Source organism: uncultured Tenacibaculum sp. (genome assembly GCF_947495995.1).
In the GTDB taxonomy this organism is placed as follows: Bacteria; Bacteroidota; Bacteroidia; order Flavobacteriales; family Flavobacteriaceae; genus Polaribacter.
Genome location: NZ_CANMAX010000002.1, coordinates 461,372 through 576,714, shown reverse-complemented (window position 1 = coordinate 576,714; position 115,343 = coordinate 461,372). Strand labels below are relative to the sequence as shown.

Here is a 115,343-nt window from a genome sequence, read left to right as displayed (position 1 = left end):
AAATTAACGAAATAATAAGCTTTCTTACGTAAGTTTGCACTCATGAATTTAGATAAAGTTTTTACAACAACTAGAGTCGTAGTTTCAGAAGAAATAGATAACTTAAATCACGTAAATAATGTGGTTTATGTGCAATGGGTGCAAGATATTGCAACATTACATTGGGAATATCTGGTTAAAGATATAAATGCAGAAGATTTAATTTGGGTGCTTGTTAAACATGAAATTGATTATATAGGACAGGCAGTTTTAAATGATGAAATCACATTAAAAACTTGGGTTGGAGAAACTAAAGGCGTAAAATCTGTCCGTCATGTTGAAATCTTTAAAGAAGATAAGTTATTGGCAAAATCTCAAACCACTTGGTGTTTGTTAAACAGTAAAACTTTACGTCCGACTAGAATTACAGAAGATATTTTTAATTTACTATCTCCGTCTTAATAAGACTATCTTTGCACTTTAAAAGAATTATATGTCTACATTCTCAGATTTAGGAGTCCGTAAAGATTTTATCAAAGGATTAAAAGAGTTGGGTATTAAAACTCCAACTGAAGTCCAGAAAAAAACAATTCCTTTTTTGTTACAAGCAAATAGCGATTTTATTGGTTTAGCACAAACAGGAACAGGAAAAACAGCTGCATTCGGGTTACCAATTTTACATCAAATAAAGCCAAATTCAGATAACATTCAAGCGTTGATTTTATCGCCAACAAGAGAATTGGTTCAACAAATTAAAAAACAACTTTTTAAGTTTACAAAGTATGTAGATCATAAAATTTTTGTTGAAGCTGTTTATGGTGGAGAAAAGATTGATAGGCAAATTAAAAATCTACAACGAACTACACATATTGTTGTGGCAACTCCGGGCAGACTTATTGATTTAATAGAGAGAGGAGAAATAAACCTAAAAAATATAAAGACTTTAGTTTTAGACGAAGCAGATGAAATGCTAAGTATGGGATTTAAGTTAGAAATCAATAGAATTTTAAAATATACTTCTGGCGAAAGAAATACTTGGTTATTTTCTGCTACTATGCCTGATGAAATTAAAAGGATTGTAAAAAACTACATGAATATTAATGCAAAACGTGTAGAAATTAATCCAGCTTCTATTGTTAATGAGAATATCACACATTATTATTCTGTAGTTACTTCAGCTAATAAAACTGAGGCAATTGTATCTTTTTTAGAAGGAAGACAAGATGAACGAGGAATTATTTTCGCAAGAACAAAAGCAGGAGCAAGAAAACTAACTACTGAATTATCTGAAGAAGGTTTTACTGTAGATGTTCTAGAAGGTGATATGAAGCAAATAGAAAGAGATAAAGTAATGCGTGCATTCAAAAACCAGTCATTACAATACTTAATTGCTACTGATGTTGCTGCTAGAGGAATAGATGTACAGAATTTAAATTTTGTAATTCATCATAAACTCCCTGAAAAGTTAGAATATTATACACACAGAAGTGGTAGAACTGCTAGAGGTGGAAATAGAGGAATCTCACAAGCTTTTATAGCTGCAAATGAAATAGAACATATTCATCAAATTCAGAAGAAACTAAATATTCAATTTATTAAAAAGTAAGTCTTTGTTTTAAATTATGGATGTCATTTACGTCATAGATATTCTAGGAACCTTTGCATTTGCTATTAGTGGAGCTTTGGTAGCATCAAAGAAAGATTTTGATTTATTTGGTGTTATCATTTTAGCTTTTGTAACTGCTGTTGGTGGTGGAATGTTAAGAGATGTATTGATAAATGCACATCCTATAAATTGGATTGGAGATTTAAATTATATAAAAACAATTGCTGTTGCAGTTGTTTTTACTTTTCTTTTTAAACGTAGAATAGAACCACTAAGAAAAACATTCTTTCTATTCGATACGATTGGAATAAGTGTCTTTACCTTATTAGGTTTACAAAAAGGATTGAGTTATGATTTGCCTTCAGTAGTTGCTATTATTATGGGAATGGTTTCAGCTGTTTTTGGCGGCGTAATACGAGATGTGTTAACTAGAGAGGTACCTTTAATTTTTAAGAAAGAAATTTATGCCTCAGCTTGTTTGGCTGGTGGTTTGGTATACTTATTATTGAAAAAGTTAAACGTTGATGAAAATTTCAGTTTTATATTTTCAGCAGCTATAATCATTACCATTAGAACACTTTCAGTAATATATAAGTTAGAGTTACCTAAAATTAAAGATGATTCTAGCAAAAGTTAAATAAAGTTTTTAAATTGCTTTTAATTAGAGTTTTATGATGATGAGAAAAGTAATTTTATTAATATCGTTTGTATTTGTTTTTTCTTCTTTTGCGCAAGAGAAGAAAATACCAGAAGGTTGGGATAAAATTTTACTAGAAGGTAAGGTTGCTTACATGAATCTTATCACCGGTGATATTTCTACTGAATTTCCAAAGGAAAAGGCTCAGAAACCAGTAGAAGTTAAAGAATATGATCCAACGATAACTCATAAAGTTCAGAAAGGAGAAACATTAAGTACAATTGCTAGGAAGTATAAAATGCCTCTAGCAAGACTTTATCGCTTAAATAACTTAGTTAATTTTGATGAAATTGAAATCGGAGATGAAGTTGTTATTGGTTATGAAGAATCTCCTAAAAAGAATAAAAACTTAGTTATTCATATTGTACAATCAGGCGAAACGCTATATAGCATAGCTAAAAAATACAATACTTCAATATCTTCTCTAAAAATTAATAATAAAATTTACGGCAACAATATTGTTATTGGTCAAAAACTGATGATTAATTAGTTATTATGGTTTATTGTTGGTTATAATTTAATTTACAGGTATTTTTATTTACAATATGACAATTACAGTTCGTCGATGCTTTATTGCATTTTATCGAAACTTAAGTGTTAAAAAAGTATTGTAAAGTATTGATATAGTATAAGTTTCCTAAATTAGATACATGTAATTTTCAATCCCTCTATTATGAAGAGTAAGTTTTTTTTCATGCTTGCAATAGCTTTTGCAAGCCAAAGTTTTTCGCAATCAAACAAAACATGTGATAATCCTAACGACGAACCAGCATTAGATTTAAACAGTATAACCAAGTGTTCTATTAAAGATTCAGATGATAAGAAAACTAAAAAAGTTTCTGTACAAGTTTCATCGAGAAGAAGAGTAGTACGTAAAAGAGATGCTGCATCTGGTGTAATGACTAATGATTATACACATAAGTTAGCCAATATCAAGAAAAAGGCAGACATTATAAATACAATAAACTTCAACAACGCAGGAGGATTGAAAATCATTCCTTTCAATTATGTAGATGAAATTCCTTTATTCAAAGAGTGTGAAAGTGCACCAATCTACAAGCAAGAAAAATGTTTCAAACAATATATATCTAAGCATATACAAAAACACATAAAATATCCAGAAAACTCTTATGACAGAGGTATTCAAGGTAGAGTATTAGTACAATTTACAATCCAAAAAGATGGTAGTGTTGGTAAAATGAATATCGTATCGCCATACAAAGGAGAAGAGTTAGGTAAAGAAGCAGAAAGAATTATCAAAAAATTACCAAAATTTGTTCCTGGAAAGCATGCAGGTAAAGAAGTTATCGTAAAATATGGTGTGCCAATTACTTTTAGAATTCCTGGAGTTAGACCTTCAAACATAAAGAAAACTACAAAGAGAGTTATTGCTAAGGAAGAAATTTATCAATTCGCAGACGTACAAGAAATACCAAAATTCAAATCATGTGAAAGCGCTACTTTAGATTGTTTTAACAAGAGATTAGTACAACATATACAAGATCATTTTGCTTATCCAGAACAAGCTGTAAGAAATAATATTCAAGGAAAAGTTAACATTAGCTTCGTAATTAATAAAGAAGGAGAAGTTGTAAATGTAACAGCTATTGGACCATCAGATGGAAAAGTTTTAGAAATGTCAGCTAAAAATCTAGTTGAAAAATTACCAGAATTCAAAGCTGCAATCAAAGATGGTAAGAAGGTAAATACTAAGTATTCTTTCCCGATAAGTTATAAATTAGACGAATAGTAAAATTATAATCATAATAGAGAAAAAATAAAACCATCCAATTATTGGATGGTTTTATTTTTTTCGTCACTTTGATCTTGATTATTAATCATCTGATATAATGAAGCTTTCGATTTTAAAAACTTATTCTTTGTATCAATAAGTTTTAAACGAGTTTCAATCAATTTTACTTCTCTATAGTTTATTCTAAACAAAGAACCTTCACCTAAAATAAACATTCGTTCTTCGGCTTTTACTAATTTTTGATAGTCAACAACTAAATTAGTCAAGATTTTACTTTGTCTATTAGTAGAAGCAATTTCATTATCAATGGTTCTCATTTTGTTGTTTAAATCCATTCTACTTGCAGATATCACAAAGTCAATATCTTGAAGTTTAAGTTTGGCTAATTTTAATTCAGCACGTTCCTTTCTTAAAAACAATGGAATATAAACGTTTAAACCTCCTTTATAATTACTTGTATCAAAATTGGCAAGTTCATTAAATTTTGGAGTCAAGAAATTATATTCTAGATCTATTCTTGGTAATAAATTATTGAATTTCAAACGTTTGTTTACAAGTAAGCTTTCTTTCTTGTAATTTAAAGACTTCATTTTTAAATGGTTATTTACATTTAAAATAGATACAACATCATTATTTATGTTTAATGAAGTATCAACATTATCCAACGTTTTAATATCAGGCACAATATTATCTTCTAATTCTAGCGGAAGATTATTTTCTAGCCATAAGAAGTTTGCAAGTTTAAGTTTTGATTTGATGTAAACTAATTTCGCTTTTTCTAAATCTAACTGTCTACTTTTAAAATTAATATTAGCTTCTAATGTATCAACGGCAGGTTTATCACCAGCGTCAAAACTCTTTTTTACAATTTCGAGTCTATTAGTTGCATTTTTTAGAAAATCATCATAAGTATTTTGAGTTTCAAAATTCTTTAACCATTCAAAATAAGTAACAATTGCATCGTAAAGAATATCATTAACTAAAAGTCTTTGCTTTGCATTAGCTTGTTTTGTGTATAGTTTGGCTTGTTTTAGTGTAGCCATTCTATCATTCATTAATAAACCTCTAGCAAGTGAAACTGATATTCCAGCTCCATAAAGACCTTGGTCAGGTACATTTGCTTCTGGATTTAAGAAAATACCAGTATTTTTTTCATAATTCGCTTTAAATTCAACTCCATACCAAGTTGGAATTTTAAAAGTGGTATTCAGCTTATCATAATATTCTGTCTTTTTAAATTTTTTACGATCATAATCAACAGATATTTTTGGATCAAAAGCACCACGGGCTTTTAAGAGCTTTATTTCACCTTCTGTGCTAACTAATCTGGCTTGTTTTACAATAGGGTGAAATTCTTTCACGTATCCTATGTATTCAGACAATGATAAAACATTATTCTGACCAGATAGATTAACAGAAAGTAATATAGAGAAAAATAAGAATAGTTTCTTCATTTCTATTATTTTAACTTTTTTAATTTACTCTTTTCCACCTTTTTTGAATCTTGTGGTTGGTAAAAGTTAGGAGGGAAGCTGTTTAACTGTCTCCATAATTCAAACCAAATAGGTACATTGTCTAAAAGTGCTATAGTTTTTGCACCCGAACCAACACGTATTGCTGTTGGCCAAGGTTCAGCATCTTTGTTAGGAGCTAACAAAACACGATACATGCCATTATCACTAATAAAGTTTTCAATAGCTACAACTTTAGCACCATAAGTACCGTAAGAAACGTTAGGCCATCCACTAAATACAATTGCAGGCCAACCATCGAATTGTACACGAACATCTTCACCAATGTGTACTAAAGGTAAATCTATAGGTCTTACATACATTTCTACAGCTAATTCATAGTTTGCTGGCATAATACCAACTAATTGTTCGCCTTCTTTAAATGTTTCTCCGATTCCTGATTTTATTGCTTTATTGATAAAACCATCTTGCGGAGCAGTGATATAAAGTAAACTGCTTCGTTTAGTATAGTTTGCAACACTTGTTTCTAACTTAGAAACTTGTACTTCTGTATCTAAAGTTGCAGATTTAGCAGTAAATAAGCTACTTCTAGCCTTTGACAACTTGTCTTGATAAGTTGCGTTTAATGTTGAAATCGCTAGTTTGGCATTAATTACATTGTTTTGAGAAGTTAAATACTTGTTTTCTTGTGAAATTAATTTTGCATTTGCTTCTTGAAACTTTGCTCGTTTTTCTTCTACATCTTTTACAGCTTTTAATCCTTCTTTTTGAAGATTGATAACACGATTCAATTGTATTTCAGCAATATCCTTTTTAGTATTTACAGCTTGTAAATCAATACTGTCACTTTTTACTTTTAAGTGAGCTTGAGTCAGTTTATTTCTAGCTTGTTCTAACTTTAAAACTCGTTCACTTTGTAAAGCTTTAATCTGATTTTCTAAAGCGACTACTTTATTTCTATAAGCATCAATAGATTGTGTTTTAATGTCCAGCTGATCCTGTGTACGTCTTGCAAGTTGATTATCAAAGTATTCACTTTTTACTTCTGAAATTCTTAAAATTGTATCTCCTTGTTTTACAAAATCTCCTTCCTGAACATACCATTGCTCAATTCTCCCCGGAATTTGAGATTGCAATGTTTGTGGTCTTTGATTCGGACGTAATGTTGTTACATTTCCTTTACTAGAAATATTCTGTGTCCATGGCAAAAACAAAATGATTAAAATGATAAATGAAAATACTAAGAGAAACTGCTTAAAACGCTTATGGTACTCTTTAGTGAAAATCTCTTTTCCCGATTTAAACCTAGTCAAATCGACATTTGTTATTTTATTATTAGAAATATTAAGCATTTTTTTATTTTTTTATTTGACCCTTTTCTAAAATAATGTGTTTGTTACATTTATCTTTCCAGCAAGCATTACTACTTACTACAATTAAACTCCAAGGTCTTTCTGGTGAAGCCAAGAAATTGATAATTCCTTTAGTTTCCTCAATTTGACATTGATCTAACGGATCTTCTAAGATTAACAGTTTAGGTTTTATAGTAATAGCTCTAGCAAGAATAATCTTTTTAGCTATCGTAAACGCGACTTGTTTTCCTTCTGGCTTTATAATCGTGTTTAAACCTTTAGGTTGTTGTTTTACAAATTCAGTAAGCCCAACAACATTTAAAACTTCATGAATTTCTTTATCCGTTATATTCGTGTTACCAAAAGTTATGTTTTCTCGAATTGTACCTTCAAAAGGTGTTTCTTCAGAAAGAGATAACCCTAAAAGCGATCTGTAGTTATTAATATGTAATCCTTGTATAGAAAGATTATTAACATATAAATAACCAGAAGTAGGTTCTATAACTCCCGCAATTAATTGTAATAAGCTTGATTTTCCTGAACCACTTTCACCTTGAACAAGTACACGATCCTGCTTATTTATGGTAAAAGAAATATCATTTAAAATAGGTGTAGTTTTATTAGCTACTTGATATGAAGCATTTTGTAATTCAATTGTAAGATCTCCCTCTACAATTTCTCCATTCTGACTTTCAATTGGTTTATCTACTACTTGACCTAATTTTTCTATTGAAGTTAATACATCGTAGAAAGATTCTAATCCAAGTATTAATTTTTCTACAGAACTGATTACTAATAATACAATGATTTCAGCAGCAACGAACTGTCCAATATTCATTTTCTGGTTTAATACTAAGAATCCACCAATTAAAAGTAATCCAGCAGTAACTAAAACTTTAAAGTTGATCATTAAAATGAATTGGATCACTAAAATTTTAAAGTGACTTTCTCTAGAGTTAAGATATTTATTTACTAAAGCATCGTTTTTATCTAAAGCTAAACTGGTCTTTCCTGAAAGCTTAAAACTTACTACAGATCTAGCAACTTCTTGAAGCCAGTGTACAACCTTATATTTGTTTTTAGATTCATCTAAACTTGTTTCTATACCTCGTTGCGCTGTTAGTTTAAATAGTATATAAATAAGGATTAATAATAACAGTCCGAATATGATAAAAAATGGATGATAAAATGATAACAATAGTAACGCAAACATAATCTGTAAAAATGCAGATGGTACGTCTATTAATATTTTAGATAATCCTTTTTGTATTGTAAGTGTATCGAAGAATCTATTTGCTAATTCTGGTAAATAATAGTTTCGTAATTCCTTCATTTTAATTTTAGGAAAGCGATAACTCAACTCAAAAGAAGCTCTGGTGAAAATTCGTTGTTGAATAGTTTCAATAATACGTAACTGCATTAATTTCAAAACTCCAGAAAAAACTACTCCCATAGTAACCAAAACTACAAGAACAACCCATGAAGCAGAAACTTGTGCTCCTTGAATTAAGTTAATGATAGCTTGAATTCCTAAAGGAAGAGATAAGGATACGAGTCCTTCGAATATGGCGTAGTAAGAAATTTGAAAAATATCTTTACGCTCTAGTTTTACTAAACCAAGGAAACGTCTCCAAGGTGTTAAAGATTTAGTTGTCATTAGTCAATGTTTTTATTACTAAGTGCGTGTAAAATTTAGTTGGTGTAAGTATGTCGTTACAGTTAGTAATAGTTGTAAAATGTTGTGTCATAAACTGCTGATGTAATGCGCCTTCAGCAACAGAACTAGCTAAGCTTAATGGAAATTCATATCCGCTGTTATATTCAGAAATAATGTCGGCTAATCTTCTTACTACTCTTTTGTAGGGTAAGAAATAACCTTGTTTGTTTTCTGAATCAACACTTTTAGTTAAATAAGATTTAGAGTTTTCGTTGATAATAATTTTATTAAGTAGTACTTCGTTAATATGAGAGAAGTTTTGATCTTCTTTAGTTGTTCTCGTAACAATTTCAACAGCTTTTTCCAGTTTTTCTTTGCTATCTTTAATACTAAAGGTTTCAATTACTAATTGGTATTCTAGCCATCTCCAATACCAAGAACTTAAGTATATTAATAGTTTGTGTTTGCTTTCGAAATATCTGTATATAGAGCTTTCGTTAGAACCAATTAACGATCCTAATTTTTTAAAATTAAAGCTTTCAAAACCAATTTCATCAATTAAGATGATGCTGTTTTGAACTATTTTTTTACCTAATTCAGAGGATTCTGGATTCTTCAAATAAATCCCTTCAGGCACCTCAATCTTAATGTTTGAAAGTAATTTATCCATTTTTAATTGTTTTGAATGCAAATATAATAGTATTACTATTAAAATAAAGTTAAAAAAACATTATTGTTTAATTTTTTTATTTTTAAGTTAAACAAAATATAAGTATCTTTGAAATGGTAAAATTTCAATCGTACAATTTCATGGCTAAAAAGAAAAATATTACACAGTTTGACATTATTTCAATGTATATGGATTATGTGTTAGAACATAATGAAGATCCTAAATCTGTATACAAGTTTGCAAAAGAGAATAATTTCGAAGAGCAGTTATTTTACAACAGTTTTGCTTCATTCGAAGCAATTAAAAAATCAATATTCACAGTTTTCTTTGAAAATACACTGGCATTATTACACAAGAGCGAAGAGTTTGAAAGTTTTGATGCAAGAAATCAATTGTTAAGTTTTTACTTCACTTTTTTCGAAAACTTAACTGCTAATAGAAGTTATGTGGTTTATGCTTTATCTGGACAAGGAAACAAATTAAAAACACTAAGCATTTTAAGTGGTTTAAGAACTCATTTTAAAAAGTTTATTGATACACTTAATATCGAAAAACTAGAGTTAAAACAAGAGCGTTTAGAGAAGTTCCAAGACAAAGCAATTAATGAAAGTGCATGGATACAATTAATAATGACTATGCAGTTTTGGTTAAATGATACATCGTCTTCTTTTGAGAAAACAGATGTATTTATAGAGAAATCGGTTAATGCAAGTTTCGATGTTTTAAATATCGCTCCTGTTAAAAGCGTAATTGATTTCGGTAAATTTTTATTTAAAGAAAAGATGATGAAGTAATTTATGAAAACAATAGATAATATACCTACTTCTAAAATACAAAGGGCTTCTAAATTAGTACAAACTGGTGCTAAAGTAGGAGTAAACTATTTAAAGTATTATGGTAGTAAATTGGTAAATGGAGAAGAAGAAGCAAAAGAGCAGTTGAACAAAGATAATGCAGAAGACATTTATAATGGATTGAAGCAATTAAAAGGGAGTGCTTTAAAAGTTGCACAAATGTTGAGTATGGAAAAAGGAATTTTACCTCAAGCTTATGTTGAGCAATTTTCCTTATCTCAATTTTCAGTTCCGCCTTTATCTGCTCCGTTAGTAAAAAAGACATTTAAAAAATACTTCGGAAAATATCCTAGTGAACTTTTCGACAAGTTCAATTTAAATGCCGTAAGTGGAGCAAGTATTGGTCAAGTTCATTTAGCTGAAAAAGGAGGAAATAAATATGCAGTAAAAATCCAATATCCTGGAGTAGCAGAAAGTATTTCTACTGATTTAGCTTTAGTAAAACCTATAGCAATTAAGATGTTTAATATCCGCGGAAAGGATAGCGATAAATATTTTAAAGAAGTTGAAGATAAGCTAATTGAAGAGACTAACTATATTTTAGAAGTTGAGCAAAGTCAGGCTATTGTAGATGCTTGTAAACATATCAAAAACTTAAAGTTTCCAAATTATTACAAAGAGTTTTCCTCAGATCGAATTATTACGATGGATTGGATGGATGGTGTTCATCTTTCTGAATTCACTAGTGCGAATACAGATCAAGAGAAAGCGAACGAATTAGGTCAGGCTTTATGGGATTTTTATATGTATCAAATGCATATCATCAAAAAGGTCCATGCCGATCCGCATCCTGGTAACTTCTTAGTTTCAAAAGATAATAATCTAATTGTGCTTGATTTTGGTTGCATGAAACAAGTACCTGAAGAGTTTTATAAACCATATTTCGAATTAGCTAAAAAAGAAAGCATTTCTGATCCGGTATTTTTTGAGAAGAAACTATATGAATTAGAGATTCTTAGGGAAGATGATAGCCCAGAGGAATTAGCTTTCTTTAAAGAAATGTTCCATGAAATGCTGAGTTTATTCACACAGCCATTCAATACAAAAGAATTTGATTTTTCTGATGAAACTTTCTTTGGTAAAATCACTGATCTAGGTACAAAGTATGCTAAGAATACAGAGCTTAGAAATATGAATGGAAATAGAGGTTCCAAGCATTTTATTTACATCAACAGAACATTCTTCGGACTTTATAATCTAATGCACGATTTAAAAGCTAAGAATATCAAGATTAATAATTTCGAACAGTATAAAGATGTTTTTTAATAGAGAAGATATAGATGGATTTGATAAGATTCATCGTATAAATTTAATGAATAGTTTGTCTGGTTATAAATCTGCAAACTTAATAGGAAGTATTTCTCCTGATGGTGAAGAAAATGTTGCTGTATTCAGCTCAATAGTTCACTTAGGATCGAATCCACCTTTACTAGGATTTATTTTACGTCCTACAACTGTTCCGAGAAATACGTATGAGAATATCAAAGAAACTGGTTTTTATACGGTAAATCATATCACAAAAAGCATCACAGAAGATGCGCATCATACATCTGCTAAATATGATAAAGGAGTTTCGGAGTTTGAAATGACAAACTTAACTCCTGAATATAAGAACGATTTTATAGCTCCTTTTGTACAAGAATCACCAGTACAAATAGGAATGAAATATGTTGAGGAATATTATATCAAAGCAAATGATACGATTATGTTAGTTGGTGAAATTCAATTTTTTGAAGTTGAAGATCATATGTTACAAGAAGATGGATTTTTGAATTTATCTAAAGGAAACGTTGCAACGATAAACGGACTTGATGGATATGCTATTCCGAATTTATTTACGAGATACGAATATCAGCGTCCAAAAAAGACAGTAGAAAAGTTATAGAATGAAGATTTTAATCACAGGTACAACAGGTTACATCGCAAAAAGATTAGTGTTGAGACTATTAGAAGATGGTCATCAGCTAGTTTGTTGTGTCCGTGATTTAAATCGAATTCCAGACGAAATTGAGTATAAAGACAGAATAGAGTTCATAAAAGTAGATTTCTTAGAAGACAATCTAGAAGCTTTTCCTGAAGACATCGATGCTGCTTATTATTTGATTCATTCCATGTCTACGACAGCCACAAATTTTGAGGATTTAGAAAAAAGATGTGCTCAGAGTTTTAAATCGTTAGTAGAAAAAACGAATTGCAAGCAAGTAATTTATTTAAGCGGAATAGTAAACGATGACTCTTTATCTAAACATTTAAAATCTAGATTAGAAGTTGAAAAAGCTTTGAAATCTAATCAATATGCTTTAACAACATTTCGAGCCGGAATTATTGTAGGAAGTGGAAGCGCTTCTTTCGAAATTATAAGAGATATTGTAGAGAAATTACCTTTAATGGTAACTCCAAAATGGTTGAATACTCGAACACAACCTATAGCAATTAGAGATGTGTTAAGTTTTCTTGTGAATGGTTTAGCTAATACAGAAGTGTATAACAAATCATTTGATATTTGCGGACCAGAGATTCTTACTTATAAAGAAATGCTATTGCAATTTGCAAAAGTAAGAGGTTTAAAAAGATACATTTTTACTCTACCAGTTTTATCACCTCGAATGTCTTCGTATTGGCTGTATTTCGTGACTTCTACGTCATTTAATTTGGCAAAAGCATTAGTTGATAGTATGAAAGTTGAAGTAGTTGCAAAACCTAATAATATCAATAAAATATTAAACGTTCAACCAATTCAATATAGACAAGCGGTTAGTTTAGCTTTTCAAAAAATTAAGCAAAATGCAGTCGTATCAAGTTGGAAAGATGCTATTAGTAGTGGCGTGTTTAATGATCAATTAAACGATCATATCAATATTCCACATTTTGGTTGTTTTAGAGATATAAGATCAAGAAAAATTGTAGATGAAAATTTTACAATAGATAAAATTTGGTCTATTGGAGGGGAAAACGGTTGGTACAGTTACAACTGGCTATGGCGTATTCGAGGTTATGTAGATAAGATTTTTGGAGGAGTAGGTTTACGAAGAGGAAGAACACATAATACATATTTAGAGCCGGGAGATCCATTAGATTTTTGGAGAGTTTTACTGGCTGATAAAGAACAGAAACGTTTGCTATTATTTGCCGAAATGAAACTTCCAGGTGAAGCTTGGCTAGAGTTCAAAATTGTAAAAAATCAACTATTTCAAAGAGCAGTATTTCGACCAAAAGGATTATTAGGAAGATTGTATTGGTATTCAGTTTTACCATTTCACGCTTTTGTTTTTAAAGGAATGATTAATGCCTTGGTATATCAGAGATGAGAGGAGTAAAAAAACAACATTTACCCACTAAAATTTGTCCGGTTTGCGAACGACCATTTACATGGAGAAAAAAATGGGAAAAGAACTGGGAAAACGTAAAATATTGTAGTAAAAAATGCAGCAAGATAAAACAGCAATAGTTTGGTTTACAAATACGCTAAGAACACGTGATAATAAAGCTTTATATGAAGCAATTTCTAAATATAACAAAGTTATTGCTGTGTACTGTTTTGATAAATCTATGTTTGAAACCCAACAATTTGGTTTTAAAAAGACAGAGAAATACAGAGCAAAATTTTTGATAGAATCAGTTACTGATTTATCAAACCAATTAAAAGAATTAAACGTACCTTTTTATATACATCATGAGCATCCGCATGTAATTTTACCATTGTTTTGTCTGACTCACAACGCGGATGCTCTCCTTTATCAAAAAGAATTTACTCAAGAAGAAACATCAGAAATCAATCGAGTGCTAGATAAACTTCCAGATACTGTTTATGTTGAAAGTTTTTACGATCAGTTTCTGTATCATCCAGAAGATATTCCAATAGATATTAAGTCTATTCCAGAGGTTTTTACTGTTTTCAGAAAACGAGTAGAGAAATATGCTATAATTCGAGAGGAATTGATTCCAGTAGCAATGCCTAAAGAGAATTATCAGGAGAATGATACAAGAGTTCCAACTTTACAAGATTTAGGGTATAGTGATTTTGAAGTTCCAGTTAAAACTGCTTTTCCTTTTAAAGGAGGTGAAACTGCTGCTTTTGAGCGTTTAAATTCATACTTCTTTTCATCAAAAAAGCTGTCATATTACAAGAAAACTAGAAATGGTTTAATTGGAGTTGATTATAGTTCAAAGTTTTCTCCTTGGTTGGCTCACGGTTGTATTTCAGCGAAGTCAATTTACTGGGAAGTAAAAAAATATGAAAAACAATTCGGAAGTAATCAGTCTACCTATTGGCTTATTTTTGAATTGATTTGGCGTGACTATTTTAAATATTTATCGCTGAAACATGAAAATAATTTATTCAAGTTAGAAGGAATAAAAGAATTATCATATTCATGGAAAAATAACGAAAGATTAATTCAAAATTGGATTAATGGAGAAACCAACGAACCTTTCGTAAATGCCAATATGATAGAATTAAAAGAAACAGGTTGGATGAGCAATAGAGGTCGACAAAACGTAGCTTCATATTTTGCTAAAGAGCTGTTGTTAGATTGGAGAATTGGTGCGGCATATTTCGAAAGTATGCTAATTGATTACGATGTACATAGCAATTACGGAAATTGGCAGTATGTATCTGGCGTTGGAAATGATCCAAGAGATAGAAAGTTTAATGTACAACTACAAGCAGAACGATATGATGCGAATGGTAAATATCAGCAAATGTGGTTACAACCAACCTTGTTCTAATGAAAGCAGTAAGTATTATTTTTCCGCATCAGTTATTTAAAAGTACAACTCATATTCCAAAAGAAAATGACGTGTATTTAGTTGAAGAATATTTATTCTTTAAACAGTATAAATTTCATAAACAAAAACTAGCTTTTCATAGAGCTACAATGCAGTTTTATAAAGACTTTTTAAATGAAAAAGGATATCAAGTTTCATACGTAGAAAGTACAACTGAAATCTCAGATATTAGGAAGTTACTACCACAATTAATCTCAAGTGGATGCAAACAACTTTATTTTATAAATCCTACTGATAATTGGCTAGAAAAGAGAATTCATGAATTTGAAAATGATATAGAATTAATTGAAATAGACAATTCATTATTTATTAATACTAAAGATGAATTAGCTTCTTTTTTTAAAGCTTCTAAAAAGAAGTTTTTTCAGACTTCTTTCTATAAAAAGGAACGTTTAAGCAGAAATATTTTAATCACAAACGAACAGCCAGTAGGAGGAAAGTGGACCTTTGATACGGATAATAGAAAGAAATATCCAAAAGGTAAAACGCCACCACAAATTACATTTCCTGAGGCTAACACATATTATATAGAAGCTAGGAAATATATTGAAGAAAATTTTTCAGACGTTTTAGGAGAAATTGATGAGCAACAATTGTATCCATCTACTTTTGAAGAATCAGAAAATTGGTTAGAACAATTTTTTGAAGTTCGTTTTCATGAGTTTGGAATTTATGAAGATGCTATTGTGAAAGACAAACATTTCTTGAATCATAGTGTTTTATCACCATTAATTAATGTTGGATTGTTATCTCCTTTGGAAGTAATAAAAAAGTCAATTGATTACGCTGCTAAACATGAAATTCCGATTAATTCCTTAGAAGGATTTGTACGTCAAATACTAGGTTGGCGCGAGTTTATCCGTGGAATTTATGAAGTAAAAGGAACCGAAGAACGAACAAATAATTTCTGGAACCATTCTAGAAAAATACCAGCTTCTTTTTACGATGGAACTACAGGAATTCTACCAATTGATACAACAATAAAAAAGATCTTAAAAACAGGATATGCACATCATATCGAACGCTTAATGATTTTAGGAAATTTTATGTTGTTATGTGAGTTCGATCCAGATGAAGTGTATCGTTGGTTTATGGAGTTGTTTATCGATGCTTACGACTGGGTAATGGTACCGAATGTCTACGGAATGAGTTTATTTGCTGATGGAGGATTAATGTCTACTAAACCATATATAAGTAGTAGTAATTACATCAAAAAAATGAGTGATTACCCGAATGGTGAATGGCAAAAGATTTGGGACGGATTATTTTGGAGATTTATGCATACAAACCGAGAATTTTTATCAAAAAATCCGCGTTTAAATATGCTAATTCGAAATTTAGATAAAATGGGAGTTGAGAAAAGAGAAGAGCATTTTTCTAATGCTGAACATTTTCTTGATAACCTAGATAATAAAAAAGAATTTCAACTGAACTTATTATAGTTAGTAAATATGATAATAATGGTTTTAAATAAAATTAATAACGTCAATCTGAACTTGTTTCAGATTCGCATTATGAGATTCCGAAATAAATTCGGAATGACGTTAGCTTTATGTGAGCCATTATATTCAAATATTCAGAAAACGAAAATTTGAAATTATGAAGAAAAGAGAAGATATAGCAGTAGTTTGGTTAAAGAGAGATTTGAGATTGCATGACAATGAGGCGATAACAAATGCGCTAAACTCAGGAAAAAGAATATTACTATTATTTGTTTTTGAAAACCTATTAATAAATGACGATCATTATAGTCAACGTCATTGGGATTTTATAAAACAATCTTTAGTTGATATCAATACAGAATTGAAAGAGCATAACACTAAAATTTTAGCTGTTAATGGTGAAATTTTTGCTGTTTTTAATCAATTGTTGAATCATTATAACATCACAGATGTTTTTTCACATCAAGAAACAGGATTATTAGTCACTTTCAATAGAGATAAAGAATTTGCACGTTATTGTAGAAATAATTCCATTGAATGGAAAGAGAATATAAATAACGGAGTTTTAAGAGGTTTGTTAAACCGAGAAGATTGGTTTGATAAATGGGAAAGTTATATGTATCAAGATATTTTACCTTTTGAAGCAGATAAAGAAGATTTCATAAGTACTTCGGAAATTAACAGAATCTCAGATTACTTTCATACTACCGATTTAGTTACTGGTGATACTTCTAATTTTCAGCAAGGCGGAAGAACTATAGCATGGAAATATGCAAATACGTTTTTTGAAAAGCGTCATGAAAATTACATGTATCACATTTCAAAACCAGAAGCGTCACGAAGCAGTTGTAGCAGATTATCTCCATATATAGCATGGGGAAATGTATCGATACGAGAAGTATTCCAGAAAGCTAAAGCTGTTAAAGATGAATCTGAACATAAGCGTCATTTAGGAGCGTTTATTTCTCGTTTACGTTGGCAAGCACATTTTATTCAAAAGTTTGAAATGGAATGTACGATGGAAAATGCTAGTATTAATAAAGGGTTTCACAAGCTTAAAAAATCAATTTCTGAATCGTACAAAACAGCTTGGGAAGAAGGAAATACAGGTTTTCCTTTAGTTGATGCTTCTATGCGTTGTTTAAATGAAACTGGATTTATCAATTTCAGAATGCGAGCTATGTTGGTTTCTTTCTTTACACATATTTTGTGGCAGCCTTGGCAAGAAGCAACACATCATTTATCTCGTCAGTTTTTAGATTTTGAACCTGGAATTCATTTTCCTCAGTTACAAATGCAAGCAGGTGAAACAGGAATCAATAATTTAAGAATTTATAATCCTGTGAAAAATAGTCACGATCACGATCCAGATGCAATTTTTATTAAAAAATGGGTTCCAGAATTGGCACATTTACCAACTCCGTTTATTCATGAACCGTATTTAATGACACATTTAGATCAGCAATTTAATAATTGTGTGTTGGGTAAAGATTATCCAAATCCGATAGTAGATATTAAAGAAAATAGAAAAAAGGCAAGTGATATCTTATGGAATATGCTGAAAGATGGAGACGTGAAAAGAGAAAGCTTACGAATTCTACGTAAGCATACCATTACAAATAGAAGTAGAATGTTAAGAGACGAATAATGATTTTTAATACTACATATACAAATGAAGATTTCTTAGTACATAGTAAAGAATTACTAGGAAAACCATTCTCTTTATTGAACAAAATTAAACTGAATGGTATAGGTTCTGGTCGTTTTATGATTGCAGAAGTAAGTGAGAAATTAAAATCAGATAAGGTTCAGTTTTCAGAATTGAATTACGGGAATATAGAAATGCGTCCGAAAGGAATTTTAGTTCATTTTACGAACAGATTAGAACGTTTTTCTTGGTGTATTCCTTACTATAAATTAGTAATATATAATTCCTCTTTTTTCAGTATTCATGCTGAAGGAAGTTTTATAAAATTTTTAAAGAATAAGAACTATTCAGAGAATAAGAAATTCATTTCAAAAATGATTGATTATAAAAATGAATATCTAAATCTAGATTATTATGACGGATAGACAAATAGATAGAATCATAGAAATGGCTTGGGAAGATCGTACAACTTTCGATGCTATTCAATTTCAATTCGGATTAAAAGAACAAGAAGTTATTGAATTGATGCGTAAGGAAATGAAACCATCAAGTTTCAGAATGTGGAGAAAAAGAGTACAAGGAAGAGCTACTAAACACCAAGCAAAAAGACCTTTCGATAAAGGAAGGTTTAAATGTACAAGACAAAGAAATATATCAAATAATAAAGTATCAAAAAGATAATAATGAACTCAGTTCATTATGTAAAATATAATAGAAATGAAAACAATTTTAGTTGTAGGAGGAAGTAAAGGAATTGGTAATGCAATTGTAACTTCTTTACAAGAAACGCACAAAGTAATTAATTTTAGTAGGAGCGAAGTAGCAAGTCATGCAAATGTAACGCATTACTCAATTGATGTTTTAGAAGATGAATTACCAGAACTTTCTGAAGATATAAATGGTTTGGTTTTCTGTCCTGGAAGTATTAACTTAAAACCGATAGGAAGACTAAAGTTAGATGATTTTAGAAGTGATTTTGAAATTAATGTAATTGGAGCAGTTAAAGTGATTCAAAAGTATATCAATTCACTTAAAAATAATAACGGAAGTGTAGTTTTATTCAGTACAGTTGCTACTAAATTAGGAATGCCTTTTCATGCAAGTGTTGCAGCTAGTAAATCTGCTGTAGAAGGTTTAACTAAATCTTTAGCAGGTGAATTTGCCACTAAAGTTAGATTTAATTGTATCGCTCCAACAGTAACAGATACATCTTTAGCAGAAAAGTTATTACGTAACGATAAGCAACGTGAAAACATGGAAATGAGACATCCGTTAAAGAAATATTTAAAAGCAGAAGAAGTAGCTAGCTTAGCAAATTATTTGTTATCTGATCACGCTTCGGCAATTTCTGGTCAAGTTTTCCCTATCGATGCAGGAATAGTCAGTTTAAAATTATAATATGAAATATTTAGCCTTTATCATTATGTTGTTTGCTTTTCAAGATACTATAACCGTTGTAGACTTTTCTCAATCTTCTGATATTAGTAGTTGGAAAACGACCAATGATGATGTAATGGGAGGAATTTCAACTTCCTCTATAGCGTTAAATGAAAATGGTAAAGGCGTATTTTCAGGTCATGTTTCTACTGAAAATAATGGTGGTTTTGCTATGGTTAAAAGTTCGGTAGCTGTAGCACTACATGAAACTTCAAAAAAAGTTGTTCTTCGTTTAAAAGGAGAAGGAAAAGCATATCAATTTAGAGTAAAATCAAATCCAGTAGATCGACATTGGTATACTCAAAAGTTTACAACTTCTGGTGATTGGGAAACTATAGAAATAGATTTAAATAATTTGTATCCAATCTTTAGAGGTAACAGATTGCGTAGACAAAATTTCAATCATACAGAGATTAAAGAAATTGCTTTTTTGATAGGAAATAAACAAAACGAAAACTTCAAATTAATAATCGATTCGATTAAAATCAACTAAATCAATGCAAAAATCTTACATCAGATTCATTATCTTTTTAATTACTAATTTTTTAGCACTTTATGTAGGTGTTTTGTTAATGAATGATGGACCACGAACCGATTGGTATCAAAATTTAAGTAAAGCTCCATGGACACCAGCTAACTGGGTTTTTGGTGCAGCTTGGACAACCATAATGTTGTTATTTGCTTTTTACATGACAAAACTGAGTTACATTTATGAAAGTTTTGACAAGAAATTGATCGTTTTGTATGCTGTTCAGTGGTTTTTGAATGTAATTTGGAATTTATTATTCTTCAATCAACATTTAGTCGAATCCGGTTTGGTAAGTATAACTTTATTGTGGTTACTTATTGGTTATCTAACATTTAAACACATAAAAGAATTAAAATATTACACTATTTTAATTTTACCTTATTTAGTTTGGATGACTATAGCTACAAGTCTTAATGCTTACATACTTCTTAATAACTAATCCATTTTTTGTTAGTGAAATATGTGAATCATAAAAAATTAACACAAAAAATATAGTTGTTACATATTTTATATTTTTTTAATTGTTTTAATAATTATTTTTTAATAAAAAAATTGTTTTACTAGTTTTTATTCATTTTTTTTGTGATTAAATAATCAATGCAAATAAAACATGAAAAAAAAAACTAATGGATTTTTAATAGTTCTGTTAGCTTTTTTTGTGCAGTTTACATATGCGCAAGAAAAGAATGTTACAGGTACTGTTACCGACTCTAGTGGCCCACTCCCAGGTGTTAGTGTAGTAATCAAAGGTACTTCTAGAGGTACCCAAACTGATTTTGACGGTAAATATTCCATTAAGGCTAATGAAAACGACATCCTCCTGTTTAGCTTTATTGGTATGAAAACCGTGGAAAAGAAAGTTGCTGGAACTAACAAAATTGATGTTTTGATGGAAGAAGATCAAAACGTACTTAACGAAGTTGTTGTTACCGCTATTGGTATTAAACGTAAACCAGATGAAATTACAACAGCAAATCAAGTTGTAAAAGCAGATGAGTTAAATCAAGCAAGTAACCCAGATGCTGTTCAAGCTTTAGCTGGTAAAGTTTCGGGTTTACAAATTAATACAACTTCGGCGGGTTTAACACCCAACACTCAAATTACCTTACGTGGTAATAGATCTATTTCAGGAAACAATTCAGCTTTAATCGTTATCGATAATATTGTTTCTTCTGCAGAAATTTTATCAACTTTAGATCCAAACACAATTGAATCTATGAACGTAATTAAAGGAGCAAATGGTGCTGCTTTATATGGTGAATTAGGTGCTGCAGGTGTAATTATCGTGACTACGAAAAAAGGACTTAAAGGTGCGAATAAGTTTTCTATTAATCTTAAATCTTCTGTAACAGTTGAAGAAATTGCTTTCTTACCAGAAACACAAAATCGTTTCGGACAAGGTTGGGGAGGTAATATTGAAACTGTTGATCAAGGTTCTTGGGGTGTTCCATATCATGGAGCAATTATTTCTGTTGGTACTCCAGATGCTAACGGAAACTTTAGAAATTTTGAATACAAACATATTGAAGATAATATTTTACCATTCTTTGATAGAGGATTCAACTTGCAAAACTCAATCTCTATAGCTGGTGGAGATATGCAAAATGGATTTGTAAACTTCAGTTATTTAAATCAAGAGTTAGAAGGTGTAATTCCAAATAGTGAATTATCAAAACACAATTTCTCTTTAACTTCAGGAAAACAAATCGGAAAATGGTCTGTTCAGGGTATTGCAAGATATACTGAAGAATCTACAGATAATGTTAACAACAGAGATGTAGATAATAAAAGAGCTAATAATACTTATCCTGCAATTAGTATGTATCAACGTTTATCAAATACTCCAGGAAACGTTCCAATTGAAGCTTTTAATAGTGGAGATAACAATGATCACTGGACTATTTACGATACAAGTCCATATTGGACATTACAAAACGATAGACGTTTAGGTTCAAGAAGAATCTTCGATTTATCTGGAGAATTAACTTATAAATTCAACGATAATGTAAACGCTATTTTACGTTCTTCTGTAAGAAATATTCAAGATAATGATGAAGTTAGAAGAAATTCTTACACAGATACAGACAATTTTGTAGGAACTGATAGATCTATCCGTTCTTTCTATCAAGTAGATAATACAACTGAGCGTTTTATTTATACGGATGCTTTAGTAAACTTTGACTATAATTTAACTGAAGATATTACATTCAAGTCTAACGTAGGTTTAAATACAACAGACCGTAGATCTTCTCGCCAAGTAAATGGAGGTTTTGATTTGGCAAGTGAAGGTTTTTTCAATTTATCTAATATTACTTCTATTCCAGATTCTTGGGAAGAAAACTTTAAAAGTAGAACAGTAAGTGCTTTCGGTCAAATTGATTTAGGATATAAAGATTACTTATTCTTAAATATGACAGGAAGAAATGACTGGAATTCAGTTTTACCTAAACAAAATAGAAGTTTCTTTTATCCTTCTGTAGGTGTGGCTTTTATTCCAACGAAAGCTTTTCCTGAGATTAAAAATAGAATTTTCCATAAGGCAAAAGTTTCAGCAAGTTTCGTAAAAACTGGTAACGCAACAGCTTTAGATCCACAACAAGTTTCTACTGTAGCTATAAACGATACATTTTTCCCAGGAACAGGTTTAGTATCTTTAATTGGTCAAGCTTCTGTTGTTGATCAAAATATTAAAAATGAATTTATCAATTCTTTTGAAGCAAACTTAAACTTAGAATTTTTAAATATTAGAGGACCAAGAATTACGTTAGATGCTTCTGCTTCTTTTGGTCAGAATACAGATCAAATCTTAAACATTTCAAGTTCTTCTACAATTGGTTTCTTTAATTCTTTAATTAATGTTGGAGAAACAAGCTCAACGTCTTTAGAAGTAGATTTAGGATTTACTCCTTTTAAAACTGAAGATTTCCAGTTAAGTGGTAGAGTAGGTATTAGTACTTTTAAAACTACTGTAGATAAAGTTACAGATCAGTCTGATAGAGTAGAAGTTTTAGGAACTGGAGGAACTATTGGTGCTTTTGCTATTGAAGGTGAAGAGTTTCCATTATTACAAGGTACGGCTTACGAAAGAGACGATCAAGGTAGGGTAGTAGTTGACGCAAACGGAACTCCGTTAATTGCAGCTGGATTAAAAACTTTAGGAAAAACTACTCCAGATTATATTTTAAATTTCGCAATCAATGCAAAATACAAAGGATTCAGATTAGCTGCTGTAGCTGATTACAGAACCGGACATGTATTTTATTCTGGAATTAGAAACCAATTATCTGGTCAAGGTAGAACTATTCAAACTACTTTTAATGATAGGTTACCTTTCGTTTTCCCAAATTCAACTGTTCAAGGTTCAGGTGTAGATAATACTACAGTTTTATCAGCAAATAGTGTACCTACAAATCACCCATATAATAATGCTTACGATTATTATACAGGAGATTATGTAAATATTGACGAGAATTTTATTACAGATGCAACTGCATTTAAATTAAGAGAAGTTTCTTTAAGTTACGACTTACCAAAGAAATTTACAGATAAGATCAACTTATCTAGATTTAATGTTGGAATTAGTGGTAGAAATTTATGGACAAGCTTACCTTCTGAAAATTTAGATTATAACGATCCTGAATTTGCAGGTAGATTTGGTATTGCTGGTTATGGTATTACACCTCCAACAAGATTCTATACACTTTCAGTTAATGTTGGATTTTAAAAAAGATAAAAATGAAAAATAGATATAAAATAGTTGCAATATTAATGCTTTGTTTAGGCATTGTATCGTGTAGTGATTATCTAGATGTTAACGATAGTATAGATAATCAAAATTTAGATGAATTAACACCAAATCAACTTATTGTTGGTGCTCAAGCTCTTAGTGCTGAAACGTTTTCAAATCGTTTAAATAGAGTTGGAAATTGGATGGGAGTTGCTTGGTCTGGTAACTATTTAGCATTTAACGATGCTTATGGTTTAGAGAGTAGATATCAATTCTCAAATACGTTTTACGATGATGTATGGGATAATTTTTATCGCTATATCTCTAATTTCGCCACGATTGAGAAATATAACGACGATAAAAATTGGAATAACCAAAAAGCTGCGGCTAAGATTTTAAAAGCATTTTATTTCCAATATATTATTGATTTATATGGAGATGCTCCATTTACAGAAGCTTTTCAAGGAACAGATAATTTATTTCCAAAGTACGACGATGCTCAGGAAACTTATATCACTTTAATTGATTCTTTAGATGAAGCTATAGCAATGATGGATTCTAGTTCTGAGGAATTCGGAATTAATGATATTACGTTTAATGGTGACATGGCGCAATGGAGAGCTTTTGCAAATACTATTAAACTAAGAATGTTAGTTCGTTTAATTTTAAAATCAGAATCTGATGCAACTTTAGGAGCTTATGTAAACACAAAGTTTGCTGAGTTAAACGGAGTACAATTCATCACACAAGATGTAACTGTAAATCCAGGTTATACAAATGCTGATGATAGACAAAATCCTTTTTGGGAAGTCTATGGTTTTACACCAGTTAATGTTCCAACTGGGCAAGGTCGTCAAACTGGTCCATCTGAATTTGCGTTTAATTTATTAGATAATTCTAACGATCCTAGATTGAATCGTTTATGGAAGCCAAATACAGGAAACAGTAATACTTTTGCTGGTACACAACAAAACGGAACTGGAAATGCAGCTTCTATCGGAGATGGAGTTTTAAAGGCAGCAGATGCAGATTTACCAATTATGTTAGCTGCTGAAAGTTATTTCTTACAAGCAGAAGCTGTTCAAAGAGGATATTTATCAGGAAATGCAAAAGCGTTATTTGATCAAGGAATTACTGCTTCTTTCACAGCTTTAGGAGCTACAGGAGCAACGACTTATATTACAAATACAGATTTAGATCCTGCATTAGGGTTTAACGGAGGAACACCATTAAGAGCAATTTTAACTCAAAAATGGATTGCTTTAACAAGTGTTTCTGGAGCAGAATTATGGATTGAATATAACAGAACAGGTTATCCTAGTAATTTACCATTACCAAATACATTAACAGATACAAATATTCCTGTTAGATTATTGTATCCTGCTTCTGAGTATTCAGGAAATTCAGAAAATGTGAGAGCACAAACAAGAACTGATGCTTTTTCTTCTAAGATTTTCTGGGATGTAAATTAATAACGACAAATTGAAAAAAATGAAATTAGTAAAACATATAAAAATATTAGGTTTAGCATTTGTAATGTTAGGAGCTGTTTCTTGTGATCAAGATGTAGACTTACCAAATATTCCGAGAGATAACTCAACGTTAGCAATAATTGAAGAAGATGTTATCACGTTAAATGAAGGAGATCCTCTTTCATTTACAATTGTTCAAGAAAACTTAATTGAAGTAAAATTTGATGGAAAAGAGTTTTTCGATGACGTATCTGGTCAATTAGGAATTCGTGTAATTGGTGGAACAGCTGTTGAAGGTGAAGATTATACATTCAACATTCCAACAATACAAGATGTGAGTCCTTTTTTAGTTCAAGACGGTTATTATTATGGATACGATGCAAGTATTAACTTAGAGCACGTTGTAAATAATATTATAACTATTGTAAACGATGGCGTAACAGAAGGAGTAGAAACTATAGAATTACAATTTTTTCCAGTAGGAATTGGAGGCGTAATTTTTAATGATACTCTAGAAATAGAAATTATGGATTAAGTAAAAATTTAATCTATTAAAAATAAAAACACCAGAGTTTTACTCTGGTGTTTTTTTTATGTCTTCTTCATCAATAGTATAATTGTTATAGGCTCTTCCTAATTGTCTTTTAATTTTATCACGTAGTTTTTCAGGTTTCAAAATTTTGATGGATTTACTGTTATGTAAACTGTATGTTGTAGATTAATTATCCTTTTGAAAATTTAAAGTTATCTTTAGAAATGTTAATTTAATTGAAGTTTTGAGTGGTTTATAGTCTTGAAAACTTTAAAATATTTTTAAAAAATAGTGTGTACAAGTTGTAGTGAATGAACATCTTGAGAAATATTAATTAGCTAATATTAGATTTTTCAAAAAAACGAGGGATACTTGATTACAAATCAGAAAAAAAAGTATATTTCACTACTAAGAAACAATTATTTGTATCATAAAGAAATAATGATTAAAAATACGATTTATAGTTGCTTGTTTTTTGTGACTTTTTCATGTATAACCAAAACAAAAGAGGTAAATATCAAGATGGGAGACAATATTTTAAATCAACACGAACAATTGATCCCTTATAGAAAAGGAGATAAATATGGTTTTTGTGATAGAAACAAAAATATTATTATTAAACCACAATATGATCGTGCAGGTCTTTTTGGTAATGGGTATAGTATAGTGGCTATTAATGGAAATCGTGGAATTATAAATACATCAGGAGACATAATAATTCCTTTTGATCCATTTTATAAATCATCAATTACCACCAACTTATTTAAGGTAAGCAAAGAATATGAAGGCGAAACAGTATGGGGAGTAGTGAATTTAAATAGAGAAGAGATTCTTCCTTTGAAATTTGATGATATTAAATATAGATATGGAAATTTTGAACTTGAAGATTTACATGGAAAAAAAGGAGTTGCTAATCTTAAAGGTAAGATTATTATACCAGTTGAGTATGAACATATTGAATATAAAGGGAAAAATCTGTATGTGATATATAAAGGAAGAAAAAAAGGATTATTTACTATAGAAGGAAAGCAATTAACAGATTTTGAATATACACGAGTAAAAGATTTTAGTGATGGTTTAGCTCAGGTAGAGAAAAATACTTCTGATGATGAAAAAAGTTTATATGGTTATATAGATACAACTGGTAAAGTAATTGGAAAAATTGAATATGAAGATAATAGTCCTTTTTATGGAGGGTTCGGTGTAGTAAAACAAAATGGGAAATATGGACTTATTGATAAACAAGGAAATATAAAAATAGAAACAAAGTACGATGATCTAGAAGGGGTCTATAATGGTGTTGCTCTTTTCCAGAGTAATGGTTTTTGGGGGATCGTTTCTATAGATGGAAAAGAAATTTTGGAAGCACAATACGAAAAGATTTATTTTTTACATAAAGATATATTAGTCGCTAAGCACAAAAATAAATGGGGATTGATTTCTAATAAAGGTAAAAAACAAACTGAGTTTATTTTTGATGAGATTGAAACGCTAGCTTCATACAGTTTCCGTTTATATCGTTATGATCGTCATAATTTTGATGAAGGTTACCTATCTGTATCAAAAGGATCAAAATGGGGAGTTATAAATGCAAAAGGGGAAATAGTAATACCTATTCATTATGATCGTATTCTCAGTTTTGTAAAAGATATAGCTGTTGTTCAAAAAGGAGATAAGTATGGACTAAAATCAGTTAAAGGATTAGCAGATACCGAAATAGTTTATGATAATATAAATCCTATTTCTTCAAAAGACCATGCGATGATTTTTATTTTTAGGAAGGATAAAAAACTCGGTTTTCTAAATAAAACAGGTAAAGAAATTTCACCCGCTATCTATGATGAAATAGAGCCCGAAAATAATGGATATTACGTGGTTACTAAATCAGGAAAAGTTGGAATTTTTAATGTTGAATCTGGTAAAGAAACAACACAATGCATTTATGATCGAATACTTAAAGCAGCTTCTACTGCTTCAGATTATATTTCGCTTATAGAAATAGCACAGCTTTTCCATAATGGAAAAATACTTTATATTGATAATAATGGACAAGAATTTTTTGAATGATAAAAAAAAACGCTTAAACCTATTTAAATTTTTGATAATTGAAATAGCGTGATAAAAATATACTTAATCATCCGAATTAATAGGCGTATAATTATGATAAGCTCTTCCTAATTGTCTTTTAATTTTATCACGTAGTTTTTCAGGTTTCAAAATCTTAATCGACTCCCCATAACCTAAAATTACACGTTCTAATTCAAAGTTTATTTGAACAAGAATGTTAAAAATGACTCCGTCTTCAGTTTCTCTAATTAAACGTTGAGTATGATGAAAAGGTTTGGTAATTACGTAAGGAGCCAAGCGTTTTTCAATCCAAAATTCAATACGTTTCGGATTCGTTCTAGAAACTGTAACACCAATTACATTTTTAAAATATTCATCACCATTAACTGCCTTATCTTTATATTCAAACTCATCTTTCTCTTCAATTTTTATAATACGATCAAGAGCTAAATTCATAAAATCAGTTTTATGATACACAATTAAAAACCATCGGTTATTAAACTCTTTTAAAAGTTGCGGATGAACAGTCAGAATATTTTCTTGTCTAGCTTTAAATGACTTATACGTGATTTCTAAAACTTTCTTCTTTTGAATAGCACTGTATAACGGATCTATAAGTTGTAAACCTTTTAATTGCTCATTTTTATCTAAATGAATAATGGCGCGATTATTTTCTTGCGAAGAGTATACAGAATCTTCTAAACGCTGTAAAACTCCATCCATTTCTTTAAACAGCGAAAAATCTTTAAACTGACGTAAAACTTGAATTGCATTGTTCATCACTTTTACATCATTTTCTGTTACAGGAATATTCATAATAGAATAACCTTCCTCACCGTAGCGATAATATTTTCGCTGATAAACTTCTATTGGTGCATTGTAACCCAATTTATCACTTCGCATCATTTGAATATCAAGCTGAACAGTTCGTTTACTCACATATACATCTTTACCTTCATATTCATATAAAGCATCAGAACAAGCATCAATTAGATCATCTAAAGTCCATTTACGCATGGTATTTCGTAAACATTGATCTATAGTTTTATATCGAATAAGAGCATTTTTATTTGATGCCATATTATTATTTAATTACAGTGGTTACAATACAAATCCTTAATATATGAAAAACGTAAGCTTTGAAAATAACTATTAATCCAATTACACCAACGCTGCTTGTTTAACTTCAACGCTCCTTCAAGAATTGCTTCTCGTGTAATTTCATCTGAACCCTCGGGATAAGCTATTAAGGTTTGTGCAAAAATAAAGATAGCTTCTTCATTTAATCGATCTTCTAAATAAGATTTTGATAATAACTTCAATGTTAAATCATATCTACTCCAGTGATTGAAAAATAAAGCTAATTTAATATCATCTTCAATAGTTAAAGATTTCTCTTTGAAATAATTTGTGATGTAATTAAAAGAATTGTAGACATTTTGATAATCATTTATTTGACCATAATATTCAATAATAGCCATATGGTAATTTAGATAAAGAGAACTACTTTTTTCATTCTTAGTGATTTCTTTAAATAAGGTTTTTACCTTTTTAGGATGTAAAACTCTAGCAAATCTTTCATTGTCTACATCCCAATGCATTAGCAACTGTCTAGTCGTTATTGTATATAGGTTTAATAAGTTTTTTCTGGCGTTTTCAGATAATTCATCAGCTCTTTTTAACCAATAATTGATATAATAAATTACAGTATCTAATTGATAAAATTGAATGTTTTTTATAAAAATAGCAGCTGTATTTTGAACTAATTCTTTTTTATGAATTAAACGATCAATTATAAAGTCGGATTCTAAAAATACATTCATTTCTTTTTGTTTGAACAAAGTAACTAATGCCATATTTGCTAAATCTTTGTTTTCATGAAGAAGAGCATCAATTAAATTATATTCAGCATGTTTAACATCCGTAGATAACCATGTGCCATTTTCATATACAATTGCTTTGGATTTGCGTTGATCGGCAAACTCTTTTTTGAACATTGATTTTAATTGATGATTTGCAAAATATCGTTTTTCTTTTCTTGAGAGATTTAATTCATTTTGAAAACCATACATCTCTAATTGAAAATTAAACAACTCCCAATTTTCTTTTGCTTCTACATTAATCTTATTATTTATTCTACCTAGTTTTTTTTGCAAGTAGTTTTTAATAAATGAAGCTCTTTTAGCATATAAATATTTATTATTTGAAAAAGAACCATCAACAGAAGTATAACTTTTAATATCGATAGATTGAACTTTTTCTTTATTGATATCGATATTAGAAATATTGTTAGCGATAATTTTTGAAGAACCAAAGTCGAAGAAAATTTCTTTTACTATAGCTGTACCTTCAGTTTTTAAATTTATGGTAGGAATATATAATTCTGGTTGTATAGGAATTAAAGTGTATTGAGAAAAAGGGATTGCAACAGGAAACCTGTAGTCACATCGATTACCATTATTAATTAAAATAAGATTCGCCGAAATATCTTTACCAAGTAAAAATGATGGAACTTTACCCAGAGAAACTTTCAAACGAAAATCACTTTTTGCATCATTTTTAGTTAAAATTTCTTCCAAATAAATAGGTTTTAGTAAAATACCATCATAAATAGGAGAACTGTCTAAACGATTAGGTTGATTACAAGATAACTGATCTTTCGTAATTATATCCAAAGCTAATCCATCATTCTTATCTTTAAATATTTTTTTGAAGTATTGTAAATTATGGTGTCTAAACACAATTTCATCACCTTCAATACTCAGCATGTTTCCGAAACTAGCTATAATATTATGATAATCTAACATTTCTGTACAATCATCATAACTTTCACCAATTCCAAAAGCATTTTCTGAAAGCTGATTTGGTATTTTCAAACTTTTAGCACCAAAAACGTTAGTTGCAAATATTTGCTTCTTTTTTTTGTTGTAAACAAAACCAAACCCTGAGTAAGAAAACTGATTTGAGATCATATTTTTATAATGACCTTCAGATCTTTTCCACGAGTTATACATTAAATTCGCCATTAACGATAACTTACGTTTTGTAAAAGGTGGTTTTATAGATCTAGTTTTTAGAATATTTTCTCCAAAGGCATCAAATTCTTTTGAAAATTTTTCAACTCGATGTTTAGGAGTAACAAATTCAGTTTCTAACTGATTGTGAGTTAGTTTTTGTTTTTTAGACATATAGTCTGAATGAAACTTAGCCGCCTTAACTAAATTTATATTATTCTTTAATGAATTAACATTTTTCTTTTTTCTAAGTTTATTTACTTTTTTTAGTAGTAAATCTGCTAAATACTTTTCTTCATCAACAGATAATTGAGTGTAACCATAAAATAGATTACCGACAATAGCAATTAGTAATAATAGTTTCGTTTTCATGAGACATGGAAAGTCAAAAACAATGCCTAAATAGTTTCAAGTTCTGTTTTTAAATTGAATTTTGCCTGTTTTTCATAACGATCAATAAAAGTATTAGTCTTGTAAATGAAAGGTTTATCTATAAAATGACGTAATACTTTTTTTCTTCCATTTTTATATAAAATATCAGGAACGAGCTTATATTCTTTACGAATAAGTTTAGTATATTGCTGATATATTTCTGAAGACTGACCTAAAATAGCTAAATCAAAATCGATTAAAAAGCGAGTGTCATTATCTGAACCTTCATGAGTTTTAGTGGCCATAATTTGATCAAAAATGATGTTTGAATCATCTTTTGAAAGTAGTTTTTGAAGTCGCTCTACAGCAAAATCAGCACTTCTTTCTTCGTTATCTTTTTTCCAAATATTATAAATTACATCATGATAAAAGATAGAAAAAGAAACCAAATTCGAATCTTTTAATTCATCTTTATAGTTATCAAAATAAGAGAAGATTTCCTCTAAATGTTTTAAATTATGATAGGTACGATGCTTTTCATTATAGTGTTTTTCAAGTTCATTCCATAATGAAGAAATGAGTTCATTATCCTGAGAATAAAGTGATAACAATTGGGTAAAACGTTCTTTTAAAGTCAATTTTTTCAATTAAATAGTTTGTATTACAAAAATATAAACTAATTTTACATTAACTTTAAACAGTTAAAGTTATTCGTTCTTTACTTTTCGTTCAGCAATAGTCTTTGAATTAATGTTTAATTTAAATACAAATAATTATGAATTGGAAAATTCAAAAGCTATTGAATGGAGAAACAATTATCTCTAAAGAACCAGGAAACTCGATGTTACCAATTTTAAAATCAAGGCAACCCGTTGTTTTAAAGCCAGTACAATGGCAAGATTGTGAAGAAGGTGATATAGTTTTCTGTAAAGTACGGGGAAATTGTTTTACGCATTTAGTAAAAGGTAAAAATGAAAAACGAGGATTACTCATAGGTAATAATCGTGGACATCTTAACGGATGGACGAAAAATGTGTATGGTATAGTAACAGAAATCTTGCCATCTAAGTAGTGCTAATAAGCACTTTTTTTGTTTATAGACTTTTCGAATTCAACATAAATTTCAAATTTTTTATAATTATTTTTTGTTACGCAAAAACATTGCGTAATACCAATAGATGTTTGTATCATAATTAAAATGAAATGGAAACAAATATTTTAAATATCGAAAAATTAGAGGAAGCTATTCATAACGGATATATTCATAAGAATAAACATCCGGAAGCTGACTTATGGATTTATAATTATACGCAATCAGCACAATACGAAAGCTATTGGACAAAAGAAACTTTACAATGTAGAGGATTAATTTTAGATGCAAATTATAATATAATTGCTAATCCTATTGCTAAATTTTTCAATGTAGAAGAGATCGGGTATGAAAATTTACCAAATCTTCCTTTTAAGATATTTGATAAAATGGATGGATCACTTGGAGTTTTATATAGGCTGAACAACCAGCCATACATTGCAACTAGAGGCTCATTTAATAGTAAACAATCAATTAAAGCAAATGAATTACTAAATAATAAGTATAAAGATTGTATTCAGAATTTAGATTTGAATAAGACGTATGTATTTGAAATCATTTATCCTGAAAACAGAGTTATTGTAAATTATGGTCAAGATGAAAAGTTAATATTATTAGCCATTATAGATACAAAAACAGGCATTGAAGAAGAATTAGTAGATATTGGTTTTCCGTTACCAAAACAATACCATTATAATAGTATTGAAGAGCTTAAAAGTTTAAATTGGAATAATAAAGAAGGATTTGTAATTAAATATGAGAATGGTTTTAGAATAAAAATAAAATTTGAACAGTATATTGAATTACATAAAATCGTGACTCAAATTTCATCTTTAACCATTTGGGAAACTTTAAAAGAGGAGGGGAGTTTAACAAAATGGATTGAAGATGTACCAGATGAATTTTTCAAATGGGTAAAAAAAACAGAGTCAGATTTAAGATTGAAATTTAAAAATATAGAAAAAATCGCAAAGTTAGAATACAAAGAGTTTGCTACAGACAGAGAAACAGCAGCTTATTTTCAAAGCTGCACATATCCAGCTGTATTATTTTCAATGAAAAATAAGAAAAACTACGATCAAATTATTTGGAAAATGATTCGCCCAGTATTTGAAAAGGCATATTCTAACGGACATAATTAAAATAAACATTTAAATATTATAACATTCTTAGCGATTGTTATTTTACGTCATACCGAATTTATTTCGGAATCTCAAGATACTCACATTTTAAGTTCTTAATGAGAGCCTGAAACAAGTTCAGTTTGACGTAATTAATTTCAAAATAGATTAAGAATTACAATTAAAAATTAAGAAAATGAAAAGAATAATCATATTAAAAGGAATACCAGCATCAGGAAAATCAACATATGCTAAAAAGTTAGTTTCAGAAAATCCTGGAATGTATAAGCGTATCAATAGAGATAGTTTACGTGAAATGTTAGATGCAAATCACTTTAGTAAAGGAAATGAAAAGTTTATTGTGAAAACAAGAGATTTTTTAATAAAAGAAGCGCTTTTAGCAGGTAAACATGTTATTGTTGATGATACAAATCTTTACGACAAAAATCAGGAAAGAATTGCAGAAATAGCTAGTGAATACACCAATGAAACAGGTCACGCTGTAAAAGTTGAAGTGAAGTTAATGGAAATAGATGTTGAAGAAGCAATTCGTAGAGATGCTGCTAGAGAAAAATCTGTTGGAAGGGAAGTTATTCTAAGAATGGATAAACAACTGAAAACAAAAGAAAAGCTAAAAAACGAATATGTAAAGCAAGATGAAAATTTACCAAAAGCTATTATTTGTGATTTAGACGGAACCTTATCTTTAATTACAAATAGAAGTCCGTTTGATGGTAGTAAATGTGAGCAAGATTTGCCTAATGTACCAATCGTTAATCTGGTAAAGAATTATCAGAAGCTAGGATACAAAATCTTATTACTTTCTGGTAGAGATGGTCAATACAAATCAGAAACAGAATCTTGGCTTCAAAAGCATGACGTAAATTACGATGCACTTTGGATGCGTAATCCTAAAGACAAAAGAAAAGATTCTATTATAAAAGAAGAATTATATAGAAACGAAATTGAAAATAAATTTTATGTAGAATTTATTCTAGATGATAGAAATCAAGTTGTTGATTTGTGGAGAAAGAAGTTGCAACTACCATGTTTACAAGTGTTCTATGGTGATTTTTAAAGTAAGAACGAAAACTTGTCATTAATAATAATTTTAATTTTTACGTCATTCCGAACTTGTTTCGGAATCTCATTATAGTTTAAATAAGATATATAATGAGAACCTGAAACAAGTTCAGGTTGACGTACATAGATTATCATAAATAAAATGATGGAAAATCCATATCAAATTTTCGGTTCTAAAAGTTCAGTTGACTTAGATGTATGTTTTTTTGTTGATGAATTAAATTCAATACAAGAAAATCATGAAACGATAAAAGCATACATCGAAAAGTCAAATTTTAATACAAACAAAGTTATAAATGCTAATCTAGCAATTACAGAAAAAGGTATTGTTATAGCTTGTTTTAAAGGAGAAGAAGATGAATTAAATAATGCTTTATATGAAACTTATGGATTCCATTCGCAACGATTTAAAAAAAGAATAATAAGGAAAGTAAACAGAAATGTTGAAGCTAGAATTGAACGATGTTTACGTTCTCTAATATCATATTTTACAAGAACTTCATTAAGAACTAAAGCAAAAGAAGCTTTGCGCGGAAGTACTAATGGTAAAATTATTTTTTTAGAAAATATAAGATTTGATCAGATTAAAGATTTTGGCAAAAAAATGGTTCACATATAGAAGTGTATAAAACAATAGCTTTTCAATTAGGGATTACGTTAGCCTTATTAGAATCTGTTGAATTGTACACGAAAGAAAGTATCATTGAATATTATCCAAATCTTGAAAAGTATTTACTAAGAAAAGAAAGTAACGTAAATGCATTGCAAGAATATTTGAATGAGTTTATAAAAAAAATGAAAGACAGTTGATAGAAACCTCACAGATTTTAAAACCCGTGAGGTTTAAAAAGTTATGAAAGATGAAAACGTATAGAATAAAGCATAAAATTTATCAAGTACTAAATGATAAGTTATCAAAGAAAGATTTTGAAAAAGATATATACTTCATGGCTGAAGTGAATAGTCTTAAATTGAATTCTTTTTTATTTGATTTAGTTGAAATTAATTATAATTCAAATACTTTTAAAAACCAGTTGTTGAATGTTTTTAATAAGCATTCTACTGCTGATGAGTATCTAGCAATTTCAATTTTTGAACTAAGTAAACTTATATTAGATTATAATAATATTAATGAAGTTTTTGAGGTAGTTAAGGTTATAAAAGATAAATGTGTAGAAGAAGATTTTAATTATCAAATATTAACAGATTATTATATATGCTACGAAAATTACAGTTATAGAAAAGAAATAGGTCATGGCTTATCTACTTTCGAATTAATGAATGAAGCTAAGAATATTGCTAGAAAAGTTTTTGATAGATATACTAAAGTAAAAGAGTTTGAAGATTGGTTATTCATACTAAAAGCCACAGTAAGTAATACTTCAAATTATGAAGATGATTTTTCTTATCAAGTTAAAAATTATATAATAGGAGAAAGTTTAGGTTTTAGATCAGAAAAAGACATAAGAAATGATTTTAAAAGTTTAGGTTTAAACGATTACGAAATCAATGAAAGCTTTTCAAAATCAGAAGAAGATTTAATAAAAAATGCAAAAGAAAAAGCATTACCGTTATTGGTTCTAGGTATAGTTTCCACATTTGTTAGTGTCGCATATATCTATCAAAAGGATAAGGTCTTTTATTGGCCTATGTTGATTCATGTATTATTAGGACCAGGATTAATTTATTCTGCAATTTTATTGTATGTAAAATCATTAAAGAAATAACAATATGCAAATCAAAAAAGGAGCACTGTATTAGGTTTTAATTAAAAACGTAATACAAATGAAAAAGTTTAGTCGATTTAAAAACGCTTTCGGTTTAAACGAGTATGGATTGATAGATTTTCCGAGAAAAATTTCTGGAATTCAAATTTCTAGAATAAAAATAGGTAAAGAACAAGGTTGCGAATGGTGTTTCCCACACGGATCTGAAACTATAAACCTAACTATACCTGAAAGAAATTGGAAAAGTCAAAGAAAAACACAATGGAAAAAAGAATTTTAGAACATTTAGCTGCATTAGAAAAAGAAAAGAATATTGAAATTCTATTTGCAGTAGAATCGGGAAGCAGAGCTTGGGGTTTTGCTTCTCCAGATTCCGATTATGATATTCGATTTGTATACAAACATTCCAAAGATTGGTATTTAAATCTTTGGGAAACAAAAGATACGATCGAATTTATGACTGAAGATGATTTAGACGGATCTGGTTGGGATATCAGAAAAGCACTTCGTTTATTAGCAAAATCAAATGCTTCGTTTACAGGTTGGTTATTTTCACCTGTAATTTATAGAGCCAACATCACTTTTTTAGAAGAATTAAAAACATTGGCAAACGAAAACTTTAATCCAATTGCTGGATTTCACCATTTTCATGCTATGAATAAAGGTTTTGAGGAAACCTTAGGAACTGATAAAATGACATTAAAGAGTTTCTTTTATACTATCAGAACTGCTTTATGTGCCAATTGGATTGCCAAAAAGCATACAATTCCACCAGTATATTTTAGAGATTTATATGAATTAATTGATACATCTTTTCATGCTAAAATTGATGCAGTAATTCAGCTAAAAAGTGAACGAATAGAAAAGAGTAGCGATCCTGTTTCAGATGAACTAATTCGTTTAGTTAGAGACATTATTAATGAAAATAACGAGTTAAAAAATAGTTTGCCAAGCGGAAAAGCAAATCAAGAAGCGTTTAATACGTTCTTTTTGAAATACCTGTAACGTCATTGCGATTGTAGCAAAGCGAAGAGAAGCAATCTGAAATTCAAAGATTGTTTTTTTTATCAGGGAAAAGAAAGAAGAATTATTCATTATCAAACAGGTTTCGACTGCGCTCAACCTGACATTTATTTAAAAATATAAAGCAATGACACTAGAAGAATTAAAAAAATCAAACTCGATCATTTTTGAAAGTATTAGTGGAAGTAGAGCATATGGATTACAAACACCTACTTCAGATACTGATATTCGGGGTGTTTTTATTTTACCGAAAGATAAATTCTATTCGTTGGATTATGTCGGACAAATCAATAATGAAACGAATGATATTGTGTATTATGAATTAAGAAAGTTTATAGAATTATGCTTAAAGAATAATCCGAATATTCTAGAATTGTTAAATATGCCAGCTGAGTGTGTTCAAATTAAACACCCTATTTACGATAAAATTACATCTGAGTTATTTTTATCAAAATTATGCAAGAATACATTTGCCAATTATGCTTTTACTCAGATAAAAAAGGCGAGAGGATTAAATAAGAAAATTGTAAATCCGGTTGAAAAAAAACGAAAAGAAATCATTGATTTTTGTACAGTTCTTCAAGGGAAAAAGTCATTACCATTAAAAGAGTATTTAACAGATAATCATTTAGATATTAATAATTTCGGATTGGCTAAAATTCCAAATATGAAAAATTGTTTCAATTTGTTTTATAGTGATGCATTAGGTTATCAAGGAATTGCAAGAGAAAATGCGAATGAGGTGTGTACAAGCTCAATTCCGAAAGAAGAAAAGCCAATTGCAGTTTTATACAGTAATTTAGAAGGTTATTCATCGTATTGTAAAAAGTACAAAGAATATTGGGATTGGGTCAATAAAAGAAATGACGAACGTTATAAAAGTAATATCTCTCACGATAAAAATTATGATGCGAAGAACATGATGCATACATTTCGTCTATTACATATGGCTGAAGAAATTGCAAAAAATAAAGTCATAAATGTTAGAGTGAGTGAATCTGAAAGAAAATATTTATTTAAAATCAAAAATGCTGAATTTGAGTATGATGATTTAGTTAGTGAAGCTGAAACTATTAAAAAAGAATTAGAACAGTTTTATGAAACTTCAGATTTACCAGACAAACCAGATAAAGTTTTGGCCAATGAATTATTGAACAATATAAGAACTGAATTTTATGATCAGAACGAATATTAGTAATATGTGATCATAAACCTTACGTCAACCTGAACTTGTTTCAGGTTCTCATTAAAATTTGTTGTTTACAAAAGTTATTAGATTCCGAGATAAATTCGGAATGACGTCAACACAGTATTTATGACTAAAAAATCAATAAATTAAAATAAAGAATTACTATAAATATTCTTAACTCGCAAAAACTAATAATGCCAAAAAATAGAGGAAAAGAAGGTTCAGATGATCGATTATTTGGACAAGAATTTATGCAGCGTAAGATAAAAGAAGCAGTTTACGATATGTCGTTTCTATTAGAACGCGGCTATGGAGAAGCTTCTTCTTGTGAATTAGCTGGAAATCGTTACAAGTTGAATAAGCGTCAACAACAAGCTATAAAAGGAATGTCTGCAGCAGTATCAGCTGTAAAAAACAGAAAGGAAAAGCAAATTTCGAAAGAGAATTTGATCGGTAAAGAAATCATAATTGATGGTTTTAATCAAATTATATTATTGGAAAGTATTCTTTCTAATGCGTATGTTTTTGAAGGAAAAGATGGAGCTTATCGTGATTTGTCTTCTTTACATGGAACTTATAAAAGTGTAAATCAAACTGAAGAAGCAATACATTTAATTGGTGATTTCTTTCAAAAATATAAGGTAAAAAAAGTAGTTTGGGTTTTCGATCAACCAGTTTCTAATAGTGGTAGAATGAAAACTAAATTATTGACTATTGCAAAAAAACATGATTATAATTGGGATGTAATCTTAGAAAATAATCCAGATAAAGTAATTGCAAACAGTGAATCTGTAGCTATAACTTCAGACGCTTGGATATTGGATCGCGCATCTATTTGGTTTAATTTAATAGCTGAATTACTTCCAAAAGATTATAAAGCATTAGTTTCTTGTTAGATTACAATTTTCAAATTCTAAAAAATATTGCATATTTGCATTAGAAATGAAACAAGAATCATTACATAACACAATTCAAATATCGAGAAAAGATGCTGGTGTTTATCTAAATTGGATGAACGCAGAAAGGACGTTATGTAATTATTTCAGAAGAAAATAGAGATTAAAAATAAATAATAATTCATAGTAAAAGCGTCCAATTTTTAAGTTGGACGCTTTTTTTTGTAAAAAATGATAAAAAATCTTAGAAAGTTAAAAAGCAAACACATAGTCGATGCTAAATCAACAAATAACTAGTAATCAAAATAGTAACAAGTTTGTTGTGTATCCGTAAAACTACGGACAGGGAATTTATTGATTTATTTTGAGTTAAATGTTTGATTTTTAAGTTTTTGTGATTTGTGTATTTGGGATATTTAACACATATTTGCACCACGAAAAAATTAATTCATAAGAAATGCTAAAAATGAATAACATCCAAGATTGGAATACTAATAAAAGAGCACAAATAAATAGTGCAAGTATTGTTATGGAGTTATTTCAAATGAAAATCAGGAGGTATAGACAGTAAAAAGTTTAGTATATAAATTTTAAAAGCACCTCCGAAACGAGGTGCTTTTTTTATTGTCAGTATTAAAGAAAAGTGTTTTAAAGAGTTAATGAAAACGTAGAAGCATAAAGGAATGTTTAATAGCAATGAGTTCGAATCTCATCTTCTACACAAGCGCGCGAAAAGAGAATTAGTAATTATTAAAAAATTAAGATCATGTTTAAGAAATATAACAGTATTGAAAACACATATCGTGAAAAACAAATTGAGCAAGTTTATCTTCATGGATATGATAAAGAAAAATATGTAGTTCAAGAAAAAGTGCACGGATCTAACTTTTCTTTCATTACAGATGGAGAAGTAATTCAAGTCGCAAAACGTAGTGGGTTAATTGCTGAAGACGAAAAATTTAACAACTACAAATACGTACTAGAAAAATATAGAACAGCTATTGAAAAACTATACGTACTTGTTAAAGAAAAATATCCAACCATAGCTGAAGTTACGGTCTATGGTGAAATCTTTGGAGGTAGTTACGAACATCCAGAAGTACCAAAATCAAAAGGAATGTCAAGAATTCAAAAAGGAGTTTTTTACACACCTGATAACGATTTTTATGCTTTTGATATTCGTATCGATCAAGATGTGTATCTAAATGTAAATGAAGCGAATGAACTTTTTGAAACCGTTGGACTATTTTATGCAAAATCACTTTTTGAAGGTTCATTTAAAGATTGTCTAGCATATTCAAACGAGTTCGATTCAAAGATTCCAGGTTGGCTTGATCTTCCAGAGATTAAAGATAACACTTGTGAAGGTGTAGTAATTAAACCTGTAATAAGTAAAATTTTTAAAAATGGAACACGAGTAATCTTTAAAAACAAAAACGAAAAATGGTCTGAACGTTCACATGCAACAACACGAGTTAGAAAAACTACTGTGGTATCATTTTCAGATAAAGAAAAGGAAACACTAGAAAAACTAATGAGTTACATTAACGAAAACAGACTAATGAACGTGCAAAGTAAACTTGGTGATTTTGAACCAAAACAAACTGGAAAAACTATTGGTTTACTATCTCAAGATGCTTTTGTAGATTTTAAGAAAGATTACGAAGATGAGTGGAATACTATTGAAAAAGAACGTCAAAAACTATTTACTAAAGTGCTTAACAAAGAAGCTGTTAGTTTAGTTAAAGAAGTACTTTTATTCAAGTAAAGTAACGTCAACCTGAACTTGTTTCAGGTTCTCATTAAGTAGAATTAATTATTTAAAAATAATTTCGAATTAAATTCGGAAACTATTAAAATTAGAAATGTAGTTTAAAAGACAAAACAATGGAAAATACCCAAAGATGCAAGTAAAAATCTTTCCATTTCTAATTTTTTAAATTGCTACGTAAAAAGAATACGTAGTAATAAATTAAGTTTGCTGTGTTATTCAATAAAACATGAAAAAAGAAGAATTACATATTAAACTATTAGCTTTGCAAAAAAAGTTAATTGAAAAAGAAGAAAAACATTATTTAACGTATTGTAAAGAAGAACATTTGACGTGTTTCATATCTAATTTACATAGTTATTATTCAGATGCTAATTTTTTAAATACGCTAACTTTACCATATTTCGAAGAAGAAATTCAAAGTGATAGAAAAGCTGCCTATGAACAGTTTCTATTTTTGTTTGAGATAAATGAAGTTGATGAATTAATTCAAAGATTTCAACATACAGATATTACCGATTTTCTTTTGGTTATAGGGCAACGTTTAACATCAGCAACAGATAACACTATAAACGCACTTCCACCTTTAAATGGAGATGTTTTTAAAGCTAGTTTTGAGCAGTATAATATACACGTTACTAAAGCAGTTCGAGCTTTTGAAAAACATTCAGAACGAACAACAAATAACTTTTGGGGTAGAGTAGAAGGAAATCCGAAGCAGAAAGAAGAAAAGGTAAAAGAACTGATACAATATTTGCTACATCATAAAACTTGGTGGAATGTATTTTATCATTTTAAACACGAGTTGATTTATGAAGTTCGTATTGCTTCTGGTCACGGAGCAAGATGGAAAAAAAGCAATTTAGAATTTATTGGTTTTGTAGAACCTTTTCTAAATTCAGAAAATGAAAAATAATAGTATTTTAGCCTAAAAGAAAAAGTATTTTGTTATATATCATTAGTACTCTTATTATCCTTTTTTTAGTATACAAATCAATTACTAAAGAAAAAGTTGAACCTAAAACTAATACTGTTGAAATTCAAAAACATTGGTGTACAATATTAGAAGAAAATGTACTGTTTTATCAACAATTAAATACAGAAGATCGTTTACATTTTAAGAAACGAATTCAGACTTTTTTAAATCGTGTAGAAATTGTTGCGGTTGATTTTGAATTAGAAGATTTAGATATTTTGTTAGTTGCGGCCAGTGCTATTATACCAGTTTTTGGTTTTAATAATTTTATGTATCCTAATTTAAAAACTGTGATTATTTATCCAGATTATTTTAATGAAGATTTAGAATTTGAAGCAAAGTCAAAAAATAAAATTATTGGTGGATTAGTTGGAAATGGACGCTTTGAAAATAAAATGATTCTATCGAGAAGAGCTTTACACCACGGTTTTTCGAACAAAACTGATAAAGGAAATACCGGAATTCATGAATTTGTTCATTTACTTGATAAACTAGACGGAAATATTGACGGTATTCCTAAAGCATTATTAGACAATAAGAATTTATTAGTTTGGCTAGATTTAGTTCATGATAAAATGGAAGATATTAATAACGATGATTCTGATATTAGAAATTACGGAGGTACTTCTAAAGAAGAATTTTTTGCTGTAGCCAGTGAGTACTTTTTTGAACGACCAATGTTATTGAAAAGGAAACATCCGAAGTTATATCAAATGTTAGATGATTGCTTTACTGTAGATTAAAAAAATTAAATGGGATAGTAGTTTAAATGGAGAAAAACTAGGTGTCCGGCTAGACCCAGATGCGAGTTCGAGTCTCGTCTATTCCACAAAGAAAATCATATGGAAACATATCAATTTACTCAAGAAGAATGGGATAATTGCATTAAAGTACTACAAACTTTAAAAGACAATCCTTTTCATAATCCAGATAATCAATTGTTTTCTGGTTTAATTACTAAGATTCATAAAAAAGCGAAAAAGCAAAAGAGTTATGAGTCTACTCAGGAAAGATTAAAACACGATTTAAATGTTTTAAAAGAATCTACTATTTTCAAAAATGCAATTCGTAATGAAACGTTATATGCTGAAGGTGAATTGAACACTACTAAAGAATTTAAGTCGATAAATAAACCTAAGAATTGTTATGTCTGTAATGTACAGTACAATAAAGTCCATTTTTTTTATAATAGAATGTGTCCGAATTGTGCTGAAGAAAATTATGAAAATAGATTTAAGAATATTGATTTAGAAGGAAGAAACGTAATTATCACTGGAGGAAGAGTAAAAATTGGTTATGCAACAGCTTTAAAAATATTACGAGCTAATGCAAATGTTGTAGTTACAAGTAGGTTTCCAGCTTCAGCTTTAGATCAGTTTAAAAAAGAAGAAGACTATAATGATTGGAAAGATAAATTAATAGTTTACGGCTTAGATTTAAGAAACTTAACAGCAGTTAAAGAGTTTATTAAATTCTATAAGTCTAGTTACAGTACTTTAAATATTTTAATAAATAACGCAGCACAAACTATTAAATACAACGACACATATTACACACCATTAGTTCAACAAGAGCAGAAGTTGCTTTTAAATTCTGATGAAAATTTGTGTATTGCTAATACAACTTCAGTATTGCAAGAAACCAATTTATTAGTGAACTCTGAAGAATATCAGGATTTTAAAATGAATAGATTTGGACAGCCTATCGATACTAGAGAAAAAACAAGTTGGAATTCAACTTTAGAAGAAGTGTCTATGTACGAATTATTAGAAGTTAATTTGATTAATCAGATATCACCTTATTTTTTGATTAAAGAATTAACACCTTTATTCTCAAAATCTAAGTTTAATAAACGATTCATTATTAATGTAACTTCTTCTGAAGGACAATTTAGTTACAATAATAAAACGATTTTTCATCCACATACAAATATGACAAAAGCAGCATTAAATATGATGACTAGAACTTCTGGTAAACAGTTTGAAAAAGATCATAATGTTTTGATGTATGCCGTTGATGTAGGTTGGATTTCTACAGGAGCAAAAGAAATTTTACGAGAAAAACAGTTTAAAAGAGGCTATATTCCTCCTTTAGATTCTGCAGATGGAGCAGCTAGAATTTTACAGCCAATTTTAGAAGGAATTCAAGAAAAACCTATATTAGCTGGAACATTGCTGAAAAATTACAAAATAGAAAATTGGTAATATGAAGATAGTAGTTCAATGGAAGAATATATGCCTGTCACGCATAAGGTTGCTGGTTCGACTCCAGCCTATCTTCATTTTTTAAAATAAAAGAAAGAGGTAAGCTAATTGGAAAGCAGCGGAATGCTAATCCGATGATGTTGGTTCGATTCCAACCCTCTTTCTTTTTAAAAAAATTAAGACTATGAAACATTTATTAGAAAAAACAAATTCAATAAGCATTTATACATAATACGCTAACGAAAAAAGGTTCAAATTTTTAGAAAAGAGAAATAAAGTCTAGTTTTACAGAAGTATAACTTATTAAAAAATTAAGAATTGTTATGGAAAATAAGTTGACAAAACAAGAAATACTTATTAATCAGGCTGTAGAATATTTCCAACAAGGAGATCATTCTTTAGGTTATAGAATACTACTTGATGCAGCTTTACACACAGATGATGTTAATGTTTTTAAAGAAACATTAAATTTTGTAGCGCTTTATGAAAATGAAACACAGGATAAATCGACTTTAGAAGAAGATTTTTTATCATGTGTTACGATTATTAAGAATGTTCCTATTGAAGATAAAAATGTTATTGGAAATACCATTTTAGAAGGAAAATCAATTGTAAAAGAATACAATAGAGGAAAATTTAAATTAGGACCAATTGATGTAACTCTTAAAAGAGGTGATATTTATGGTTTAGTAGGAGAAAATGGAAATGGAAAAACAACATTACTTACTATTTTAGGATCCTTAATTGAGAAATCATCAGGATCATTATCATACTCTTTTCTAGATGCAACTTCAGATCTTTATGATTTAAAATCGAAGTTAGTTTACATACCACAAAGAACTTCTAAATGGTATGGAAGTGTAATTGACAATTTAAAATTTGCTTTGGTTCATCACGGAGTGACAGGAGAGAAAAATCACTTACTTGTACATATGATGATTGCTCGATTTGGCTTATGGAAATACAAAGATTTAAAATGGAGTGAATTATCATCTGGATATAAAATGCGTTTCGAACTGGCCAGAACAATGCTAAGAAAACCAGAAATTGTTTTATTAGATGAACCGTTAGCTAATTTAGATATCCTTGCTCAACAGGTAATTTTAGAGGATTTAAAAATGTTAGCAAAATCACATGTAAATCCGATTGCTATGATTTTTTCTTCACAGCAATTATATGAAGTAGAAAAAGTTTCAGATGAAGTAATTTATTTAAGAAACGGAAAACCTACCGACCTTTTAGGCATAAATACTGATGAAGAAAACAAACTAATAATAGAGTTAGATACTACAAATTCTAGAGAAGAAATAGAAAAGGTTTTTGAAGAATATGATTTAGAGCAAATAGAATATAATGGAGGTGTCTACATTATTTATTTTAAAGATAATGACATTACTTTCAATACAGTTTTATCAATTATAGCTTCAAACAATTTTAAAATTCAATACATAAGAGATATCTCTAAATCAACTCGAAGATTTTTCGTGTATTAAAACTTACCTATGAAAACGATAAAAAAAATAAATAAATACTTAGTAGAACATTATCCTTTAATTTGGAATACAAGGTTGGTTTGGATGTTAGCTTTGGCTGTAATACTCCATTTAGGATTCTTTATTGCTGGTTTTCTATCAATTAATTCACAGGAAAATGTAGCTGCGCATTATACTTTATCAGGATTTTATTATGATTCTCCAGCTCTATTGATCGGATCTTTAATTTCCATAGTGTCACTTTTATTGTGGATTATCTATTATTTGAAAAATAATGCTTTTAAAAGTTTATATCCGTTTAAAAAAGGTAAGCTGTTCTTACAGTTTTGTATCACATTTGTAATTCTATTTACAAACATCACACATTATTATTCTTATAAAAAAGGTGTCGTTACCAAGATTAAAAAGCTTTACGATTGGAATGAAATTGATACAGATATCAAAAAGTTTAATAATGCTGCAATTTTCTTCCTGAAAAATAGAACAAACTATGATATTGAAGAAAAACAGTATCCACATCCTTTTCCTTTAGAATCTGTTTCAACAGATAGTAAAAGATTTTTAGGTGTTAGAATTGATACTACCAAACCCTATTTAAAATATAATGATAAGTATTATCAATTTTATAAGCTTGATAAAGATTTAATAGCAAAAGATATTGAGAATAATGCACATGCTTTTGATGATGTTTATAACAAAAAGGAATATGCGGTTGATAGAAATCCTTTTAGATATCGAAATGTGTATGATGTTACTCCGTTTAAAAACTTATTTGTTCCGAACTTATATAACTATTCTCAAGAGTTTATAGATTACGGACAAACTAATACTGATTCTAAAAAAAGAGTAAAAGATTATTACAATCTTTTATCTAAAAAAGATAGTAATAGTATAGAAAACGAATTGAAAAAATTCTTTGTACTTGCTGAGAAATATAATGTAAAACATAACTTGAATATCAAAGATTGGCTGTATTTAATTAATCTTGAAAACGATTATAAGTATATTATAAATATTAAAGATCGTAAGCCTGATGAATATCAAGAAGAAAAATTTAGATACAGTTATTTTAAACTGAAAACTAGAATAGATACTATAGCTATTCCTATAAATATCAGTAAAAAAGAACAGTTATATTATGATCGATTCCAGAAAACAGAAGACAGAAAAAGTATTTTGAAAGAAACAGAATATGAAGAATATTTTAAAGAAGTTCCGTATTGTGATTTTGGAAATTTAAAAACATTTTTCAAGAATGTTCACAGTTCATACAATACAAAATTTGATGTAGACAGTTTATATGTATTTATAGTAATGTCAATTTTAGTAGCATTATTGTTATTTACATTCAAAACAACCAGTATCAGAAATATTTTGTTGAGTGCTGTTGCTGCTTGTGTAGTTATGATTTTTGGTATTTTAATTATTTACATTTTAGATAAATATTTAAGAGTAGATAAAACTATTGGAATACTCGCAGCATTGTTAATTAACATTTCACTTGTCGTTTTGTCTATAATTGGTTTAACAAGAAAATGGAAGAAAGGTTTCGTGTCTATCTTATTTACATTGGCGCAATTTGCAATTCCATTAATAGTATTATTTTCAATTTTATACTATAAACAAATACTTAGTTATCCTCAAAGAAATAAAGATCCATATGTATTATGGTTCGATGAATACGGATTTTGGTTTACGATTGTTGTATGGATATTAGGAATTTTCTTGTACAGTAAATCAATAAGAAATTGGAGAGCTTGGACTGAATAAGTTTTAATTAAGTTGAAATTTAATGAATAAAAGGATTTCTAAAATACCTAATAATGTTCAAGATAGAACTTCTATTGCTTGGAAAAAGTTATGTGAATATGTAGATAAACTTGCAGAAAGTAACACAGAAGAGTTTTCACCAAGAGAAGCTCTTGGTAATGAATTGTTCTCTCAAATTTATACTTTACCTGAGTCTATAGCTAAGCTTAAAAACGTAAAGAAAATTGATTTATATGGTAGTAATTTAAAGCGAATTCCACCAGAAATAGGAGAGATGCAATCACTTGAATCTTTTGATCCTTATGCATCTTATGATTTACATTGGTTTCCATTTGAAATATCTAAATGCAAAAATCTAAAAGACAGTCGTATTAGCACAAGAACTCTTTATGGGAATTACAAAAACCGTATGGGATTTCCTAGATTAAATCATAACCCTATTCGATATCATGGTGATACTTTAAAATGTAGTGTTTGTAATAAACAGATGAGTTATGAAGAAACGAATCAAATGTGGATTACCGCCAAAGTAGGAACAGATATTATTCCAATGTTGGCTAATTTATGTTCCAAAGAATGTGAAAAACAACTTCCTAAGCCTCCAGAATATTATGTGCAATCTCCACATAAAGGAGGTGCAGATTTAGTACAACCAGACATGGGTGAATTTGAATATATTGAAGCTGTATATGAAACGGTTACTATGAAAAAAGCCCAAATTAAGAAAGAAGTATCAAAAGACAACAGATCTAAATTTTTAAAATTTTTACACAAACTATTTTCGTGAGAGTATTAGTCCGTTTACTTTATGAATTTAAAGATGAAACTATAGAAGTAGATTCTAAAGAAGAAATAGTTTCTATTATTGAGAAGATTAAATATACAAGAGTATTTCATGTTTTCGTTTATATTTTAAGCTATGTGGATCAGCGTAAAACCATTGTACTAAAAAAGAAAAACGACACAATTCTTGTTGAATATTTAGATAATAACAAAGTTACTTTTTCAGAATTTCAAATTGCTTCTGTGGATTCTTTCTATGGATATTTAGATAACTTCTTAGAGAAAAATTTAAATGATACTGAAGAGTTTTTTGAAAGTAAAACTCTAAAAAAAGAAATTTCGAGTAATGAAAAGTATCGTATTTGGAAACAAAACTACACGCAAACTGAGAAAATAGAACGAAAAAAGAAGTGGATTAAAGCTTTTATAGTAATTGCATTATTTCCTTTTTTTATTTACATAGGAAATCTTATATACACAGGCGATTATAAGTTTATCGGCCAGGATACTGAAATAGTTAAAGCACATATTTATCAAACTAATTGGTCTCATGCCAGACATGGAGGTTATTATCAACGTTTATATTACAAGTTTGAATGTGATGGTAAATCTTTTAAAGATATTACCAGAATAAATAAGTACGTTGGAGAAAGAAAGATAGGTGATTCCATAGTTCTAAAAGTATCAAAATCTAATCCAATGCGCTATGTAATTAAACAATATATTACTACTAAATAGTTTTTGAAATTTAATTTAAAAAGAAAGTAGCATATTTGTTCTTCGATTGAAAAGAAATTGTATTGAAAAATAAATTACTATGAAACCTAAAAATCATAAAGCATTAAGAGAGAAAGAAGTTCGTAAAATATATAGACAACTTGATGTACTATATGAAAAAAGATCTGAGTTAAAATTAATAAAGTTAGATAAACCTTATCGACATGGTTGGTTTAAAGAGCTAATTATAACTACTAATGTAGATAAATATGCTAATAAAGAGCATATAGAAGAAGTATACAGATTAGTAGAGAAAAAAGTTTGGGCTAAAACTAAGGAAGAAGCAGAACGAAAATGGAGATTTCAGATTTCTAAATATTTAATCAATAAAGAAGTTCCTACGATTAATAAAAAACAATACAACAGGTTGAGTAACGAAGCTAAAAAATTATGCATTCCTTTTCAATATTACACTGAAAGAAAAAACTTAAGAACTCGTTTTTATGTTAAAATACCTAAAGGAGCTTATAAAATAAAATTCACAAGAGCTTATGTAACTCATACTCGAAATGTAGATCCGCAATTAGATAAACAAATCGCTTTTTTAAATCAAAAGTTAAAAAGTAAAGGATATTACGAAACAGAAAGAAAATTATTTCCTTGGTTAACTTACGATGATTGGCCTAGTTATAGAGAAAGTAGGCAAGAAGGTAAGAGAAAAGTCAGAGATTTAAAAAGTAAAGGAATCAAATACTTAATGAATGAAGCTTGTTAAAGGCTTTATTTTATCGATTTCTACTTGTTTGAATTTAATTTTAAATCAATCTAAGTCCTTAAATCAAATAAAATTGTCATATTTGCTGACATATTTATTAACGCAAAAAACAAAATATAACCTATGCTAATGCAATTTAATCACATATCGGACGCTCAAAAGCGATTTTTATGGAGTTACAAATAGGTTATTGTAGTATAAAATCACTTAAAAGCGTCCAAGTTGTAAAATTTGGACGCTTTTTTTATGAAAAAAATGTAGCCCTTTGAAAAAAGAGTCAATAGTACTACATAACTCAATTACAATAGATTAATTATCTGAAGAAATTCGGACAGGATTTTTATTCTCTTGATTTGTTTTAAGTGATTGACTTTCAGTAAAATAAATTCATTTTTTTCTTGCGTAATAAAAAAAAGCCTCACATCTTTGCATCGCAATTAAAGCAAAAACAAAATATCGTTTTAATAACTTTATTATAATGGTTAGGGGAGTCTAACTGATATAAAATAAAAAAAGGAGTTAAAATTTAACACATAAAAAACGAAGTAAAATGTTCAATTTAAGAAAAGACATCGGTGTAACAAGAGAACTAGGTTCTTATGCACAACAGCTTCGTGACTTCATTCATAAATAGTATACAATATGTTTAAAGTCCGAAGCCCAAAACAAAGTTTCGGATTTTTAATACTACACAATTCCGTTTAGTTTATTACCATTTCCGAAACAAACAGAGCAACGTTTAATAGGAAAATAATTGAAACCAGAACATAAAAAGTCGAAAAGGCTTAAAGAGGTTCGTGGTATCTGGAAAAAACAACGTCAAATTTGGAAACAAAAACAAAGTTTAGGTTATATAAAACTTGAAAAACCAATTCGACATGGTTGGTTTAAAGAGATTGTTATAACTCAAAACGTAGATCGATATAAAAACAAGAAAGAGATTCTTGAATTATACGATGTAATAGAGAAGAAATTTTGGGGTAGAACCAAAGAAGAAGCAGATCAACAATGGTTTGATCAAATTTCAAAATATCTGATCTATAAAGATTTTCCAACAATCAGTAAACGTCAATTCAACAGATTAAGTTATAAAGCACAAAAGATGTGCACTGTGTATTCGTACAGAACAGAAGATAAAAAGCTTAGAAAAAGATTTTATGTACGAATTCCTAAAAGCGCCTATCGTATAAAATACACGAGAGCTTATATAACGCATTCTAAAAGAATTGATCCAGCGTTAGAAAGTGAAGATGCTTTACTTGATAACAAGTTGTTAAGAAACGGATACTACAAAGCAAACGCAAAATTTTGTGGTTGGAATCGAAAAGATTATTGGACAACCCAAGATTTTACAAAGGATAAACTTAAGGCTAAAAAACAATTAAAAGCTTTACAAAACTATCCTATAGCAGCAATTTTAAATGGGAAAGTAACATGGGAAAGAGATTAAAAGGAAAAGACCTAATCAATTTAGGATTTCCACAAAACAATAGCATAAACATCGCCTTAGGGCAAATTAACCGATACAGAAAAAAGGAAAAGAAAGAGCGCATTTTAGAAGAAGCAAAAGACGTGTTGCTTCATCCAGAAAAATATCAGGGAAATGCGATTTGGGGGAAAGTTGCAGAAGGTTTAACAAAACCAGTAGAAGTTAGAATGCATCAATTACGAAATACAAGAGCTCCATTTTCAATTTATGGAGAAAACGAAATTGATGATCAAGCAAAGTATCAATTATACGATGCTTTAAAATTACCAATAGCAGTGCAAGGAGCATTAATGCCAGATGCACATTCGGGATACGGTTTGCCCATTGGCGGAGTTTTAGCTACAGAGAATGCAGTAATTCCATATGGTGTGGGATTAGATATCGGTTGTAGAATGGCTTTAAGTATTTATCCAATGAAAGCTTCTTATATCAAAGGAAAGCAACATCAAATGGAGAATATTTTAAAAGAGCATACAAAGTTTGGAATGTATGAAACACATGATAAAAAACAAGATCATGAAATATTTGAACGTAGTGAGTTTCGAGATATTCCATTAGTAAGGCGCTTAAAAACAAAGGCATTTAGACAATTGGGAACTTCAGGAAGTGGAAATCACTTTGTAGAGTTCGGAATTGTAACGATAACTGATGAAAAAAACGAGTTTGATTTACCTGTTGGTGAATATGTGGGATTATTATCTCACAGTGGATCGAGAGCTTTAGGAGCTAATATAGCAAAGCATTATACCTATTTAGCGAGTAAACAATGTCCGTTACCAAAAAATGTTCAGCATTTAGCTTGGTTAGATTTAAATACACATGACGGACAAGAATATTGGTTAGCTATGAATTTAGCAGGTGATTATGCAAAAGCTTGTCATGATAATATTCACAAACGAGTAGCAAAATTACTAGGTGTAAAACCGTTGGCAATGGTTGAAAATCATCACAATTTTGCTTGGAAAGAACAAGTAAACGGAGTAGAACGAATTGTACATAGAAAAGGAGCAACTCCTGCCAGTAAAGGAGAATTAGGGGTAATTCCTGGATCTATGACAGCACCAGGATACATTGTTCGAGGTTTAGGTAATGAAGAAAGTTTACAATCTGCATCACATGGAGCAGGGAGAAAGCATTCTAGAAGAAAATGTAAAGAGAAGTTCACCAAAAGTGACATTAAGCATCAACTGAACATGAATCAAGTGAGTTTAATTGGAGGTGGAATTGATGAAGCGCCAATGGCATATAAAAACATAAAGAAAGTAATGGCAAATCAACAAGAATTGGTAGAAGTTGTAGGAACTTTTACACCGAAAATTGTACGAATGGATAAGTAATACAATTATCATTATTCATTAATCAAAAAACAATTAAAAACTGTCAGTTCGAGCATTATCAAATTCAAAAGAGATTTTGAATGTAGATAGCTTACAAAGTAAGTCGAGAACTATTTATAAAACATAAATCGTCATTACGATGAGTGTAACAAAGTGGAACGAAGAAGTAATCTGTTCCTCGATTAACAGATTGCTTCGTTTCCTTCTATATAATTCAGGAGAAACTCGCAATGACATAAAAAAGAAAGAAATCATGTGTAGATATTCAGCTTATAGTTATAAATCTCATTACGCTTGTTTTAATTGTAAAAAAGGATTTAAAAGAAGATTGTTAATTGATATAACTGAAAATAAAAAAGCAAAGAGTAAGGAATTTAATTGCCCTCAATGTGGTCAACTTATGGTTAATGTAGGTAAAGATTGTGAGGTGCCAAAAAAATTTCAAAAACAAAAATGGAAAGTTTTAAAAGTTCTTTCAGATTTGGGAATTAGCTATCATTCTTGTGGATGTTCTGGACCGGGATATATACCTAAAGAGTTAGATGAATTAAAAGTTTATTTAGAAAAAAACAAAAGTCAATACGAACAGTGCTATCAATCTTTGCTTAAAGAAGAAATCTATAATCAAGTCGAAATTAAAAAACGAAATGAAAGCTTAACACATTTGTCAAAAAAAGCAAAAGAAATAGAAGGAGTAATAAAAAGTTTATAAAACTAGTTTTTTTATAAATCAAAGGAAAAAGAATAACAACAACATAAAAAAATAAAACTATGGGAGCACAACATAACACAAAAAGATACGGAGAATTATGGCCTGATTACCGTATAGAATTAGGCTTAAAAATATTAGAAAAATTAAAACAATGGATTGTTATTTCTGGAGGTTGGGCCTGGCATTTTATGTCAGAAATGAATCATAAGGAATACAAGCATGCACATGATCATAAGGATATAGACATTTTTGTGAATCCTAAAAATGTAGGAATTGTAATGCAAATTTTATTAGATGAAGGATTTGAAAAAGTTTGGACTCGTTACGATCATATGCCTAGCCAAGAGAATTTTAGACGATACGAAAAAATAGAGTGGTTACCAACAGGAAGAGAAGTTAGAATTACAATCGATTTCTTTGAATCTAAAGCCATAGCAACAACTGAAGTTAATGGTTGGAAAGTAGTTCAGCCAGAAACGTTATTAAGTTTTTATTCAAACATTCATTCAAGTGATAAATGTTGGGCAGTAAAAACCGCAGTAAAATTAGTATCAGAAGGAAAAAATCCAATAGGCAATCCATTGTTATCAAAAATGCCCTAGTCTTTTGGCTTAGGAAAATAACATGGAAACAAAAACAATTCAATTTACCGCAGGTCGTGGTCCTGCAGAATGTACTTGGGTAGTTGCTAAAATATTAAAAACGTTCCTGAAAAAATTAGAAGAAAATAAGTTTGATTATACGATTCTTCAAAAAGAAAATGGGAACGAAAATGGAACTGTTCAATCGGTTACGATTCAAATTGAAGGTAAAAGCTTGACTTCATTTTTAAAAGAATGGTTAGGCACTATTCAATGGATTGGCACATCAACATTCAGAAAACATCACAAACGTAAAAACTGGTTTATCGGTTGTTTTGAATTAAAAATGAAAAACAAAATTACTGTAGATGAAAAGCAAATAGCATTTCAAGCCATACGAAGTTCTGGTCCTGGAGGACAACATGTAAATAAAGTAAGTTCTGCGATTAGAGCAAAACATATTCCAACAGGAATTCAAGTATTAGTATCAGAAAGTAGATCACAGCATCAAAATAAAAAGATAGCAATACAGCGATTAAAAGAGCGTGTGGTAGCAAATAATATCGAACAATTACAGCAATCGGTACAACAAGAATGGGAAAATCATTTGAATATAGAAAGAGGAAATCCAGTACAAATATTTACTGGAACAGATTTTAAAATTCAAAAACAGAAAAAGAAAAATTATAAATCAAAACGTAATCAATTAAAGAATGATTTGCGTAGAGAGTTGAATTAAAATCGTCATTACGATATACAAAGTGAAGAAAAAGAAGCAATCTGTTTATTTCACAATGAATTTAGTCTATAAAGTAACAGATTACTTTGTTTTACTCGCAATGACAACAAAATTGAAACAACATGAAAACACTAACTAATAACTACATATTTAAAGCATTAGATGCATATCCATATGATTTAGAAGAAGCTATGGAAGCTTTAACCTATGCCTTAGCTTATGACGAGAAAAACACAATGGTGTTAGGTTTACTAGGGCGCATTTATGCAGAAAATTTGTATGACTATGAAAAGGCGAAAAGTTACTTTGCTGAAGCTTTAGCTGAAGATATTAATGCATTCCATATTTATCCACATTATGTAAACGTGTTACTATGGAATGAAGATTTAGATGAAGCAGAAAAGTTAATAGATTTTGCTTTAAAAATTAAAGGATCAGATAAAGCTGTTCTATATGTGGGTAAAGCCAGATTATATGAACAAAAAAGAAATTATGAAAAAGCATTAGACTTTTTAAAAGAGGCAAAAGTTCATACGTATAACGATAGCTATATGTACACGATAAATCAGCATAAAGATAGAATTAAAGATAAAGTTCCGCGGAAAAAGAAGAAAAATAAAGAAAAAGAGAATAAGAAGGGAACTAAATCAAAAAAGGGAAAGAAAAAGAAATAATTGAATTGAATTTAAAAAGAGAAAGAAATGAGAAAGGAAGTATTACACAGATTTTTACAGAACACAGATTCCACGGGAAGATTTATGGTACAATCTAAAGTTACTGGTGTAACTTATTTTGTTGAACCGATTTATAATGGTAAACCCGACAAATTATGGGAAGACGTAAATCCTGCAACAAAGAAGCTAACAGGAGATTATGGTAATGCTAGAAAAGGAGCCATAAAGCCTACAGAATCTTTAATTACAGAAGTAAATGGTTTTGTAAATATTGATGTTTTTAAAGGAAGTCCATTAGCAGAAATTGATCGTAGAGATAAAATTTATGAAAATAAACAGAAATAATTTTTACTACGCAAAAACGATGCGCAATACGATTCAATATTTGCAGTGTAATTATGAAAAAGAGCAATACTTAATCAAATTGCTTACTGAAAAAGAAATAAAGATCTATGAAATTGAAAAAGATGAAGGGGGAAGATTGAAAAAGAAAAAACGCCTCATCATGACGAGGATTATGATGAGGCAAAATTAAAAGTTCATTAACATTATAAAATAGTTCGGTAGCTCAGAGGTAGAGCAACAGAAAAATACTATTCGCTATGAAAAAGCAATAATAGTTCCTATGAAAAAGATCCAAACTGTGTGTCGCAGGTTCGATCCCTGCCCGAACTACAAATACTGACTAAGAAAGTTCCTATTTAACATTAGCTGTCACCTAAATATTACTTTCCGTTAGTATTATCAGACTCAGTAGCTCAATTGGATAGAGCATTAGACTTTTGTTTTACTATTCGCTGTAACGGCATAAATGGTTCCTATATTCTAGGGTTGCAGGTTCGAGTCCTGTCTGAGTCACAAATCGACAAAAGAAGTTCCTATAAAAATCACAATTAAAGGAAAAATTACTTCTCGTTGATTATTAAAGACAAAAAGAGTTCCTATATACCGGTTCGATTCCGGAACATGTTTAGGTTCATTTTACTCTTCGTCTTTTTTTAAAACATAGGTAAAAGGTGTTCCTATATATTCCATTAAATACACCTCACTTATAAATATTATGAAAATGAAAACATTAAAATTGTTTAACGCTGTAATAGCAAAAGAATCAGAAAATAATGATCGTCCGTTTATCTCTAAAGAAGGATTCATTATAGAAAAAGACGCTTTATGGGCAAAAGATAAAATAGAAGAATTTTATACTCGTGAACAGTTAAGCGGAAACGATTTAAACAAAACTTTCCATAAATCTTGGGATAAAATTAAAACAAGCACACGATTTGAATTGTATGTTGAACAAATACAACATTATATTTCTACTTACGGAAGTAATTTTAAAAGTGAAATTTATATTCCTTCAGAAGTTTTAGATGTTCCAGATTTAAAGTTAGTTTATAAAGTAATTAAGGCATATACAGTTGAAGAAATGACAGAAAAATGTTTATCATTGCTACAATCGGGTATTGCTTTAAAAGAAGAAACTATAGATGATATTCTATCAATTTTAGTAGACGAATTACAGTATGAATTTACTGGAAAAGAACAAATAAAAAATAAAGAAGCAATTGTTAAGATTGCCGATGTATATCAAGTTTATCCAGAAAGTGTAGTAGAGTTTTTCAGATATATAATTTATAGAACTACAGACACTACATTATTAATTAAAAATGAAGAATTAATTCAAGCGATTAAAGACAGTTCTTATAATCCGTCAATAGCTTTTAATAAATTCGGATTAGAGCGATTAGCAGAAATTTTTAATCGATTCAAACCATTGTTTTTAGCTTATAAAAATAGAGCGCCTAAAACAATTAATAAGATTAGTAAATTATCTAAAAAATATCACAAACCATTAACATCTAATCCATTAAATGAAGTAACATACTCATTATTGCTAGAAAAAGATATTCATTGGTTAGATAATGCAACACCATTTGCTTTATTTAAAGCATTAAGCGCTTGTTATATCAGAAAAAATGGTCAAGATACCTTTATGTATCGTATAAGAAATGGTAAATCTTGGGTAAAACCAGGGCGTTCAACTTATGCAAGTGACTTAAATTATGATTTCTTACTGGCATACTTAAAAAATAGATTCAATTTATCTGAGCAAAAAATATTTATTCCAAAAGATATAGAATATGCTTTACCAACATCAGAAAAAATGTACGTAGGAAATATCCCAACGGGAACAAAGTTCTATGGAGAAAAATTAGCTGTTGGTGTGTACTGGGAAAATAAATGGGGAGCTTATGATTTAGATTTATCAGGAATCAATATTGGAGGTAAAGTAGGGTGGAACTCTACTTATAAGCAAGGTAATGGAGATTTAATGTATTCTGGAGATATTACTGATGCGCCAAATGGAGCTGTAGAATATTTATATGCCAATACAGGTTTAAATGCACCAACTTTGGTTAATAACAATGTTTACTCTGGAAGACAAGATTGTGATTATAAAATAATTGTTGGTAGAGGAGATGGTATAAAAAATGAATACATGATGAATCCAAATAAATTATTTGTAGATATCAAATGTAATTCTGTACAAAAGCAAACCATTTTGGGTATGATTTTACCAGAAGAAAATCAGCAATCGTTTGTATTATTAAATTTTGGAGCAGGTCATGCAAGAGTTTCTGGTAATTCAGAAATTTCAGACTTAGCCACAAAAGCTTTATACCAACAATGGAATAATCCACTAACATTTGAAGCTATTGTTGATGAATTAAGTGGAGAACTTGTAACGAATAGAGAAGAAGCAACTTATGATTTTTCTTTAGAGGTACTTGAAAAAGATAGTTTTATCAAAATATTTAATGAAAATGAAATTAAGAGGAAATAAAATAATTGTAATAGATATAGAAGCCACTTGTTGGAATGGTAAAGTTCCAGCAGGACAAGTAAATGAAATTATAGAATTTGGTATTAGTGAATTAGATATCGAAACAGGAGAAATTTCAAAAAATAAAGGAATTTTAGTCAAACCAGAACGTTCAGAAGTAAGTCCGTTTTGTACAGAACTGACTACTATCACTCAGGATTTGTTAGATAAAGAAGGTATTTCATTTAAAGATGCTTGCCGACAAATTCGAGAAGATTATAACGCTAAAGAATATGTTTGGGCAAGTTATGGAGCCTATGATTTAAAAATGATTAAGAATCAGTGTAAGATCAGAGGTGTAGAATACCCTTTATCGCAAGAACATGTTAATGTAAAAGAACTTTTTACAGAAGTAAAAGGTTTGCGACGCAAAGTTGGCATGAAAGGAGCTTTACATATTTTGGATATTCTTTTAGAAGGAACGCATCATAGAGGTGTAGATGATGCAAAGAACATTGCAAAAATTTTGCATTGGTGTTTAAGAAACTCATAGTTTCAATTTAGTTAAATCTTTAGACAGTTTTTGTCTAGAGATTTTTTTATTGGTCTCAACTAAGGGTCTAAAACCCTGCAATTTTATTGCAGCACTTTCAGTTATATGAAAAATTAATACCTTTCAGATATGGAAAGATCACTACGTAAAGGTTCTCATACAGTAAGTAGGTTAACCTGTCATATAGTTTGGGTTACAAAATATCGTTATCAGATATTGAAAGGAGATATCCAGGTTCGTTGTCGAGAACTTCTGATGCAAATTTGCGATGCAGAGAACGTATCGATTTTAAAAGGAGTAGTTAGTTCAGATCATATCCATATGCATATAGAATATGCACCTAAACAAAGTGTTAGCTATTTAGTAAAGCAGCTGAAGGGTAGAAGCTCTCGTAAACTTCAACAAGAATTTAGAAAATTAAGTGATCTTTACTGGGGGAAACATTTTTGGGGAGCTGGCTATGGTGTTTGGAGTACAGGCAATATTACAGATGAGATGGTTAATGAGTATTTAGAGCATCATAGAAAACCGAACTCGGATAATTCTAATTTTATATTAGAATAAAAAAGGGGGACTTTTAGTCCCCAGTATAATAAACCTCTGTACTTTCAGTACAGAGTGATTTAGTTAAAAAGTATACCTAAATCCAAAAGTAGGTGTGTCATCTAAAACTCCTGATGTTATTTGGAGTTGTGCATTTTTATCATAAGGTTTGGTAAATAAATAACTAAAACCATAACCAATTGCAGCTCCAGCTAAAACATCCCAACCGTCATGTTTTTTAGATTCAATTCTAGAAAAGCCTACATAACTCGCGAGAACATAAGCAGGAATCCCATATTTCCATCCATATCTTTTTTGAATAAAAGTTGCACTAGCAAATGATATTGAAGTGTGACCTGAAGGAAAACTATTTAAACTTTCTCCATTAGGACGTTCTTTATCTATAATTAATTTTAAAAGTGAAGTAACTGCAACAGTTCCTACAAACGACTTTGTAAATTGTAAAGTTCCTTTTTGTTCATCTTGCCAAATAAAAGTAGAAGTTAAAGCAATAGCTGGTAATAATCCGACTAAAACATCTCCAGTTGTTTTATGAAATTGTTGCGAAGAACTTAACGGAGCTTGTGATTGAACAGTACTATTTCCAGATAGAAATACTAAAATTAGAATTAATTTAAAGAATACTTTTATAGTCATACAGGGTTTTCGGGGTTTTATTAGGTAAAATAAGCACCATAAAATACAATTTTAAATATTAAATGATATACTTATTTGATTAATAACTTAAAAAACAGCTCTGTATTATATCTTTTTAAAGTAAAATATGAAGTGAAATCAATAAAAAAATGATGAAATCTTTAGTCATTTTCAAAAAATGAAGTAATATTGCACTACTAATGAAAACAATAAGTATACATATCAGCAATCAATCAGAGCTTTGTGCTTATGATTTTCGTCCAGGATTAGGCGAAAAAGGATGCTATGTATACAAATTTCAAGAGTTATTTTGAATGAAATGAATAATAAATAAATACAAATACTAGCGTCCAATGTAAATTGGGCGCTTTTTTTATGAAAAAAATTGAAAGAAAATGTTAGACTAAAAGAAATTAAAATAAAAGCATAAAAAAACTGAAAACAATTGAGAGACAGACTTTTGTAAACAAGTATAATATCCGTTGAAAAACGGACAGGATTTTTATTGCTTAATAATGAGGTTAAATAACTGATTTTCAGTAAAATAAATTAATTTTTTTCTTGTGTAATTAAAAAAAGGATTTCATATTTGCAGTGTCAAAAACAACAAGACAAAACAAAATATAAAAAGAATAAATAATAAAAATGTATCAAACTGAACAACATATAATTTCAACAAAGAATAACTATATATTAGTTCAGTATAATACGAGTAACAGAAATAACATGAAACAATATTCACTACATAACACAGCCAATCATTTAGGATTCTGTTTACCGGAATGTGGGTCACTGTTTAGTGGATCAGATTTAGATTTTAGTTATAAAAAGGAGATAGATTATGAAAGTATATTGTGATATACATTCATTTAAAAAGATAAAAAGCATCTCCTTATCAAAGTGAGATGCTTTTTTTATGCTATGAAAATTTGGAAGAGCAAGCCAATTTGGTGGTGGCCACGGTCTTGAAAACCGTTCGGAGTTAACGACTCGTGTGGGTTCGAATCCCACTTCTTCCGCAAAAAAAACTCTGTTCGTATAACGGCAAGTACGCCTGACTTTCTATCAGGAAATAAGGGTTCGATTCCCTTACAGAGTACAGATTAATTAACAGTGAACAGTAATAACTCATTAGTTAAAAATTGATAACTGTTTATTAGAAATTGACAAGGTGGCTGAATGGTTTAAGGCGACAGACTGCAACTCTGTTTTTTGTGAGTTCGAATCTCATCCTTGTCTCGATGATTGAAATAACTTCAAACTAGTTTGAAAGTTATGAAGATCCAAAGCTAGACTAAATGAGATAGCAAAGCAATCTCATCCTTGTCTCGATGATCATTGACATATTTACGATAACGTCATTCCGATGAGGAACGAAGAAGGAATCTATTTATTTAATCCTGAATTTAGTTCAAAAAATAACAGATTGCTTCATTTCATTCACAATGACGTTAAATTGAAAAGGAAGTATTGAGCAATTGGTTGGCTCACCAGACTGTAAATCTGGTCTCTTCGGAGCTTGTAGGTTCGAGTCCTACTACTTCCACAAATCAGTGAACAATAGTCAATAAGCATTTCATAATGAAAAAATGTTATTTGATAACTGTTCACTAATAATTGAAAAAGCATCTATAGTGTAATTGGTAACATAGTAGACTTCCAATCTTCAGTTTCGAGTTCGAGTCTCGATAGGTGCTCTAAAATACGTTTATAGTGTAATGGTAGCATCTGAGTCTCCAAAACTCAGGGTTAAGGTTCGAATCCTTATGAACGTGCAAACAAGCATCTATGGTGTAAAGGATAGCACAAGAGATTACGAATCTCTAAGTCTAAGTTCGAGTCTTAGTAGATGTACAATTTTCTCCACTGGCCAAAAGGTAAAGATTAATGAGCAAAACGTTTTTTGAGAAATTAAGAACGAAGTTCACGTTTAAGCCGTGTGAATTCTTGGTTCGAATCCAAGGTGGAGTACAATGTTCAGTGAATAGCGAACAATGATTAATAAAGAAACTAATCATCGTTTACTAATAATTGATCACTGAAAAAAGGTTCATTGTGGTTAATGGCTAACCTTCCCGACTGTCTCTCGGGAGATACGAGTTCGATTCTCGTATGAACCGCTAAAAACTAGAGATATAACAATTGGTTGTTTACCTGCTTTGGATGTAGGAGGTTGTAGGTTCGAATCCTGCTCTCTAGACTAAACCTAGAAAGAAGGTGTGTGTATGGTGACTTAGCGTTAAAGAAATTAATTGGCTGTTAAAAATTAACATTAAAGTCACCGAAATTGAGGTATAACTCAGCTGGTAGAGTATCGTGCTGTTAACACGGAAGTCTTGGGTTCGAATCCCAATGCCTCAGCAAAAAAATGATCAGTAAACAGTAATCAATTTACAATTATCAGTGATCAGTAAGTAAAAAAATGATAATTGTTTACAGATAACTAATCATTGAAAAAGCAGGAATGGCGGAACTGGTATACGCGTCAGATTTAGAATCTGAATTTTGAGAGTTCGAATCTCTCTTCCTGTACAAATTAAACCTGTGATGTAATGGTTAGCATACAAGACTTTGACTCTTGTTGTATAGGTTCAAATCCTATCAGGTTTACAAATGGTGGTTTTAGTTTATGTGGTAAAATATCTCACTGTGAATGAGAAGAACAGGGTTCGAATCCCGAGATCACCCCAAAATTCAATGAATAATTAACAGTTATCAGTGATCAATAAGTAAAAATGATAATTACTACTGATAACTGATCATTGAAAAAGGAACAATAGCAAAGTTGGTCAATGCGTCGGACTGAAAATCCGAAGATACAGGTTCAAATCCTGTTTGTTCCACTAAATAAAATGCAAAATGAATGAAAAATGAAAACTGTAAAACAAAAATGGAGAAATTTCAGCGGTAAAGAGTTCAACGAACCAATTACAACAATTATTGAAAAAGCGATTGTTAGAGAACAAAAAGAAGGGCATCGTTTAAAAATTTGTGTTGGATCAGATTCACAAGCTTATAAATCACATGTTGAATATGCAACAGCAATTGTTGTATTACGTGAAGGAAAAGGTGGATTTATGTTTATGAGAAATCTAAAAGGAACAAAACAGATTAGTATTAAAGAAAGAATGCTTAAAGAAGTTACAATGTCTGTAGAAACAGCATATGCTATCTGTAACATTTTAGATAAATACAATGTTGCATTAGAAGTACATGCAGATATTAATACAGATCCTAAATTTCAATCAAACGTGGCTCTAAAAGATGCTATGGGATATATTTTAGGAATGGGGTTTGAATTTAAAGCTAAACCTTATGCATTTGCAAGTTCATCTTGTGCAGATAAAGTAGTATAATTTATAATAAGTTTTTATTACGCAAAAAGAATGCGCAATATGCAATAATATTTGCAGTGTAATTATGAAAAAGAAACCGATAAGAGGGGAAAATAATGAAAAGAAAAAGTAAAGCCTCACTATAACAAGGAGTATGGTGAGGCAAAATTAAAAAGACAATATGTAACCAAATATAAATGCCTCTTTAGCATAAAGGGAAGTGCTGTGGTAAAAGGTTATTCGTAGCCATGGAGTGATTGGATATTGTTGTTAGTAATTTGCTTACTAATGAATAGAATTTGCAGAAGCACCGAATTACACAAGATGTAGAGTAGGGAAGCGCATTTAGAGCCAATCTGCCTTAATAAGGAGTATCAGTTCGAATCTGATAAGAGGTACAAAAGTTCATTGAAAATTTAAATTGTCATTTAGAAGAAACTGAGACAAAACAATCTATAAAATTAATACATAGATTATTTCACTTTCTTCTTGATGATAGAAAAATATCAAGCGAGTCTTGTTGGGTGTTTCAGTATAGCACTATTGTATGCATTCTTGCAGTTTTGTATGAGTAATGCATGTACAACTTGACTTGAAGGTTTTGATTATTCACCAAAAAATAATCTTATTCTATAGGTCGCGGGTTCGATTCCCGCCATAAACTTGGGGTTTATGTAGTTTAGTTAGGTTAGAACGATAGAGTTAATTAGTGTGGGTTCGAGTCCCACTACTTCCACATTTGGAGGTATGGCGAAATAGGTAGACGCGCTAGACTGAAAATCTGGTTAAAATGGAAAGCCGAAAGGTAAGCCGGTTCGAATCCGGTCTTAAACTCGAGATTACGACTCTCGCTGGTTTTTGTTTGCACAGGTTCGATTCCTGTTAGAGTTAAAACACTCTATAGCTCAGAGGTAGAGCACTACGCTGTTAACGTGGGTTGAAGCTCATCATCTTTTAAAACTGATGAAAAACTGAAGTATTGGTAATGAGTTGTTCAGGCAACAAACACTCATGAGATATACTTGTTATCTGTTTTGAATTTGAACGGAAGTATAAACTTTTTTAAAGTCAGTTGATTATTTATGAAGTAATCGATCCACTTTAAAAAACGATATACAGATATTTAAATAGATTCAAATAACCGTGTATTAAAGAGCATTAGCAATACTTCTTTTATAAAAGTTAAGCATAATCATTCCGAAGGAAAATAAAAGAAGAAATCTTTTAATTAGATTACTTCACTTTATTCGTAATGACTCATAATTAAATAAAAAAGGAAAATGAAAAAAGTAAGAATTCACTTAGGAAAAGTTGGTTTAGTTTTCAAAAATGGAAACTACCAAAAAGTAATTACTGAAGGAACACACTGGTTAGGATTTAATCAAAGTGTAATGATTTACGATTTATCACATCAATTTCGTACTACTGTAGCTACAGAAATCTTACTGAAAGATGAAGCTTTAGTTGATTTACTAGATGTAGTTGAAGTTAAAGATAATGAGTTAGTATTAGTCTATGAAAATGAAAACTTTAAGTCTGTACTTACAGCAGGTAGATATTTATTCTGGAAAGGGTTGATAGATAGAACATTTCAGAAGGTAGATACTAGTAAAATTTATATTACTGAAAACATTGATAAATCATTATTTTCAAATTATGATTTGGCTAAAAATATTAGAGTTTTTGAAGTGTTTTCTTATGAAAAGGCTGTGTTATTAGTAGATGATGTTTATACTAAAATATTAACAGGAGGAACTTACAGATTTTGGAGAAATAATACTTCAGTAAAGATCAATAAAGTAGATATGCGTCAGTTACAAATAGAAATTGCTGGTCAGGAATTATTAACTAAAGATAAAGCTAATATTAGAATCAACTTTTACACGAATTATAAAGTTGTGGATATTGAAAAAGCATTACTTGAAAATAAAGATTATGAAAAGCAATTGTATGTAGCAATGCAACTAGTATTGAGAAAATATGTAGGTACATATTCTTTAGATGAATTACTAGAAAACAAAGAAGACGTTTCGAAAGTTGTTTTAGAAGCTTCTGTTGAAGTAGCTAAAAAACTTGGTGTAAAAATCTTAGACTGCGGAATTAGAGATGTTATTTTACCTGGTGATATGAAAGAAATTATGAATCAGGTTTTAGTTGCACAAAAGAAAGCACAGGCTAATATTATTACTCGTAGAGAAGAAACAGCTTCTACAAGAAGTTTACTGAATACAGCGAAATTAATGGAAGAAAATGAAATGCTGTATAAATTAAAAGAAATGGAATATGTAGAGAAAATTGCTGATAAGATTGGTGAGATTTCTGTTTCTGGAAATGGAAATATGGTAAAACAACTAAAAGAAATATTTGCTGTAAATAAATAAAAAAACCGTTCTGAAAAGAACGGTTTTAAAATGTTTAATGGAACTTTTATTTTACAAGCAATTTATAAGAAAACAAATTATTACTATTCTTCCCTTTAACAAAGTACAATCCTTGTGATAATTGTTGTAAAGAGAATTTATGATTCTTTTGATAATTTCCTTTGAAGAATAATACTTCTTTACCTGAAATATTATACACTTTTATATCTTCTACATCTTTATTTACACTGAAATAATCTTTTGAAGGATTAGGATAAACACGTAAAATATCTTCGTTATCTACAATATCTTCATTAGAAAGTGTTACGGCAGAACTTCCAAAAATTCTGAATTCACCAGGTTGTAAAGCTAATGTTGCAGTTGCATTAGTAACATCAATAGTTTTTGTTTCATCTAACAAATCATACCATGTTCCTGTTTGTTGGAAAGAAGGGTTTATAGCTTGAGCTGTAACTCCAAAGTTTCCAATAATAGTTACATATCTTAAATCATCTGAAGTATTGTCGTTTGTTAATTGAATTTTCTTTAAACCGTTAGCATTATTAACTTCTAAAGTAAAATCTGATGTTCTAAAAATGTCTTCTTGCTTCTTTAAAGCAATTAGTTTAGACCAAAGATTATAGATTGCTTTTCTATCGGCTTCGTTATCATAATCCCAACGGATTGGTTTATTTCCAGTTCTACCATTAAAATCAATACTAACATCGTAACCTAACTCTCCAAATTGCCAAATCATTTTAGGACCAGGAACAGTGAAATAGAAAGCACCAGCACTTGCTGTTCTTTCTAAACCAGTAGCTAAATCTTTTACATTATATGAACCGTTTGAATTACCAAATTGTAAGTTCTTATACATTAAACGCTCTTCATCATGGCTTTCCATATATGCGATATTTGCTGGTACAGACCAACCTCTTTTTTTGTAATCAATCCAATCGAAGTTCGATTTATTACTTGCATGGAATCCTAAAGTAGTTTCGCTATAATTAGAGTTTAAGTTACTCCACATCATAATTCCTTTACCTTCAGCCAATCTATAATTTACCCATTCAGTTTCTTCTTGATTTGTACCTAAATGTTCAAAAATTACATAAAAATCAGAATCAACTTCCCACTGATAATCTGCATATTCTTTTAAAACAGCAACTCTATCAGCTTGCATTCTGTTTGTACAAGCGTCATCAGAACCAGAACAATTTTGAGTAAATCCTTTTGTTAAATCCCATCTAAAACCATCAATATTATATTCATCAATCCAATACTGCACTGTACGTTTTACATAATCTTTAGTGGCTTGTTGACTATGATTGAAATCGTTAAATACGTTGAAAGAATGTTTTGCAGTTGCATTAAAGAAAGGACTATCAGAAGAAGCTTGTCCACCATAATTTCCATTATCTGTATTCCACATTCTGTAGAAAGGATTTTGTCCAGTAGCATGGTTATAAACTACATCTAAAATTACAGCAATTCCTCTTTTGTGACATTCATCAACTAACTGTTTAAATGCATTTTGAGTTCCATAATATTTATCTAATGCCATATGAAATGAAGGATTATATCCCCACGATTCATTACCATCAAATTCACTCACAGGCATTAATTCAATAGCATTAATACCTAATCCTTTAATGTAATCTAATCTTGCTTTTAAAGCATCAAAACTATGTAATTGATCAAAATCACGAAGTAAAACTTCATAGATTACTAAGTCTGTTTTTGCAGGACGATTAAAGTTTGTTACTTCCCATGCATATGGAGCATCACCAGTTCTTAATAAAGTAACTGCATGATTTGTTTTTCCTGCTGGATAAGCCGGTAAGTTTGGGTAAGTAACATTGTTTATAAATTGATCGTTACTTTCAGTAAGAACAATAGTAGAATAAGGATCAGCAACTCGTAAAGATCCATCAATTAAAAATTGATACATGTGATTTGTTTGTGGAGCTAAACCTGTTAATTCAATCCAAAAACGATCTTTAGCGCTATCTTTTTTCAGCAAATATGAATCATTTAAAGTCCAGTTATTAAAGTCACCTATTACATGAACAAATTCCTTTCCTGGCGCATATAAAACTAAAGTAGCTTTAGTGTTATCTGTAGGATTTAACGTTAATCCATCTTTCACGTTTAAAGGAAGTGATTCTTCAACTACTGTAGGTTTTACGACAACTTGAAAACTTTGAGTTTTAGTATCAACTCCATTTGTAGCTTCTAATTCAAAATTTGTAGTTGCTGTTACAGCTGCAGTAAATGAATAATTTGTACTAGCGTTTTGTGTATTTATAGAAGCACCATTTGCTTTTAAATTGAAATCAGCACTTAAACTAGCTGTAGCACTTATGGTAACATTATCTCCAGAATTTACAATTGTTGGAGTACTCGTTGGAGCAGTTAATGTTAACTGAAATTTTCCAACTTCAAATAATTGATCTTGAGATTTTTTATCTCCAGAACCGTCTTTAGCTTTTACAAGCATACCGATTCGTCCGATACCGGTTCGATTGTAAAATGTAGTAGGAGTGAAGCTAATAGAATAACTTCCATCTCCGTTATTTGTTAATTTTTGAGCCTCGTTAGAGTTTGTCCATGCTCCGTTAGTTGGAGAATCCATGATGTTTGTATCATTTGCATCAAAAGACCAAGCCCATAAATAAATATCAGTTACTCCCCATGTAGCAGGATTAACATTAGTAACAGTAATTGTAATCTCTTCATCTTCATTAAAAGTATTGGGGGAAACAGAAAATGTTACATTCTGCTGTTGAGCAAATAATGAAAGGTGAATACAAAGGATTAAAAAAAGTACTATTTTTTTCATTTGATTTATAATTGAAAAAAACTATTCTATCTACAATTGTATAGAGATAGAATAGCTTTTAAATTTATTTGTATTGTAAATTAACTTTACTCTAAAGTAATAGTTTTAGCTATCGTATCCATGTATAAAGTATATGTACCTGGAGTACCAACAAATCTAAAGTTACTATCACCGTCGTTAGCATTTTCAAAGTTAGCATCTATAGTGTAACCTTCAGTTTCATAGAAAGGATAGTTTCTACCAGATCCCCAGTCGTCTCTTACTGTAAAGAATCTAAATGCATCATTAGCAAAAGTTACAGTTGCACTATATAAACCTACATCTACACAAGAGAATTGAATTGGAGAACTCCATCCCCAACCAGCATCAGGAACACCAGCTCCAACAATCCATAAGTCAACAAACTCACAAGATGTGTTTTTAGGTTCTAATTTAATTTCTTTATTAACTGTATCGACAGTTAAGAAATATTCACCAGGAGTACCTGCAAATCTAAAGTTACTGTCACCATCGTTAGCATTTACTAAGTCAGAGTTTATTGTGTACCCGTCATTAGCAAAGAAAGGATAGTTTTGACCAGAACCCCAATCATCTCTTACTGTAAAGAATCTGAAAGCATCGTTAGTTAAATTGATATTTCCTTGGTATAATCCGTTACCTGTACATCTGATTCTAACAGGAGAAGTCCATCCCCAACCAGCGTCAACAGCACCAGCACCAACTACCCAAAGTTGATCGTGTACACAGTTAGGACCAACAACTGGTGGGCCTAAAGTGATAGTTTCATTCACAGTATCGATTTCGATAAAGTATTCACCTTCAGCTCCAGTGAATAAGAAATTGTTATCACCATCATTCGCATCAGTTAAATTCGCATCGAATGTATAACCTCTATCTGCGTAATATGTATAGTTTTGACCAGAACCCCAATCGTCTCTAACAGTAAAGAATCTGAAGTTTCCACCTCCGTTAGGAGTTAATCTAATATTTCCTGAGTAAACTGTTCCTTGTAAAGGAAGTTCAACAGGAGAAGTCCATGCCCATCCAGCATCAACAGCACCAGCACCAACTACAAAAAGAGCAGGAGGTAAGGCAATATCGTATGGTGTTACAGCAAAAGTAACAGTAGCAGAAGTTCTATTTAAATCTCCAGCAGCAGTTTCTGTCGTAGCTCTTACTCTAATATCTAACATACCGCTAGCTTCAGGAGCTAAACCTGCAGTTAAAGCTAAAGAATTTAAAGCTCCGTGAGAAACTTCGTATGATAAGTCTTCTGTTTCAATAACTAATAACGGAGTAGCAAAGCTTGAACCTGCACTAGCAACTTCTACAGTATAAGATATAGTAACAGCACTATTATCGTTTCTTTCTGAATCTTCCCAAGTAATTGTAGCAGCTACAGCATCTGGATCAACATCTGAAAGTGTAATTGAAGATGTATTATCAGGAGCAGTAATTGCAGGAATTTCAACAGCGAAAGTTGTAACTAATAAAAGTATTGAATTACTAACTTTTTCTCCGTTTTTAATTCTGAAGTGAACAGGTAATTGCTCAAAAGAAGAGAAACCAGCATCTTTTAACACATCGTTAAATGCTGTTACTGTCATAGAAAAACTACTACCTTCAGTAGTTCCTAACTGAATTGGAGTATCAAAAGTATTATCTCTTGACATTTCAATTTCATAAGTATTAGTATCCTTAGATAATTGATCTTGCCAAGTTATTGTAAACGCTGGATTATCTGGTAATGCAAAATTTAAAAATACATTAGAAATACCAGGAGTTTTTAACTCAAAAGCAGGGTCTGGTGAAGTAATATTGATATTATCTTCAGTTTCACAGGCTGTAAACACAAGCATTGCCGATGCTATAACCGCGAAAAATATTTTATTTAATATTGATTTCATTGTAAACGTCTATTAATTATAAATTCAACGGTATAAGTATATATTCTCCAGTTAAATCATTAAACCAGATATCATAATCATCTTCAACAATTACAGGAATGTTAGCACCACCATTTGTTGCTGTACCTGAGAATGAAGTATCGCTTCCCCAAGTATCTGTACCATTTGCTAAAAATTGTAAGTCACCAGGAGTTAATCTAACAGCAGAAGCGTACCAAATATGACCATCAAAAGCTAAAGCATTTAATGTTACTGGAGCAGCAACTGAAGATCCTTGAACAGCTAATGAAGTAGGACTTGTAATTCCTGAAGCATCGAACGGTTCAAACGAAAAGCTTTGCGTTGCAAAATTAATAGTAAATGTATAGAAACCAGGAGTAATGTTTGCTCCTCCAGCATTTGGGAATCTTTCAGGATCATCTCCACCACCAGGGTTAACTTCAATAGAACTACCATCGTTAGTTCCCCATTGTGGTTGCCATAAACCTTTTGTTTCTAATACTTTAAATAAACCGTTTCCGAAGAAACCTGTGTATTTAAAGGAATTCTCATCATTAGGATCTCTAAATAAAGCAGGATTATTATTGTTATTATCCCAACCTGGAGATGTAGCATCACCAACTATGTAATAATCATTAAAAACATAGTTAAAGAAAGGAAATACTCGTAAAGAAACCACATTCGAATTCGCTTTGTTAGATTTTTGAGTTCCTAAAGAAGAAACAATTCTAACGTAAAGATCAGCCCAAACAAAAGGATTTAAACCTGCATTACCAGCTGCAGCATTTAATTCTCCCATTGAAAGAGTAACTGAATTTTCTCCTGTTAAAGATGAAGCAATTACAGGATTTGTAAACGCTTGATCACTAGAAAATTCTATATCATAAACTACAGCACCTTGCTGACCGTAATCTGCACTTTCCCAATCGAAAGTAACTGCAGCATTATTCGTATTATTTCCATCTAATTCGATTTCATTAATACCAATTGCACCTAAAGTAGCAGGAGTACCATTCGTAACAGTGAATGTTTCTGCATTGTCATCACAACCGATAGCAGCAGCTAATAACAGTATAAGTGAAGATATTTTATATATAAATTTATTTTTCATCTTGATAGTATAATTTTAGTAACCTGGATTAGGCGTTAAATTAGGATTAGACGCTAAACTACTAGCAGGAATAGGATATAAATCTAAATGATTAGGTATTGCGATACCATTAGAAGCATTTCCTTTCCAAGCCCAATTATAATTTCCACCAGTAAAACGGTTGAAACGAATTAAATCTTGTCTTCTGTGTCCTTCCCAGTGTAACTCTCTAGATCTTTCATCTATTATGAAGTCTAAAGTTAAATCTGAAACTGTAACAGATTGTGGATTATTAGCTCTTGTTCTTAATTGATTTACTAAAGTTACAGCCTCACCAATAGTTCCTCCTGAACCACCACGTAAAACAGCTTCAGCATACATTAAATGAACATCTGCAAGTCTAAATAAAGGGAAATCAGTATCTACGAAATCTTGACTTAATCCACTTGAAACTCCAGCAGTATTTAAGTTTGAATACTTAGCAATTACATACCCAGTATCTCTATCAGCAATATCTGTAATAGTTACAGGTCTTCCAGCTGTAATTAAAGTGTTTCTAGTATCAGTTAAGAATGAACCACCATTAAATAAGTCAGCAAATTCTTTTCTTACACGTAAAGCACCACCCCAACCTTCGGCAGTAACACCTAAAGATTCTCCATTTCTTTCTAAACTACCAACAGCACCGTTAATCATTACTGTAGTAGGACCGAAGTTTTGAACTGAAAAACCATCTGAAATGAATGCAAAAATGATTTCATTTCTTGCAGCACCTTGATCATTATCAGCTTTAAATAAATCTAAATAGTTTGGCGCTAAAGAGAAACCACCGTTTATGATTTTATTACAGTATTCGATACAATCTGTATAACGATCTGTACCAACATAAACTTCAGCATTTAAATAGATTTTAGCTAAAACCATCCAAGCAACAGCTTTATCAGCTCTTCCGTATTCATTTTGTCTAGGATTAGCTAAATCGTCTTCGATTGCTTTTAATTCAGATTCTATGAAAGTAAATAATTCACTTCTAGATGCTTCTTCTGGTCTACTATTAATTTCTGTAGTTTCATCAGAAAAAGGAGCTTTACCGAATAAATCCATTAAGTGATAATATGCAATAGCTCTAATTAATCTAGCTTCAGCTCTATACGTAACGATTTCTTGACGTGTATCTTCAGATACATTTCTAGCATCTAATTTCTCATCAGTAGTTTCTCTTAAGAAGTTATTAGCGAAACCGATAGAAGCCCTAACTCTTTCAAACATACCTAAAATAATAGGGTTTTGAGGAGTCCAAATTGCACGTTGAATTTCTGCAGTACCTTGATCGTTTTCGTAAGACCAAATCATTTGATCTGCAGAAAGTGTTTGTAAGTATAATAATGTACGACCATATTGTCCTGTACCAGCATCTACACCATCTAAGTTAGAAGATCTAGGTCCGTCTGTTCCAGTTAAAGAAAAGTTAGCATAAACACCCGCTAAAACCTCTTTATATGCGCTCTCATTCTCAAAAAGCTCATCGCTTAATGTAGTCTGATCATCATTTGGTATAATATTTAAATCTTCTGTACATGAAGACACTGAAAATGCCATCACTGCAAAAAATAATACCGATTTTATATTTTTCTTGATATTCATTTTTTCTTTTTAGAATTTAATATTTGCTCCGAATAAGATATTTCTTGATCTAGGATAAATAACATTATCAATACCAGGGTCAGAACCTGTAACTTCAGGATCTAAACCAGAATAGTTTGTCCAAGTAAACACGTTTTGCATACCTGTCCAGATTCTGATACTGTTTTTAGAGAATTTTTTAATAGGTCTGTTAAATGTATAACCTATTGTAATGTTATCCATTCTTAAGAAAGAAGCATTCTCAACGTATATATCAGAAAGTAATACATCTGCTGTATTTCTGAAGTTCGTTTGTAATACTGAAGTAGGAATGTTACCTAATACAGCGTTGTCACGTAATAAGTTTAATTGTGCTCTTGATGAATTTACGTTATTATAAACATAATTCCCAATATTCGCTCTTAAATTAAATGATAGGTCAAAGTTTTTGTAGTTAAAGTTACTTTGGAATCCTAAAATTACGTCTGGATCTGGACTTTCTTTTAAATATCTATCGCTAGCATTAATAATTCCATCACCGTTTATGTCTAAGTAACCACCTTCAATTGGGTTACCATTAGTATCATATAATTGCTTTAACACATAAAAAGCTCTTGGAGCTTGACCAACTCTGTTGATTTGGATATCTGAACCTGTACCACCTGAAATTCCTCCGGTTTGGAAATCGAATCCAGAAGTTAAATCTTTAATCTCTCTATCAAACACAATTCCATTGAAATTGAAGTCTAAACTCATGTCGTTAGTGTCTATAACGTTTGAGTTAATAGAAAATTCTAAACCTCTAATTTGTAATTCACCAACGTTTTGGATGATTCTGTTTGTAAAGTTTAATGGAGTAGGAGCATCAAAAAGTAAGTCTGTAGAATTCTTTTGGAATGCACTTACAGATCCAGAAATTCTATCATTGAATAAACCGTAATCTATACCAAATTCAATTGTTGCTGTTTCTTCCCATTTTAAAGCTTCATTAATAGCAGAAGGAATATTTGTAGCAATTGGTACACCACCAAATAAATATTGAGAGTTTTGATCACCAGCTCTATATCTACTTAAGAAAACATCTTTCTCATCAATTTCTTGCTGACCAGTAACACCATAACTAGCTCTTAATTTTAAGCTAGAAACAAAACTAGACTCTTTTAAGAAATCTTCTTCGCTAATTTTCCAAGCTAATGCAGCTCCAGGGAAGTTACCCCATCTGTTTTTAGATGAAAAACGAGAAGTTCCGTCACGTCTATAGTTTAACGTTAATAAATACTTATCTAAGAAACTGAAATTAGCTCTACCAAAGAAACCGATTAAAACTACATCAGGATCTGCAAACGTTTGCGGTAAAGAAGTTGCATCTCTTCTGTTTCCAGTATTACTTCCATCAAATTTGAACTTTTGGTAAGAATACCCAGCAGTGAAATCTCCCGAAATTTTATCAGAAAAATCTTTTTTATAGTTTAAGTAACCATCTAATAATTGGTTAACTCTTATTGATTCTGATTCAGAATCATTACCAACGAATACTGCAGCGGCAGCAGCTGGAATTTGTAAACTACTAAAGTTTTTTGTAGAACCAGCAGTTCTATCATAACCTAAATTAATTACAGCTCTTAATTCTGGTAAAAAATGCATTTTATAATCAAACTGTAAGTTACCATACTGTCTGAAAGACGCACCAGTGTTATTTGTTTGTAATAATGCAGCAACTGGGTTTTGAGTACCATTAGCAACACCTGTACCATTTAAATGTTGGTAAAAACCACCAAATGGAGAACTACTATCAAAAACAGGTTGTGTAGGATCGTAACGTAAAGCAGCTCCAATTTGACCAGAATCAGCGAAACGGTTATTTTCAAAAGCTCTAGTATAGTTTAAGTTAATCTTTAAATGATCATTTAATAAAGAAGGACTTAAAGCTACAGAAACATTTCTTCTAATAAACTCAGAAGTTAATAAAGCTCCTTCTTGTTCGTTAAATCCAACAGATAATCTAACTGGAATTACATCGAACATTGTTCCTCTTGCTGTTAAGTTATGTATCGTAGAAACTGTGTTTCTAAAAATTTGATCTTGCCAATCTGTACTTGCGTTTCCTAATAAAGAAGCATCTAAAGTTCCGCTAATTGGTTGAGAGTTTACTAAGTTTCTAAACTCATCCGCAGAAAATACATTAATACGATTGTTAATTTTTCCTGTCGTTACTTGAGTATCAAAATCTAAAGACCAAGTAGATTTACCTTTTTTAGTAGTAATGATAATAACACCGTTAGATGCGCGAGATCCATAGATTGCAGTAGCAGAAGCATCCTTTAATACAGAAAAAGATTCGATATCATTAGGATTGATTGTAGCTAAAATACCTCTAGAACCACCTACATTACTGTTAGTAATTGGTAAACCGTCTATAATAATTAAAGGATCGTTTGATGCATTAATAGATGAACCACCACGAATTCTAATTTGAGAACCAGAACCAGGTGCACCACTTGTATTAATACTTACCCCAGAAACTCTACCATTTAATAAGTTTTCTGGAGTTACAATATTACCTTTCGTAAATTGTTTTTCTGTGATGGCTTCTACAGAACCTGTTGCGTCTTTTACAGTAGTAGTACCATAACCAACAACAACAACTTCATCTAATACTTGTCCATCTTCTTCTAATTGTACATTAATAGATGTTTGATTACCTACTTTAATTTCAGTAGTCTTCATCCCAATAAATGAAAAAACTAAGATATCAGATGCTTTCACATTCTTGATTTCATAGTTACCATTAAAATCTGTTTCAGTTCCTCTTACTTCTCCTTTAACTAATATAGAAACACCAGGTAAAGGTTCTCCAGTTCCCTTTTCGGTAACTGAACCTTTAATTGTCTGTTGTGCATAACTTATTAAAGAAAAACATAACAAAAATAAACTGAAAAATAGTTTTGTTTTTTTCATGTAAAAAATCTTAAGTAAATACGTAAATTTGAATTAGTTTGTTATCAATAATCTTTGTTCCGCGTTGTGAATATAGCTATTAAAATGACGCTCTAATAATGATTATTGCTACGAAACCGTTTTCGTGTTGATAACTTTTTAACTTTAACTTAACGTATTAATAATATAACCCGAAATTTTTATCAGTTTTGTAAAAAATTACAAATAAAATTGTAATTAACACAACACAAAAATACATCTTTAATAAACCCCTTGTTATATCATAAGATTCACAAAATATGAAGCCAAAAATTACCATAAAAATAATAGCAAAAGAATTAGGAGTATCTACATCGACGGTTTCGAAAGCACTTCGTGATAGCCATGAGATTAGTCAAGAAACTAAAGATAGAATTAAAGCTTATGCAAATTATTATAACTATAGACCTAATAATTTAGCATTACAACTTAGAAATCAAAAGACCAAAGTAATTGGTATAGTATTACCTAAAATTGTGCATCATTTCTTTTCTACAGTAATTAGTGGGATTGAAAAAGTAGCCAACGAAAGAGGCTATAATATCATGGTTTGTTTCTCTAATGAAGATCAACAGAAAGAGATAGAAACTATTAATGTATTAACAAATGGTAGTGTAGATGGACTAATAGTTTCAATTGCTAAAGAAACACTTCGAAACAAAGCTTTAGACCATTTTTACAGATTGATTGATAATGAAATGCCTATTGTATTATTTGACAGGGTACATGAATCTATTCGTTGTGATAAAGTAATTGTAGATGATATTGGAGCAGGGTATAAGGCTACTAAATATTTAACCGATATTGGTTGTAAAAAAATAGGTATAGTTACAACTCCAGAGCATGTAACTGTCGGCTTAGATCGCTATCAAGGCTATGAAAGAGCTTTAAAAGAGCAAGGAATAGCTGTAGATAAAGCTATGATTATTAATGTTGATGAAGAGCAAGATATTTATGAGCAAATTAAAGTGCTTTTCAATCAAGAATTAGATGCCGTTTTTGCTGTAAATGAAATTTATGCAGCTACAGCGATTAAAATAGCTAAAGAAAAGAAACTAAATATCCCTGAAGATTTATCTGTAATAGGGTTTACTGATGGATTAATTTCTAAATATTCTTCTCCTTCTATAACAACAGTAGTACAACACGGTTATACGATGGGTGAACAAGCTGCTGAATTACTAATTGATAGAATAGAGAATAAAGACAACGAGAGATTTCCTCAAACTAAGGTGATTTCTAGTAATTTAAAGCTTAGAGAATCAAGTAAATCTTGATTTATTTCTTTGCTGTGTAAATAAAATTTATATATTTACCGCATATTTAGACTTATCGATAATCTTACTTCCGCAAAAAAGAATGATAAGTCTAGCGCTTATCGTAGTATATAACTAACAATACTTTACGATAATGAACAAGCGTAAATTAAGTTTCTGGGAAATCTGGAACATGAGTTTTGGTTTTCTTGGAATTCAATTTGGATTCGCCTTACAAGGTGGATTTATGTCAAGAATTTTTCAAACCTTAGGAGCGTCTAAAGACGATATTCCATTAATGTGGATTGCTGCTCCTTTAACAGGTTTACTTGTACAACCAATTATTGGATATTTAAGTGATAGAACTTGGAGTCCAAAGTGGGGAAGAAGAAGACCCTATTTTCTTATTGGAGCTGTTTTAAGTTCCTTAGCATTATTTTTTGTGCCTCATTCGCCTGCATTATGGATGGCTGGTGGTTTTCTATGGATTTTAGATGCTTCCATTAATGTTTCAATGGAACCATTTAGAGCTTTAGTAGCCGATAAATTACCAGAATCACAGCGTTCATATGGTTTTGTAGTACAAACATTAATTATTGGTATTGGTACTTGGGTAGCAAGTAATTTACCTTGGCTAGTTTCTACATTAGGTGTTAGCGATTCTGCTGCACAAGGAGTAGTTCCTATGTCTGTAAAAGTTGCTTTTGCTGTAGGTGCTTTTGTATTTTTAGTTAGTATACTTTATACAGTCTTTACAACATCAGAATATCCTCCTGAAGATATGGAAGAATTCGAACGTGAAAAAGCTAAGAAAAATCAATTCATACCAGATATCATTAATAACATTGGTAGTATGCCTACTACAATGAAAAGATTAGGAGTGATTCAGTTTTTCAGTTGGTTTGCATTTTTTACGATGTGGAGTATGGCTAATCCAGCCTTAACAGAACATGTATTTGACGCTCCAGCTCCAGTAAAAGAAAGTTATAATATGGATAACCCTAAAGAATTAGAAGCGTATAATGTAGCTAACACAGCTTTTCAAAAAGCATCTAACTCTGTAGGATCTTACATGGGAGTTTATGGATTATCATCTATGGCTTTTGCCTTACTTTTAGTTCTTTACACATCAAAAAGAAGAATCAATAGAAAATATGTACACATGGTTTCTCTAATTCTTGGAGGAATTGGTTTTTTAATCATGAAGTTTATTCCTTCACATGAATATCTAACAATTTCATTTATACTTATCGGTTTTGCTTGGGGTAGTATACTTTCTATGCCATATGCAATGTTATCAAGTTCTGTAGATCCTAAGAAAATGGGAGTAATTATGGGAATTTTTAACATGTTTATAGTAATTCCACAGATTATAGCTGCAATTGGAGGTATCGTATTTATTTCTAATCTTTTTGGAAAAGAAGCTATTAATGCAATGCTTGTAGCAGGTATTTCATTAGTCCTAGCAGGCCTATCTAACTTTTTAATAACTAACAAGAAAGCAATTACGTACGAAATTGAAATTGAAAATGAATAAAAAAGGATTCATATTTGATTTAGACGGTGTTATTGTAGACACTGCTAAATACCATTTTTTAGCTTGGAAAAAGCTGGCTAACGATTTAGGTATCGATTTTACAGAAGATCAGAACGAACAATTAAAAGGAGTAAGTAGAGTAAAATCCCTAGAAAAAATACTGAATTGGGGTGGAGTTTCTATTTCCGAAGAAGAGTTTAATCAATTGATGGATAAGAAAAATCAAGATTACTTATCTTACATAGAAACAATGACTAAAGATGAGATTTTAGTTGATGTTCCAAAAGTCTTAGATCTTCTAAAAGACGAAAATCAAGGTGTTGCTTTAGGTTCGGCGAGTAAGAATGCCAGAACTATCTTAAAGAAAGTAGCACTGTACGATACATTTGATGCAATTGTAGATGGAACCAATGTTTCAAAAGCAAAACCAGACCCCGAAGTTTTTATGATTGCCGCTAAAAATTTAGATATACAACCAGAACATTGTATAGTCTTCGAAGATTCAATTGCAGGTATTCAGGCAGCTAATGCAGCAAATATGGTGTCAATTGGTATTGGAGAAGAGGATGTATTATCTGAAGCAGATTTTGTTTTTCAAGATTTTACAGAAATCACTACAGAATTTATTACTGAACTTATAAACAAACACTAACCCCCACAACAATTAAACTAGAAATGAACCAAGATTATATCATACCTAACGAATGGTCTATTATTGAAGAAGGATATAATGAAGATCGTGTAAAATCTTCTGAAAGTTTATTCAGTATTGGTAATGGTGCCATGGGACAACGCGCTAATTTTGAAGAAAAATATTCAGGAGAAACCTTTCAAGGAAGTTATATCGGAGGTGTATATTACCCAGATAAAACTAGAGTTGGTTGGTGGAAAAATGGATATCCAGAGTATTTTGCTAAAGTTTTGAATGCTCCTAATTGGATAGGAATAAATGTATACGTTAATAATGAAGAACTTGATTTACATACTTGTAAAGAAGTTTCAGATTTTAAACGTGAATTAAACATGAAAGAAGGTTGGTTATCACGTAGTTTTACTGCAGTTTTAGCCAATGATATTAAAATACAAGTTAATACTAAACGTTTTTTAAGTGTTGATTTAGATGAAGTTGGAGCTATTGAATATAACGTAACTCCAATTTCTGGTGATGCTACTATTACTTTTGAACCTTATTTAGATAGTGGCATTCAGAATGAAGATAGTAATTGGGACGATCAATTCTGGAATACTGTTAATGTTTTAGCTGAAAACGGACAAGCATTTATAGAAGCGCACACAATGAAAACTAATTTTCATACGTGTACTTTTATGCAATCAGAATTATTTGCAAACTCGGCGAAACAAGAAGCTTCTCCAGTAATTATAGAGACTGAAACTAAAGTTAGTTTTAAATATGTTCTTGAAACTAAAGCTAATGAAACAGCTACGATACACAAATTTGGTGGTTATGTAGTTGATAGAAATCACGATAAAAATCAATTAATTACTGCAGCTAAAAATACTTTAAAATTAGCTACAGATTTAGGTTTTGCTACTTTATTAACTCAACAAAAAGAAGCTTGGGGTAATATTTGGGAAATGGCCGATATTACTATTGAAGGTGATGTTAAAGCTCAACAAGGTATTCGGTTTAATATCATGCAATTAAATCATACATATTTAGGTAAAGATGCTCGATTAAACATTGGTCCGAAAGGATTTACCGGAGAAAAATATGGTGGAAGTACATATTGGGATACAGAAGCATATTGTTTACCTTTCTATATGGCTACTAAAAACCAAGAAGTAGCAAAAAGCTTATTAACATACCGTTACAATCAATTGGACAAAGCTATAGAGAATGCTGAGAAATTAGGTTTTACTAATGGTGCAGCTTTATATCCAATGGTAACAATGAATGGTGAAGAATGTCATAATGAATGGGAAATCACATTTGAAGAAATTCATAGAAATGGAGCTATCTCATTTGCAATTTTTAATTACCATAGATATACTAATGATTATAGCTACATTCCTGAAAAAGGATTAGAAGTTTTAATCGGTATAGCTCGTTTTTGGCATCAACGGGTTAATTTTTCTGAAGACAAACAGAAATACGTAATGTTAGGTGTAACTGGACCAAATGAATACGAAAACAACATTAATAATAACTGGTACACAAATTACATTGCTAAATGGTGTATCGATTATGCTTTAGAAAATATAGCAGTTGTAAAATCAGAGTATTCTCAAGATTACGAAAGAATATTAGCTAAAACTAAATTCACTGAAGCTGAATTAACTGATTGGAAAAGAGTTGCAGATAATATGTTTTTCCCATATTCAGAAAAACATCAAGTATATTTACAACAAGATGGTTTCTTAGATAAAGAATTAATCACTGTTGCAGATTTAGATAAATCTCAGCGTCCAATTAATCAAAAGTGGAGTTGGGATCGTATTTTACGTTCTCCATACATCAAACAAGCTGATACATTACAAGGTTTTTACTTCTTTGAAGATCATTTTTCTACAGAAGAATTAGAAAGACATTTTGATTTCTATGAGCCTTACACGGTTCATGAAAGTTCTCTTTCTCCTTGTGTTCACAGTATTCAAGCAGCAAAATTAGGTAGAATGGAACAAGCGTATACATTCTATTTAAGAACATCTCGTTTAGATTTAGATGATTATAATAAAGAAGTTGAAGAAGGACTTCATATTACATCTATGGCAGGAACTTGGATGAGTATTGTTGAAGGTTTCGGAGGAATGCGTATCAAAGATGGAATGTTGAGTTTTACTCCTCAAATTCCAGAGCAATGGGAAGCATTTTCATTTAAAATAAACTTTAGAGATCAGATTTTAAAGATTAAAGTTTCTAAAAAAGGAACTGAGTTCGAACTTGAAGGAAATAAAGAGTTAGAACTTCTCGTAAATGATACTAAAATTGTAGTAAAACCAAATAACTTAGTAACTGTATAATTAAGTTCGTTAATATATAAATATGAAGAATGTTCTACACCTTATCGTTTTTTTAATAGTAATAAGTGCGACCGGGCAACAAAACAACACCACATCTACAACAAAAGAGTTTTCTGTTAAAAAGTTAAGTAAAACTGTACTTTTTTCTGGTACACTAGAACGTGTAGAACATTTTTCTTCTAAGTTTATAAAAGATAGACCTGTTGATGTATGGTTACCAAAAGATTATACTAAAACTAAAAAGTATAATGTATTGTACATGCACGACGGACAAATGTTATTTGATAGCACCCAAACATGGAATAAACAAGAATGGGAAATCGATGAATGGGCTACGAAACTATTGAAAGAAGACAAAATTAAAGACTTCATAATCGTAGGTATTCACAATATTCCTAATATTAGATGGCAAGATTTGTTTCCTCAAAAAGCTTATGATTTTATAGCAGAAGAAACGAAAGCTATACTAAAAAGTATTTCAGGTTCTAAAAACTTTAAACTAAATGGAGACAATTATTTAAAGTTTATCGTTAAAGAATTAAAACCTTTTATAGATAAGAATTATTCCGTTTACACAGATAAAGATCACACATTTATTATGGGATCTAGTATGGGTGGATTAATGTCAATGTATGCGATTAGCGAGTATCCATCAGTCTTTGGTGGTGCAGCGTGCTTATCTACACATTGGGTTGGAGCAATGCCAATGGACGATAATCCTTTTCCTGAAGCTATTTTCAAATACATGTCTAAACATTTACCAAAGTCAGGTAATCACAAGGTTTATTTTGATTATGGTAACAAAACTTTAGATAAATTTTATCCTCAATATGCTCCAAAAGTTGATGAAATTTTAAAACAAAAAGGATATTCTGAAAACAATTCTAAAAATTTATTTTTTGAAGGAACAAATCACTCAGAAATATCTTGGAGTAAGAGATTAAATATTCCTCTTTTATTTTTATTAAAGAAATAATGAAAAAGTTTTTCTTCATTTTATTTTGTATACAAAGTATTGTATACGCACAAAATAGTAATAGAATTTTCAAAGAAGCTTCTGTACAAACAGGAGATGTTTTAAATGTTGTAGTTAACGACGGAATTTATATAATCCGTTTTTATTCTAACCAAATCATAGAAACAACCTTTATTCCTAAGAATGAAAGTTATAAAGCAGCTTCACATGCGGTGGTTGCAAAACCAAAAAACGTAGATATCAACCTTAATGATTCTGGTGATAAAGTAACGTTTAAAACCAAAAAAGCAAAAATTGAGGTTGTAAAATCTCCTTTTCAAATCAAGTATTATTATAAAGATCAATTAATTACTTCTGAGAAGAAAGGATACTATAAAAAAGACAAGAACGACGCTATTGAATTAAATCTAACTTCAGATGAAGTTTTATACGGAGGAGGAGCAAGAGCTTTAGGTATGAACAGACGAGGAAATCGTTTACAATTATACAATAGAGCTCATTATGGTTACGAAACTCGATCAGAGTTAATGAATTACACAATGCCATTAGTAGTTTCTTCAAAAAAATATATGGTTCATTTTGATAATGCTCCAATTGGATATTTAGATTTAGATAGCGAGAAAAATAACACACTTACCTACGAAACCATTTCTGGTAGAAAAACATATCAAATTATTGTAGGAGATACTTGGTATGAATTATTAGATAATTATACAGATTTAACAGGAAAACAACCAATGATTCCACGTTGGAGTTTAGGTAATTTTTCGAGTAGATTTGGTTATCATTCAGAACAAGAAACAAGAAATACAATTCAAGCATTTAAAAAAGAACAAATTCCTATTGATGCTGTTATTCTAGATTTATACTGGTTTGGCAAAGACATCAAAGGAACCATGGGGAATTTAGAAGTGTTTAAAGATTCTTTTCCTGATATGAAGAAAATGGTAAGTGATTTTAAAAATGAAGGTGTAAAAACTGTTTTAATTACTGAACCTTTTATTTTAACTACATCTAAAAAATGGGATGAAGCTAAATCTAAAGGAATTTTAGGTAAAGATGAAGCAGGAAATCCTTTTACATATGATTTTTACTTCGGAAATACTGGATTAATAGATATTTACAATCCTGAAGGTAACAAATGGTTTTGGAATATTTATAAAGGTTTAAAAGATATGGGAGTTGAAGGTTTCTGGGGAGATTTAGGAGAGCCAGAAGTTCATCCTTCAAAACTATTACATGCTACAGGAACAGCTGATGAAGTACATAATATTTATGGACACGATTGGGCTAAATTAATCTTCGATGGTTATAAAGCAAATTATCCTAATGAGCGTCCGTTTATCTTGATGCGTGCCGGTTATTCTGGATCACAACGATTTGGTTTAGTTCCTTGGTCTGGTGACGTAAATAGAACTTGGGGCGGATTACAAAGTCAACCAGAAATTGCTTTACAAATGGGAATGCAAGGATTAGCTTATATGCATTCTGATTTAGGAGGTTTCGCTGGAGCAAATTTAGATGACGAGCTATATGTTCGTTGGTTACAATACGGAGTTTTCCAACCAATATTTAGGCCTCATGCGCAAGAAGAAGTTGCTAGTGAACCTGTTTTTAGAGCTGATAAAGCAAAATCTTTAGCTAAGAAAGCTATCGAATTACGTTATCAATTATTACCATATAACTATAATTTAGTTTTCGAAAATAGTCGTAAAGGAAAACCATTAATGCGTCCTTTATTTTTTGAAGAGCAAGATGCAGATATGTTTACCAAGTCAACTTCATATTTATGGGGTAAAGATTTCTTAATCACACCAATTTTAAAGGCAAAACAAACTGAACAAGAAGTTTATTTTCCTAAAAAGAATTACTGGTTCAATTTTTATACAGATACTATAGAAGAAGGTGGCACAACAAAAAGTATAAAAACTGTAGAAGAAAATATTCCAACTTATGTAAGAGCTGGAAGCTTTATTCCTATGAGTGCTTTAGTACAAACTACTAAAGATTATAACTTAAATTCTTTCGATTTACATTATTATCATCATCCTTCAGTAGAGAAATCAAAAAGAAAAATTTACAATGATGATGGTATAACTGCAGATGCTTATCAGAAAGAAGCATATGAGATTTTAAAATTTAGTTCAAAGTCTACTAAAAAGGAGCTAGAAATTAAATTTAAGGCAACTACAGGAAAGAATTACAAAGAAAATGATAAGGATGTTGTTTTAATAGTACATAATATTAAGTCAAAACCTAAAAAAGTAAAATCAAATAAGAAGAAAGTCGATTTTAAATGGAATAGTACTTTAAATCAGTTACATATTTCTGTAAAGTGGCATACTTCAAAATCAAATAAAATCACTGTAAAATTTTAGTCTCGAAACAAACTAAATTTTATAGCATTTAAAATTTAAATTAATGAAACAACTACTTACAATCTTGTTTGTTGCACTAGCTATAATTAGTTGCAAAGAACAAAAAAAAGTTGAAGAAAAATCAGTAGCTAAAAAGCCAGAAACACCATTTGTGTGGAATGGTGCAAATTTATATTTCCTATTAACAGATCGTTTTAATAATGGAGATACTGCAAACGATGTAAACTTTGATCGAACAAAAAAGACAGCCAAATTAAGAGGTTTTAAAGGAGGCGATTTAAAAGGAATTACTCAAAAAATTAAAGAAGGTTATTTCAATACGTTAGGAATCAATGCAATTTGGATGACTCCTGTAGTTGAACAAATTCACGGAGGAACAGATGAAGGAACTGGAATTACATACGGATTCCATGGATATTGGACTAAAGATTGGACTAAAATTGATCCTAATTATGGTACTGATAAAGATTTAAAAGAACTAGTAGAAACAGCTCATAAACACGGAATTCGAATTCTGTTAGATGCTGTGATTAATCATATTGGCCCGGTTACAGAAAAAGATCCAGTTTGGCCAAATGAATGGGTTAGAACTGAACCACAATGTAAATACAGTAATTATGAAAATACAATTACGTGTACTTTAGTTAAAAACTTACCAGATATTAAGACTGAAAGTAATGAAGAAGTTGCTTTACCTCCACAATTGGTAGAGAAGTGGAAAAAAGAAGGACGTTACGAACAGGAAGTAAAAGAGCTAGACGAATTTTTCACTAGAACTGGTCATCCAAGAGCTCCGAGGTTTTACATCATGAAATGGCTTACAGATTACATTAAAGAATATGGAATCGATGGTTATAGAGTTGATACTGTAAAACATACAGAAGAAAATGTTTGGCAAGAATTTAAAAAAGAATGTGATTATACTTTTGCTGAGTGGAAGAAAAATAATCCTGCTAAAGTATTAGATAACAACGATTTTTATTTAGTTGGAGAAGTTTACAATTACAGTATTTCTAATGGTAAACTATTCAATTTTGGAGATAAAGATGTGAATTATTTCGATAATGCATTTAACAGTTTAATCAATTTTGAGTTCAAATGGAATGCTAAGCAATTATCTTTTGAAGATTTTAATAAAAAGTACGACAGTATTTTAAGTAACGATTTAAAAGATTATGGTGTTTTAAATTACATGAGTTCACACGATGATGGAATGCCATTTGATCCAAAAAGAGAAAAACCATTTGAAACAGCTAATCGATTGTTATTAGGTTTGGGTACTTCTCAAGTATATTATGGTGACGAATCTGCAAGATCATTGATTATTGAAGGAACTATAGGTGACGCTACGTTACGTTCTTTCATGAATTGGGAAAAGATTCAAAATGATCAAAAAACTCAAGAAGTTTTAGCACATTGGCAAAAATTAGGTCAGTTTAGAAAAAATCATCCATCAATTGGAGCAGGTAGTCATAAAATGCTTGCAGAAACACCTTATGTTTTCTCAAGAACTTTCAATAAAAATGACTTTAAAGATCAAGTTATTATTGGTGTAGATTTAAAACAAGGATCAAAAACTGTTGATGTTTCATCTGTATTTAAAAATGAAGATGAACTAAGAGACGCATACTCAAATCAAAAAGTGAAAGTTTCCGAAGGAAAAATAACATTAGATTCTCCATACACTACTATTTTATTAGAAAAGATATAATTATGAAAAAAATACTAAGTATAGTATCAATAAGTTTGTTGCTTTTATCTTGTAAACAAGAGCAAAAAAAGGAAGAAAAAGTAGCAGAAAAACAAGAAAATATAGTCGCCGAAGTACTAAAACCTATTAGTAAAGATGTTCTAGAAACAGCGGTGATTTATGAAGCTAATATTCGTCAATATTCACCAGAAGGAAGTTTTGATGCTTTCACAAAAGATATTCCTGAGTTAAAGAAATTAGGTGTGAAAATTATTTGGTTAATGCCAGTTTTCCCTATTTCAGAAACGAAACGTAAAGCTACTGGAGGCGAGAATAGTAAGTTTGCTTCTGAATTTCCTGAAGGAGAAAGAGAAAAATATTTAGGAAGTTATTATGCTGTTTCTGATTTCAAAAAAATCAATCCAGAATTCGGAACTATTGAGGATTTTAGAGAATTAGTAAAAACTGCTCACGATAACGGTATTTATGTAATATTAGATTGGGTACCAAATCATACTGGTTGGGATCATACTTGGTTAACTACAAATCCTGATTTTTATACAAAAAATGATAAAGGAGAAGTGGTACATCCTGAAGGAACAGATTGGACAGATGTTGCTGATTTAAATTATGATAATCCAGAATTGCGTAAGCAAATGATTGCTGATATGAGCCACTGGATTACAAATGAAGGTGTTGATGGATTCCGTTGTGATGTAGCAGGACAAGTTCCTACTGCATTCTGGCAAGAAGCAATTCCTCAATTACGTGCGAAAAAAGATATTTTTATGTTAGCTGAAGCTTGGGAACCAGAATTATTAAAAGATGGTTTATTTGATATGGGTTACGGATGGGATCGTCATCATGCAATGAATCATATAGCTAAAGGAGAAAAGAATGTAAAAGAATGGGATAGCACTTTTGTTAAAGATCAAAAACGTTATGCTAAAGATGATATAATCATGACTTTCGTTACGAATCACGACGAAAATTCTTGGAATGGAACTATTAAAGAAAGAATGGGAGAAGGAGCGAATGCTTTTACTGTATTAAGTTATGTAACACCTGGAATGCCTTTGATTTATTCTGGACAAGAATATGGTTTAAGTCACAGATTAAAATTCTTCGAAAAAGATTCTATTCCTAAAGCAAAAGGAGCAGCATGGAATTTATTAGCTGAACTTGCGAACTTAAAGAAAACAAATAAGGCTTTAAACGGAGGAAAAGAAAAAGCTTCTTATACAAATATAGATCTTAAAAATGATCATGTTTTAGCGTTTTCTAGAGAAAAAGATGGTGATAAAGTTACTTTTGTTGGAAACTTATCTAAAGATAGTCAGAAAGTTACTTTACCTTTAACAGAAGATCAAAAAGATTATTTCACTAAAAAAGAATTCAAAGGTACAACAGAAGTTGAATTACAACCTTGGGAATATTTAGTTTTAGAAAAGACAAAATAAACTAAAAATCAACTATACTTTTAAAAGGATCATGACAGTTTTCATGGTCCTTTTTTTGTTGTATAATATGAAGTTTTAATTTTCTTAGCTCCAAGTGTTATAACTGAGATAATTCATTTTTTCCCTTATCGAAAAAAGGGAAAATCCCTTGTAAGATATTTTTATACTGATAATAGTTTTGCTTTGTGATCAAACAATAGCTATTCAATACCGATCCAACCAAACAATAAAAAACATAAAATTTAAAGAATGAAAGTATTTTATAATTACATAGTATTAGCGTTGAGTATTTTAATTATTGGATGCAATACTAATGAAGAATTAGTTGAGATGAAGCCAGATTTAGAAACTAAAGCAAGTGTTTTATTAAAAGAGTTTCCTAGCGAAATTATAAACATAAATCACAAATACGATTACTACGGAAAAGAGTTTCAAGTAACATATGTATTTAATAATGAAACTCAAGAAATCGTCGATGCTTATGGAGATCAAGAAATAGCAGTTGAAGTTTTCGGTAGAGGAGAAGAAGGACCGCAAGGTACTTTAGTAACAGGTGTTGTTGAAAAAGGAAATTACAAAGAGATTAAAATGAAAATCTTTAATACAGCTAAAGAAATTGATGCATTTACAGCAGAAGAGTTAAGAGAAACAAAAGAAGTTGTAAAAGGAGAATTAGCTTCAAGAAACAATTGTATTAATGTAGATTTACCAGGTAACGACGAAATTCGTTTCTTTGAAGACATTAACTATGTTTATGAATTATCTGATATAAGAGGATTAAACAAAAGAACGTACGGAAAACAATATTTAGGACATAATAATGATAGAATTAGTTCTTTTTACATGAGATCTAATAGTTTCCAACAAGTAAGTTTTTATGAGCATAGTTGTTATACAGGAAAAAGGTTGACATTTAACAAATACCAAGGTTCTAATTTTTATGGAGAAAGTAATTTAAGACATCATACTTTATCTGGAACTTGGTTTTGGAAAGTATCTTGGAATGATAAAATTTCATCTTTTTGGATGCCATAAATAAGAAATCATACGATATAAAAAAGAGGGATTATTTCCCTCTTTTTTTGTTTACTTTTTTATAATATAATCTGACGGAATTATCATTTCGTCAGTGATTTCAAGGGATTATAACGTATTTAGCATTAATTATAAAAATTTATAAAATGCTAAAAAGATATCCTTTTTTAAAGTACAGTTTAGGAGTACTTGCCAGTTTAATCTTAATAATTGTATGTTTTGGTTTTTGGTTTGTGAGTTTACTTCCTGCTAAAAAATTAAATATAGAAAATACTATTGCAGAAGAAATTCCATATTTATCACAAAATAGAATTTCCAATAGAGGAAAAATATTGACTGTAGTTACAAGTACAGCTGTAATGGGAAAATCTCAAAAGAAAACCGGTTATGAATTAACAGAATTATCTAGAGCTTATTATGTTTTTCAAGCTAATGGTTACGAAGTTTCAGTGGCAAGTCCGTTAGGAGGAAAAGCACCTGTTGTGCTTGACAAAGAAGATATGGGTATATACGATTATGCCTTTTTAAATGATGAGGAAGCTCAAGAGAAAATTAATAATACTTTGGTTTTAGGAGATATTGATTTTAATGAATACGATGCAGTTTTTTTTGTAGGTGGAAAAGGAGCAATGTTTGATTTCCCAAATCATCCTATGATTCATGAAATGCTTAAAAATTATTACGAAAATAATAAAGTAATTGGAGCGGTATGTCATGGTCCAGCTGCATTGGTTAACGTAAAATTAAGTAATGGATCGGCTTTATTAAAAGATAAAAAGATCACCAGTTTTACGAATGAAGAAGAGTTATTTTTAATTCCAGAAGCCAAAAATATATTTCCGTTTTTATTGGAAGAAGAAATAAGAAAGCAAGGCGCTAAATTTATTTCAAGCGAAAAGTATTTAGAGAAAGTAAATCATGACGAGAACATTATTACTGGTCAAAACCCATGGTCTACTTGGAAAGTGGCAGAAACTATGATCAAACAATTAGGTCACACTCCAAAAGAAAGAGAAATAACAGGCGAAGAAAATGCTGTTTCAGTTTTAGCTGTTTACAAATCAAAAGGAAAGAAAGCTGCCAAAGAAAAAATATCAGAATTTATGTTTGATAATTCTAAACCTGTTGATCGATTATTAATAGCTCAACATAGTATGTTGGAAGTTTTAGGAGGAAAAGTGTCTGGATTTGTAGATCTTGTAAGCTTAGTTTCATTTATCAAAAGTTGCGAAAAAAAGTTGTTGAAAAACAATTAAATTTGAGAAAAATAAAGAATTGAATTTTTCTGATATATTTCTGATTATTCTCAGTAGTGCCGGACTTTTACATGGTATTTCTTTTGCCATTTATTTAGCATTTTTCAAAAAGAAAAAAATGTTATCTAATACTTTATTGGCTCTAATTCTAGTTTTTATGGCTTTTAGAGTAGGGAAGTCCATTCTATTAAATTTTGGAGACGAATTAGAACCGATTTTCATTTTTATAGGTTTAGCATTCATTCTATTGATAGGTCCTTTGTTAAGGTGGTATTTTAAAGTGATGACAATACCTAATTTTAAAATTCAAAAAGCTAATACTTTAGAAATGTTACCTTTTTTAATGGTTTCAAGTTTAAGTTTATTTATTACAAAAGATTGGTTTGATGAAAATAATAAAGAAGCTGTTATACTTTTCGGTAGTACATTAATTTTTATTTATCTGCACTTTATAGTTTACATAGCTTTGTCATATAGAGTTTTAAAACAAGTAAAGAAATTAGAAATAAGTACATACACAAAATCGCAAAAAGCAATTATTACTTGGCTACAACTATTGGTGATTTGTTGTATTGTAATCTGGATTTCCTATTTTTTGAATATTATTGAAAATACAATTCCGTATATAATTGGTCCGGTGTTATACAGTTTGGCTATTTATTTTCTAACGTATAAAGCATTTGAATTGAATAGCATAGATATTGACGGAAATGCTTTTAAAACTAATGACGATGATTTGTTTTTTAAACGAATAACAAATTATATAATAGATGAAAAACAGTTTTTAAATCCCAATATTTCGTTAACTGAATTAAGTAAATTATTAGGATTAAGTACACAAAAAACATCGGGAATAATAAATGAATACAGTAAGCAAAATTTTAATGATTTTATAAATCATTATAGAATTTTAGAAGCTAAAAGAGAACTGTTGTCAAAAGAAAGAGAGAACTATAAGATATCTTCCATTGCATTTGATGTCGGTTTTAATAGTTTATCTTCTTTTAACTCAGCATTTAAAAAGTTTGTTGGAGTAACTCCATCAGTATTCAAAAAAGAAAATAACATTACGAACTCTTAATATTTTAACACTTAGTTTTCAGTATATTATCTGCTTTTTTGTTAATTTTATAGAAAACAACATATTATGATTAAGATTTTCAAATTTTTAGTTGTTTTTGTATTGTGTTATAGTTGTGCTTCTACAAATCAAAATTATACTGCAGTACAATTACAAAAGTTTAACGAAATAGTTGAAGGAAAACCATTTAGTGTTGATTCTCAAAAAGCATTTCCAAGAAATACAACTTCTTTAAATGCTTTACCAACTGCAATTTTTTATGCAAATGGGAGTTCACCTAACATGATTGATATATCAAGTCATACGAACGTTTTTAAGTTTAATAAAGATTCTATTTCTACTGGATATTTACCGTATTATGGAGAAAGACAATTTACCAGTAATTACGGAAGTACGAACATCGGTATTGAATTTGATTCAAAAATTACAAATTATAAAACTTCAAAAACGAAGAGAAACAATCATAAAATACAATTTACTGTACGCGATAAAAATTCAAATACAGAAAGTTACGATGTAACATTAATTGTATTTAAAAACTTAAGAACACAAATCAATATTAACTCTACTCATAGGTTTCCTATACAATACTCTGGAACAGTTGTAAACTAGCACAGATATTTTAAGTTAACTTATGAATAAATGACCAAACTAAAATTCGTGTAATTTTATTTCCATGTTGCATAGGAATAATTTTATAACTGGCTTTTAGTTTGGTTAATTGTTTTTCGAGCTTTTGTAAACTTTCTTTTTTAGAAACTAAACTAGTGAAATATCCTACTTGCTTTTTAAAAGTAGCACTTTGTTTTATCATTCGTTTTAAAAATAAAGCTTCACCACCATTACACCATAATTCATTTGCTTGTCCACCAAAGTTAAGATCAAAATCCTTCTGATTTAAGTTTGTGATTTTACGAAGAGCACTGTTTTTTGCTTCCTTCTCTGAACTATGAAAAGGTGGATTACAAACAGAAAAATCATAGAAATCATCAGGTTTAATCAATCCGTCAAAGATATTTGCATTATTTTCTTGATAAACAATTTTAACTTTTTCAGCTGTATTAGGAGTATAATTGATGTTTTTTTGTGCTATAGCGACACTTTCTGAGTTAATATCGCTTCCAAGCATTTGCCAATTATAAACTTGTGCTCCGAGAATACAGTAAATAGCATTCGCACCCACACCAATATCAATACCTTTTATCGATGCTTTGTTAGGTAACAAATCTGCTACATGATGAATATAATCAACTCTACTAGGAATTGGCGGGCATAAATATCCTTCTGGCAATTCCCAGTTTTCTACATTATAAAAAGCTTTTAAAAGTGCTTTATTCAAAGCTACCACAGCTTTCGGATTTCCAAAATCTATGGTAGTTGTATTGTATTCATTAGTAAAGATAAATGCTTTTAAATCTGGATTAACTTTTAATAATTGATCGAAATTATACGGCGTATCTTTATGGATATTTCTAGAATGCATAGGTTTTCAAAAATATTAAAAGAAATAGCTGTATTACAGATTTCGTAAGCATATTTATTAACACATATCTCTTCTAACAATTAATTCACCGTTTTCATAAATCAAGATAAAAGGAATTTCTTCTAATGTACATTTTGGCTCGATAACGAATTTAATTACACCTGTAACTGTAAAATTTCCTTTTTTCTCTTTAAGTTTTAGAGTTTTATTGTATTTCGTATTTTCTTTTACCCAGTTTACGTAGCCATTCACATAAGGATGAGAATCGAATACTTCTTTAGATTCTGGACTTTCAGTAAAAGCTTTATCTATTTCAAGATGATTGTTCTCATTAAATTCAATTCTGAATTTGCCTTTAAAACTTCCTTTAGATTTTGGAGATACAAAAAATGAACCTTGATTTAATTCAATATTTACTTCTAAACTAAATTCATCTTTTGCAATTTGAAAAGTGTTTAGCGATAATTTATAAGGATCAACATCTTTTGAAACGTCATAATTAAAACTGTCGTAAGGACTAATATAATTGTTCGTTTTTACTGTTTCAGCAACTGTATTATCTTGTTTTTTCTCAGTTTTATTTTCTGACTGACATGAAACACCGACAAATAAGATAACACTTAAGAATATATATTTAATCATTTTTTTATTGATTTAATAATTAGTAATTTATGAAAAATTATCGCGAAATTTTATTTCATTTTTGATATTCCAAAGTTATATTTTGTACTTCCAAAAAGTGTCAAAAGAGTGTAAAAGAAGTGTCAAAAGCTATAAAAAGTGGTAAAATTATGTGTTATTTGTTGCAATGATTTTTAAAAATAACTTTTCTATTTATTTACGCAGTATTGCACTTGTATTTCTTATAAATATAGTTGCATGTACTTCTTCATCTTCAAACGAACATTTTTCTGAAACAGTTAAAATCTCTTTACGAAATGTTGGTCACGAACTTTTGGTTTTAAATGAAGATTTAACTACTCCAGTAAAACCAGTAAAAGAAATCGATCCTTTCCTTTATGAAGTGTCTTTTCCGAATAGTTTAGAAATAGAGCCAGATAAGTTAGTTAGCTTAATTAAAAATAATTTTCAAAAAGCTAAACTGCCTGACGATTATATCGTTCAAGTTTTTCAGTGTTTAGATAATGAAGTGGCGTATAGTTATTTAATGAAAGCAAAAGAAAAAGAAGGAATTATACCTTGTGCTAATAGAATTTTAGGCAAAAGTTGTTATACAATTCAAGTTAAGTTTACTGGAACAATTGATTTTAAAACCGATACAACTACAAATTATCTCTATGGTTTAATTCCACTTGTGTTTATTATAATTTCAATCTTATTCTGGTTTAAAAAGAGAAATTCTTCAAAAAGTAATCTAGAAAATGAAGAAATTAAAATAAGTATTGGTAATTATTCTTTTTTACCAGATCGAAACATTTTGATAAGAAATTCTGCTGAAATGAATCTATCTAAAAAAGAGTGTGATTTACTGCTGATTTTAGTTGAAAATAAGAATCAGACAGTAAAAAGAGAAGAACTTACTAAAAAAGTATGGGAAGATAATGGAGTAGTGGTTAGCAGAAGTTTAGATACTTACATTTCTAAGTTACGAAAGAAATTAGTAGAAGATACCAATGTTAAAATTACCAATGTTCATGGTGTGGGTTATAAATTGATTGTGAAGTAAACCAATTTTATAGTAATTTTATTCTTTGTAAAATTCGTCTATTGCCAAGAACTATTATAAATAACTTTGTACTACAGCATTACGAAAACGAAACATATTTCGATTTCTGTAGATATACTAGTATTCGTTTTTTTGAAGTGTTATATTTTGAAAAAGGAACTGGTAATTTAAAAATTAATGGAAGCACTGTTCCTTATGTAGATAACAGTGTTTTTGTATTTATTCCTGATGATATTTATACTGTAAATGTAGATTCTTCTACAACGGTGACAACTATAAAATTCTTAAAAAGCTTTTTTAACACAACTAGTGAAGCAAATGCTACTTTACCAATAAATAATTGGTTTCGTCAAAAAGAAGGGATTTTATATAATGAAATAAAGCAATTACGTTTACTAGATTTTAAAGAATCTTTTGAAAAAGAAAATGTTACTTCTTTGGTGAAATTATTAACTAAAGAATACCTTAAGAACAGCGCAAATGATTTATTTATTATTGAGAACTCTTTATCTGTCGTATTGCATTTAATTGCTCGAAATATGAGGGAAAATGCTACGCATTTAACTGTAAATAAACCAAAATCGAAAGTTCAAGATCTTATTAATTATATTCAAACTCATATTTATGATTCTAAAGTAATCACGAACACACATTTAGCAGAAGAATTTGGGATTGCTGATAATTATATCGGACAATACTTTAAAAAACATATGGGAATGAGTATTAAGAAGTATATCTTGAATTATAAATTAAACTTAGTAGAAACTCGTTTAAAATACACAGACATGCAATTTTCTGAAATAGCTTTAGAATTAGGTTTTACAGACGCTAGTCATTTAAATAAAACCTTCTTGGCTTATAAAGGAACTACGATAGGTGCTTTTAAAGAAAGTTTAAAATAAAAAAAGGGAACTGTAAAGCTCCCTTTTTTATCTTCTTGTACTAGATATATTTTAAAATCTTACTGTGATACTTCCTGTTAAGAAAAATGGAGTACCTGGTGTAAAATGAATTTCTTCAACAGAATTTACTTCACTTTGTAAACGAGATTCTGTAGCAAATTGAGTTTCATTCCATTCAGTATCGAAAAGGTTTTTTACTTGAACTCCTAAAGTGATGTTCCTAAATTCATAACCAACATTTAAATCAGTAATTGTATAACCTTCGGCAACTATAGAATTATCTTCATTTGCAGGCCTATCTTTTATATGCCTTAACTGAGCACTTCCAAAGAATCCAGACTTGCTTTTATAACTTAATCCACTTGTTATTGTAAAATCAGGAGCAAGCGGGATAAAATCTTGTCCGTCTAATTCTTCTGAAGCTCTTGCATGTGTATAATTTGCATCAAAATTGAAATAAAGTTGATCGATTGGTTCATATCTTAAACTAAAATCAATTCCCTGACGATTAGTTTTTCCGCTAGGTTCTACAATTCCAGCATCTCCAACATATACAAATTCTTGTTCTAAGAATAAATACCAATATGCTGTGTTAATTAAAATTCTAGGAATCGGTTTCCAAACAACACCAGCATCAAATCCATACGAAGCAGGTAAAATTGTATTTCCATTTTGAGCAACAACTACACGAGTATCATTTGAATGAAATCCTTTACCAGTTTTTAAGTAAAACTGTGTGTTGTCGTTATGATTATAGAAGATATTTAACTTCGGACTCACAATACTTGCCGTTTCAGACTGTGTTTCATAAGCTGTTTGTAAGTTGTCATTATATTCAAAATTGAAATAATCGAAACGTAAAGCTGGATTAATAGTAAATTTTCCAAAGTTGAAATTAGCGCTAGCGTAAGTTCCAATATTAGTTTCATTAATATCACCAAACTGAATTCTATTTAAAGTTTGTCTACGATTTACTGTATTTGCTAATTCATTACCAAAACTCTGATCATTTCTTAAGCTTATTCCAGCAGAAAAACTTCCATCAATAGAATTGAAATCTTGCTTATAATCAATTGTTAAACCAAAGATTTTACGTGTTTCTTTTTGTTTAATTTGATCACCATTTACAGGATCATCTAAGAAAAAAGTAAAGTTTGAAAACAATTCAAAATCATATTTGTTGTAAAAGATCTTATTTTTGATTGATGAATGATCAGAAATTATTTTGTCATACGTAAGTAATGCATTGGTACGACTCGTAGATCCTCCTTCTGTATCATCTATTGCACCAAATCGTGTGATTAATTCACTATCAACAGCACGCTGTGGAATTTGACCTGAAGCATCCCATTTACTTGTAAAATGAGAAACAGTTAAACCTACTTTATCAGAATCAGTAACGTTAACAGTATATTTCCCAAAAATATTTAAGCGGTTGAAGTTTTGTGGACTTTCAAAATAACCATCTGTAAGTATATATTCTGAAGCAATATAAGCACTGTGTTTATTGTTATTTACCACATTAAACATTCCTAACAAACGTTTAGTGTTAAACTGACCAACATCAAGTTTTAATGTGTTCGATGATAATCTACTCTTAGTTTTAAAGTTTACATAACCAGCTGTATTAAAGTTTCCTTTATCTGCATAATAAGCTCCTTTTCCAAAATCAATTTTGTCAACTGTTTCAGGAATTACAAAATGTAAGTCAGCATAACCTTGTCCGTGTGCATGAGAAACCATGTTTACTGGAAGTCCATCTGCTGTGATTGTGATATCAGTGCCATGATCAATATCGAAACCACGAAGGAAAATTTGTTCAGCTTTTCCACCACCGGCATGTTGACCAATAAATAGTCCTGGAACTTTTTGTAGAATTTCTTGTGAAGAATTTACTGGATTTGTTTGAATGTCTACATCTGTAATTACATTTAGAGCATTTAATTTTTTTGCGATTGTAATTTCTTCAAGAGAGACTAAGTTTTCTTCTAAAGTAATTGTTATCGGATTTAAATCTTTTACTACAACTTCTTTCTTTTTGAAGTTTATATGGCTGATGATTAAAGTGTCTCCAATAGTGACATGATGTAAAACAAAAGCACCTCTTTGATTACTATGCGTATGATGCTTATCGTTTGTATTATAAATATGTGCTTCTACTATTGAAATGTTGTCTTGCGATACTACTTTTCCTTTTAAAGTTTGTGCGAAGAACTGTTGTATGCATAATAAACTACATACTGTAATTAGATACTTCATTTTTTACGTGATGGTTGATTTAAGTTTGTCATTTATCAGCGTGTAAATCTAAAAAAACAACCATGATTTTAAGTCTATTTAAGACAAATTAACAAGCCCTTAACATCTGTTTTTATTCACGATTTTTGTGAGTTATTGATTTCATTCATGTTATCATTTTATAACTTCATTTTTTACTCATATCACCTTTTTTTTTACTCGACAAAACTTTTATTGTTACACTAATTTTGTGGTGTAAATAATTAAAAAAATAAAATATGTTTTATTCAGTATTAGATGTTAGACCTACAGTAGACACATGGATTCCAGCTTATATCGCTGAGACTGGAGTAATAGTAAAAAAACACGGAGGAAAGTATTTAGCAAGAACTGCATCTCACGAACAAATTGAAGGAGATGACGCTGGTGCTGCTTTAAGAATAATTTTAGAATGGCCACCAAAAGAAGCCGCTTTAAATTTTATGAAAGATCCAGAATATGTACCGCATTTGAAAGCTCGTACGGCAGGTTCTGTAAGTCATCATTTTTTAATTGAAGCTAAAGATGATTTAGCTCAATAAACTTAATTAAAATGAATACACAAGAAAATGTAAACTTTAATAATAACGAAGCGATAAACAGTATTACTCTGAATAGATTTCTCTAAAATATAATTTAAAAAGACAGTCAAATTCTAATTGATTGTCTTTTTTGTTTTGAATCGTTATTTTTGAAAGAGCATAATAGTTTCCAAATCAATGAAAAAATCATTCATAATATTAGTTACTTTGATTAGCTTTTTAAGCTGTAATACTTCTCAAGAAACTTCTAACGTAACTCAATTAAATGTAGTTGATTATAAGGAAGCTATAACCAAAGAAAGCGTACAGTTAATAGATGTTAGAACTCTTAAAGAATTCGATCAAGGTCATATTCCAAAAGCAAAATCAATAGACTATTTTTCATCAACTTTTAAAGCTGATTTGAATACATTAGATAAAACAAAACCTATATATCTGTATTGTAAGAGTGGAAAAAGGAGCACTAAAGCTTCTAAAATATGTGATGAACTTGGTTTTAAAAAGATCTATAACTTAACAGGTGGTTATTTAGCTTGGTCTAAAGAAAATAACTAATAAAATTCTACATTAGTAATTCTAAAAAGACTATTTGTTTAATAATATATTAAATTTGTTAAACATGAAAATAGTTCGTTTCACTAAAAAAGGTATTTATTGTATTCCTGGAAAGTTTTACATCGATCCTTGGTATCCTGTAGATTATGCAGTCATATCTCATGGACACGCTGACCATGCTCGATGGGGAATGAAACATTATCTGTGTCATACACACACTAAAAATATTCTTAAACATCGTATTAGTCCAGATATTTCTGTAGAAACACTTAATTATAATGAGTCAAAAACAATAAACGGAGTTAAAGTTAGTTTTCATCCAGCTGGACATATTATCGGATCTTCTCAAGTTCGATTAGAATACAAAGGAAAAATTGTAGTTTTTTCAGGAGATTACAAGATAAAAGAGGATAATTTAACTGTTCCTTTTGAACCGATTACTTGTCACGAATTCATAACAGAAAGTACTTTCGGATTACCAATTTATAAATGGCAAACAGAAGCTGCGATTCAATCACAGATCCATAATTGGGTGGCAAAAAACAAAGCTAATAACCGAACAAGTGTGTTTTTTGGTTATTCGTTAGGAAAATCACAACGTATTATGAAACTTTTAGAAGGATTAGATGAAATCTATGTTCATAATGCAATTCATCATATAAATACTGCAATTACAGCTTCAGGAGTTAAAATACCAGATACTATTCGTTTAGATGGTAACTTTAAAAAAGCAGATATTCAGAATAAAATTATCATTATGCCGCCAGCTTTGCTTGGAAGTAAAATGCTGAAAAGAGTTCCCAATGCAGCTACAGCAATTTGTTCTGGTTGGATGCAAATTAGAGGAAATAGACGTTGGAGAGGTGTAGATGCTGGTTTTGTAGTAAGTGATCATGCCGATTGGGATGGATTACTAAAAGCTGTGAAAGCTACAAATGCAGAGAAAGTTTATGTAACTCACGGATCTCAAGCTATTTTTTCTCGTTATTTAAATGAAATTGGAATAGAATCTGAAGAAGTTATCACCGAGTATGGTAACGATCAAATAGAATCAGAAGAAAAGCAAATTGTAACCCAAGAAACTACTTCATGAAACAGTTTGCCGAACTTATAAATGTAATAGAAATCACAAATAAAACCAATGCTAAAATTGATGCATTAGTCGATTTTTTTGCAACAGCACCAGACAAAGATAAACTTTGGATGATTGCTTTATTTACAGGAAAAAGGCCATCACGACCTGTAAAATCTTCGTTAATGAAATTATGGTGTGCAGAGATTTCTGAACTTCCAGAATGGTTGTTTTTAGAAAGTTACAGCACAGTAGGTGATTTAGGAGAAACTTTAGCCTTATTATTACCTGAACCAAAAGCGAGCATTGAAAAGTCGTTGCATGAATGGATGTTAGAATTAATTGCTTTAAAACCTAAAAGTGAAGAAGAGAAAAAAGAATATGTGATCAATGCTTGGAACGGATTAGAAATGCAAGAACGTTTAATTTTTAATAAGTTAATTGGTGGAAGTTTTCGAATCGGTGTTTCCAAAAAAACATTGGTCAACGCTTTAGCAAAATTGACGAATATCGATGTAAATAAATTGATGCATAGCATCATTGGTAATTGGGATATCAATACGATTTCTTTTGATGAATTATTATCAGGAACTCATATAAACTACGATAATTCTAAACCATATCCGTTTGCTTTGGCTTATAGTTTAGAGAAAGAACTTGAAGAATTAGGCGATATAAACGATTGGCAAATAGAACATAAATGGGATGGAATTCGAGGGCAAATTGTAAAAAGAAATAACGAATTATTTATCTGGAGTAGAGGAGAAGAACTAGTAACAAATCAGTTTCCTGAACTTGTAGAAGTATTTTCTACCTGGAAAGAAGATTTTGTTTTAGATGGAGAAATTCTGGCTATTAAAGATAGTAGTGTGTTGTTATTTAATGATTTACAAAAGCGATTAAATCGTAAGAATGTCACTAAAAAACTGCTAGAAGAAATTCCGATCGGATTTTATGCTTACGATTTGTTAGAATATCAAAATGAAGATATTAGATCAGAAAATCTCGGTGAAAGAAGAAAAAAATTAGAAAGCATATTTCAAAATAATAAAACTAACTCTATTCAATTATCAGATGAAATTAAAGTAGATTCATGGGATGAATTAGATGAAATTAGAAATGATTCTCGAAAGTTAAATGCTGAAGGATTAATGCTGAAATCTAAAAGAGCAGAGTATCATATTGGTCGAAAAAAAGGAACTTGGTGGAAATGGAAAATAGATCCGTTAACGATTGATGTTGTTATGATTTATGCGCAAAAGGGTAGTGGTCGTAGAAGTTCAAAATACACAGATTATACGTTTGCAGTAAAAAAAGATGATAGTTTAGTTACGATTGCTAAAGCTTATTCAGGACTTACAGATGCTGAAATAACTGAAGTTAGTCGTTGGGTAACTAAAAATGCTACAGAGAAATTTGGACCGGTTCGTACAGTGAAACCAGAATTGGTTTTTGAAATTGCTTTTGAAGGAATCGCTTTAAGTAATAGACATAAATCTGGTGTTGCACTTCGTTTTCCTCGAATTAAACGTTGGCGAAAAGATAAAACAGTAGCAGATATTGACACTATAGAATCTGTAAAAGACTTAATTTTTAATCAATGAGTATAGAAACAACTGAAGGATATAAAATTATTGAAGATTGGTTGTCTTCTAAAAACTTTTCACCTTTTGATTTTCAATTGAAAGCTTGGAAAAAATATGCTCAAAATTATAGTGGATTAATTGTCGCACCAACTGGTTTTGGCAAAACTTATTCCTTGTTTTTAGCTGTTTTGATAGATTATTTAAATCACCCTGATCAATACAAAAAAGGCTGTAAATTACTTTGGATAAGTCCCCTGAGGTCTTTAGCTAAAGATTTGCAAAAAGCAATGCAAGCAGTAATCGATGAAATCGGTTTAGATTGGGTTGCAGCTGTTAGAAATGGTGATACTCCACAAAATATTCGTAGACAACAAGAACGAAAAATGCCAGATGTGTTTTTAACTACTCCAGAAACCATGCATTTGTTGTTTACACAAAAGAAAAACTCAAGATGGTTTAAGAATATTCGTTGTGTAGTTATTGACGAGTGGCATGAACTTTTAGCTACAAAACGTGGAGTTTTAACAGAATTAGCTATTGCTAGAATTCGATCGTTAACCAAAGATTTGAGAGTTTGGGGAATTTCAGCAACTATTGGAAATCTAGAAGAAGCCAAAACAGTTTTATTACCAAACCCAGAATTGAAAACTACAATCATCACTTCTAAAGAAAAGAAGAAACTTAAAATTGTTTCTTTATTACCAGATGAAGTGGAATTACTGCCTTGGGCTGGTCATTTAGGCGGACAATTGGTGAAAAAAGTGCTCCCAATTATTTATGAAAATACAACAACGCTAATTTTCACAAATACTAGAAGTCAATCAGAACTTTGGTATCAATTGTTATTAGATACAGATCCAGATTTAGCCGGACAAATTGCGATTCACCATGGTTCTATTGATAAAAAACTAAGAAATTGGATAGAAGATGCTATTAATGATGGATTATTGAAAGCCGTAGTTTGTACTTCTTCTTTAGATTTAGGTGTCGATTTTAAACCTGTAGATTGTGTGGTACAAATTGGTTCTGCCAAAGGAATCGCACGTTTTATGCAACGAGCGGGTAGAAGTGGACATTCACCAAACGAAGTATCAAAAGTATATTGTTTACCAACGCATACATTACAATTGATTGAAGTTTCTGCATTAAAAGAAGCTGTAAAACAAAAAGATGTAGAAGCTAGAATCCCTGTCGTATTACCTTATGATGTTTTAGTTCAGTTCTTAGTGTCTTTAGCTGTTGGAGAAGGTTTTCAATGGAAAGAAACTTTTGAATTAATTCAGCAAACACATGCATTTACTGAACTTACAGAAGAAGATTTTAGTTGGGCAATGCAATTTATCACGCAAGGCGGAAACACATTAAAGACTTACGAGGAATTTCATAAAGTGGTTTTTGAAGAAGAAACCAATTTATATAAAGTTACGAGTAGAAGAATTAGCATGTTACATCGTATGAATGTTGGTGCTATTGTAAGTGATGCCATGTTGAAAGTTCGTTTTATGAAAGGCGGATTTATTGGTATGATTGAAGAGTTCTTTATTTCTAAATTAAAAAACGGAACTCCGTTTGTGTTAGCTGGTCGAGTTTTGGAAATCGTACATATTAAAGACATGACGGTTTTTGTGAAGAAAAGTAATTCTAAGAAAGCGATCACACCAAGCTGGAAAGGAGGGAGGCTACCATTGACTTCATATTTAAGTCATTATTTACGATTAAAGCTTAATGATGCTTTGCATCCTGGAATTAGAGAGAAAGAATTAAAGTTTTTAAATCCGTTACTAACAACCCAAAATAGTAATTCTCATATTCCAAAATCGGATGAGTTTCTGGTAGAAAAAATAAAAACAAAAGAAGGTTATCACTTATTTTTCTATCCGTTTGAAGGTCGTTTGGTACACGAAATTATGGCATCATTAATTGCCTACAGAATCAGTAAATTGAAACCAATTACATTTACAATTGCGATGAATGATTATGGTTTTGATTTATTGAGTGATCAAGAAATTCCTGTTTTTAAAGAAAATTTAGATCGTATATTGTCCAAAGAAAATCTCATGGAAGATGCCATAGCGAGTGTAAATGCTTCAGAAATGGCCAGTAGAAAGTTTCGTGATATTGCTGTAATTGCTGGTTTAGTTATCCAATCGCAACCTGGAGCAAGAAAAACAAATAAGAGTTTACAGTCTTCATCTGGTTTAATTTTTAGAGTTTTAGAAGATCATGAGCCTAATAATTTGTTATTACGACAAGCCTACACAGAAGTGTTTAATGAACAGCTAGAACAAGCACGCTTATTTGAAGCTTTCGATCGTATTTCGAAAAGTAAAATCATTTTAAAAGAGGCGAGAGGTTATACACCTTTAAGTTTCCCTATAAAAGTTGATAGTTTACGAGATACTATGAGTAATGAGAAACTAGCAGATCGTATTTTACGATTACAAAAACAACATTATAAACTGATTCAGTGAATATTTTAACAGAAGATATTGAGTTTTCCAATACTAAATTAACCTTAACAAATCAACGAGTTATCTATTGGAAAGACAAAGAAACATTAATTTTATCTGACATTCATATTGGAAAAACAGCACATTTTAGACAACATGGAATTGCTGTTGCAGACACTATTTTACATGAAGATTTAGAACGTTTATCAACCTTAATTACTCATTTTTCTCCGAAAAGAATTATTGTGGTTGGAGATTTATTTCACGCAAATTACAATTCGAATATCGAGATTTTTAAAGATTGGTTGCTTTCAATTGCACATATTGAAAAAGTTTTGATTAAAGGGAATCATGATAAAATGTCTGAAAAGAAAATACAAAAACTCGGTTTTGAAACCGTCTCTTTTTTACGAGAAAACGGACTTACTTTTCGTCATGATTTAGATGATGCAGTTGAAGGAGAATCTATAATCTGTGGTCATATGCATCCTGGAGTTCGTATAAAATTCAAAGGGAATCAGTATATAAAATTACCATGCTATTTGGTAAGTAAACATCAGTTGATTTTACCTGCATTTAGTTTATTTACAGGCTTAAACACAAAATTTGATCAAGATGAGAATAAAGCTTATGCATTTGATGAGCAACTCATTTTCAAAGTTTAAACTTTACTTTATTCCTGAATTAGTAAATCGTTGTCTTTCAGGACTATTATTAATTGTTTTTTTAATTTATTGATGTTCTTTTCCATATTATGTTCGTCTTTTATTTCAAATTGACCTTTCCATATCAATTCTCTTTCCTTATCTGGACAAATACAATATAAAGACGTTTCGAATACTAAAATGACATAATCTTCTTTCTTGCCCTTTTTTCTCATGTAATTGTATTGATTACCATAATAGTACTCTTCAAAAGTTTGATTACTTTTCATGTATTCATAAAGTAAGTTTGCTGTATGGTATCTTTTTTGTCTACCTACAATTTTTGTTACTAAAATTGCATCAAAATCATCTTCCAATAAATCTTTTTCAATTTGTTGAAATTTAGCTTTAGATATTTCTCTTTTTATGAAAGGTTCATCAAAAAAATCAAGACTTTTTTCAACAAATACACCTTCAATCTTTAAAGCTTTTTCTATAGTGTTTTCAGTAATTTGTCTTGATTCGGTATTTGTATTTAAGCTAATTATTAAGGCTTTATTAGCCTGAAAAAATCCTATATCTGGATTTTTATATTGCTGAACTAATTTACTACTAACACAACCAACGTTAATTAATAATATTAATCCTAAAGCAATTATTTTTTTCATATCAACCTGTGTTTTTTATTCGATAATTCTTTTTAATCCTAGAGCTATATTTCTTTCCAATACAGAAAAATCAAAATCATCGTCAGCATTAAAAATATCTCTCATTTCATTGAAAAGTAGTTGAATTTGATGTGGAGAGTAATTAAGATCTTGTAATGTGTTTTTTATTTTATGAATAGATTCATAATCATTATCAGAATTAAATTCTTGATACATTTTATTAAATATGGCTTCAGAAACTTTAGTTTTTATTAATGATAATTCACTTTCAGATTCGTTTAAATCCGCATTCATTGCATAAATGTAGAAGTAAGCTTTCAGTTCTTCATTATTCCAGTCTGTTTTTAATTGTAGTTTGGTGCTCATAATAATCTGTTTTATAGTTATAAAAGTATTTCACTTTGAGCTAATAAAATATGATATTGATCAGGCCAGCATTTCTGATGAATAATAAAGAAGTGTATAAAAAAAGACCTAACTCATAAAAAGTTAGGTCTCTTATAAAAGAACGGGTTTAATGAAAAAGAACAGAATAATTCTTTGAATTTCGTTATATAAAAGTATGTTGAACTACAAACATGTATATTGGCATACCTAAGGTTATATTAAAGGGAAATGTTATTGCTAAGGCCATGGGTAAATATAAACTCGGATTCGCTTTTGGTGCGGCAATTCTCATTGCTGCTGGAACTGCTATGTAAGAAGCACTTGAAGCTAAAATTGCAATTAAAAAACGATTACCAATTTCATCTAACCAAAAACCAGAAACATAAGCTACAAGGCATCCATTAATTAAAGGAATAACAAGCGCGAAGATTAATGCAAACCACCCCTTTTTAATTAATGCTCCTATTTTTTTACCGCTTGTTATTCCCATGTCTAATAAAAATACTGCTAGAAAACCTTTAAAAATATCTGTTGTAAAAGGTTTAATTCCTGCTGCTTGTGCATCGCTAGCAAAGTATCCGATTATTAAACTCCCTATAATAAGTAGTACACTTCCGTTGGTAACTGAATGTTTTACTAATTCAAGTAATTCTTTGGTTGATCTTTTACCGTTTGAAAACAATCGCATTAACAAAACACCTACAATAATCGAAGGTGCTTCCATTAATGCCATTACGGCTACCATGTGTCCACCATAACTTATTTTTTCCATATCAAGAAAACTTATTGCTGTAATAAAGGTTACAGCACTTACAGAACCATAAGCCGCTGCTATGGCTCCTGAGTTTTCTACTGAAAATTTTCTTTTTAAAATAAAGAACGTATAGAAAGGAGTAAGAATTGCTAATAAAACACCTATAATAAGGCTTGCATAAATTTCTGATGAAAAGTTACTATGTGCTAATTCTTGACCACCTTTAAATCCTATAGATAAAAGCAAATACAGCGAGATAAACTTTGATGAATTTTTAGGAATTTCTAAATCACTTTTTACTTGAGAAGCGAAGATTCCTAAAAAGAAAAATAATAATGCTGGATTTGTTAAATTATCTATTAACAAGTGAATGTCCATTTAGAATTGGTTTATTTATCTGTAAACTCTAAGTTTATTATTGCTTTTAATTTGATTTGTTTTCCATTTGCTTTAGCATAATCTACAGCTTCCATTAAATTAGCTTTCTCAATTTCTAACTCTTTAATTCGTTCATTATCAAAAACGGTCTCACTATTATGATTACCTTCTTGGATAATCAATCGGTTTAGTTTATGGTAATTGATTTTAGTATTGATAAAACTCTTAATTAAATCGTGTGTATGTACTGGAGAGAAAGTACCATCTACTAATTTTAAACTGTTTACTAAAGTTTTTGTTTCTATACTCATCTTTGTGCTTTTTTGATACCACAAATTTTATATTAATTTTTGATATATTATTATTTATTATATTTCATTTAAACATTAATTGTTTTTATGTATTAGTTTTAAACTGTTGAAATAATTGAGTTTAATGAGTCTTTATTTAATTCAATAAGATAAAATATTAACTTATATTTAAGTATATTTACATAAACTTAAAGTTATAGATGAGTTAATTTTGCTTCACAACTTAGATCCTATAATTGTATGAATTATACACTGCATCAATTAAAAGTTTTTTTAGAAATTGTAGATAAAAAGAGCATAACAAAAGCTGCAGAATCTTTATTTCTAACACAGCCTGCTGTTTCAATTCAACTTAGAAATTTTCAAGATCAATTTCCTATTCCGTTAACAGAAGTAGTAGGGAAGAAGCTCTATATTACAGATTTCGGTCAGGAAATTGCAGATACAGCCAAACAGATTCTTATCGAAGTTGAAACGATTAACCATAAAACTTATGCTTATCAAGGAAAACTTGCCGGACAATTAAGGTTAGCTGTGGTTTCTACTGGAAAATATGTAATGCCATACTATGTTACTGATTTTTTGCAACAACATCCTTCAATAGATTTTTCTATGGATGTAACGAATAAACAACGAGTTGTGACTAATCTTGAAAATAATGATGTTGATTTTGCTTTAGTTTCGGTATTACCAGCACATTTAAACTTAGAGAAAGTTCCTTTACTACGTAATAGTTTATACTTAGTTGGAAGTTCATCTAGAGTAGATAAAAAGATAAAAAAGAATAAAATTTTCACTGAAGGTCCGCTAATTTATCGTGAAAAAGGATCGGCAACACGAAATGCTATGGAGAATTTTATGGAAGCGAAGAAGCTGCAATCAGCAAAAAAGATAGAATTAACTTCTAATGAAGCTTTAAAACAAGCAGTTATAGCAGGAATGGGATATTCTATAATGCCATTAATAGGAATTAAAAATGCATTAATAAACAAAGAAATTTCTATTATTCCTTATAAAGGTTTGCCAATAGAAACAGAGTGGAACCTTGTGTGGAGAAAAGAAAAAAAGCTAACTCCAATTGCCAAAGCTTTCGTAGACTATATAACGCTGAATAAGAATTCAATTAAATCAAAATACTTTTCATGGATTGATGAGGCCATATAGTTTGGCTTTATCATTTGTGTAACATGATAATTATCATAGATAATCATTTACATTACAAGTAATTTTACTTGAAAATAGAATGTAAAATGATGAATATATTAATACCTACAGACTTTTCTAAAAACGCGAATGAAGCATTATTTTATGCGTTAAAAGTATTAAAAAATGAACCTTGTAAGTTTTATCTTTTACATACTTTTGAAGTAGAAATGCCAATTTTTCTTGGTAAAAATCATAAAGAAGAAGGTAAATTAAGATATGAAACCAAGCTTGCTGATGTAAATCAGCAACTTAACGAAACATTATTAAGTGTTTCTGTAATTTCTGATACATCTGATCATTCTTTTGAAACATTAGCATCAACTAATTCTTTAGTTGAATCGATACAAAAATCTATTAAAAAGTTTAAAATAGATTTAGTAATTATGGGAACAAAAGGTGCTAGTGGATTGAAAGAGATTTTTATAGGAAGTAATACTGTAAAGGTTATTAAATCGATACATGAAATTCCGTTATTGATTGTTCCTACAGAGATCAATGATTTTAATTTAAGTAAAATAGCTTTTGCAACAGCTTTTGATAAAAAGTATTCATCAAGATCAATAAACTACTTAAAAACTTACTGTGAATTACATAAAAGTAATTTAGAAATCATTCATGTAGATAATTTAAAAGAATTTACTGATGATGAAAATGAACATCGCAAAATACTTGAAGAGAATTTAAGCGGTATTAATTATTCAATTAACTTAATAACTAAGAATACATCCACAGAAAAAGATATTAGAGATTATTTGAACACAATTGATTACGATTTATTAATTATGATAAATTACAAGCACGACGATTTTTACAATTGGATGAATGAATCGGTGGTAAACAAAATGGGATATCACACAAAAATTCCTTTTTTGATATTGCCAGAATGATAGGAGATATCATTCAATATTTTCTATTTAACATAATATAAATTATAGTACAATTTTTTAAAGAGAAAATAATTCCACGAATTATAACGGTTTTTCATTAAACTTCTGATTATCAATTAAATATATTTCAAAGAGCGGATTATATGTGCATAAATGTATGCAAAAAGTTCTCTAAATGCAAATTTAAGGCATTTTAAAGGTGATTTAAGAAGCTATTGTGGATAGTCGAATGTGGTTCGACTGCGGATATATTTTAGTGGTTTTAATACCACCTCACGAATATAGATACCACTTTAGAAACAAAAAGAATTTTGTTTGGGTATCCGCTGGAGCAACCTCCCAAAAAAATTTTTTTCTTTCTAAAGCAGTATCAGAGGGTTGTTTGTTGGTTTTAAAGCCAAAAAAATATTTTTTTTTTTTAATAGGGAGAATCCCGTAAAACTCAATAAACATGAAAAAATCAAGACACACATGCTATTCATGTAAGAAAAAGAGGTACGAAGAATTCATGAAGTGCGTAGGAATTGCAGGATCTGGAAATAGATGGATTTGCAATAATTGCAAAAAGTCATACTACAATAATAGAGAATCAATGAAAAGTCGTTTCAGAAGTTGGATTGAAAATTAACCTACAGCACTGAAGTAAAATTGTCAACACCTGGAGCGGACAATTGTTTCCAAGAAAGAAATGTCAATATATAAAAAAAGCCTACTAAACAGTAGGCTTTTTTTTTGTTGTTACGAATGTGATTAAATTCCACCGCTACCACCTGTTCCGGGCAATGTATCTCCAGTTGAATTATGGATGATATAAGGAGTGTATTCTTCGGGGTGTCCGTCGGGATAACATAAACTTAAAATCTCTTTTTGATCGTTGAAGTCTAAGACATTGTATGTTTTATAATCTGTATCGTTTATTAAGATAATTCCCTCAAAAAACACATGCCAGTATTTACTTACAGCAATCTGTTTAACAGGTATGTTTATATCCTCGGTGAATTGATAACCTTGGAAATAGTAAGGAATATCATCGTTAAAACCATGAATATACGCAGTTGGTCTTGGGTAAGCCTGTCCCTGTATATTAGGAATTGCATCGGGTGTTAATTTAATACTTCCCAATAGTTGCTCATTAGTACTTAAAAAATCGGGTTTTAAAACATAATAGTTTGTTACAGGGTCTTTTTCTAATGGTAACAGAACCGATACAGGTTTTGTATCGTATTCTTTATTATTTAATATAATTCTTGACATAGTAAAATATTTTAAAAGATGCCTAAGAACCTTTTTCGCTTTTTAGGTCTAATAGTATCGTTTTGTTGTTTGATTTGACTTTCCAAACTTGGGTCTAAATTGAAGTCCAAGTTTCCGTTTTTGTTTTTGAGTTTACGGATATATGTTTGAAACTCATTAGTTATCACTGTTTTCTCAACTTTAATAGCTTCAACTATTGCGGGTCTAAGTAATTCAATAGTTTGTTTGTTAGAATGAATACTTGATTTATAACCAATGTAACCACCTATTGCAACAGATATTAAAACTATGATTAAGTTTTCAGCAAGGTTTTTAAAGTTCATTTTTATCTTGTTTTTTGCGTTTGTAATTAGACCACGCGTAACGTAAGAGCTCAGCTAGTATAGCAACTAATAAACTAATTACTTTTGGCATTGGGTCATCAATGGTGCTTTGTGTATACCCGAAAAGTATCGAACACATAGCGAATGAATATTGTTTCATATATTTATGGAAATTTTAAAAGGATTAGAAATGATTTTATTTATAAGTGGATTAGAGTTAATGATTTTAGGAGTAACAACTTTTATAACATGCTGTTTTGTATGTTATAAAATAGGAGTTAAAATCGGAAAAAATCAAAGAACAAAAGGATAGTTCTTTTTAACCACATCTACCTCATAAGATGTTAATTCAGATTTAAGCCACTGAGTTAGATTTAATTGAGTGGCTCCGGGTAAATCTGTTCCAGAACCTAAAACATCGATGTAACCTCGAGTTCCAAATACGTTATAGACCTGTCTATAACTATCCTCATCAAGAACAGAAAAAACAGACTCAATTGTATTAAAATCGGTACCAATACTTCCCATAGCAACGTGTAGTTCATCAGCATACTTTGAAGCCTGTAAATCAGTTAAAGGATTAGTAGAAGATACAGGAGCAAAAGAAGAATACTTTCCTTTAAAATAAAAATAAAGCGATATAAAAATAAACGCAAGTAATGCAAGGATAATTTTGACAGTTTTAGACATAATATTGTTAGTATTATGGAGAGAAGAAACAAAGCTGTTAATGTTATTATAATGCACACTGTTATTAGTCTATATACTTTGTCTGCTTCCCTCCTTTTCATTTTTTTATTTCTTTTTGAATTTGTTATATAAAAACTTACCTACTTGCCAAACAGTTGTAGCTATAGTTAGAAAAACAGCTACAGTTGCCCAAAAGTCAACTTTTTGCCAGCCTATAGATTCACCTTTTTTTTTTTCGTAAGTCACGTGAATTTCTCCGCTTGCAAGTTGTGGTCTTGTATCCATATGAATGAAATTACCCGCATGATCTTCGTAAATTCTGATGAATCCGATACCTAACTGACGGAGTTGCTTGTAAAGGTCGTTTTTACTATTTGTAGCTTCAATGATTAAATCCACAAGCCCCTCTCCGTTCAAGTCCCAAGCCATTCCATAAGTGTGGCGAGATGTACCGGGTCTTTTTTTGTAGAATTCCCATTCCATTGATCTGAACGTACTGCCTAATCTTATAGGTTTACCAAGTGCGTCTCTAATCAATTGCGCAGCTTTTGGCAAGATTGGGTCAATAGGTATTTTTGTGAATTCAGGTTTTTCGAAACCTCTTACGAATGAAGCTTTAACAACTTCTTGTAATGTGAAGTTTTTAGATAAATCTCTTTTAACTACTCCGTCATATGGTAAAGGCAAATAAATTTCGTGCCATTCTACATTATTCGGTATCTCCTGTCTGAATAGTGGTTGTATCGGGTTCATTTTCTTTAGTTTCTTGTGGTTTAACTTCTACTTTTGGAGTACTCCAAATCTGTTTTCTTTCCTCGTTAAACATTTTAAAAGAAGAATTAAAAGCTTCTAATGTTTTTGAGGCTTTTTCCAACCCGTCTAAAAAATTTATGACGGGTTGGATGATTGAGCCTAGTTTTTTGAATATGCTTGTCATTACTTTAAAGCTTTAATAATTCGGTTAAAACTTCCACCGCCTTTAGTTGAGCAGTCGATAAACATATTTAATTTTGGCACTAAAGCTGTTTTACTATCAATACAAAAATCGATGTACTCTACAACTGTGTTACCTGTGTTATGGTAGAATATCTCAATAAACAACATGATATGCTTCTTACCATTTTTTTCACCTGTGTAGCGCAATGATGATGAATTTTCAATTCCTGAAAAAGTGATTTTTCCAGCCTTTTTAGAGATGTTGAAACCATTGATCCAAAACTTATTTCTATTAACTTGTTTTGTTGAATCAGATTTAGGCTGACGGGCTAAATAGTCATAAGACTCTTTAGTATAACCAAATTGAGCACCTGAATAATACTTTCCGTTATAAGTTAAAGCTCTACCATAAGAGTCTTTTCTTGGGTTTCCGTTTGAATACGTGTCTTTATCGTAATCTTTGTTATAATTTTTTGACATAATTACCAAGGTTTAGAGTTTTTACTTCCTTTTGGTTTTAACAACCAATAGATTAAATAAATTAGTAAGGCTAATGGTAAGATCGCTATAGCCCAGTAAGGAATACCGTAGATTTCTTTTTTCAAGAAGTCCCAAATTTTTATGAAATATTGTTTCATGATTTTAATGTTGTTATGTTGTTATTTTTTCTTTTTTAGGGTTTTATATAAGAGGATTGGAAATAATACTACAGTTAACAAAAACAGTAGAACGTGAACTAAAATCTCTTTTACAGACCAATGTTTCGGACTTGGATAAATTGGACTTCCTTGTTCTCCTGTTAAGTCGTTTGAATCTGTTGTCGAATCAGTATCAGTATTAGAACCTGAATTACTAGAATCGTCATTTTTAGGAACTGGACTACCTTTACGTGCGTGAATGGTTACTAAAGGTGTAGGGTTACTTCTAACTAAACCACCTCTAAAACCTGATCTAGCATCTACAAAAGTGTTTTTAATACTGATATCGAATACACTTTCTAAAGCTGATAAAATGCGTTGTTTAGCATTTTTAAAGATTCCCATTGAGACGTATTCACCGTCCTTAGTACAACCACTAGCGCCGTCTCCTGTTAACTTACGATTGTATTCACCTGCAGAGAATGTTATCAATAATTTGTTAGCAGTATCTTCAACAGTTTTTAAACTAGCATTTGTTGCGATTAAATGATCTAGTTTAGATTCTCTGATTTTTTCAGCTACGAAAGCTGTAGTTTCTTGCTGGGCTTTTTCAGGCGGAAAACTTGCGTTAATGCAGTTAAAATCAACACCAAGAAAATTTAAAGCACCACCAAGTAAGTCACCTACTACTGGTATAGAACCAACAGCGTTTTGAGCAAAGTTGGAAACAGCACTACCACCGCCCGAAGCATAACCACTAGAGGTAAGTATATGATCTGTATCAAAAGCCGAGATTGATGTATTTACTAATGGATATGAAAGCATATTATTTGAAGTTTAAAGTGTAGTAGTCTAAATCAGTTGTGCGTCCGTCTTTTTCTAGAACCACAGAAGAAGCACCTCTAACGTCTAATAGTAAAACATTACCAACGCCGTATGTAATATTTTTTACTTCTGTAACACCCTCATTGAAATAAGACTGAACGGAAGTGATACCAAAACGATCAACAGAAAAAGCTTTTAGATTATCGCTTGTATGCTCAATTAACTGACCATTGATAATGAAATTAATTTGATCGGGAATGTCTTGTGGTTTAAATGCTAGAAACTGAACGTTTGATAAATCAACATTTAGTCTATCATCTTTTTTCTCCCATACACTATTAGTAAAAGTGTAAAAGCCTGTAGCGACAGAACGACCTCCTTTAAACTCTACAAAGGAATTATCGTGTTTTTTTAAGTTTGAAATAGTGATAGTTAAGTCATCACCTTTTTCTAAGTTAATCTCGCCGTTAACACCTAAAGAAATTATAGCAGATTTTAGAGCTAAAGCTTCAGGAGACATCTGCCCAGTAGTGTGCATGTGAGTTTCATAACTTCTAGCAGTGACTGGAATATCTAAGAAAGCGATTTTTCCGGTTCTAGGATGATTAAAAGGAACACGTGAAGAAGATAAGGCTTCAATTTTCTTTTGAGATTCTAAAACCAAACCAACAGAAAGATTATTGATGTAAGTAACAGTTTGCCCGTTTTTCTTTCTATAATCAACTTTAATTTTAGCTTCGGGAGAAACATTAGTTAAAATCATTGATGCTGGATTGTCGTTTTCAGTCAGCTTGATTTTCTTTTGTGTTAATCCTGATAAATCGAATTTTAATGACATTTTGAATTGTATTTAATTATTAATTTTGATACAATTCTACGAGCATATTACACTAAACTTCTCGCAATGTGCAATGGTCGATTTATTTGTTTTACAGGTGGTAATTATTTAACATTATTTGTCCAAAAAGCTTGATTTCCATAGTTAATTTTTACCTGTTCGAATGTTGGTTGATCTAATATTTCAATTTTTGGAATAGATACAGGTTTTGTATCGGGGATATATTTTTCAGCTCTAACAAAAGATTTTTCTTGAAATGTTTTAGGCTTATTATTTCCGTTTTGGAATTGATAGAAGCTTTTTAAGTCAGACCAAAGATTTTTATATTTTTCTGATATGATTTTGAAAGATTTGCCCGAGAAAAAACTAAAAAAGTCCTCCTTTAAAACTTGTTTTAATTTCCCTGAGTTTACAAGGTGCACAACATGATCGAAAAGCGGTTCGCCCTCTGCATATTTAGGATAGTCTAGG

105 protein-coding genes and 19 tRNA genes (1 of these 124 cut by a window edge) are annotated in these 115,343 nt (G+C 30.2%); 94 read left to right on the top strand and 30 right to left on the bottom strand.

Going from position 1 to position 115,343, the window contains the following annotated elements:
• Positions 1–42 precede the first annotated feature (42 nt).
• The 5 genes from Q1A15_RS07825 (at position 43) to Q1A15_RS07805 (ending at position 4,032) form a co-directional block, all read left to right on the top strand.
• Positions 43–441 carry a thioesterase family protein gene (locus Q1A15_RS07825; protein WP_299621353.1) on the top strand — a complete coding sequence of 133 codons (399 nt, stop codon included), beginning with the start codon at positions 43–45 and terminating at the stop codon, positions 439–441.
• Positions 442–472: 31 nt separating this feature from the next.
• A complete protein-coding gene (locus Q1A15_RS07820) occupies positions 473–1,585 on the top strand; it encodes a DEAD/DEAH box helicase (RefSeq protein ID WP_299621350.1) in 1,113 nt (370 codons plus the stop codon).
• Between the two features lie 16 nt (positions 1,586–1,601).
• Positions 1,602–2,222, top strand: coding sequence for a trimeric intracellular cation channel family protein (locus tag Q1A15_RS07815; RefSeq protein ID WP_299621347.1), 621 nt, complete (start codon positions 1,602–1,604; stop codon positions 2,220–2,222).
• Positions 2,223–2,256: 34 nt separating this feature from the next.
• The gene (locus Q1A15_RS07810) at positions 2,257–2,772 is read left to right on the top strand and encodes a LysM peptidoglycan-binding domain-containing protein (RefSeq protein ID WP_299621344.1); all 516 of its coding nucleotides are present in this window, start codon (positions 2,257–2,259) and stop codon (positions 2,770–2,772) included.
• 183 nt (positions 2,773–2,955) lie between these two features.
• Positions 2,956–4,032, top strand: coding sequence for an energy transducer TonB (locus Q1A15_RS07805; protein WP_299621341.1), 1,077 nt, complete (start codon positions 2,956–2,958; stop codon positions 4,030–4,032).
• A gap of 41 nt (positions 4,033–4,073) precedes the next feature.
• On the opposite strand, the gene Q1A15_RS07800 is transcribed toward Q1A15_RS07805, so the two are convergent.
• Genes Q1A15_RS07800 through Q1A15_RS07785 form a run of 4 tightly spaced genes read right to left on the bottom strand, consistent with a single transcriptional unit; the run spans position 4,074 to position 9,186 of the window.
• Positions 4,074–5,489 (bottom strand): TolC family protein, encoded by a 1,416-nt coding sequence (locus tag Q1A15_RS07800; protein WP_299621339.1) that lies wholly within the window; start codon positions 5,487–5,489, stop codon positions 4,074–4,076.
• A gap of 5 nt (positions 5,490–5,494) precedes the next feature.
• Positions 5,495–6,859, bottom strand: a complete 1,365-nt coding sequence (locus Q1A15_RS07795; RefSeq protein WP_299621336.1) for a biotin/lipoyl-binding protein — start codon at positions 6,857–6,859, stop codon at positions 5,495–5,497.
• A 4-nt stretch (positions 6,860–6,863) separates the two neighbouring features.
• On the bottom strand, positions 6,864–8,516 hold the full coding sequence (locus tag Q1A15_RS07790; protein ID WP_299621333.1) for an ATP-binding cassette domain-containing protein: 1,653 nt from the start codon (positions 8,514–8,516) through the stop codon (positions 6,864–6,866).
• Positions 8,506–9,186 carry a TetR/AcrR family transcriptional regulator gene (locus tag Q1A15_RS07785; protein WP_299621330.1) on the bottom strand — a complete coding sequence of 227 codons (681 nt, stop codon included), beginning with the start codon at positions 9,184–9,186 and terminating at the stop codon, positions 8,506–8,508. The genes Q1A15_RS07790 and Q1A15_RS07785 overlap by 11 nt, the downstream gene beginning before the upstream one ends.
• A gap of 140 nt (positions 9,187–9,326) precedes the next feature.
• Here Q1A15_RS07785 and Q1A15_RS07780 point away from each other — a divergent pair, with 140 nt between their 5' ends.
• The 17 genes from Q1A15_RS07780 (at position 9,327) to Q1A15_RS07700 (ending at position 27,682) form a co-directional block, all read left to right on the top strand.
• Positions 9,327–9,980, top strand: coding sequence for a TetR family transcriptional regulator C-terminal domain-containing protein (locus Q1A15_RS07780; RefSeq protein ID WP_299621327.1), 654 nt, complete (start codon positions 9,327–9,329; stop codon positions 9,978–9,980).
• Between the two features lie 3 nt (positions 9,981–9,983).
• The gene (locus tag Q1A15_RS07775; RefSeq protein WP_299621324.1) at positions 9,984–11,306 is read left to right on the top strand and encodes an AarF/UbiB family protein; all 1,323 of its coding nucleotides are present in this window, start codon (positions 9,984–9,986) and stop codon (positions 11,304–11,306) included.
• Positions 11,296–11,925, top strand: a complete 630-nt coding sequence (locus Q1A15_RS07770; protein WP_299621321.1) for a flavin reductase — start codon at positions 11,296–11,298, stop codon at positions 11,923–11,925. The genes Q1A15_RS07775 and Q1A15_RS07770 overlap by 11 nt, the downstream gene beginning before the upstream one ends.
• Position 11,926: 1 nt before the next feature.
• Entirely contained in the window at positions 11,927–13,348 is a 1,422-nt protein-coding gene (locus tag Q1A15_RS07765) for an SDR family oxidoreductase (protein ID WP_299621319.1), read from the top strand.
• Complete coding sequence (locus tag Q1A15_RS07760) at positions 13,345–13,488, top strand: DUF2256 domain-containing protein (RefSeq protein WP_299621317.1); 144 nt, start codon at positions 13,345–13,347, stop codon at positions 13,486–13,488. The genes Q1A15_RS07765 and Q1A15_RS07760 overlap by 4 nt, the downstream gene beginning before the upstream one ends.
• Positions 13,464–14,768, top strand: a complete 1,305-nt coding sequence (locus Q1A15_RS07755) for a DASH family cryptochrome (RefSeq protein ID WP_299621313.1) — start codon at positions 13,464–13,466, stop codon at positions 14,766–14,768. The genes Q1A15_RS07760 and Q1A15_RS07755 overlap by 25 nt, the downstream gene beginning before the upstream one ends.
• Positions 14,768–16,270: a cryptochrome/photolyase family protein gene (locus tag Q1A15_RS07750; RefSeq protein WP_299621310.1), complete on the top strand. Its 1,503-nt coding sequence runs from the start codon at positions 14,768–14,770 to the stop codon at positions 16,268–16,270. The genes Q1A15_RS07755 and Q1A15_RS07750 overlap by 1 nt, the downstream gene beginning before the upstream one ends.
• 157 nt (positions 16,271–16,427) lie before the next feature.
• Positions 16,428–17,918, top strand: coding sequence for a deoxyribodipyrimidine photo-lyase (locus Q1A15_RS07745; RefSeq protein WP_299621307.1), 1,491 nt, complete (start codon positions 16,428–16,430; stop codon positions 17,916–17,918).
• Positions 17,918–18,343, top strand: coding sequence for a hypothetical protein (locus Q1A15_RS07740; protein ID WP_299621304.1), 426 nt, complete (start codon positions 17,918–17,920; stop codon positions 18,341–18,343). Before Q1A15_RS07745 ends, Q1A15_RS07740 begins: the two co-directional genes overlap by 1 nt.
• Positions 18,333–18,599, top strand: a complete 267-nt coding sequence (locus tag Q1A15_RS07735; protein WP_299621301.1) for a TIGR03643 family protein — start codon at positions 18,333–18,335, stop codon at positions 18,597–18,599. Before Q1A15_RS07740 ends, Q1A15_RS07735 begins: the two co-directional genes overlap by 11 nt.
• Before the next feature lie 36 nt (positions 18,600–18,635).
• Complete coding sequence (locus Q1A15_RS07730) at positions 18,636–19,316, top strand: SDR family oxidoreductase (RefSeq protein WP_299621298.1); 681 nt, start codon at positions 18,636–18,638, stop codon at positions 19,314–19,316.
• A 1-nt stretch (position 19,317) separates the two neighbouring features.
• Positions 19,318–19,848, top strand: a complete 531-nt coding sequence (locus Q1A15_RS07725; RefSeq protein ID WP_299621295.1) for a CIA30 family protein — start codon at positions 19,318–19,320, stop codon at positions 19,846–19,848.
• A gap of 4 nt (positions 19,849–19,852) precedes the next feature.
• Positions 19,853–20,323, top strand: coding sequence for a TspO/MBR family protein (locus tag Q1A15_RS07720; protein WP_299621292.1), 471 nt, complete (start codon positions 19,853–19,855; stop codon positions 20,321–20,323).
• A gap of 171 nt (positions 20,324–20,494) precedes the next feature.
• On the top strand, positions 20,495–23,608 hold the full coding sequence (locus Q1A15_RS07715) for a SusC/RagA family TonB-linked outer membrane protein (protein WP_299621289.1): 3,114 nt from the start codon (positions 20,495–20,497) through the stop codon (positions 23,606–23,608).
• Positions 23,609–23,619: 11 nt separating this feature from the next.
• The gene (locus Q1A15_RS07710; protein ID WP_299621286.1) at positions 23,620–25,083 is read left to right on the top strand and encodes a SusD/RagB family nutrient-binding outer membrane lipoprotein; all 1,464 of its coding nucleotides are present in this window, start codon (positions 23,620–23,622) and stop codon (positions 25,081–25,083) included.
• A gap of 19 nt (positions 25,084–25,102) precedes the next feature.
• Entirely contained in the window at positions 25,103–25,618 is a 516-nt protein-coding gene (locus Q1A15_RS07705; protein WP_299621283.1) for a hypothetical protein, read from the top strand.
• A gap of 519 nt (positions 25,619–26,137) precedes the next feature.
• Entirely contained in the window at positions 26,138–27,682 is a 1,545-nt protein-coding gene (locus Q1A15_RS07700) for a WG repeat-containing protein (RefSeq protein WP_299621280.1), read from the top strand.
• A 63-nt stretch (positions 27,683–27,745) separates the two neighbouring features.
• Here Q1A15_RS07700 and Q1A15_RS07695 read toward each other — a convergent pair whose 3' ends face one another.
• From Q1A15_RS07695 to Q1A15_RS07685, 3 genes are read right to left on the bottom strand one after another with little or no spacing between them, the layout of a single operon-like run.
• A complete protein-coding gene (locus tag Q1A15_RS07695; RefSeq protein ID WP_299621277.1) occupies positions 27,746–28,762 on the bottom strand; it encodes a WYL domain-containing protein in 1,017 nt (338 codons plus the stop codon).
• 8 nt (positions 28,763–28,770) lie between these two features.
• Complete coding sequence (locus Q1A15_RS07690; protein WP_299621274.1) at positions 28,771–31,068, bottom strand: CAP domain-containing protein; 2,298 nt, start codon at positions 31,066–31,068, stop codon at positions 28,771–28,773.
• A gap of 26 nt (positions 31,069–31,094) precedes the next feature.
• On the bottom strand, positions 31,095–31,715 hold the full coding sequence (locus tag Q1A15_RS07685) for a hypothetical protein (RefSeq protein ID WP_299621271.1): 621 nt from the start codon (positions 31,713–31,715) through the stop codon (positions 31,095–31,097).
• Positions 31,716–31,843: 128 nt separating this feature from the next.
• On the opposite strand from Q1A15_RS07685, the gene Q1A15_RS07680 reads away from it, so the two are divergent.
• The 34 genes from Q1A15_RS07680 to tnpA all read left to right on the top strand — a co-directional run bounded on the left by Q1A15_RS07680 (position 31,844) and on the right by tnpA (position 59,159).
• Positions 31,844–32,140, top strand: coding sequence for a hypothetical protein (locus Q1A15_RS07680; RefSeq protein WP_299621268.1), 297 nt, complete (start codon positions 31,844–31,846; stop codon positions 32,138–32,140).
• Between the two features lie 131 nt (positions 32,141–32,271).
• Complete coding sequence (locus Q1A15_RS07675; protein ID WP_299621265.1) at positions 32,272–33,300, top strand: RNA ligase; 1,029 nt, start codon at positions 32,272–32,274, stop codon at positions 33,298–33,300.
• Between the two features lie 175 nt (positions 33,301–33,475).
• On the top strand, positions 33,476–34,357 hold the full coding sequence (locus tag Q1A15_RS07670; RefSeq protein ID WP_299621262.1) for an AAA family ATPase: 882 nt from the start codon (positions 33,476–33,478) through the stop codon (positions 34,355–34,357).
• A 147-nt stretch (positions 34,358–34,504) separates the two neighbouring features.
• Positions 34,505–34,981, top strand: coding sequence for a hypothetical protein (locus tag Q1A15_RS07665; protein ID WP_299621259.1), 477 nt, complete (start codon positions 34,505–34,507; stop codon positions 34,979–34,981).
• Between the two features lie 2 nt (positions 34,982–34,983).
• Complete coding sequence (locus tag Q1A15_RS07660) at positions 34,984–35,172, top strand: hypothetical protein (protein WP_299621257.1); 189 nt, start codon at positions 34,984–34,986, stop codon at positions 35,170–35,172.
• 50 nt (positions 35,173–35,222) lie between these two features.
• A complete protein-coding gene (locus Q1A15_RS07655) occupies positions 35,223–36,089 on the top strand; it encodes a hypothetical protein (RefSeq protein ID WP_299621254.1) in 867 nt (288 codons plus the stop codon).
• Between the two features lie 58 nt (positions 36,090–36,147).
• Complete coding sequence (locus tag Q1A15_RS07650; protein ID WP_299621252.1) at positions 36,148–36,369, top strand: phosphate ABC transporter substrate-binding protein; 222 nt, start codon at positions 36,148–36,150, stop codon at positions 36,367–36,369.
• Positions 36,351–37,094, top strand: a complete 744-nt coding sequence (locus tag Q1A15_RS07645) for a nucleotidyltransferase domain-containing protein (RefSeq protein ID WP_299621249.1) — start codon at positions 36,351–36,353, stop codon at positions 37,092–37,094. The genes Q1A15_RS07650 and Q1A15_RS07645 overlap by 19 nt, the downstream gene beginning before the upstream one ends.
• 145 nt (positions 37,095–37,239) lie before the next feature.
• Entirely contained in the window at positions 37,240–38,307 is a 1,068-nt protein-coding gene (locus tag Q1A15_RS07640; protein ID WP_299621246.1) for a nucleotidyltransferase domain-containing protein, read from the top strand.
• A gap of 188 nt (positions 38,308–38,495) precedes the next feature.
• Positions 38,496–39,197, top strand: coding sequence for a DUF434 domain-containing protein (locus Q1A15_RS07635; RefSeq protein ID WP_299621244.1), 702 nt, complete (start codon positions 38,496–38,498; stop codon positions 39,195–39,197).
• A gap of 766 nt (positions 39,198–39,963) precedes the next feature.
• Positions 39,964–40,965: an RNA ligase, Rnl2 family gene (locus Q1A15_RS07630; RefSeq protein WP_299621241.1), complete on the top strand. Its 1,002-nt coding sequence runs from the start codon at positions 39,964–39,966 to the stop codon at positions 40,963–40,965.
• Between the two features lie 232 nt (positions 40,966–41,197).
• The gene (locus tag Q1A15_RS07625) at positions 41,198–41,884 is read left to right on the top strand and encodes a hypothetical protein (protein WP_299621238.1); all 687 of its coding nucleotides are present in this window, start codon (positions 41,198–41,200) and stop codon (positions 41,882–41,884) included.
• A 29-nt stretch (positions 41,885–41,913) separates the two neighbouring features.
• Positions 41,914–42,687 (top strand): M90 family metallopeptidase, encoded by a 774-nt coding sequence (locus Q1A15_RS07620; protein WP_299621235.1) that lies wholly within the window; start codon positions 41,914–41,916, stop codon positions 42,685–42,687.
• 11 nt (positions 42,688–42,698) lie between these two features.
• Positions 42,699–42,773 (top strand) — tRNA-OTHER (locus Q1A15_RS07615).
• Between the two features lie 13 nt (positions 42,774–42,786).
• A complete protein-coding gene (locus Q1A15_RS07610) occupies positions 42,787–44,148 on the top strand; it encodes an SDR family oxidoreductase (protein WP_299621232.1) in 1,362 nt (453 codons plus the stop codon).
• Between the two features lie 3 nt (positions 44,149–44,151).
• A tRNA-Asp gene (locus Q1A15_RS07605) sits at positions 44,152–44,225 on the top strand.
• Positions 44,226–44,241: 16 nt separating this feature from the next.
• A tRNA-Ser gene (locus Q1A15_RS07600) sits at positions 44,242–44,312 on the top strand.
• A 159-nt stretch (positions 44,313–44,471) separates the two neighbouring features.
• On the top strand, positions 44,472–45,641 hold the full coding sequence (locus Q1A15_RS07595) for an ABC transporter ATP-binding protein (RefSeq protein WP_299621229.1): 1,170 nt from the start codon (positions 44,472–44,474) through the stop codon (positions 45,639–45,641).
• A 9-nt stretch (positions 45,642–45,650) separates the two neighbouring features.
• Positions 45,651–47,411, top strand: coding sequence for a hypothetical protein (locus Q1A15_RS07590; protein ID WP_299621226.1), 1,761 nt, complete (start codon positions 45,651–45,653; stop codon positions 47,409–47,411).
• A 22-nt stretch (positions 47,412–47,433) separates the two neighbouring features.
• Positions 47,434–48,198 carry a hypothetical protein gene (locus Q1A15_RS07585; protein ID WP_299621223.1) on the top strand — a complete coding sequence of 255 codons (765 nt, stop codon included), beginning with the start codon at positions 47,434–47,436 and terminating at the stop codon, positions 48,196–48,198.
• Positions 48,195–48,932: a hypothetical protein gene (locus Q1A15_RS07580; RefSeq protein ID WP_299621220.1), complete on the top strand. Its 738-nt coding sequence runs from the start codon at positions 48,195–48,197 to the stop codon at positions 48,930–48,932. The genes Q1A15_RS07585 and Q1A15_RS07580 overlap by 4 nt, the downstream gene beginning before the upstream one ends.
• 79 nt (positions 48,933–49,011) lie before the next feature.
• Positions 49,012–49,686 carry a hypothetical protein gene (locus tag Q1A15_RS07575; RefSeq protein ID WP_299621217.1) on the top strand — a complete coding sequence of 225 codons (675 nt, stop codon included), beginning with the start codon at positions 49,012–49,014 and terminating at the stop codon, positions 49,684–49,686.
• 754 nt (positions 49,687–50,440) lie between these two features.
• The gene (locus Q1A15_RS07570) at positions 50,441–51,136 is read left to right on the top strand and encodes a hypothetical protein (protein ID WP_299621214.1); all 696 of its coding nucleotides are present in this window, start codon (positions 50,441–50,443) and stop codon (positions 51,134–51,136) included.
• Positions 51,121–52,512, top strand: coding sequence for an RtcB family protein (locus Q1A15_RS07565; RefSeq protein WP_299621211.1), 1,392 nt, complete (start codon positions 51,121–51,123; stop codon positions 52,510–52,512). Before Q1A15_RS07570 ends, Q1A15_RS07565 begins: the two co-directional genes overlap by 16 nt.
• A 328-nt stretch (positions 52,513–52,840) precedes the next feature.
• Positions 52,841–53,224, top strand: coding sequence for a hypothetical protein (locus tag Q1A15_RS07560; RefSeq protein ID WP_299621208.1), 384 nt, complete (start codon positions 52,841–52,843; stop codon positions 53,222–53,224).
• A gap of 59 nt (positions 53,225–53,283) precedes the next feature.
• Positions 53,284–53,826 carry a hypothetical protein gene (locus Q1A15_RS07555; RefSeq protein ID WP_299621205.1) on the top strand — a complete coding sequence of 181 codons (543 nt, stop codon included), beginning with the start codon at positions 53,284–53,286 and terminating at the stop codon, positions 53,824–53,826.
• Between the two features lie 22 nt (positions 53,827–53,848).
• On the top strand, positions 53,849–54,544 hold the full coding sequence (gene prfH / locus Q1A15_RS07550) for a peptide chain release factor H (protein ID WP_299621202.1): 696 nt from the start codon (positions 53,849–53,851) through the stop codon (positions 54,542–54,544).
• A gap of 122 nt (positions 54,545–54,666) precedes the next feature.
• Positions 54,667–55,218: a hypothetical protein gene (locus tag Q1A15_RS07545; RefSeq protein WP_299621199.1), complete on the top strand. Its 552-nt coding sequence runs from the start codon at positions 54,667–54,669 to the stop codon at positions 55,216–55,218.
• 27 nt (positions 55,219–55,245) lie between these two features.
• Positions 55,246–55,563 (top strand): hypothetical protein, encoded by a 318-nt coding sequence (locus tag Q1A15_RS07540; protein ID WP_299621196.1) that lies wholly within the window; start codon positions 55,246–55,248, stop codon positions 55,561–55,563.
• Positions 55,564–55,775: 212 nt separating this feature from the next.
• Positions 55,776–55,893: transfer RNA gene (locus Q1A15_RS07535), tRNA-OTHER, on the top strand.
• A gap of 72 nt (positions 55,894–55,965) precedes the next feature.
• Positions 55,966–56,076, top strand: a tRNA-OTHER gene (locus Q1A15_RS07530).
• Between the two features lie 208 nt (positions 56,077–56,284).
• Positions 56,285–58,063, top strand: coding sequence for a hypothetical protein (locus tag Q1A15_RS07525; RefSeq protein WP_299621193.1), 1,779 nt, complete (start codon positions 56,285–56,287; stop codon positions 58,061–58,063).
• Positions 58,044–58,595 carry a 3'-5' exonuclease gene (locus Q1A15_RS07520; RefSeq protein WP_299621190.1) on the top strand — a complete coding sequence of 184 codons (552 nt, stop codon included), beginning with the start codon at positions 58,044–58,046 and terminating at the stop codon, positions 58,593–58,595. Before Q1A15_RS07525 ends, Q1A15_RS07520 begins: the two co-directional genes overlap by 20 nt.
• 129 nt (positions 58,596–58,724) lie before the next feature.
• A complete protein-coding gene (gene tnpA / locus Q1A15_RS07515; RefSeq protein WP_299621187.1) occupies positions 58,725–59,159 on the top strand; it encodes an IS200/IS605 family transposase in 435 nt (144 codons plus the stop codon).
• Between the two features lie 63 nt (positions 59,160–59,222).
• Here the strand turns inward: tnpA and Q1A15_RS07510 are convergent, their stop codons facing one another.
• Entirely contained in the window at positions 59,223–59,795 is a 573-nt protein-coding gene (locus Q1A15_RS07510; protein ID WP_299621185.1) for a phosphatase PAP2 family protein, read from the bottom strand.
• Between the two features lie 931 nt (positions 59,796–60,726).
• Between Q1A15_RS07510 and Q1A15_RS07505 the strand changes: the two genes are divergently transcribed.
• The 16 genes from Q1A15_RS07505 to Q1A15_RS07430 all read left to right on the top strand — a co-directional run bounded on the left by Q1A15_RS07505 (position 60,727) and on the right by Q1A15_RS07430 (position 65,511).
• Positions 60,727–60,814 (top strand) — tRNA-Ser (locus Q1A15_RS07505).
• Positions 60,815–60,822: 8 nt separating this feature from the next.
• Positions 60,823–60,894: transfer RNA gene (locus tag Q1A15_RS07500), tRNA-Glu, on the top strand.
• 66 nt (positions 60,895–60,960) lie between these two features.
• Positions 60,961–61,034 (top strand) — tRNA-Cys (locus Q1A15_RS07495).
• A 224-nt stretch (positions 61,035–61,258) separates the two neighbouring features.
• A tRNA-Tyr gene (locus tag Q1A15_RS07490) sits at positions 61,259–61,341 on the top strand.
• Between the two features lie 79 nt (positions 61,342–61,420).
• Positions 61,421–61,492, top strand: a tRNA-Gly gene (locus tag Q1A15_RS07485).
• A 7-nt stretch (positions 61,493–61,499) separates the two neighbouring features.
• Positions 61,500–61,570: transfer RNA gene (locus Q1A15_RS07480), tRNA-Trp, on the top strand.
• Positions 61,571–61,577: 7 nt separating this feature from the next.
• Positions 61,578–61,649 (top strand) — tRNA-Arg (locus Q1A15_RS07475).
• Positions 61,650–61,922: 273 nt separating this feature from the next.
• A tRNA-Pro gene (locus Q1A15_RS07470) sits at positions 61,923–61,995 on the top strand.
• A gap of 88 nt (positions 61,996–62,083) precedes the next feature.
• A tRNA-Asn gene (locus Q1A15_RS07465) sits at positions 62,084–62,156 on the top strand.
• A gap of 97 nt (positions 62,157–62,253) precedes the next feature.
• Positions 62,254–62,327, top strand: a tRNA-Leu gene (locus Q1A15_RS07460).
• 6 nt (positions 62,328–62,333) lie between these two features.
• Positions 62,334–62,405, top strand: a tRNA-Gln gene (locus Q1A15_RS07455).
• 6 nt (positions 62,406–62,411) lie between these two features.
• Positions 62,412–62,485, top strand: a tRNA-His gene (locus Q1A15_RS07450).
• An 80-nt stretch (positions 62,486–62,565) separates the two neighbouring features.
• Positions 62,566–62,638 (top strand) — tRNA-Phe (locus Q1A15_RS07445).
• Positions 62,639–62,665: 27 nt separating this feature from the next.
• Positions 62,666–63,151 carry a ribonuclease H-like YkuK family protein gene (locus tag Q1A15_RS07440; RefSeq protein ID WP_299621182.1) on the top strand — a complete coding sequence of 162 codons (486 nt, stop codon included), beginning with the start codon at positions 62,666–62,668 and terminating at the stop codon, positions 63,149–63,151.
• 728 nt (positions 63,152–63,879) lie between these two features.
• Positions 63,880–63,957: transfer RNA gene (locus tag Q1A15_RS07435), tRNA-Phe, on the top strand.
• 453 nt (positions 63,958–64,410) lie between these two features.
• Positions 64,411–65,511, top strand: a complete 1,101-nt coding sequence (locus tag Q1A15_RS07430) for a slipin family protein (RefSeq protein ID WP_299621180.1) — start codon at positions 64,411–64,413, stop codon at positions 65,509–65,511.
• A 46-nt stretch (positions 65,512–65,557) separates the two neighbouring features.
• Here the strand turns inward: Q1A15_RS07430 and Q1A15_RS07425 are convergent, their stop codons facing one another.
• From Q1A15_RS07425 to Q1A15_RS07405, 5 genes are all read right to left on the bottom strand, one after another.
• Positions 65,558–68,332, bottom strand: coding sequence for an alpha-amylase family glycosyl hydrolase (locus tag Q1A15_RS07425; RefSeq protein ID WP_299621176.1), 2,775 nt, complete (start codon positions 68,330–68,332; stop codon positions 65,558–65,560).
• 86 nt (positions 68,333–68,418) lie between these two features.
• Complete coding sequence (locus tag Q1A15_RS07420; protein ID WP_299621173.1) at positions 68,419–70,239, bottom strand: SusE domain-containing protein; 1,821 nt, start codon at positions 70,237–70,239, stop codon at positions 68,419–68,421.
• Between the two features lie 16 nt (positions 70,240–70,255).
• Entirely contained in the window at positions 70,256–71,350 is a 1,095-nt protein-coding gene (locus Q1A15_RS07415) for a SusE domain-containing protein (protein WP_299621170.1), read from the bottom strand.
• Between the two features lie 15 nt (positions 71,351–71,365).
• Positions 71,366–72,973 (bottom strand): RagB/SusD family nutrient uptake outer membrane protein, encoded by a 1,608-nt coding sequence (locus tag Q1A15_RS07410; protein ID WP_299621167.1) that lies wholly within the window; start codon positions 72,971–72,973, stop codon positions 71,366–71,368.
• Positions 72,974–72,982: 9 nt separating this feature from the next.
• On the bottom strand, positions 72,983–75,910 hold the full coding sequence (locus Q1A15_RS07405) for a SusC/RagA family TonB-linked outer membrane protein (RefSeq protein WP_299621164.1): 2,928 nt from the start codon (positions 75,908–75,910) through the stop codon (positions 72,983–72,985).
• A 278-nt stretch (positions 75,911–76,188) separates the two neighbouring features.
• Here Q1A15_RS07405 and Q1A15_RS07400 point away from each other — a divergent pair, with 278 nt between their 5' ends.
• From Q1A15_RS07400 to Q1A15_RS07345, 12 genes are all read left to right on the top strand, one after another.
• Positions 76,189–77,205, top strand: a complete 1,017-nt coding sequence (locus Q1A15_RS07400; RefSeq protein ID WP_299621161.1) for a LacI family DNA-binding transcriptional regulator — start codon at positions 76,189–76,191, stop codon at positions 77,203–77,205.
• A gap of 133 nt (positions 77,206–77,338) precedes the next feature.
• Complete coding sequence (locus Q1A15_RS07395; RefSeq protein ID WP_299621157.1) at positions 77,339–78,721, top strand: MFS transporter; 1,383 nt, start codon at positions 77,339–77,341, stop codon at positions 78,719–78,721.
• On the top strand, positions 78,714–79,373 hold the full coding sequence (gene pgmB, locus Q1A15_RS07390) for a beta-phosphoglucomutase (protein WP_299621154.1): 660 nt from the start codon (positions 78,714–78,716) through the stop codon (positions 79,371–79,373). The genes Q1A15_RS07395 and pgmB overlap by 8 nt, the downstream gene beginning before the upstream one ends.
• Before the next feature lie 23 nt (positions 79,374–79,396).
• Complete coding sequence (locus tag Q1A15_RS07385) at positions 79,397–81,703, top strand: glycoside hydrolase family 65 protein (RefSeq protein WP_299621152.1); 2,307 nt, start codon at positions 79,397–79,399, stop codon at positions 81,701–81,703.
• A gap of 22 nt (positions 81,704–81,725) precedes the next feature.
• Positions 81,726–82,679 (top strand): alpha/beta hydrolase-fold protein, encoded by a 954-nt coding sequence (locus tag Q1A15_RS07380; RefSeq protein ID WP_299621150.1) that lies wholly within the window; start codon positions 81,726–81,728, stop codon positions 82,677–82,679.
• Positions 82,679–85,057, top strand: coding sequence for a TIM-barrel domain-containing protein (locus Q1A15_RS07375; protein WP_299621148.1), 2,379 nt, complete (start codon positions 82,679–82,681; stop codon positions 85,055–85,057). Before Q1A15_RS07380 ends, Q1A15_RS07375 begins: the two co-directional genes overlap by 1 nt.
• Positions 85,058–85,100: 43 nt before the next feature.
• Complete coding sequence (locus Q1A15_RS07370; RefSeq protein WP_299621145.1) at positions 85,101–86,768, top strand: alpha-amylase family glycosyl hydrolase; 1,668 nt, start codon at positions 85,101–85,103, stop codon at positions 86,766–86,768.
• Between the two features lie 2 nt (positions 86,769–86,770).
• Complete coding sequence (locus Q1A15_RS07365; protein ID WP_299621142.1) at positions 86,771–88,207, top strand: alpha-amylase family glycosyl hydrolase; 1,437 nt, start codon at positions 86,771–86,773, stop codon at positions 88,205–88,207.
• 249 nt (positions 88,208–88,456) lie between these two features.
• A complete protein-coding gene (locus tag Q1A15_RS07360; RefSeq protein ID WP_299621140.1) occupies positions 88,457–89,242 on the top strand; it encodes a hypothetical protein in 786 nt (261 codons plus the stop codon).
• 146 nt (positions 89,243–89,388) lie between these two features.
• Positions 89,389–90,498 (top strand): type 1 glutamine amidotransferase domain-containing protein, encoded by a 1,110-nt coding sequence (locus Q1A15_RS07355; RefSeq protein ID WP_299621137.1) that lies wholly within the window; start codon positions 89,389–89,391, stop codon positions 90,496–90,498.
• 118 nt (positions 90,499–90,616) lie between these two features.
• The gene (locus Q1A15_RS07350) at positions 90,617–91,579 is read left to right on the top strand and encodes an AraC family transcriptional regulator (protein ID WP_299621134.1); all 963 of its coding nucleotides are present in this window, start codon (positions 90,617–90,619) and stop codon (positions 91,577–91,579) included.
• 66 nt (positions 91,580–91,645) lie between these two features.
• Entirely contained in the window at positions 91,646–92,191 is a 546-nt protein-coding gene (locus Q1A15_RS07345) for a DUF4251 domain-containing protein (protein ID WP_299621131.1), read from the top strand.
• Positions 92,192–92,201: 10 nt separating this feature from the next.
• Here Q1A15_RS07345 and rlmF read toward each other — a convergent pair whose 3' ends face one another.
• Together rlmF and Q1A15_RS07335 are read right to left on the bottom strand one after the other, a co-directional pair.
• Positions 92,202–93,062: a 23S rRNA (adenine(1618)-N(6))-methyltransferase RlmF gene (rlmF, locus tag Q1A15_RS07340; RefSeq protein ID WP_299621128.1), complete on the bottom strand. Its 861-nt coding sequence runs from the start codon at positions 93,060–93,062 to the stop codon at positions 92,202–92,204.
• A gap of 57 nt (positions 93,063–93,119) precedes the next feature.
• Positions 93,120–93,704, bottom strand: coding sequence for a hypothetical protein (locus Q1A15_RS07335; protein ID WP_299621125.1), 585 nt, complete (start codon positions 93,702–93,704; stop codon positions 93,120–93,122).
• 166 nt (positions 93,705–93,870) lie between these two features.
• On the opposite strand from Q1A15_RS07335, the gene Q1A15_RS07330 reads away from it, so the two are divergent.
• Both Q1A15_RS07330 and Q1A15_RS07325 read left to right on the top strand, forming a co-directional pair.
• Complete coding sequence (locus Q1A15_RS07330; protein ID WP_299621122.1) at positions 93,871–94,749, top strand: winged helix-turn-helix domain-containing protein; 879 nt, start codon at positions 93,871–93,873, stop codon at positions 94,747–94,749.
• Positions 94,750–94,790: 41 nt separating this feature from the next.
• Positions 94,791–95,651, top strand: coding sequence for an AraC family transcriptional regulator (locus tag Q1A15_RS07325; protein ID WP_299621120.1), 861 nt, complete (start codon positions 94,791–94,793; stop codon positions 95,649–95,651).
• A 51-nt stretch (positions 95,652–95,702) separates the two neighbouring features.
• On the opposite strand, the gene Q1A15_RS07320 is transcribed toward Q1A15_RS07325, so the two are convergent.
• Positions 95,703–97,910, bottom strand: coding sequence for a TonB-dependent receptor (locus tag Q1A15_RS07320; protein WP_299621117.1), 2,208 nt, complete (start codon positions 97,908–97,910; stop codon positions 95,703–95,705).
• A 257-nt stretch (positions 97,911–98,167) separates the two neighbouring features.
• On the opposite strand from Q1A15_RS07320, the gene Q1A15_RS07315 reads away from it, so the two are divergent.
• The 6 genes from Q1A15_RS07315 (at position 98,168) to pdeM (ending at position 104,798) form a co-directional block, all read left to right on the top strand.
• On the top strand, positions 98,168–98,470 hold the full coding sequence (locus Q1A15_RS07315; RefSeq protein ID WP_299621114.1) for a DUF1330 domain-containing protein: 303 nt from the start codon (positions 98,168–98,170) through the stop codon (positions 98,468–98,470).
• Positions 98,471–98,647: 177 nt separating this feature from the next.
• Positions 98,648–99,025: a rhodanese-like domain-containing protein gene (locus tag Q1A15_RS07310; RefSeq protein WP_299621111.1), complete on the top strand. Its 378-nt coding sequence runs from the start codon at positions 98,648–98,650 to the stop codon at positions 99,023–99,025.
• 64 nt (positions 99,026–99,089) lie between these two features.
• Complete coding sequence (locus Q1A15_RS07305; RefSeq protein WP_299621108.1) at positions 99,090–100,118, top strand: ligase-associated DNA damage response exonuclease; 1,029 nt, start codon at positions 99,090–99,092, stop codon at positions 100,116–100,118.
• Positions 100,115–101,701 (top strand): ATP-dependent DNA ligase, encoded by a 1,587-nt coding sequence (locus tag Q1A15_RS07300; protein ID WP_299621105.1) that lies wholly within the window; start codon positions 100,115–100,117, stop codon positions 101,699–101,701. The genes Q1A15_RS07305 and Q1A15_RS07300 overlap by 4 nt, the downstream gene beginning before the upstream one ends.
• Complete coding sequence (locus Q1A15_RS07295; RefSeq protein ID WP_299621102.1) at positions 101,698–104,154, top strand: ligase-associated DNA damage response DEXH box helicase; 2,457 nt, start codon at positions 101,698–101,700, stop codon at positions 104,152–104,154. Before Q1A15_RS07300 ends, Q1A15_RS07295 begins: the two co-directional genes overlap by 4 nt.
• Positions 104,151–104,798 (top strand): ligase-associated DNA damage response endonuclease PdeM, encoded by a 648-nt coding sequence (gene pdeM / locus Q1A15_RS07290; protein WP_299621099.1) that lies wholly within the window; start codon positions 104,151–104,153, stop codon positions 104,796–104,798. The genes Q1A15_RS07295 and pdeM overlap by 4 nt, the downstream gene beginning before the upstream one ends.
• Before the next feature lie 8 nt (positions 104,799–104,806).
• On the opposite strand, the gene Q1A15_RS07285 is transcribed toward pdeM, so the two are convergent.
• The 4 genes from Q1A15_RS07285 to Q1A15_RS07270 all read right to left on the bottom strand — a co-directional run bounded on the left by Q1A15_RS07285 (position 104,807) and on the right by Q1A15_RS07270 (position 107,275).
• Positions 104,807–105,445: a hypothetical protein gene (locus Q1A15_RS07285; protein ID WP_299621096.1), complete on the bottom strand. Its 639-nt coding sequence runs from the start codon at positions 105,443–105,445 to the stop codon at positions 104,807–104,809.
• Between the two features lie 15 nt (positions 105,446–105,460).
• Positions 105,461–105,811: a hypothetical protein gene (locus Q1A15_RS07280; protein ID WP_299621093.1), complete on the bottom strand. Its 351-nt coding sequence runs from the start codon at positions 105,809–105,811 to the stop codon at positions 105,461–105,463.
• A 184-nt stretch (positions 105,812–105,995) separates the two neighbouring features.
• Positions 105,996–106,964, bottom strand: a complete 969-nt coding sequence (locus Q1A15_RS07275) for a sodium-dependent bicarbonate transport family permease (RefSeq protein WP_299621091.1) — start codon at positions 106,962–106,964, stop codon at positions 105,996–105,998.
• Positions 106,965–106,975: 11 nt separating this feature from the next.
• Positions 106,976–107,275 carry a hypothetical protein gene (locus tag Q1A15_RS07270; protein ID WP_299621088.1) on the bottom strand — a complete coding sequence of 100 codons (300 nt, stop codon included), beginning with the start codon at positions 107,273–107,275 and terminating at the stop codon, positions 106,976–106,978.
• Between the two features lie 240 nt (positions 107,276–107,515).
• Here Q1A15_RS07270 and Q1A15_RS07265 point away from each other — a divergent pair, with 240 nt between their 5' ends.
• Positions 107,516–108,439: a LysR family transcriptional regulator gene (locus Q1A15_RS07265; protein ID WP_299621085.1), complete on the top strand. Its 924-nt coding sequence runs from the start codon at positions 107,516–107,518 to the stop codon at positions 108,437–108,439.
• Positions 108,440–108,525: 86 nt separating this feature from the next.
• The gene (locus Q1A15_RS07260) at positions 108,526–109,368 is read left to right on the top strand and encodes a universal stress protein (RefSeq protein WP_299621083.1); all 843 of its coding nucleotides are present in this window, start codon (positions 108,526–108,528) and stop codon (positions 109,366–109,368) included.
• Positions 109,369–110,118: 750 nt separating this feature from the next.
• On the opposite strand, the gene Q1A15_RS07255 is transcribed toward Q1A15_RS07260, so the two are convergent.
• The 10 genes from Q1A15_RS07255 to Q1A15_RS07210 form a co-directional block, all read right to left on the bottom strand.
• A complete protein-coding gene (locus tag Q1A15_RS07255) occupies positions 110,119–110,622 on the bottom strand; it encodes a hypothetical protein (protein WP_299621080.1) in 504 nt (167 codons plus the stop codon).
• A gap of 11 nt (positions 110,623–110,633) precedes the next feature.
• Entirely contained in the window at positions 110,634–110,945 is a 312-nt protein-coding gene (locus Q1A15_RS07250; protein ID WP_299621077.1) for a hypothetical protein, read from the bottom strand.
• 294 nt (positions 110,946–111,239) lie between these two features.
• Positions 111,240–111,635: a hypothetical protein gene (locus Q1A15_RS07245; RefSeq protein WP_299621075.1), complete on the bottom strand. Its 396-nt coding sequence runs from the start codon at positions 111,633–111,635 to the stop codon at positions 111,240–111,242.
• Between the two features lie 105 nt (positions 111,636–111,740).
• Positions 111,741–112,388 (bottom strand): hypothetical protein, encoded by a 648-nt coding sequence (locus Q1A15_RS07240; RefSeq protein ID WP_299621072.1) that lies wholly within the window; start codon positions 112,386–112,388, stop codon positions 111,741–111,743.
• Positions 112,345–112,572, bottom strand: coding sequence for a hypothetical protein (locus tag Q1A15_RS07235; protein ID WP_299621069.1), 228 nt, complete (start codon positions 112,570–112,572; stop codon positions 112,345–112,347). The genes Q1A15_RS07240 and Q1A15_RS07235 overlap by 44 nt, the downstream gene beginning before the upstream one ends.
• Positions 112,572–113,051 (bottom strand): hypothetical protein, encoded by a 480-nt coding sequence (locus tag Q1A15_RS07230; protein WP_299621066.1) that lies wholly within the window; start codon positions 113,049–113,051, stop codon positions 112,572–112,574. Before Q1A15_RS07230 ends, Q1A15_RS07235 begins: the two co-directional genes overlap by 1 nt.
• A gap of 2 nt (positions 113,052–113,053) precedes the next feature.
• Positions 113,054–113,209 carry a hypothetical protein gene (locus Q1A15_RS07225; RefSeq protein WP_299621063.1) on the bottom strand — a complete coding sequence of 52 codons (156 nt, stop codon included), beginning with the start codon at positions 113,207–113,209 and terminating at the stop codon, positions 113,054–113,056.
• Positions 113,210–113,230: 21 nt separating this feature from the next.
• Positions 113,231–114,034 (bottom strand): hypothetical protein, encoded by an 804-nt coding sequence (locus Q1A15_RS07220; protein WP_299621060.1) that lies wholly within the window; start codon positions 114,032–114,034, stop codon positions 113,231–113,233.
• Position 114,035: 1 nt separating this feature from the next.
• On the bottom strand, positions 114,036–114,872 hold the full coding sequence (locus Q1A15_RS07215; protein ID WP_299621057.1) for a hypothetical protein: 837 nt from the start codon (positions 114,870–114,872) through the stop codon (positions 114,036–114,038).
• Between the two features lie 104 nt (positions 114,873–114,976).
• A protein-coding gene (locus Q1A15_RS07210; protein WP_299621054.1) for a hypothetical protein crosses the window boundary here: on the bottom strand, positions 114,977–115,343 show its 3' portion. 788 nt of this gene lie beyond the right edge of the window; the window shows 367 of its 1,155 coding nt (coding positions 789–1,155); the start codon falls outside the window, past its right edge — the gene reads right to left on this strand; its stop codon occupies positions 114,977–114,979.

Coding starts and splice junctions, on each gene's coding strand:
- Q1A15_RS07440 (WP_299621182.1), top strand. CDS start 62,666: ATGAAAACTGTAAAACAAAAATGGAGAAATTTCAGCGGTAAAGAGTTC.
- Q1A15_RS07380 (WP_299621150.1), top strand. CDS start 81,726: ATGAAGAATGTTCTACACCTTATCGTTTTTTTAATAGTAATAAGTGCG.
- Q1A15_RS07765 (WP_299621319.1), top strand. CDS start 11,927: ATGAAGATTTTAATCACAGGTACAACAGGTTACATCGCAAAAAGATTA.
- Q1A15_RS07225 (WP_299621063.1), bottom strand. CDS start 113,209: ATGAAACAATATTTCATAAAAATTTGGGACTTCTTGAAAAAAGAAATC.
- Q1A15_RS07610 (WP_299621232.1), top strand. CDS start 42,787: ATGGAAACATATCAATTTACTCAAGAAGAATGGGATAATTGCATTAAA.
- Q1A15_RS07295 (WP_299621102.1), top strand. CDS start 101,698: ATGAGTATAGAAACAACTGAAGGATATAAAATTATTGAAGATTGGTTG.
- Q1A15_RS07825 (WP_299621353.1), top strand. CDS start 43: ATGAATTTAGATAAAGTTTTTACAACAACTAGAGTCGTAGTTTCAGAA.
- Q1A15_RS07780 (WP_299621327.1), top strand. CDS start 9,327: ATGGCTAAAAAGAAAAATATTACACAGTTTGACATTATTTCAATGTAT.
- Q1A15_RS07655 (WP_299621254.1), top strand. CDS start 35,223: ATGAAAACGTATAGAATAAAGCATAAAATTTATCAAGTACTAAATGAT.
- Q1A15_RS07740 (WP_299621304.1), top strand. CDS start 17,918: ATGATTTTTAATACTACATATACAAATGAAGATTTCTTAGTACATAGT.
- Q1A15_RS07355 (WP_299621137.1), top strand. CDS start 89,389: ATGCTAAAAAGATATCCTTTTTTAAAGTACAGTTTAGGAGTACTTGCC.
- Q1A15_RS07360 (WP_299621140.1), top strand. CDS start 88,457: ATGAAAGTATTTTATAATTACATAGTATTAGCGTTGAGTATTTTAATT.
- Q1A15_RS07770 (WP_299621321.1), top strand. CDS start 11,296: ATGTTTTTTAATAGAGAAGATATAGATGGATTTGATAAGATTCATCGT.
- Q1A15_RS07680 (WP_299621268.1), top strand. CDS start 31,844: ATGAATTGGAAAATTCAAAAGCTATTGAATGGAGAAACAATTATCTCT.
- Q1A15_RS07420 (WP_299621173.1), bottom strand. CDS start 70,239: ATGAAATCAATATTAAATAAAATATTTTTCGCGGTTATAGCATCGGCA.
- Q1A15_RS07215 (WP_299621057.1), bottom strand. CDS start 114,872: ATGTCATTAAAATTCGATTTATCAGGATTAACACAAAAGAAAATCAAG.
- Q1A15_RS07320 (WP_299621117.1), bottom strand. CDS start 97,910: ATGAAGTATCTAATTACAGTATGTAGTTTATTATGCATACAACAGTTC.
- Q1A15_RS07755 (WP_299621313.1), top strand. CDS start 13,464: ATGCAGCAAGATAAAACAGCAATAGTTTGGTTTACAAATACGCTAAGA.
- Q1A15_RS07525 (WP_299621193.1), top strand. CDS start 56,285: ATGAAAACATTAAAATTGTTTAACGCTGTAATAGCAAAAGAATCAGAA.
- Q1A15_RS07675 (WP_299621265.1), top strand. CDS start 32,272: ATGGAAACAAATATTTTAAATATCGAAAAATTAGAGGAAGCTATTCAT.
- Q1A15_RS07800 (WP_299621339.1), bottom strand. CDS start 5,489: ATGAAGAAACTATTCTTATTTTTCTCTATATTACTTTCTGTTAATCTA.
- Q1A15_RS07725 (WP_299621295.1), top strand. CDS start 19,318: ATGAAATATTTAGCCTTTATCATTATGTTGTTTGCTTTTCAAGATACT.
- prfH (WP_299621202.1), top strand. CDS start 53,849: ATGGAAACAAAAACAATTCAATTTACCGCAGGTCGTGGTCCTGCAGAA.
- Q1A15_RS07250 (WP_299621077.1), bottom strand. CDS start 110,945: ATGAACTTTAAAAACCTTGCTGAAAACTTAATCATAGTTTTAATATCT.
- Q1A15_RS07630 (WP_299621241.1), top strand. CDS start 39,964: ATGTTTAAGAAATATAACAGTATTGAAAACACATATCGTGAAAAACAA.
- Q1A15_RS07330 (WP_299621122.1), top strand. CDS start 93,871: ATGATTTTTAAAAATAACTTTTCTATTTATTTACGCAGTATTGCACTT.
- Q1A15_RS07820 (WP_299621350.1), top strand. CDS start 473: ATGTCTACATTCTCAGATTTAGGAGTCCGTAAAGATTTTATCAAAGGA.
- pgmB (WP_299621154.1), top strand. CDS start 78,714: ATGAATAAAAAAGGATTCATATTTGATTTAGACGGTGTTATTGTAGAC.
- Q1A15_RS07365 (WP_299621142.1), top strand. CDS start 86,771: ATGAAAAAAATACTAAGTATAGTATCAATAAGTTTGTTGCTTTTATCT.
- Q1A15_RS07285 (WP_299621096.1), bottom strand. CDS start 105,445: ATGAAAAAAATAATTGCTTTAGGATTAATATTATTAATTAACGTTGGT.
- Q1A15_RS07255 (WP_299621080.1), bottom strand. CDS start 110,622: ATGTCAAGAATTATATTAAATAATAAAGAATACGATACAAAACCTGTA.
- Q1A15_RS07300 (WP_299621105.1), top strand. CDS start 100,115: ATGAAACAGTTTGCCGAACTTATAAATGTAATAGAAATCACAAATAAA.
- Q1A15_RS07665 (WP_299621259.1), top strand. CDS start 34,505: ATGATGGAAAATCCATATCAAATTTTCGGTTCTAAAAGTTCAGTTGAC.
- Q1A15_RS07735 (WP_299621301.1), top strand. CDS start 18,333: ATGACGGATAGACAAATAGATAGAATCATAGAAATGGCTTGGGAAGAT.
- tnpA (WP_299621187.1), top strand. CDS start 58,725: ATGGAAAGATCACTACGTAAAGGTTCTCATACAGTAAGTAGGTTAACC.
- Q1A15_RS07690 (WP_299621274.1), bottom strand. CDS start 31,068: ATGAAAACGAAACTATTATTACTAATTGCTATTGTCGGTAATCTATTT.
- Q1A15_RS07700 (WP_299621280.1), top strand. CDS start 26,138: ATGGGAGACAATATTTTAAATCAACACGAACAATTGATCCCTTATAGA.
- Q1A15_RS07670 (WP_299621262.1), top strand. CDS start 33,476: ATGAAAAGAATAATCATATTAAAAGGAATACCAGCATCAGGAAAATCA.
- Q1A15_RS07375 (WP_299621148.1), top strand. CDS start 82,679: ATGAAAAAGTTTTTCTTCATTTTATTTTGTATACAAAGTATTGTATAC.
- Q1A15_RS07785 (WP_299621330.1), bottom strand. CDS start 9,186: ATGGATAAATTACTTTCAAACATTAAGATTGAGGTGCCTGAAGGGATT.
- Q1A15_RS07650 (WP_299621252.1), top strand. CDS start 36,148: ATGAAAAAGTTTAGTCGATTTAAAAACGCTTTCGGTTTAAACGAGTAT.
- Q1A15_RS07750 (WP_299621310.1), top strand. CDS start 14,768: ATGAAAGCAGTAAGTATTATTTTTCCGCATCAGTTATTTAAAAGTACA.
- Q1A15_RS07260 (WP_299621083.1), top strand. CDS start 108,526: ATGATGAATATATTAATACCTACAGACTTTTCTAAAAACGCGAATGAA.
- rlmF (WP_299621128.1), bottom strand. CDS start 93,062: ATGCATTCTAGAAATATCCATAAAGATACGCCGTATAATTTCGATCAA.
- Q1A15_RS07640 (WP_299621246.1), top strand. CDS start 37,240: ATGACACTAGAAGAATTAAAAAAATCAAACTCGATCATTTTTGAAAGT.
- Q1A15_RS07520 (WP_299621190.1), top strand. CDS start 58,044: ATGAAATTAAGAGGAAATAAAATAATTGTAATAGATATAGAAGCCACT.
- Q1A15_RS07265 (WP_299621085.1), top strand. CDS start 107,516: ATGAATTATACACTGCATCAATTAAAAGTTTTTTTAGAAATTGTAGAT.
- Q1A15_RS07275 (WP_299621091.1), bottom strand. CDS start 106,964: ATGGACATTCACTTGTTAATAGATAATTTAACAAATCCAGCATTATTA.
- Q1A15_RS07240 (WP_299621072.1), bottom strand. CDS start 112,388: ATGAACCCGATACAACCACTATTCAGACAGGAGATACCGAATAATGTA.
- Q1A15_RS07730 (WP_299621298.1), top strand. CDS start 18,636: ATGAAAACAATTTTAGTTGTAGGAGGAAGTAAAGGAATTGGTAATGCA.
- Q1A15_RS07305 (WP_299621108.1), top strand. CDS start 99,090: ATGAAAATAGTTCGTTTCACTAAAAAAGGTATTTATTGTATTCCTGGA.
- Q1A15_RS07760 (WP_299621317.1), top strand. CDS start 13,345: ATGAGAGGAGTAAAAAAACAACATTTACCCACTAAAATTTGTCCGGTT.
- Q1A15_RS07625 (WP_299621238.1), top strand. CDS start 41,198: ATGAAAAAAGAAGAATTACATATTAAACTATTAGCTTTGCAAAAAAAG.
- Q1A15_RS07790 (WP_299621333.1), bottom strand. CDS start 8,516: ATGACAACTAAATCTTTAACACCTTGGAGACGTTTCCTTGGTTTAGTA.
- Q1A15_RS07245 (WP_299621075.1), bottom strand. CDS start 111,635: ATGTCTAAAACTGTCAAAATTATCCTTGCATTACTTGCGTTTATTTTT.
- Q1A15_RS07410 (WP_299621167.1), bottom strand. CDS start 72,973: ATGAATATCAAGAAAAATATAAAATCGGTATTATTTTTTGCAGTGATG.
- Q1A15_RS07235 (WP_299621069.1), bottom strand. CDS start 112,572: ATGACAAGCATATTCAAAAAACTAGGCTCAATCATCCAACCCGTCATA.
- Q1A15_RS07545 (WP_299621199.1), top strand. CDS start 54,667: ATGAAAACACTAACTAATAACTACATATTTAAAGCATTAGATGCATAT.
- Q1A15_RS07815 (WP_299621347.1), top strand. CDS start 1,602: ATGGATGTCATTTACGTCATAGATATTCTAGGAACCTTTGCATTTGCT.
- Q1A15_RS07335 (WP_299621125.1), bottom strand. CDS start 93,704: ATGATTAAATATATATTCTTAAGTGTTATCTTATTTGTCGGTGTTTCA.
- Q1A15_RS07715 (WP_299621289.1), top strand. CDS start 20,495: ATGAAAAAAAAAACTAATGGATTTTTAATAGTTCTGTTAGCTTTTTTT.
- Q1A15_RS07565 (WP_299621211.1), top strand. CDS start 51,121: ATGGGAAAGAGATTAAAAGGAAAAGACCTAATCAATTTAGGATTTCCA.
- Q1A15_RS07745 (WP_299621307.1), top strand. CDS start 16,428: ATGAAGAAAAGAGAAGATATAGCAGTAGTTTGGTTAAAGAGAGATTTG.
- Q1A15_RS07315 (WP_299621114.1), top strand. CDS start 98,168: ATGTTTTATTCAGTATTAGATGTTAGACCTACAGTAGACACATGGATT.
- Q1A15_RS07345 (WP_299621131.1), top strand. CDS start 91,646: ATGATTAAGATTTTCAAATTTTTAGTTGTTTTTGTATTGTGTTATAGT.
- Q1A15_RS07635 (WP_299621244.1), top strand. CDS start 38,496: ATGCCAAAAAATAGAGGAAAAGAAGGTTCAGATGATCGATTATTTGGA.
- Q1A15_RS07430 (WP_299621180.1), top strand. CDS start 64,411: ATGAAAAAAGTAAGAATTCACTTAGGAAAAGTTGGTTTAGTTTTCAAA.
- Q1A15_RS07400 (WP_299621161.1), top strand. CDS start 76,189: ATGAAGCCAAAAATTACCATAAAAATAATAGCAAAAGAATTAGGAGTA.
- Q1A15_RS07540 (WP_299621196.1), top strand. CDS start 55,246: ATGAGAAAGGAAGTATTACACAGATTTTTACAGAACACAGATTCCACG.
- Q1A15_RS07280 (WP_299621093.1), bottom strand. CDS start 105,811: ATGAGCACCAAACTACAATTAAAAACAGACTGGAATAATGAAGAACTG.
- Q1A15_RS07695 (WP_299621277.1), bottom strand. CDS start 28,762: ATGGCATCAAATAAAAATGCTCTTATTCGATATAAAACTATAGATCAA.
- Q1A15_RS07805 (WP_299621341.1), top strand. CDS start 2,956: ATGAAGAGTAAGTTTTTTTTCATGCTTGCAATAGCTTTTGCAAGCCAA.
- Q1A15_RS07775 (WP_299621324.1), top strand. CDS start 9,984: ATGAAAACAATAGATAATATACCTACTTCTAAAATACAAAGGGCTTCT.
- Q1A15_RS07555 (WP_299621205.1), top strand. CDS start 53,284: ATGGGAGCACAACATAACACAAAAAGATACGGAGAATTATGGCCTGAT.
- Q1A15_RS07710 (WP_299621286.1), top strand. CDS start 23,620: ATGAAAAATAGATATAAAATAGTTGCAATATTAATGCTTTGTTTAGGC.
- Q1A15_RS07720 (WP_299621292.1), top strand. CDS start 19,853: ATGCAAAAATCTTACATCAGATTCATTATCTTTTTAATTACTAATTTT.
- Q1A15_RS07425 (WP_299621176.1), bottom strand. CDS start 68,332: ATGAAAAAAATAGTACTTTTTTTAATCCTTTGTATTCACCTTTCATTA.
- Q1A15_RS07590 (WP_299621226.1), top strand. CDS start 45,651: ATGAAAACGATAAAAAAAATAAATAAATACTTAGTAGAACATTATCCT.
- Q1A15_RS07645 (WP_299621249.1), top strand. CDS start 36,351: ATGGAAAAAAGAATTTTAGAACATTTAGCTGCATTAGAAAAAGAAAAG.
- Q1A15_RS07230 (WP_299621066.1), bottom strand. CDS start 113,051: ATGTCAAAAAATTATAACAAAGATTACGATAAAGACACGTATTCAAAC.
- Q1A15_RS07795 (WP_299621336.1), bottom strand. CDS start 6,859: ATGCTTAATATTTCTAATAATAAAATAACAAATGTCGATTTGACTAGG.
- Q1A15_RS07370 (WP_299621145.1), top strand. CDS start 85,101: ATGAAACAACTACTTACAATCTTGTTTGTTGCACTAGCTATAATTAGT.
- Q1A15_RS07350 (WP_299621134.1), top strand. CDS start 90,617: ATGTTATCTAATACTTTATTGGCTCTAATTCTAGTTTTTATGGCTTTT.
- Q1A15_RS07415 (WP_299621170.1), bottom strand. CDS start 71,350: ATGAAAAATAAATTTATATATAAAATATCTTCACTTATACTGTTATTA.
- Q1A15_RS07585 (WP_299621223.1), top strand. CDS start 47,434: ATGAATAAAAGGATTTCTAAAATACCTAATAATGTTCAAGATAGAACT.
- Q1A15_RS07395 (WP_299621157.1), top strand. CDS start 77,339: ATGAACAAGCGTAAATTAAGTTTCTGGGAAATCTGGAACATGAGTTTT.
- Q1A15_RS07405 (WP_299621164.1), bottom strand. CDS start 75,910: ATGAAAAAAACAAAACTATTTTTCAGTTTATTTTTGTTATGTTTTTCT.
- Q1A15_RS07385 (WP_299621152.1), top strand. CDS start 79,397: ATGAACCAAGATTATATCATACCTAACGAATGGTCTATTATTGAAGAA.
- Q1A15_RS07810 (WP_299621344.1), top strand. CDS start 2,257: ATGATGATGAGAAAAGTAATTTTATTAATATCGTTTGTATTTGTTTTT.
- Q1A15_RS07270 (WP_299621088.1), bottom strand. CDS start 107,275: ATGAGTATAGAAACAAAAACTTTAGTAAACAGTTTAAAATTAGTAGAT.
- Q1A15_RS07220 (WP_299621060.1), bottom strand. CDS start 114,034: ATGCTTTCATATCCATTAGTAAATACATCAATCTCGGCTTTTGATACA.
- Q1A15_RS07510 (WP_299621185.1), bottom strand. CDS start 59,795: ATGACTATAAAAGTATTCTTTAAATTAATTCTAATTTTAGTATTTCTA.
- Q1A15_RS07595 (WP_299621229.1), top strand. CDS start 44,472: ATGGAAAATAAGTTGACAAAACAAGAAATACTTATTAATCAGGCTGTA.
- Q1A15_RS07310 (WP_299621111.1), top strand. CDS start 98,648: ATGAAAAAATCATTCATAATATTAGTTACTTTGATTAGCTTTTTAAGC.
- Q1A15_RS07575 (WP_299621217.1), top strand. CDS start 49,012: ATGAAACCTAAAAATCATAAAGCATTAAGAGAGAAAGAAGTTCGTAAA.
- Q1A15_RS07705 (WP_299621283.1), top strand. CDS start 25,103: ATGAAATTAGTAAAACATATAAAAATATTAGGTTTAGCATTTGTAATG.